Raw genomic sequence first — 115,343 nt, 5'->3', positions numbered from 1 at the left:
ACGCCGTCCAGGCGCGGGATGGTCAGCCCGGCCAGGGCGATAGCGACCTGATCGCCGGGGCGGATGTCCAGGCTGCGCCAACGCTTGAGCGAGCCAACGCCGACGCGCTGGATGGTCCTTCCATCCAGCTCCACAGGAACCAGATACAGCACGGGTGTCACCCGCCCGCTGCGGCCGACCCTGAATGCCACGCGACGAACTTCGGCCAGTGCCTGCTGATGCGGATACTTCCATGCCACCGCCCAGCCGGGCGCCTGTGCGCTCCAGGCCTTACCCGACGGCCGCCGGCCCTGGCGGATGACGATGCCATCGCTGGCGAAGGGCAGCGGCTGGCGATACCAGCGCTCGCGCCACGTTTCGATTTCGCTCAGGTCGGTCACTGCTTCGGTCAGCTCGGCGCTATCGTTGAAGCCCAGTTGCTTCAGGCGTTGCAGTCGTTCGGGCATTTCCAGTGGGCCATCCGGTAGTTCCCAGACGAACAACCCGATCTGCGCCCCTTCATCGCCGAGCTCGTTGCGCGCCATCAGCCCCGCGACCTTGCCGCGCGCGCCCAGTCCACCCTGTTGAGCCTGCACGTGCTCCGGCAGGCGCCAGTAGAGCTCGCCTTGCAGCACCAACCGCCCGGACGCGTCGGGTAGCGTTGGGGGAATGGCGGCAATCTTCCGGGCGTTGGCCGTCCAGTCCTGGCCTGCGGTGCCATCGCCGCGACTGATCGCCCGGATGAGCTGGCCATCCTGATAGACAAGGCTCACGGCCACGCCATCCACTTTCGGCTGCACCCACAGATCGCTGCGGTGGGCCAGCCATTCACCCACGGCCTGGGCATCGGGCAGCTTGTCGAGCCCGGTGTGGGCGACAGGGTGACGGACTTCCCCGGCGCTACTGGCCAGCGGTGACGCGGGGATGGTCAGCACTTGCGGGAAACAGGCTTGCCACAGTTGCAAGCGTTCGCGTGCCTGGTCGTAGAGTTCGTCGGCGACCGGGGATTTTCCTTCACGGTGGTAGGCGTCATCCCACTGCGCGAGTTGGGTCTGCAGGGTGTGCAGCTCGCTGGTGGCCCGTTCGGGCGTCCACGGCGGACACGCGAGCACGGCCAGCGGCAGGCAAAACAGTACGACGAGAATCAGGCGCGACATGGCGAAGGTCCGTGCTGCGGGGGTGCTCGTCAGCCTAGAGGGGCTTGCTGGTGAGGGATGCTGATCGACGTTGCGGATTGTTCGCTGTGATGGGTCGGACGGCGGCAGTCGAGAGGGGCAATGGATCGCAGTCTGGCGCCGTTTCGGGAGCATCGGCCTGTAGGAGCGAGCTTGCTCGCGAGCCTTTCAGCTCCGGTGCCGAATCTGTTCGCCAGCAAGCTCGCTCCTACAAAAGCCTCCGGAAATGAAAAAGCCCCGCCGAGGCGGGGCTTTTTCCTACTGCCGGTCTTACAGGCCGGCGGCGTCACGCAGGGCGGCGGCCTTGTCGGTGCGCTCCCAGGTGAAGGCGGTGAAGGTGTCACCGTCGTAGGTCATTTCGAACGGGTTGCGACCGAAGTGGCCGTAGGCCGCGGTCGGCTGGTACATCGGGTGCAGCAGGTCGAGCATCTTGGTGATCGCGTACGGACGCAGGTCGAAGTGCTCGCGGACCAGCTGGATGATCTTGTCATCGCTGATCTTGCCGGTGCCAAAGGTGTTGATCGAGATGGAGGTCGGCTGGGCCACGCCGATGGCGTAGGACACCTGGATCTCGCAACGCTCGGCCAGGCCGGCGGCAACGATGTTCTTGGCGACGTAGCGGCCGGCGTAGGCAGCGGAACGGTCGACCTTGGACGGGTCCTTGCCGGAGAACGCGCCGCCGCCGTGACGGGCCATGCCGCCGTAGGAGTCGACAATGATCTTGCGGCCGGTCAGGCCGCAGTCGCCCACCGGGCCACCGATGACGAAGTTGCCGGTCGGGTTGATGTGGAACTGGGTGTCCTTGTGCAGCAGTTCGGCCGGCAGCACCTGCTTGATGATCAGCTCCATCACGCCTTCGCGCAGGTCCTTGTAGCTGACTTCCGGGTTGTGCTGGGTGGACAGAACGATGGCGTCGATGCCGACGACCTTGCCGTTCTCGTAGCGGCAGGTAACCTGGGACTTGGCGTCCGGGCGCAGCCACGGCAGCAGGCCGGACTTGCGGGCCTCGGCCTGGCGCTCCACCAGACGGTGGGAGAAGCAGATCGGCGCGGGCATCAGCACGTCGGTTTCGTTGCTGGCGTAGCCGAACATCAGGCCCTGGTCGCCAGCGCCCTGGTCTTCCGGCTTGGCGCGGTCGACACCCTGGTTGATGTCCACCGACTGCTTGCCGATGATGTTCAGCACGCCGCATGTGGCGCCGTCGAAGCCGACGTCGGAGCTGTTATAGCCGATGTCGATGATGACCTTGCGCACCAGCTCTTCCAGGTCGACCCAGGCGGAGGTGGTGACTTCACCGGCGATGATTGCGACACCGGTCTTCACCAGGGTTTCGCAGGCCACGCGGGCGTATTTGTCCTTGGCGATGATGGCGTCGAGCACCGCATCGGAGATCTGGTCCGCGATCTTGTCGGGATGGCCTTCGGAGACGGACTCAGAGGTGAAAACAGAGTATTCGCTCATCTAACGGTTCCTATCATTTACCGGTGGGTGAGGACGCTTCGCGAATCCGGCTTGGCGAAGTGCCGCACCTGGATCTGAAAGCCATTACGTAAACCGATGTACACACTTTCGCCGGACGCGAGCCCGGCGGCGTCGGCCCAGCGGGCCAGGTCTTCCTGTTCGAAACCCAGCCACAGATCGCCGCAGGCCTCGCGGGCCCAGCTCTGGTCGTGGCTGCAGAGTTCGGTCACCAGCAGGCTGCCACCGGGTTTCACCAGGTGCGCCAGCTGCTTCACGGCCTCCGCTGGTGCGGCGAAGTGGTGCAGCACCATGTTCAATACCACGCAGTCCGCCGCGTCTCCGACATCCTGCAGGGCGTCGCCCAGCCGCAGCCGGACATTGTTCAAGCCTTCGCTGGCGCAACGTTGCCGCGCCATGTCGAGCATGGTCTCGCTGTTGTCCAGCGCCGTGACCTGATCGAAACGTCGGGCCAGCTCGGGGAGGAAACCACCGTCGCCGGGGCCGACTTCCAGCGCCGTGGCACCGGGGGCGAAGCTCAGTGCATCGAGCAGCGCCAGCACGCTTTCGCGGTATTGCGGCAGTCCTGCGATCAGGTCCTGGGTCGCCTGGAACTTCTCCGCACTGCGGGCGAAGTAGTCGCGGCTCACGGCGGCACGCTGGGCATGCACGCCATCGATGCGGGCGCTGACGTCATCGGCCAGCGCCAGCTCGTCGACCTCTTCGAGCAACGCCCCGTGCAGCGTGCCACCCAGGCTTTCGCTCTGGGGCAGGGCGCGGCGATAGAAGATCGCGTTGCCTTCGCGGCGCGTAGCGACCAGGCCGGCCTGGGCCAGCACCTTGAGGTGGTGACTCATGCCCGACTGGCGCACGCCGAAGATATGCGCCAACTCCAGCACGCCGAACGAATCGTTGGCCAGCACCCGCAGTACGTTCAGCCGCAGCGGATCGCCGCCGGCCTTGCACAGGGCAGCCAGCTGGTCGCAATCGTCGTGGCGGATTTCGGGCAGGCGCAGGCTCATAGGTCGGGCAGTCTAGTCGCGGCTTTCAGGGCGATCAATAGCTGTATCAAAAAGTTTTGATATTGGCTGATGAGCGGTTTTTGACCAGTTGCACCACCCAAGCGCGTGCCTTGCATCAGGCATCTGCCGATCTGTCATTGCCCCGCAGGGCCAGGCTGGGCGAAAATACCGGCCTTTTTTCATTCCCTTCGATCTTTCGAAGCAGCCCCCGCAGGAGATTCAGCGATGCCCAGCCGTCGTGAGCGAGCCAACGCCATCCGCGCACTGAGCATGGATGCCGTGCAGAAAGCCAACAGCGGCCATCCTGGCGCCCCCATGGGCATGGCGGATATCGCCGAAGTCCTCTGGCGCGACTACCTCAAGCACAACCCGAGCAACCCGCAGTGGGCCGACCGCGACCGCTTCGTGCTGTCCAACGGCCACGGCTCGATGCTGATCTACTCGCTGCTGCACCTCACCGGCTACGACGTCACCGTCGATGACCTGAAGAACTTCCGCCAGATGCACTCGCGCACCCCGGGCCACCCGGAGTACGGCTACACCGCCGGCGTCGAGACCACCACCGGCCCGCTGGGCCAGGGCATTGCCAACGCCGTGGGCATGGCGCTGGCCGAGAAGGTGCTGGCTGCGCAGTTCAACCGCGACGGCCACAGCATCGTCGACCACTACACCTACGCCTTCCTGGGCGACGGCTGCATGATGGAGGGCATCTCCCATGAAGTCGCCTCGCTGGCCGGCACCCTGCGCCTGAACAAGCTGATCGCCTTCTACGACGACAACGGCATCTCCATCGATGGCGAAGTCCACGGCTGGTTCACCGACGACACCCCGAAACGTTTCGAAGCGTACGGCTGGCAGGTGATCCGCAACGTCGACGGTCATGACGCCGACGAGATCAAGACCGCCATCGACACCGCCCGCAAGAGCGACGCGCCGACCCTGATCTGCTGCAAGACCATCATCGGCTTCGGCTCGCCCAACAAACAGGGCAAGGAAGAAAGCCACGGCGCCGCGCTGGGCGTCGACGAAGTGGCCGCCACCCGCGCCGCGCTGGGCTGGAACCACGCTCCGTTCGAAATCCCGGCGGACATCTACGCCGAGTGGAGCGCGAAGGACAACGGCGCCACCCGCGAAGCCGAGTGGAACAAGCGCTTCGCCGCCTACCAGGCCGCGCATCCGGAACTGGCCGCCGAGTTCGAGCGCCGTGTTGCCGGTGAACTGCCGGCCGACTTCGCCGAGAAGGCCGCTGCCTACGTCGCCGACGTCGCGCTGAAAGGCGAGACCATCGCCAGCCGCAAGGCCAGCCAGAATGCCCTGAATGCCTTCGGCCCGCTGCTGCCGGAATTGCTCGGCGGCTCCGCCGACCTCGCCGGTTCCAACCTGACCCTGTGGAAAGGCTGCAAGGGCGTGAGCGCCGATGACGCCAACGGCAACTACCTGTTCTACGGTGTGCGCGAGTTCGGCATGAGCGCCATCATGAACGGCGTGGCCCTGCACGGTGGCTTCATCCCCTACGGCGCGACCTTCCTGATCTTCATGGAATACGCCCGCAACGCGGTGCGCATGTCCGCCCTGATGAAGCAGCGCGTGCTGTACGTGTTCACCCACGACTCCATCGGTCTGGGCGAAGATGGCCCGACCCACCAGCCGATCGAACAACTGGCCAGCCTGCGCCTGACCCCGAACCTGGACACCTGGCGCCCGGCGGATGCCGTGGAATCCGCGGTGGCCTGGAAGTACGCCATCGAGCGCGCCGACGGCCCGTCGGCACTGATCTTCAGCCGCCAGAACCTGCCGCACCAGCCGCGCGACGCCGCCCAACTGGCCGACGTGGCCCGTGGCGCCTACGTGCTGAAGGACTGTGATGGCGAGCCGGAACTGATCCTGATCGCCACCGGCTCCGAAGTCGGTCTGGCCGTCCAGGCCTTCGACAAGCTCAGCGCCGAAGGTCGCAAGGTGCGCGTGGTCTCCATGCCGTCCACCAGCGTCTTCGACCAGCAGGATGCTGGCTACAAGCAGGCCGTGCTGCCGGTACAGGTTGGCGCGCGCATCGCCATCGAAGCCGCACACGCCGACTACTGGTACAAGTACGTGGGCCTGGAAGGCCGCGTGATCGGCATGACCACCTTCGGTGAATCGGCCCCGGCTCCGGCGCTGTTCGAGCACTTCGGCTTCACCGTCGAGAACGTGCTGGAAGTTGCCGCCGAGCTGCTCGAAGCCTGACGAGGCTTCATTGTAGGAGCGAGCTTGCTCGCGAACCGCTTCGCTCGACTCACGGGCAGGCCCGCTCCTATGAAGATCACCAAGGGATAACAATGTCCAAGCGCCCTTACCGAGTTGCCCTCAATGGCTACGGCCGGATCGGCCGCTGCGTATTCCGTGCCCTGCACGAACGCGGCGCCAAGGCTGATTTCTCCATCGTCGCGCTGAACGATCTGGCGGACCTGGCCAGCCTGGAATACCTGACCTGCTTCGACTCCACCCACGGCCGCTTCCCCGGCGAGGTGAGCGTCGCCGACGGCTGCCTGCATGTCGGTGGCGACTGCGTGAAGGTGTTCCGCGAAGCCGAACCCGAGGCCATCGACTGGCGCGCCCTGGACGTCGACCTGGTGCTGGAATGCTCCGGTGTCTACAACACTCGCGCCGACGGGGAGCGCTTCCTCGCGGCCGGCGCGCCGCGGGTGCTGTTCTCCCAGCCGATGGCCAGCGAGGCGGACATCGATGCCACCGTGGTCTTTGGCATCAACCAGCAGGGCCTTTCCGGCGCCGAGATGCTGGTTTCCAACGCCTCCTGCACCACCAATTGCAGTGTGCCGCTGCTCAAACTGCTGAACGAGGCGGTGGGCATCGAGTACGTCTCGATCACCACCATCCACTCGGCGATGAACGACCAGCCGGTGATCGACGCCTACCACCACGAAGACCTGCGCCGTACGCGCTCGGCCTTCCAGTCGGTGATCCCGGTGTCCACTGGTCTGGCGCGCGGCATCGAGCGCCTGCTGCCGGAACTCGCCGGGCGAATCCAGGCCAAAGCCATTCGGGTGCCGACGGTAAACGTCTCGGCCCTGGACATCACGCTGCAGGTCTCCCGCGATACGTCTGCCGAGGAGATCAACCGCGTGCTGCGCCAGGCCGCCACCGAAGGCCCGCTGAAAGGCCTGCTGGCGTACACCGAGCTGCCCCACGCCAGCTGCGATTTCAATCACGACCCGCACTCGGCCATCGTCGATGGCAGCCAGACCCGCGTTTCCGGCCCCCGCCTGGTGAACGTGCTGGCCTGGTTCGACAACGAGTGGGGTTTCGCCAACCGCATGCTCGACACCGCAGGACACTTCCTGCGTGTCGCCGCTACCGAACGTTAATCAAACAGCCCCAACAGGACTGACTGTCATGACCGTGTTGAAGATGACCGACCTCGACCTCCAAGGTAAGCGCGTGCTGATCCGCGAAGACCTCAACGTTCCGGTGAAGGACGGTGTGGTCAAGAGCGACGCGCGCATCCTGGCCTCGCTGCCGACCATCAAGCTGGCCCTGGAGAAGGGCGCGGCGGTGATGGTCTGCTCGCACCTGGGCCGCCCGACCGAAGGTGAGTTCTCCGAAGAGAACAGCCTGCAGCCGGTTGCCGACTACCTGTCCAAGGCCCTGGGGCGCGCCGTGCCGCTGGTCAAGGACTACCTGGGCGGCGTCGAAGTGAAGGCCGGTGAAGTCGTGCTGTTCGAGAACGTGCGCTTCAACAAGGGCGAGAAGAAGAACGCCGACGAACTGGCCCAGCAATACGCCGCCCTGTGCGACGTATTTGTCATGGATGCCTTCGGCACCGCCCACCGCGCTGAGGGTTCCACCCACGGCGTGGCCAAGTTCGCCAAGGTCGCCGCGGCCGGCCCGCTGCTGGCCGCCGAGCTGGACGCCCTGGGCAAGGCCCTGGGTAATCCGGCCCGCCCGATGGCTGCCATCGTCGCCGGCTCCAAGGTGTCCACCAAGCTCGACGTGCTGAACAGCCTGGCGCTGATCTGCGACCAACTGATCGTTGGCGGCGGCATCGCCAACACCTTCCTCGCCGCGGCGGGCCACAAGGTCGGCAAGTCGCTGTACGAGGCTGATCTGGTCGACACCGCCAAGGCTATCGCCGCCAAGGTCAGCGTACCGCTGCCGGTGGATGTCGTGGTTGCCAAGGAGTTCGCCGAGACCGCCGTCGCCACCGTCAAGGACATCGCTGACGTGGCTGACGACGACATGATCCTGGACATCGGCCCGAAGACCGCCGCCCAGTTCGCCGAGCTGCTGAAGACCTCCAAGACCATCCTGTGGAACGGTCCGGTCGGTGTGTTCGAGTTCGACCAGTTCGGTGAAGGCACCAAGACCCTGGCCAAGGCTATCGCCGAAGGCTCGGCCTTCAGCATCGCCGGCGGTGGTGACACCCTGGCCGCCATCGACAAGTACGGCATCGGCGAGCAGATTTCCTACATTTCCACCGGTGGTGGTGCCTTCCTCGAGTTCGTTGAGGGCAAGGTCCTGCCGGCCGTGGAAGTGCTGGAGCAGCGCGCCAAGGCCTGATCCTGGTGTCTGTCGGGCGACAGTAAAGCAAACCTCTGCGGCATCCCTGGGTCACAAGCCTTGTACGGATGCCAAGGAGAAAGGTCATGCGAGCTGTCACGCCCTTGTTGTCGTTTTGCCTGGTTCTGGGGGGATGCGCCGGTGGCGGTGGTTCCCCCAGTACCTGTGAAGTGATGAGCCCGCCCGCGGTCATGGTGCCTTCTGACCAGAACCGCGAGCGTGTGGAAAGCCAGAGCAGCGGCGATCCGACTCCTGACCAGAAGCCGGTGAATTGCCCCTGAGGCAGCGCCCCGGTGGTCGGGATCACGATCTGACAGTGTCGCCCGCGCCTGAGCGTAGGCGACACTGGCGTTCCTGCGGCGGGACGGGCAATCTGGCGCATTGGATATCCGGCGGTGCGTCCGTCCGAAGGAGAGTCGCCCAATGCTGCGTTATCTCGTCCCGGTCCTGGCGCTCTCGCTGGTGGCGGGCTGCTCCAGCCAGTCGACAGGCGGCCAGTCCGCTTCGGGGAGTGGCTGGAACCACTGGGTCTGCGACAGCAAGGCCGAGGTACAGTGGCGCTACGTTGATCCCAGCAAGTCGGTCGTCGACCTGAAGCTGGGTGAGGACGACGTGGTGCATCACCTGGAAGAGGAACCCGGCGGCTCCGGCGCTTTCTATAGCGACGGGCTGATCGGCTTGAGCATCAAAGGCGACCAGGGCCTGGTCTACTGGGTCGAGAGCAACGACCTGATCGGCCGCGGTTGCAAGGCGCGCTGAGCGCCGATTGTCCGGCCTGTGCTGGAAGACTTGAACACGGCCTGCCCCTGCGGCAGGCTTCCAAACATGTAGTTAAGGGGCTCGTGCAACCGAGCCTGACTTCTGGAGAAGCGAAAACCATGGCACTCATCAGCATGCGCCAAATGCTGGACCACGCCGCCGAGTTCGGCTACGGCGTTCCGGCCTTCAACGTCAACAACCTCGAGCAGATGCGCGCCATCATGGAAGCGGCCGACAAGACCGATTCCCCGGTGATCGTGCAGGCCTCCGCCGGTGCCCGCAAATACGCCGGCGCGCCGTTCCTGCGCCACCTGATCCTCGCGGCCATCGAAGAATTCCCGCACATCCCGGTGTGCATGCACCAGGACCACGGCACCAGCCCTGATGTCTGCCAGCGCTCCATCCAGCTGGGCTTCTCCTCCGTCATGATGGACGGCTCGCTGAAGGAAGACGGCAAGACCCCGGCCGACTACGAGTACAACGTCCGCGTCACCCAGCAGACCGTTGCCTTTGCCCACGCCTGCGGCGTGTCCGTGGAAGGTGAGCTGGGCTGCCTGGGCTCCCTGGAAACCGGCATGGCCGGCGAGGAAGACGGCGTCGGCGCCGAAGGCGTGCTGGACCACAGCCAACTGCTGACCGACCCTGAAGAAGCCGCTGACTTCGTGAAGAAGACCCAGGTCGACGCCCTGGCTATCGCCATCGGCACCAGCCACGGCGCCTACAAGTTCACCAAGCCGCCGACCGGCGACGTGCTTTCCATTGAGCGCATCAAGGAAATCCACAAGCGCATCCCCAACACCCACCTGGTGATGCACGGCTCCTCCTCGGTGCCGCAAGAGTGGCTGAAGGTGATCAACGAGTTCGGCGGTGACATCAAGGAAACCTACGGCGTGCCGGTCGAGGAAATCGTCGAAGGCATCAAGCACGGCGTGCGCAAGGTCAACATCGACACCGACCTGCGCCTGGCTTCCACCGGTGCCATTCGCCGCATGATGGCCGAGCAGCCGAGCGAGTTCGACCCGCGCAAGTTCTTCGCCAAGACCATCGTCGCCATGCGTGATATCTGCATCGCTCGCTACGAAGCCTTCGGCACCGCCGGTCATGCCTCGAAGATCAAGCCGATCTCCCTGGAAGGCATGTTCCAGCGTTACGCCAAGGGTGAGCTGGTGTCGAAGGTCAACTGATCCCGGCCTTGCACTAAAGCGTTGAAGAGCCCCGCCCTGCGGGGCTCTTTCGTATCCGCCACAAGGAGATCGAGGCATGTCGCTGTTGCGTGCCGTATTCCCCGCGCTAGTGCTGATGTTGCTGGCTGGCTGTGCCCTGCATCCGGCGGAGCCATCCCCGCCACCAGCGAAGCCGCCGGTCGAGTTGCCGGTGGATGCGCAGAATTGCCTGACTCACCAGGAGTGCACGCTGAAGACCTCGCGCACCCTCCTGTTCGTCTTCGATTACGCGGAGGCTGGCGCTGCCCTGGTGGAAAACGACAATCGTGTGCTCAGCACTCCGGCGAAAGCGCCGAAGCAAGGCTGGCCGGCGATCCGCATCGAGCTGGCCGATCCGGACGGGGGCCGCTTCGAATTCTCCAGCGAATGCCGACAGAAACGCTGCCGTATCAAGGAATCGCGCCTGCTCAGCTGCTACCGTAGCTATCTGGATGGCAAGAGCAATCACGACGGCAAGGCCTGCCGGTTCCGCTGAGCGCTGGTGCTCGGGCCGGATGGGCTCTGGAGGCACGATGACGGATGTACATGGCAGTGCGCGGGAAGGCTACGCCCGCGAGGCAAAGACATACGCCCACGGGCGTCCCGACTACCCGGACGAACTGCTGGGCTGGCTCGGTGAGGCGCTGGAGATCGGCGCCGGCAAGGAAGTTGTCGACCTTGGCGCGGGTACGGGAAAGTTCACTTCACTGCTGGCGCGCTCGGGAGCGCAGGTCACTGCTATCGAACCGGTGGCGGCGATGCGTGAGCAACTGGGCGAGAAGCTGCCGGGGGTCAAGGTGCTCAACGGTACCGCCCAGGCCATGCCGCTGGTGGCGCAGAGTGTCGATGCGCTGACCTGCGCCCAGGCTTTTCACTGGTTCGCCAACGAGCGTGCCCTGCATGAAATTCATCGCGTCCTTCGGCCGGGCGGCCATCTGGGTCTAGTCTGGAACGTGCGCGATGAGCGGGTGGATTGGGTTGCCGAGATGGCCCGTATCGTCGAGCGCTACGAAGGCAGCACGCCGCGCTTCCACACCGGGCTGTGGCGTCAGGCCTTTTCTGGCGCGCGCTTCGAGCCGCTGCGCCTGCGTGAGTTCAGCTACCAGCACGTGGGGCCGCCGGAGCAGGTGATTGTCGCGCGAATCCTCTCGGTGAGCTTCATTGCCATGCTGCCGCAGGAGCAGAAGCAGCGTGTCGCCGAGCAGCTACGCGAGTTGATCGCCAGTCATCCGGATCTCAAGGGGCGCGACGAAATCGCGGTGCCTTATCGAACCGAGGCCTACAGCACGCGCACGCTGGCGTGACTGGCGGATACGGTAGACTGGCGGCTGTTTCCTCCGCCAGTCGTTTCCCATGCAGCCGCTTCGCTATCTCCAAGCCTATCCGCCACAACTCCAGGACCAGGTGCGTCAGCTCATCGAGCAGGACCGCCTCGGCGAGTACCTGGAGCGCCGCTATCCTGGTCGTCACGGTGTGCAGAGCGACAAGGCACTGTACAGCTACGCCATGGACCTCAAGCAGCAGTTCATGCGCACCGCGCCGGCGGTGGACAAGGTGCTCTACGACAACAAGCTGGATGTGGTGCAACGTGCGCTGGGCCTGAACACGGCGATCTCGCGCGTACAGGGCGGCAAGCTCAAGGCGAAGAAGGAAATCCGCGTCGCCTCGTTGTTCAAGGATGCCGCCCCCGAATTCCTGCAGATGATCGTCGTTCACGAGCTGGCGCATCTGAAAGAACGCGACCACAGCAAGGCCTTCTACCAGCTCTGCGAGCATATGCTGCCCGGCTATCACCAGTTGGAATTCGACCTGCGCGTCTACCTGACCTGGCGCGACCTCCCTCAGTAGTAGAGGCGTCCGAGGTAGAACAGCCCCAGGCACCACGGCAGCAGCAAGGCGAGCCCCAGGTAGCGCAGTGCCTTGCGCGGACCTCGCTCGCCCTGGTTCAGCCAGTGGATACCCGCCAATATCAGCGCATAGACCGCCAGGCCCGCCAGCAGCCACTCGTATTGCTCCGTCGTGGGCGAAACCGGGCCGAGATGGGTGTGGGTCAGATGCCACGCGCAAAGGATGATGGCCGGCACGAGCAGTACCAGCGCCACCAGGACTCGCCCTGCGAGGCGCAGCAGGAAGGCGATGAACAACCCCGCCAGGCCCGCGCTGGCGATCAGCACGGTAAACACTTGGTCCAGGTAGACGATGTCTGGCGCCGGCTCGAGTGAGCGTGGCAGTGCAAGCAAGCGCAGCAAGGGCGCGCCGAGTAGAAGGGCGATCAGGCAGAACAGCCAGCCAAGCAGGGGGCGGGGCATCCGAAGCTCCTGATGAAGTTGCTGCGGGAAGCCCCTGACGCGCCGGATGGGGTCGGTCGCCTGGGGTTGTTCGCCGCCGCAAAGCCCAGATTAATCAATGATTTGGCTAAATGCCATGATTTTGTGGGAAGGATTCTCGCAAATGAGAAGGCCCCTCCGGGAGGGGCCTTTCATCAGAACAGATCGATCGGCGCTTCTTCGTCCGCCGGCATGCCGCTGCCGGGAGCGCTGCCGGGCGCCAGTTCGTTGATCGAGGGCGGTGTGTCCTCGTTCTTGAACAGCTCGAAATATGCACCCGGGGTGCCTGGAGGCGCCGCGCGGCCGGTGACCGGGTCGATGCGCAAGCTGACCAGGCCGGGCGGCTCGGGCAGCAAGTGCGACGGTTTGTCTTTCAGTGCTGCGCCCATGAAGCGCATCCAGATCGGCAGGGCGACGTTGCCGCCGTACTCGGCGCGGCCGAGGCTTTCCGGCTGGTCGAAGCCCACCCAGACGGTGGTCATGAAGTCGGCGTTGAAGCCGGAGAACCAGGCATCCTTCGATTCGTTGGTGGTACCGGTCTTGCCCGCCAGGTCGTCACGCTTGAGTGCCAGTGCGCGACGGCCAGTGCCGCGCTTGATCACGTCCTGCAGCATGCTGGTCATAATGTACGCGGTGCGCGCATCGATGACGCGCTCGGCGGCGGCCGGCTCGATGGTGGTCTTGGCCTGGCTCGGGTCCTCGTTGCCGAATGCGTCGGTGGCAGCCGGTTGCGGCTGCGCTGGCACCTGTTCTTCGTTTTGCGGAATGCTCGGCGGGTTGGCCTGGTACAGCACCTGGCCGTCTCGGCTTTCGATTCGCTGCACGATGTAGGGCGAGACTTTGAAGCCTCCGTTGGCGAAGACGGTCCAGGCGCTGGCGATCTCCATCGGGGTCAGGGTTGCGGTGCCCAGGGCCATGGACAGGTTCGGCGGCAGGTCGTCCTTGTTCAGGCCGAACTTGCTGATGCAGTTGCGTGCGCGGTCAACGCCCAACGCCTGCAGGATGCGGATCGACACCATGTTGCGCGACTTGTAGAGCGCCTCGCGCATGGGGATCGGGCCGAGGAAGGTATTGGTGTCATTCTTCGGGCGCCAGACCTTGTCCAGATACTCGTCGTAGAACACCACCGGGGCGTCGTTGATCAGCGAGGCGGCGGTGAAGCCATTGTCCAGTGCGCAGCTGTAGATGAACGGTTTGAAGCTGGAGCCGGGCTGGCGACGGGCCTGAGTGGCACGGTTGTAGTTGCTCTGCTCGAAGGAGAAGCCGCCCACCAGCGCCATGATCGCGCCGTCCTGCGGGTTCAGCGATACCAGGGCGCTTTGTGCGGCCGGCACCTGGGACAGGCGCAACGAACCGTCGTCCTTGCGCTGCACGCGAATCACGTCGCCGGCCTGCACCACGTCGCTGGGCTGGCTGGGCATGCGGCCCATGCTGTTGTTGCTGAGGTACGGGCGGGCCCATTTCATGCCGTCCCAGCTCAGGGCTTCTTCCTTGCCGTCGCGGGTCATGACCATGGCGCCGCTCTTCTCGACCTGGATGACAATGGCCGGTTCCAGCCCGCCCAGCGGGCGCTGCTGCGCGATGGCCTGGCGCCAGGCATCGCGGGTCTTGCCAGGAAGGCGGGTCTCGGGGCCGCGGTAGCCGTGGCGCTGGTCGTAATCCTGGAGGCCTTCGCGCAGAGCGGCATTGGCGTCTTCCTGCAGGTCGCTGCGCACGGTGGTGTAGACGCGATAGCCCTCGGTGTAGGCATCGCCACCGAAGCGGCCGACCAGTTCGGCGCGGGCCATCTCGGCGATGTACGGGGCTGCCAGTTCCGGAGTCTGGACGTGATAGGACGCACCAACCGGTTCCTGGATGGCGGCCTGATAGCGCGGCTGGTCGATGAAGCCGAGCTTGAGCATGCGCTCGAGAATCCAGTTGCGACGTTCCAGGCTGCGTGCGGCGTTGGCCAGCGGGTTGTAGCGCGACGGCGCCTTGGGCAGGCCGGCGATCATCGCCATCTGCGCCAGGCTCAGGTCCTTGATGGACTTGCCGTAATAAACCTGGGCGGCGGCTTCGACGCCGTAGGCGCGGTTGCCCAGGTAGATCTTGTTGACGTACAGCTCGAGAATCTCATCCTTGGTAAGCGAGCGCTCGATCTGCAGGGCGAGCAATATCTCGTTGATCTTGCGCGAGAAACTGCGCTCGTTAGTGAGGAAATAGTTCTTCGCCACCTGCATGGTGATGGTACTGCCGCCGGTCTGGATGTGTCCGGTCTTCAATAATTGCGCGGCAGCACGCATCAGGCTTTTGACGTCCACGCCATAATGGTTGGCGAAATTGTCATCTTCAGCCGATAACAGTGCGTGGGTGAAATCCGGGGGGATTTCAGCAAATCGAATCGGCGTTCGGCGCATCTCGCCAAACTCTGCTATCAATTTGTTATCAGCACTGTACACGCGCAGCGGCATCTGCAGCCGCACGTTGCGCAAGGCCTCCACGGAAGGGAGGTTCGGGCTGAGGTACAGATAGGCGCCGCTGAAACTGAGCAGCACTCCACAAATAATGGTGACGCAAGTCCACCACAGAAACTTCAGCAGGCGCATCGGAAGGTCTTGGATTTCCAGAGAAAAGAAAGAGTTAAGCGGATGGCGCGGTAAAAAGGGAAAAGCTGATCACATTATAAGCAGTTTTTTTGCTGGCGAGCCATTTGCGAAGCTGTCAAGTCTGGTATCTAATGTGGAAAAACATAAATCGTCCGTAAGTCTCGGATGCTGATAGGAAATCAGTCGTGCTAGGGCTCTTCAATAAGAAAGCGAACACGCTGCTGGGGATAGACATCAGTTCGACTTCGGTCAAACTTCTCGAATTGAGCCGCTCTGGAGGCCGCTACAAGGTAGAGGCCTATGCTGTCGAGCCGCTCCCGCCCAATGCAGTGGTAGAAAAGAACATCGCTGAGCTGGAGGGTGTCGGCCAGGCGTTGTCACGTGTGGTCGCCAAGGCGCGGACCGCAGTGAAGACGTCTGCGGTCGCGGTTGCCGGCTCGGCGGTCATCACTAAAACCATCGAGATGGACGGCGGACTCTCGGACGACGAACTGGAAAACCAGCTCAAGATCGAGGCCGACCAGTACATCCCCTATCCCCTCGAAGAGGTCGCGATCGACTTCGAGGTGCAGGGCACGTCCGCGCGCAACGCGGATCGCGTCGATGTTCTTCTCGCCGCTTGCCGGAAGGAGAACGTCGAGGTGCGCGAAGCTGCGCTGGCGCTCGCGGGCCTGACGGCCAAGGTCGTCGACGTTGAAGCCTACGCGCTGGAGCGAGCCTTCAGTCTGCTGGGAGACCAGTTGGGCGGCAATGCCGACGAGCTCACAGTTGCGGTGGTCGATATCGGCGCCACCATGACCACGCTGAGCGTCCTGCACCATGGCCGCACTATCTATACGCGCGAACAGCTCTTCGGCGGGCGTCAGCTGACCGAGGAAATCCAGCGTCGCTATGGCCTCTCGGTCGAGGAAGCCGGTCTTGCCAAGAAGCAGGGCGGTCTTCCGGATGACTACGACAGCGAAGTGCTGCAACCGTTCAAGGATGCCGTGGTTCAACAGGTTTCCCGTTCGCTGCAGTTCTTCTTCGCGGCCGGCCAGTTCAACGATGTGGACTACATCCTGCTGGCGGGCGGTACTGCGTCCATTCCCGACCTGGATCGCCTGATCCAGCAGAAGATCGGTACTCCGACCCTGGTGGCCAACCCGTTCGCCGACATGGTGCTCAGCGGCAAGGTCAACGCCGGTGCGCTGGCCAGTGATGCGCCCGCGCTGATGATTGCCTGCGGTCTGGCGATGAGGAGTTTCGACTGATGGCACGCATCAACCTATTGCCGTGGCGGGAACAGCTGCGCGAGGAACGCAAGCAGCGCTTTCTGGTGATTCTGGGCGCGGTCCTGCTGGCTTCCGGTGCCGTGATCTTCCTGGGCGACCAGTACTTCAATTCGGCCATCGAGAACCAGGGCGCGCGTAACGATTTCCTGCGCAAGGAAATCGCCGTACTCGACGCGCGCATCAAGGAGATCAGCGAGCTGAAGACTCGCCGCCAGCAACTGCTGGAGCGGATGAAGATCATTCAGGACCTGCAGGGCAACCGTCCGATCATCGGCCGGGTCTTTGACCAACTGGTTCGTACCTTGCCCGATGGCGTGTTCTTCACCGAGTTGAAAATGTCCGGGAAGTCCATCGCCATTGCGGGGGCGGCCGAGTCCAACAACCGTGTGTCGAACCTCATGCGGAACCTGGATGCGTCGGAGTGGCTGACTTCTCCGAACCTGACCGAAGTCAAGGCGGTCACCCAGGGTGCCCTGGATCAGGCGAATGTCTTCCAGTTGACGGTTCAGCAGACCCAGCCCGGCAGTGAAGATCAGGACAAGAAGAGCACCGCGCAAGGAGCCAAGAAATGAGTCTGGCCAGTTCTCTGGAGAGCTTGCGCAAGATCGACATCAACGATCTTGACCTGAACAACCTTGGTTCCTGGCCGGCGGCAGTCAAGGTCATCGCCTGCATTCTGCTGATGGCTGTGGTCCTGGCGCTTGGCTACAACTTCCACCTGAAGGACTTGCAGGACCAGCTCGACCGCAATCGCGAGGAAGAGCAGACCCTCAAGCAGCAGTTTTCCGCCAAGGCTTTCCAGGCGGCGAACCTGGAAGCCTACAAGGTGCAGATGAAGGAGATGGAAGAGTCCTTCGGCGCCCTGCTGCGTCAGCTGCCGAGCGATACCGAAGTGCCGGGTCTGCTCGAAGACATCACTCGCACCGGTCTGGGCAGTGGTCTGGAGTTCGAAGAGATCAAGCTGCTGCCGGAAGCGGCGCAGCAGTTCTACATCGAGCTGCCGATCCAGATCAGTGTCGTGGGTGGTTATCATGACCTAGCGACCTTCGTCAGTGGCGTGTCCAGCCTGCCGCGGATCGTGACGCTGCATGATTTCGACATCAAGCCGGCCAGCGCGGACAGCACGTCGAAGCTGCGCATGAGCATCCTGGCGAAGACCTACCGGTACAACGACAAGGGCGTGAAGGCTACTGGCCCGGCGGCTGCAGCGAAGACGGGAGCGAAGAAATGAGGGGGCGCCTGATCATTTGCAGTTTCCTGCTCCTGTCCTTGAACGGTTGTGGCTCGGGAGGCGATTTTGCCGACCTGCAGGCCTATATGGATGAGGTCCGCGCTCGCCCGAAAGGCACCATCGAGCCGCTGCCCAAGTTCCAGGCCTATGAGGCGTTCACTTACAGCGCTTCGTCCCTGCGTAGCCCGTTCCAGCCACCGGTGAAGATCGACCTGGCGGTGAAGCAGAAGGGCAACAAGGTCATCAAGCCCGACGAGACGCGGGTCAAGCAGTTCCTCGAAGGCTTCAACATCGAGACCTTCGAAATGGTCGGCACCCTGGCCAAGGACAGTCAGGTGTTCGCTCTCGTGAAAGGTGCAGGAGGGGTGCACCGGGTGCGAGTGGGTGACTACCTTGGGCGCAACGACGGCAAGATCGTTGCGATCAGCGAAGCCAAGATCGACGTGATTGAAATCGTTCCTGATGGTGAGGGTGGCTGGCTGGAGCGTCCGCGCAGCCTGACTCTCAAGGAACGCTCCTAAGGGCGGGGATGAACATGGATAATAAACAGCAGTCTGCACGACGGATTCAGACGATGAATAGAAAGCTTTCCCGCCTGGGCATTTCCGTGCTCGCGGCCGTATTTGCACCGACCCTGCTGGCTGCAAACCTGCAGAGTGTCGACGTGGCGGCCCTGCCGGGTGACCGCGTGGAGCTCAAGCTGGGCTTCGACGAGCCGGTGGCCGCGCCGCGTGGCTATACCATCGAGCAGCCTGCGCGCATCGCGCTGGACCTGCCGGGCGTGCAGAACAAGCTGGGCAGCAAGAACCGCGAGCTGGGTGTGGGCAATGCCCGCAGCCTGACCGTGGTCGAGGCGAAGGACCGTACTCGCCTCATCGTCAACTTGGGTACCCTGGTGCCTTACACCACCCGCGCGGAAGGTTCTAACCTCTACGTCGTGGTTGGTGGCGCCGGTGCGACCTCCAGCTCCTACGCTGCCGCTGCGCCGTCCTCGGCGCCGGTTGCCAAGCCCGCTCAGCCCAAGCCTTATGTGCCGGCTGGCAAGGCCATCCGCAATATCGACTTCCAGCGTGGCGAGCAGGGTGAGGGCAACGTCGTGATCGACCTGTCCGATCCGACCGTGAGTCCCGATATTCAGGAGCAGGGCGGCAAGATCCGCCTGGACTTCCCGCGTACCCAACTGCCGGACAACCTGCGTGTTCGCCTGGATGTGAAGGACTTCGCCACTCCGGTGCAGCTCGTCAACGCGTCCGCCGTCGGCGACAAGGCCAGCATCACCATCGAGCCAACCGGGCTGTACGACTACCTCGTCTATCAGACCGACAACCGCATGACTGTCAGCATCAAACCGCTGACCCAGGACGATGCCGAGAAGCGCAAGAAGGACAGCTTCACCTATACCGGTGAGAAGCTGTCGCTGAACTTCCAGGACATCGACGTGCGCTCGGTACTGCAACTGATCGCCGACTTCACCGACCTGAACCTGGTGGCTTCGGACACTGTTCAGGGCAACATCACCCTGCGTCTGCAGAACGTGCCGTGGGACCAGGCGCTGGACCTGGTGCTCAAGACCAAGGGCCTGGACAAGCGCAAGGTCGGTAACGTCCTGCTGGTCGCACCGGCCGACGAGATCGCGGCCCGCGAGCGTCAGGAGCTGGAAGCGCAGAAGCAGATTTCCGAACTGGCTCCCCTGCGTCGTGAGCTGATTCAGGTGAACTACGCCAAGGCGGCGGATATCGCCAAGCTGTTCAGTTCCGTCACTGGCGGCGCGGCGGCACCCGGCGTGGCTGCTGCTGCCCAGGGTGAGAACCGCGGTTCGATCACCGTGGACGATCGCACCAACAGCATCATCGCCTACCAGACCCAGGATCGCCTGGACGAACTGCGCCGCATCGTTGCGCAGCTGGACATCCCGGTTCGTCAGGTAATGATCGAGGCTCGCATCGTCGAAGCCAACGTCGATTACACCAAGGAGCTGGGTGTGAACTGGAGCGGTTCGCTGTCCGGCCACGGCAACTTCGATGTGTCCGGCGGCACCAACAGCACCGGCAATACCTTCGTTGACCTGGGCGCTTCGAATACCACTCCGACCTCGGGGATCAGCATCGGCTTCACCACCAGCAACACCATCCTGGATCTCCAGCTCAACGCCATGGAGAAAACCGGTAACGGTGAAGTGGTATCGCAGCCGAAGGTTGTCACCTCCGACAAGGAAACCGCGAAGATCCTCAAAGGTTCGGAGATTCCCTACCAGGAAGCCAGCTCCAGCGGCGCGACCTCGGTGTCCTTCAAGGAAGCGGCACTGTCCCTGGAAGTGACCCCGCAGATCACTCCGGACAACCGCATCATCATGGAAGTGAAGGTCAACAAGGATGAGCCGGACTACGCCAACGCCCTGAACGGCGTACCGCCGATCAAGAAGAACGAGGTGAACGCGAAAGTCCTGGTCAACGATGGCGAAACCATCGTGATCGGCGGTGTGTTCTCCAACACCCAGACCAAATCGACGGCTAAGGTGCCGTTCCTGGGCGACGTGCCGATGATCGGCCGCCTGTTCAAGAATGACTACGTGACCGACAGCAAGAACGAGCTGCTGGTTTTCCTTACCCCGCGGATCATGAATAATCAGGCCATTGCAGTCGGCCGTTGATCAATGTCGTGTCCAATTTGATTCTGGTAGGCCCGATGGGAGCTGGTAAAAGCACCATCGGGCGTCTTCTCGCCAAAGAGCTTCACCTCGTCTTCAAAGATTCGGATAAAGAGATCGAGCAGCGCTGCGGAGCCAACATCCCCTGGATATTCGATGTCGAGGGCGAGGCTGGCTTCCGTGAGCGTGAGCAAGCGATGCTCGCCGAGCTGTGCGATGAAGGGGGCATGGTCATCGCCACGGGCGGCGGCGCGGTCATGCGCGACGCCAATCGCCTCATCCTCAAGAATGGCGGCAAGGTGATCTACCTGCATGCCTCGGTCGAGCAGCAGATTTCCCGCACGGCGCGTGACAAGAATCGCCCGTTGCTGCAGAAGCCCAATCCGGACCAGATCCTTCGTGATCTCATGCAGATGCGCGATCCGCTTTATCGCGAAATTGCCGACGTGATCATCGAAACCGACGAGCGGCCTCCGCGTCTTGTCGTTCTGGAGATTCTGGAGCGCCTGCGTGAGCTGGAGCGCCATTAACGGTGCTGCAATCTGCGGTATCCTAGTCCCCTTTCTTGACCGGGGGTTTCATGCGCACACTCAACGTCGATCTGGCCGATCGCAGCTACCCGATCTATATCGGTGAAGGGCTGCTGGATGATCTGCGCTACTTCGAGCCGCACATTCGCGGTCGCCAGGTAGCCATCGTCACCAACGAAACCATCGCGCCGCTGTACCTGGATCGACTGCAGAAGACCCTGGCCGGCTACAAGGTCACCACGGTCGTGCTCCCCGACGGCGAGGCCTACAAGCAGTGGGAAACCCTGCAACTGATCTTCGATGGCCTGCTGACTGCGCGCCATGACCGCAAGACCACGCTGATCGCTCTCGGTGGCGGCGTCATCGGCGACATGACCGGCTTCGCCGCGGCGTGCTATCAGCGCGGCGTCGACTTCATTCAGGTGCCGACCACGCTGTTGTCCCAGGTGGATTCCTCGGTCGGCGGCAAGACCGGCATCAACCATCCGCTGGGCAAGAACATGGTCGGGGCCTTCTACCAGCCCCAGGCTGTGGTCATCGATACCGCCACCCTGAAAACCCTGCCGCCTCGCGAGCTGTCGGCGGGCCTGGCTGAAGTCATCAAGTACGGCTTCATTTGCGACGAGCCTTTCCTGACCTGGCTGGAAGCGCACATGGGTGACCTGCTCGCGCTGGAATCGACGGCACTGACCGAAGCCATCGAGCGCTCCTGCGCGGCCAAGGCCCGTGTGGTCGGCGCCGACGAGAAGGAAACCGGCGTGCGCGCCACGCTCAACCTGGGCCATACCTTCGGCCATGCCATCGAGACCCACATGGGTTATGGCGTCTGGCTGCACGGTGAGGCCGTGGGTGCGGGAACCGTGATGGCACTTGAGATGTCGCATCGGCTGGGATGGCTGACAAAGGCCGAACTCGATCGCGGCATCCGTCTGCTGGCCGCGGCGAAGCTGCCGGTGGTCCCGCCGCACGAAATGAACGCCGAGCATTTTCTCGAGCACATGGCTGTCGACAAGAAAGTGCTCGATGGCCGTTTGCGTCTGGTATTACTCCAAGGGCTGGGGGGCGCGGTTGTGACCGCCGAATTCCCCCGTGAGATTCTGGAAGAAACACTGCGCGCTGACTACCAGGCACTGGTCGGTCAGGCAGGAGAACACTGAGGTCCCATGTCCAGCTTGCATGCCGATGAGGCCTTCCTGGCCCACTACCAGTTCAGCCACGATCCGTTCGCACCGCGGGTTCCTGGCTTCAAGTTCTTCCCGGCGCAGCGCAAGCCCGTTCTGGGGCAGCTGCACCACCTGGCGCGCTACAGCCATCTGCTGCTGGCCGTAACCGGCCCGCTGGGCAGCGGCAAGACGTTGCTGCGCCAGGCCCTGGTGGCCAGCACCAACAAGGACGCCGTTTCCAGCGTGGTGATTTCCGGTCGCTCGGTGACCGACGAAGCCACTCTGCTGCGTCAGCTTGCGCAAGGCCTGGGCATTACCCAGACCAGCATCGAGGCGATCCTCGCCAAGGTCGCCCAGCTGGCGATCACCGGCCAGGACGTCTACCTGCTGGTGGATGACGCCGAGCAACTGCGCGACGACGCCCTCGAAGTCCTCCTGCTGCTGGCCGCCGGCAACTCAGAAGCGCGCCTGCACGTGTTCCTGTTCGGTGAGCCCGAGTTGCTGTCGCGCCTCGAAGTGCTGTCCGAGGGTGAGGAGCGCTTCCATGCCATCGAACTGCAGCCGTACAGCGAGGAAGAGACCCGCGAGTACCTGGCGCAGCGCCTCGAGGGCGCTGGGCAGGGCATCGAGCTGATCTCCGCCGACCTGCTGGCCGACATCCACGAACAATCCGGTGGCTGGCCCGGCACCATCAACCAGACAGCCCGCGATGCCATGATCGAGGCGATGCTGGCCGACCGCAGTGGCGAGCGAAAAACGGCCGGTGCTGGCTTCAAACTGCCGAAGAAGCACCTGGCGATCCTCGGCGTGGTTGCCATCGGCGTCATCGCTGCCTGGTTCATGCAGGGCAAGACCACCAAGCCGGATACCGCGAGCAACACTGCCGCGCAGACTTCCTCGCAACTGCCACTGGGCGGCGCTGCTCCGCAGCCGAACGCCCAGCCGCAGCCGGATGCGCAGGGTAATGGCCCGTCGGTGGAATTCGCGGGCTCCAACCAGCCACTGCCGCTGCCGCTGGTGGGCGAAAGCCAGCCGGTGATTCGCGAGCCGATGGCCCAGGCCGGCGGTCAGGAAGATAGCGATGAAGGCGGCATGCCGTCCGCGGCCATTCCGCCGACCGTGACGACCACTGCACCGCCGGTGACTCCGCTGGCCAACAACGGCCCGAAACCGCTGAACCCGGTGCCGGCGGCTCCCGTCCAGCAGCAGGCGGCCGTCCAGCCGGCTCCGGCCCCGGTACCCACTCCGCGTCCGGAGCCGGTCAAGCCCGCCGCCACGGCGCCGGCCAAGCCTGTTCAGGCTGCCAAACCGGCAGCGACCAAGCCTGCGACCACCGTTGCCAGCGCCAAGCCGGCCACTGCCGCGAGCAAGCCTGCGGCGTCGACCGGTAGCGCCGGTGGCAGCAGCTGGTACCAGTCCCAGGCCGGTTCGCGCTACTCCGTGCAGGTGCTGGGCACCGGCTCCGAAGCCAGTGCCAAGGCCTTCATCAGCCAGCAGGGCGGCGGCGACTACCGCTACTTCCGCAAGAACCTGCAGGGCAAGCCGTTCTACGTCGTGACCTACGGCAGCTTCGCCGACCGCGCTTCCGCGCAGGCGGCGATCAAGAAGCTGCCGGCGAAGATCCAGGCTTCCAAGCCCTGGGCTCGTCCGTTCTCCAGCATCCAGCAGGATATCGCCGGGGCGCGCTGAAAGGTCGCAATGTCGCAATACTGAAAAAGCCGAGCCCCATTTCCTGGGGCTCGGCTTTTTTATTGGGTTGTTTCTTTTGCTGCATTCTTATAAAAATGCGACATCGGGTGTCGGCAGTGCGTCAAAAAAATTCAGTGACGTCGCTTTCCCCGTGTGTACAATGACCTCCCTTTGCCTATCGGAAACTTGCCGCTTGAGCGAGTAGACAGGCGAAGTGCTTGAAGAGGGTCTGCTGACGTTTCGTCATGGCCAGGGCCGGAACCGCCGCTACGTTGGGTAAGACGTGGCACCTCGCGCGGAACGGTCATTCCAGGTGAACCAGGGGCTGCAACGGCGCTGCACGATAGATGCGGCCCGAGCCTTTAGGGTGCGCGGGAAACGAGCCTGCACGGCGAAACAGGGCGATGGCGAAACGTCAGCAGACCCTGGAATTTATAAAAGTTTTGCCGGTGAGAGTTCCCTATGAAAGCAGGTCTGTACCATCCTGAGACGTTCAAGGATAACTGCGGATTCGGTCTGATCGCCCATATGACGGGCGAGGCAAGCCACGAACTTCTGCAAACCGCCATCGAAGCACTGACCTGCATGACCCACCGAGGTGGGATCAACGCGGACGGGAAAACCGGGGACGGCTGTGGGTTGCTGATCCAGAAGCCCGACCAGTTCCTGCGCGCCGTGGCCAAGGAATCCTTCGCGACCGAACTGCCCGGCCAATATGCCGTGGGCATGGTCTTCTTCAACCAGGACCCGGTAAAAGCCGAAGCCGCCCGCGCGAACATGAATCGCGAGATCGAGCGCGCCGGCCTTTCGCTGGTCGGCTGGCGCAAGGTGCCGATCGACACCAGCGTCCTGGGTCGCCTGGCACTGGAGCGCCTGCCGCAGATCGAGCAGGTATTCATCGGTGGTGAGGGCCTGTCCGACCAGGAGTTCGCGGTCAAGCTGTTCAGCTCCCGTCGCCGCTCCTCCGTGGCCAACGCCGAGGACGCCGATCACTACATCTGCAGCTTCTCGCACAAGACCATCATCTATAAGGGCCTGATGATGCCGGCGGACCTCGCCGCCTTCTATCCGGACCTTTCCGACGAGCGCCTGAAGACCGCCATCTGCGTCTTCCACCAGCGCTTCTCGACCAACACCCTGCCGAAATGGCCGCTGGCCCAGCCGTTCCGCCTGCTGGCGCACAACGGCGAGATCAACACCATCACCGGCAACCGCAACTGGGCCCAGGCCCGTCGCGCCAAGTTTGCCAACGAATGGATGCCGGACCTCGACGAGCTTGGCCCGCTGGTCAACCGTGTGGGTTCGGACTCCTCCAGCATGGACAACATGCTCGAGCTGATGGTCACCGGCGGCATGGACATGTTCCGTGGCCTGCGCATGATCATCCCGCCGGCCTGGCAGAACGTCGAGACCATGGACGCCGACCTGCGCGCGTTCTATGAATTCAACTCGCTGCACATGGAGCCGTGGGACGGCCCCGCCGGCGTCGTGCTGACCGACGGCCGCTACGCCGTCTGCCTGCTCGACCGCAACGGCCTGCGCCCGTCGCGCTGGGTCACCACCAAGAACGGCTACATCACCCTCGCCTCGGAAATTGGCGTGTGGGACTACAAGCCCGAGGACGTCATCGCCAAGGGTCGTGTCGGCCCGGGCCAGATCCTTGCGGTGGACACCGAGACCGGCCAGCTGCTGCAGACCGAGGACATCGACAATCGCCTGAAGTCGCGCCACCCGTACAAGCAGTGGCTGCGCCAGAGCGCGCTGCGCATCCAGGCCACGCTGGATGATGATCAGGGCGTTGCCAGCTACGACGGCGATCAGCTCAAGCAATACATGAAGATGTTCCAGGTCACCTTCGAGGAGCGTGACCAGGTACTGCGTCCGCTCGCCGAGCAGGGCCAGGAAGCGGTCGGCTCGATGGGCGACGACACGCCGATGGCGGTGCTGTCCAAGCGCATCCGCTCGCCGTACGACTACTTCCGGCAGGTCTTCGCGCAGGTTACCAACCCGCCGATCGACCCGCTGCGCGAGGCGATCGTGATGTCCCTGGAGACTTGCCTGGGCATCGAGCAGAACATCTTCGAAGAGTCCCCGCACCACGCCAACCAGGCGATCCTGACCACCCCGGTGATCTCCCCGGCGAAGTGGCGGACCCTGATGAACCTGGAGCGTCCGGGCTTCGACCTGCACCACATCGACCTGAACTACGACGAGTCCGTCGGCCTCGAAGCGGCCGTGCGCAACATCGCCGACCAGGCCGAGGAAGCCGTGCGCGCCGGCAAGGTGCTGCTGGTGCTGTCCGACCGCCACATCGCCCCCGGCAAGCTGCCGGTGCACGCGGCCCTGGCCGTGGGCGCCGTGCACCATCGCCTGGTACAGACCGGCCTGCGTTGCGACTCCAACATCCTGGTGGAAACCGCCACCGCCCGTGACCCGCACCATTTCGCGGTGCTGGTGGGCTTCGGTGCGTCCGCGGTCTACCCGTTCCTCGCCTATGAGGTGCTGGCCGACCTGATCCGTACCGGCGAAGTGCTGGGTGACCTCTACGAGGTCTTCAAGTACTACCGCAAGGGCATCTCCAAGGGGATGCTGAAGATCCTCTCGAAGATGGGCATCTCCACCATCGCTTCCTACCGTGGCGCCCAGCTGTTCGAAGCCATCGGCCTGGCCGACGAAGTCACCGGCCTGTGCTTCCCGGGTACCCCGAGTCGCATCCAGGGCGCGCGCTTCCTCGACATCGAGAACGAGCAGAAGCTGCTGGCCAATGAAGCCTGGAACAACCGCAAGGCGATCCAGCAGGGCGGTCTGCTGAAGTTCGTCTACGGCGGCGAGTACCACGCCTATAACCCGGACGTGGTGAACACCCTGCAGGCCGCCGTGCAGCAGGGCGACTACGCCAAGTTCAAGGAATACACCGCGCTGGTGGATAGCCGCCCGGTGTCCATGCTGCGCGACCTGCTCAAGGTGAAGCCTGCCGAGCAGCCGCTGGGCCTGGACGAGATCGAGCCGCTGGAGTCCATCTTCAAGCGCTTCGACGCTGCCGGCATCTCGCTCGGCGCACTGTCGCCGGAGGCCCACGAGGCCCTGGCTGAAGCCATGAACCGCCTGGGTGGCCGCTCCAACTCCGGTGAGGGTGGCGAAGACCCGGCGCGCTACGGCACGCTGAAAAGCTCGAAGATCAAGCAGGTGGCCACCGGCCGCTTTGGCGTGACCCCGGAATACCTGGTTAACGCCGAAGTCCTGCAGATCAAGGTGGCCCAGGGCGCCAAGCCCGGCGAGGGCGGCCAGCTGCCCGGCGGCAAGGTCAACGGCCTGATCGCCCGCCTGCGCTATGCCGTGCCCGGCGTGACGCTGATTTCGCCGCCGCCGCACCACGACATCTACTCCATCGAAGACCTCGCCCAACTGATCTTCGACCTCAAGCAGGTCAACCCGCAGGCGCTGGTCTCGGTGAAGCTGGTTTCCGAACCGGGCGTCGGCACCATCGCCGCCGGCGTGGCCAAGGCCTATGCCGACCTGATCACCATCTCCGGCTATGACGGCGGTACCGGCGCATCGCCGATCACCTCCATCAAGTACGCGGGTTCGCCGTGGGAGCTGGGCCTCGCCGAGGCGCACCAGACCCTGCGCGGCAACGACCTGCGCGGCAAGGTCCGGGTGCAGACCGACGGTGGCCTGAAGACCGGCCTGGACGTCATCAAGGCGGCCATCCTCGGTGCCGAGAGCTTCGGCTTCGGCACCGCGCCGATGATCGCCCTGGGCTGCAAGTACCTGCGCATCTGCCACCTGAACAACTGCGCCACCGGCGTCGCCACCCAGAACGACAAGCTGCGCAAGGACCACTTCATCGGCACCGTGGACATGGTGGTGAACTTCTTCACCTTCATTGCCAGCGAAACCCGTGAGTGGCTGGCCAAGCTCGGCGTGCGCAGCCTGGAAGAACTGATCGGCCGCACCGACCTGCTGGAAATCCTGCCAGGCGAGACGCCCAAGCAGGGCAACCTCGACCTCACGCCGCTGCTGGGCAGCGACCTGATCCCGGCCGAGAAGCCGCAGTTCTGCGAAGTCGAGAAGAACCCGCCGTTCGACCAGGGCCTGCTGGCCGAGAAAATGGTCGAGCTGGCCCGTTCCGCCATCGAAGGCGCCAAGGGCGGCGAGTACGAGCTGGATATCTGCAACTGCGACCGTTCCATCGGCGCGCGGATTTCCGGCGAGATCGCCAAGGTCCACGGCAACCAGGGCATGGCCAAGTCGCCGATCACCTTCCGCTTCAAGGGCACTGCTGGCCAGAGCTTCGGCGTGTGGAACGCCGGCGGCCTGCACCTGTACCTGGAAGGCGACGCCAACGACTACGTCGGCAAGGGCATGACTGGCGGCAAGCTGGTCGTCACCCCGCCCAAGGGCAGCCCGTTCAAGTCGCAGGAGTCGGCCATCGTTGGCAACACCTGCCTGTACGGCGCGACTGGCGGCAAGCTGTTCGCTGCCGGCACCGCGGGCGAGCGCTTCGGTGTACGCAACTCCGGCGCCCACGCCGTGGTTGAGGGTACCGGTGACCACTGCTGCGAATACATGACCGGCGGCTTCATCTGCGTTCTGGGCAAGACCGGCTACAACTTCGGCTCCGGCATGACCGGTGGCTTCGCTTATGTCCTCGACATGGACAACACCTTCGTCGACCGCGTAAACCACGAGCTGGTGGAAATCCAGCGGATCAGCGGCGAAGCGATGGAAGCCCAGCGCAGCCACCTGCGCAAGGTGCTGGTCGAGTACGTGGCGGAAACCGCGAGCGAGTGGGGCGCAAACGTCCTGGAAAACCTGGACGACTACCTGCGTCGGTTCTGGCTGGTGAAACCCAAGGCGGCAAGCCTGGGCTCTCTCCTGACCAGCACCCGTGCCAACCCGCAATAAGCGCCTGAAGTTTGATGAGGTCTTGAAATGTCTGAACGTCTGAATAACGACTTCCAGTTCATCGAAGTCGGGCGCAAGGATCCGAAGAAGAAGCTCCTGCGCCAACGCAAGCGCGAGTTCGTGGAAATCTACGACCTGTTCAAGCCGCAGCAGGCGGCTGATCAGGCCCACCGTTGCCTGGGCTGCGGCAACCCTTACTGCGAGTGGAAGTGCCCGGTCCACAACTTCATCCCCAACTGGCTCAAGCTGGTCTCCGAAGGCAACATCCTCGCGGCTGCCGAGCTGTCCCACCAGACCAACACCCTGCCGGAAGTCTGCGGCCGCGTGTGCCCGCAGGATCGCCTGTGCGAAGGCGCCTGCACCCTGAACGACGGCTTCGGCGCGGTCACCATCGGTTCGGTGGAGAAGTACATCACCGACACCGCCTTTGCCATGGGCTGGCGCCCGGACATGTCCAAGGTCAAGCCCACCGGCAAGCGCGTCGCCGTGATCGGCGCGGGCCCGGCCGGCCTGGGCTGCGCCGACGTGCTGGTGCGTAACGGTGTCGCCCCGGTGGTCTTCGACAAGAACCCGGAAATCGGCGGCCTGCTGACCTTCGGTATCCCCGAGTTCAAGCTGGAGAAGCAGGTACTCTCGCGCCGTCGTGAAGTCTTCACTGGCATGGGCATCGAGTTCCGCCTGAACACCGAGATCGGCAAGGACGTGACCATGGAGCAGCTGCTCGATGAGTACGATGCCGTGTTCATGGGCATGGGCACCTACACCTACATGAAAGGCGGTTTCCCCGGCGAGGACCTGCCCGGCGTGCACGACGCGCTGGACTTCCTGATCGCCAACGTGAACCGCAACCTGGGCTTCGAGAAGTCGCCGGAAGACTTCGTCGACATGAAGGGCAAGCGCGTCGTGGTACTGGGCGGTGGCGACACTGCGATGGACTGCAACCGCACCTCGATCCGCCAGGGTGCGAAGGGCGTGACCTGCGCCTACCGCCGTGACGAAGAGAACATGCCCGGCTCGCGCAAAGAGGTGAAGAACGCCAAGGAAGAAGGCGTGAAATTCCTCTTCAACCGCCAGCCCATCGCCATCGTCGGCGAGGACAAGGTGGAAGGCGTGAAGGTGGTCGAGACCCGTCTCGGCGAGCCGGACGCCCGTGGCCGTCGCAGCCCCGAGCCAATTCCGGGCTCCGAGGAGATCATCCCGGCTGAAGCCGTGCTGATCGCCTTCGGCTTCCGCCCGAGCCCGGCGCCGTGGTTCGACCAGCACCAGGTGGAGATCGACAGCCAGGGTCGCGTCATCGCTCCGGCTGCTTCGCAGTTCAAGCACCAGACCAGCAACCCGAAGATCTTCGCCGGTGGCGACATGGTCCGCGGTTCTGACCTGGTGGTGACGGCGATCTTCGAAGGCCGCACGGCCGCCGAAGGCATTCTGGACTACCTCGGCGTCTGATCGGGACCTTGTAGGAGCGAGGGGGACGCCTAGTTCTTGCTCGCGAACAATCCCCGTTGCGGGGCCCGGGTTCGCGAGCAAGCTCGCTCCTACGAAGATCAAAAACCACTGCGGCAGAATGCCGCGATGGACAAAAGGCACGGCACCCGCCGTGCCTTTTCTATTGGGCTTTGCGAAAATACCCGCACTTTTTTGCCGGATGCCGTTATGACTGCCTTGAAGAACGATCGCTTCCTCCGCGCCCTGCTCAAGCAGCCCGTCGATGTCACCCCCGTCTGGATGATGCGCCAGGCCGGCCGCTACCTGCCGGAGTACCGCGCCACCCGCGCCAAGGCCGGTGACTTCATGAGCCTGTGCATGAATCCGCAGATGGCCTGCGAAGTGACCCTGCAGCCGCTGGACCGTTACCCGCAGCTGGACGCGGCGATCCTCTTCTCCGACATCCTCACCATCCCCGACGCCATGGGCCAGGGCCTGTACTTCGAAACCGGCGAAGGCCCGCGTTTCAAGAAGGTCGTGACCACCCGGGCTGACATCGACGCGCTGCCGATCCCCGATCCGGAGAAGGACCTGGGCTACGTGATGGACGCCGTGCGCACCATCCGCCGCGAGCTGAATGGCCGCGTCCCGCTGATCGGCTTCTCCGGCAGCCCCTGGACCCTGGCCACCTACATGGTCGAAGGCGGCTCCAGCCGTGACTTCCGCAAGACCAAGGCGATGCTCTACGACAACCCGCAGGCCCTGCACGCCCTGCTGGACAAGCTGGCGCAGTCGGTCACCAGCTACCTGAACGGCCAGATCCTCGCTGGCGCCCAGGCGGTGCAGATCTTCGATTCCTGGGGCGGCGCGCTGTCGGCGGCGGCTTACCAGGAGTTCTCCCTGGCCTACATGCAGAGGATCGTCGACGGCCTGATCCGCGAGCACGAAGGTCGCCGTGTACCAGTGATTCTCTTCACCAAGGGTGGCGGCCTGTGGCTGGAATCCATGGCCAACTCCGGCGCCGAAGCCCTGGGGCTGGACTGGACCTGCGATATCGGCAGCGCGCGCGCCCGCGTCGGCGACAAGGTAGCCCTGCAGGGCAACATGGACCCGGCGGTGCTCTACGCCAAGCCGGACGCCATTCGCGCCGAAGTCGCGCGCATCCTCGGCGCCTTCGGTAACGGCAATGGCCACGTGTTCAACCTCGGTCACGGCGTCACCCCGGAAGTCGACCCGGCACATGCCGGCGCCTTCTTCGAGGCGGTGCACGAGCTGTCGGCGCAGTATCACTGAGCCTGGCGCTGAACCGAAAAAGCCCCGCATCTGCGGGGCTTTTTCTTTTTCGGGTCTCGGTTTGCGTGAATCGCCGGTAGGTTCTGTGGTCAAGCGGGTTCGCGAGCAAGCTCGCTCCTACGCAGAGTGCGCCGTACTTACCGGCTACCTGTAGGAGCGAGCTTGCTCGCGATCGGCCTGACGGCAGGATATTTCACGACACAATGAAAAAGCCCCGCTCTGCAGCGGGGCTTTTCGTTCCCTCATGGAGCCTCAGGCCCCATCAGAGTGCCTCACGCGGCATCGCCCACCAGGCCGGCGGCGCGCTGGGCCTTGTTGCGGCGGTTCGACACCAGCAGGCCGGAGCAGACCACCACGACGGTCAGCAGGGTGGTAGCGACCACTTCCATGCGGTGATCCGGGCGGATCAGCATGATCACCAGGGCGCCGACGATGAAGAGGATCACCGCCCAGGTCAGCCAGGGGAACAGCCACATCTTCAGCTTCAGCTGGTGGCCCTGGGCGAGCAGCTTCTTGCGCATGCGCAGCTGCGACATGGCGATCACCAGGTACACCAGCAGGGCGATGGCGCCGGAACTGGCCAGCAGGAAGTTGAACACTTCGGCCGGGGCCAGGTAGTTGGCGAAGGTGCACAGGAAGGCCATGGCGGTGGACAGCAGCACGGCATAGACCGGGGTGCGGCTGGCGCTGGTCACCTGGGCGATCTTCGGTGCGTCACCGCGCTTGCTCAGCGAGTACATCATGCGCGAGGCGGTGTAGAGCGCCGAGTTCAGGCAGCTGGTCACCGAGACGAGGACGATGATGTCGACGATCAGCTTGGCGTACGGGATGTGCAGGTGTTCCAGCACGGTCTGGTAGGAGCCCATGCTCACCAGGCGCGGGTCGTTCCACGGCACCAGGCAGACCACGATCAGGATCGACAGCAGGTAGAACAGCGCGATACGCCAGATCACCGAATTGGTGGCGCGGGTGATCTGCTGCTCCGGGTCCTTGGACTCGGTGGCGGCGATGGTGACGATTTCCGAGCCCATGAAGGAGAACATGGTGGTCAGCAGCGCAGCGAGCACGGCGCCCCAGCCTTTGGGCAGGAAGCCTTCGCTGGTCAGGTGGCCGATGCCGGAGACTTCGCTGTTGGGCGAGAAACCGAAGATGGCCGCGCAGCCCAGCACCAGGAAGGCGATGATCGAGACGACCTTGATCAGCGCCAGCCAGAACTCGAACTCACCGTAGTTCTTCACGCTGAACAGGTTGGTCACGGTCAGCGCGGAGGTGATCACGAAGGCCAGCACCCAGATCGGCGCGCCGGGGAACCAGGCGTGGATGATGGCTGCGGCGGCGTTGGCTTCCAGCGGGATCACCAGGACCCAGAACCACCAGTACAGCCAGCCGATGGTGAAGCCGGCCCAGTGACCGATGGCGCGGTCGGCGTAGGTGGAGAAGGAGCCGCTGTCCGGCTGCGCGACGGCCATTTCGGCCAGCATGCGCATTACCAGGACCACCAGCAGGCCGGCGATCAGATAGGAAACCATGACGGCCGGACCGGCTTCGGCAATGGCATGGCCGGAGCCGACGAACAGGCCCGCACCAATGGCACCGGCGATCGAAAGCATCGTGACGTGACGATTTTGCAGGCCCTGGGAGAGCCCGGAAGATGGGGTACTGCTCATGCTTTACCTACAACTACGGAGGGAATTGCGTACTGCGGGAGTCGAGGTCCGTTTCAGGATTCCAACAAGTCGTTCGACATTATGAACGCAAGGATCGCGCCACATCTTGTTACGACTTAAGTCGTAGGTTGGGAATTTAACTCACAACGCCCGCCGAGCAGGCGTTGTCGGATCTGAGATTAATGTCTTTGCACGACCGTTCCATGTCGTTTTTAGGCATGCAAAGAGTTTTGTGTGTAGAAACTACCCAGCCTTGTTGAGCGCAGGTAGGTCGCGCGGTAACACCGGCAGGCGCGCGAGGTGCAGGGCCACCAGCAGACCGATGCCCAGTAGGCCGGCGATGAACAGGCCCACGCCGTTCCAGCCGTACTGGTGCCAGAACAAACCGCCAGCGGTACCGGCGACGCTGGAGCCGACGTAGTAGCTGAACAGGTACAGCGACGATGCCTGGCCCTTGGCTTTCAGGGCTCGACGGCCGATCCAGCTGCTGGCTACCGAGTGCGCGCCGAAGAAGCCGAAGGTGAACACCAGCAGGCCGATCAGCACGACCGGCAACGGTTCGAACAGGGTGATCAGTACGCCGCCGAGCATCATCGCGATCATTGCCCAGAGCACCTTGCGTCGGCCCAGCTTGTCGGCCAGCGAACCAACCCATGCTGAGCTGTAGATGCCCGACAGATAGACCAGCGAAAGCACGCCGACGATGGCCTGGCTCAGGTGATAGGGCTCTGCCAGCAGGCGGTAGCCGATGTAGTTGAACAGGGTGACGAAGGCACCCATCAGCAGGAATGCCTCGAGGAACAGCCAGGGCAGGCCGGCATCGCGGAAGTGCCCGGTGAAGCCCTCGATGAGCCTGCGCGGCTTGAGCGGCGCCGGGCGGAAGTTCTTCGATTCGGGAAGGATGCGCCAGAACAGCAGCGCCGCAGCCAGGGCCAGCACGCCCAGGGTGGCCAGCGCGACGTGCCAGTTCACGTAGTCCACCAGCACGCCGCTGATCAGCCGGCCACTCATGCCGCCGATGGCGTTGCCGCCGATGTACAGCCCCATGGACAGCCCGATGTGCTGTGGGTGGATTTCCTCGGAGAGGTAGGTCATGCCCACCGCCGCCAGGCCGCTGAGTGACAGGCCGAGCAGCGCGCGCATCGCCAGCACCCCATGCCAGGTCGGCATCAGCGAGCTGCCGATGGTGAACAGGGCGGCGAGGACCAGCGAGGCGACCATGATCGACTTGCGCCCGATGGCGTCGGAGATCGGCCCGGTGACCAGCAGGCCGAACGCCATGGTGATGGTGGAGATCGACAGCACCAGGCTGCTCTGCGCGGCGGTGAGGGTGAAGGCCTGGGACAGCACCGGCATCATCGGCTGTACGCAGTAGAGCAGCGCGAAAGTGGCGAAGCCGCCGGAGAACAGCGCAAGGGACGTGCGCATGAATTCCGGGGTGCCTTTCTCGATGTAGGTTTCGATTTCTTCGACGACGCGCATCACGTCGCCGTTGGCTTCGCGCGCGCTCTCGCGCAGATCAGGCAGCGCCTCCGCCGGATCATTGGCGGCGGACGGCTCGTTTACGACGGACGGCCCGGCCGCCATGGAATGTTCTTCCCGCAAAGCCCGCAGGGCAGGTTGACTCACGACACACCTCAGGTTGGTAAAAGCAGGAGGGCCTGGAATGGCGGCAAGGGCCCGCGCGGCCAGGCAGGGAGCAGGTTGGTAGTCGTTATTGGGCTTGTGTGGAAAGGATAAGGAGCGCGCTTTATTATTTCCAATATATTAATCGACCCGTTTGATTCGTTTTTGGAATCGATTGGCGGTGACGTCGGTTCTATGCCTGGTTCGCGAGCAAGCTCGCTCCTACAAGTGGGCCCTGAACGCTCGTCGTAGGAGCGAGCTTGCTCGCGAACCGCACGGCACGGGGCTCAGCCTATCGCGGACAAAGTCCGCTCCTACCCAACCCGGAACACCAGCGCTCCAGCAGGGGGAAACATGGAACTGCGACACCTGCGTTATTTCATCGCCGTGGCGGAAGAGCTGCATTTCGGCCGCGCTGCCGAACAGTTGGGTATTTCCCAGCCGCCGCTGAGCCAGCAGATCCAGGCGCTGGAGGAGGAGATCGGCGCGCGCCTGCTGGAGCGCACCAACCGTCGGGTAGCGCTGACCGAGGCCGGCAAGCTGTTCCTCGAGGAGGCGCGCCAGGTGCTGCAGCAGGTGGACCGCGCCGTGCTGCTGGCACGGCGCGCGCATCAGGGCGAGATCGGCGAGCTGAAGGTCGGCTTCACCGCCTCCGCGCCCTTCACCTCCAGCATCCCACGCGCCATTCTGGCCTTCCGCCAAGCCTACCCGGATGTGCACCTGGACCTGCAGGAGCTGAGCAGCGGGCAGGCGGTGCAGGCGCTGTTGGAAGAGCGCGTGCAGGTCGGCCTGATCCGGCCGATCCCGCTGCCGGAAACCCTGGAAGCCGTGGAGCTGTTCAGCGAGCCGCTGGTGGCCGTGCTGCGCGCCGATCATCCGCTGGCACAGGCCAGCCAGGAGGGCCTGGAGTTCGCCGCGCTGGCGGACGAGCCTTTCGTGTTCTTCCCGCGTAGTTACGGCACGGGCCTCTACAGCCAGTTGATGGCGCTGTCGCGGCAGGCTGGCTTCAGCCCGCGCATCGCCCAGGAGGCGGGCGAGGCAATGACCATTATCGGTCTGGTGGCGGCGGGGTTGGGGGTGTCGATGCTGCCGGCGTCGTTCCGCCGGACGCGGGTGGATGGCGTGGTCTATCGCACCCTGAGCGATCCGGGCGCGACCAGTTCGGTGTGGCTGGTTCGGCGGCGCAACGAGACGTCACGCCTGGCGCAGTCGTTCTTCGACCTGGTGACCCAAGAGGTGACGAACAACGGAGCGGACATCGTCCGCTCCAGGCGGGAAGGCTAGGGCCTTACTGGATTTCGGCCATCTTGCCGCGCAGGGCGACGCCGGCCATCAGCGAGCCGGTGTGGCATTCGTATTTGGTGTTGTCGCTGTAGATCTGGCGGTTGTAGAAGCTGACGATATCCACCACCGCGTTCGCGCCCTCGCGCTTGGCGGCGTTCTGCAGGGTCGCCAGGGCCGAAATCATCGCCCAGTCACAAGCCTCTTCATCGGTCTTGTTGGTCGAGTTGGTCTTCTTGCTGGTAGAGGTCTCGCTCATGGGGTTGACCAGGCCGGGCACGTGCTCGCCGGCCAGGAAGAAGCGCACGCTGCCGTCGAGATGGCCTGACCGGGTCGCGCGCTGGACGACGCGGTCAAACTCCAGATGCAGCGGCACCTCGTCGGTGGTCTGGGCGATCACCGGCAGGGAATCGACACGCTCGCCGATCGGGTCCAGGTGCAGCTCGCGCAGGATGTTGTCGTTGACCAGGCTGATCCAGCGGTTGTAGTTGCGGTGGATCTTGCCGTCCTTGTAGTCCAGGCCCCAGCTGTCGCGATAGCCGATGCGGTACTGGGTGGTGGAGTAGGGAATCGTCACTTCCGCGTGATGGCGGCCGCGCACGGTGATGGCGGCCTGGATTTCGCTGGGGGTGACTTTCTGCACTGTCCACTGGCGCTTCTGCAGACCGGTGATGATCGCGGTCTGCATCTGCACCGGAGTGATGTGCAGTTCACTGGGGAATTGCTCGGTAGGTGCGTAGACCGGCTTGGAGGTACAGGCGACGAGGGTAAAGAGAGCGGTGGATAGGGCAACGCTGCGAACGAACGAGAGCATCCTTTTTCTCCTGGTGCTTCGGTGTCGGCCCGGCGGCGCGTTCGACAAGGAATCGAGGTTGCCGCAGGCAAAGGGGTGTTTCAGTCGATACCGGCTCCAGTGAGCCGGCGGCGCCGCACGCTTCCCGCGTGCGGTGCAAAGTCTTCGGAGGTGGGTGCCTGGTTCAGCGTGTCGGCGTAATGCCCAGGTTCTGCTGGATCTTCTCGTTGAGGATGGTGACCCAGTTGTTGTAGTTGCGGTGGATCTGCCCGTTTTCCTCGTCCAGCCCGCTGCTGCTGCGCAGCTTGATGGAGTACTGCTGGCTGCTGTACGGAATGCTGATCTCGGCGTGATGACGTTCGCGCACGGTGATCTGGGCATAGATCACGCTGCCGTTGTCCTGTTGCAGCGTCCATTTCTGCTCCGCCAGCGCCTTGTGGATCGCCTCCTGCACCTGGGCCGTGGTGCGGCGACTGTCCGGCGGAAGGCTCTGATCGACGTTCAGAACGGCCCTGCCGGTGCAGCCGATGACAAGTACGGTGGCTACGCACAGGATGATGCTGCGGATCAGTCGGGACATGGGTTGCTCTCCTTGCAGTGTCGTTGGGCAGTATCGTTGCGCTTGGGTGGTGAAAATGACTCAGCGCCAGCGGCGGAAGATCAGCGACGTATTGATCCCGCCGAAGGCGAAGTTGTTGTTCATCACGTACTCGTGGCTCATCGCGCGTGGCTCGCCCCGCAGGTAATCGAGGTCGCCGCAGCGCGGGTCGATCTCGTCCAGGTTCAGGGTGTGCATGTAGCGGTCGTGGTTCATCATCTCGATGCTGAACCACGACTCCAGCGCGCCGCACGCTCCCAGAGTGTGGCCCAGGAAACTCTTCTGCGAGCTGATCGGCATGCGCTTTCCGAACAGTTCGCTGGTGGCCAGGGTCTCGGCGATGTCGCCCTGCTCGGTGGCGGTGCCGTGGCCATTCACATAGCCGATGGCATCGGCGTGCAGGCCGGCGTCTTCCAGCGCCAGTTCCATCGCGCGGCGCATGGTCGTCTGCTCCGGGCGGGTGGTGTGCTGGCCGTCGGCATTGCTGCCGAAGCCGACGATCTCGGCATGGATGCGCGCGCCGCGGGCCAGGGCGTGCTCCAGTTCCTCGAGTACCAGCATGCCGGCGCCCTCACCGATCACCAGGCCATCCCGGCCGCTGTCATAAGGACGCGGTGTGCTGTGCGGGGCGTCGTTCTTCAGGCTGGTGGCGTAGAGCGCATCGAACACCATGGCTTCGGTTGGGCAGAGCTCCTCGGCACCGCCGGCGAGCATCAGCGGCAGGCGGCCGAAGCGGATCGCCTCGTAGGCGTAGCCGATGCCCTGGCTGCCGCTGGTGCAGGCGCTGGACGTGGGGATCACCCGGCCCTTGAGGCCGAAGAAGATGCTGATATTCGCCGCCGTGGTGTGCGGCATCATGCGTACGTAGGAGTTGGCATTGAGGCCGTCGGCCACCGAGTTCAGCAGCATGTTGCCGAACGCCTTGATCTCGTCGGTGCTACCGGTGGATGAGCCGCAGGCCACGCCCATGCGACCGTCGCGGATGGATTCATCGTCGAGCAGGCCGGCGTCAGCCAGCGCGCGTTCGGCGGCGCCCACCGACAGACGCGAGACGCGCCCCATGCTGCGCAGCTGCTTGCGGGTCCAGTGCTTGGGCACGGTGAAATCCAGCACCGGGCCGGCCAGGCGGGTGTTCAGCTCGGTGAAGCGATCCCACTCGTCCATGCGGCGGATGCCGCTCCGGTTGGCGCTGAAGTTGGCCGCGATGCTCGCCCAGTCCGAACCCAGGGATGTGATGCCGGACATGCCGGTGATGACCACGCGCTTCATCAGCACAACCCTCCGTTGACCGCCAGCACCTGACGGGTGATGTAGCCGGCCTCGGCCGACATCAGGAAATTCACCGCGCCGGCGACTTCTTCCGGGGTGCCCATGCGCTGGGCGGGGATCATCTTGAGGATTTCCTCCACCGGCACCTGCTCATCCAGCATGGCGGTGTCGATCAATCCCGGCGCCACGCAGTTCACGGTGATCCTGCGTTTGCCCAGTTCGATCGCCAGCGCCTTGGCGGCGCCGATCACGCCGGCTTTCGAGGCGCTGTAGTTGACCTGGCCGCGGTTGCCGATCAGCCCGGAGACCGAGGTGATGCAGACGATGCGCCCCGGCTGGCGGCGGCGGATCATCGGCATGATCACCGGGTGCAGGACGTTGTAGAAACCGTCGAGGTTGGTGCGCAGCACCTGGTCCCAGTCCTCCTCGGTCAGCGCCGGGAAGGCGCCGTCGCGGGTCAGGCCGGCGTTGCACACCACGCCGTAATAGGCGCCGTGGGTTTCCACGTCGGCTTCGAGGAGGGTGCGCGCGGCTTCGCGGTCGGCCACGTCGAATTGCAGCACGCGAGCGCTGCGGCCCAGGGCCTGGATCTCGCTCTGTACGGCCTCGGCTTCGGCACGGCCGCTGCGGCAGTGCAGCACGATATCAAAGCCGGCCTGGGCCAGTCGCAGGGCGATGGCGCGGCCGATGCCGCGGCTGGAGCCGGTTACGAGGATGGAATCAGTCATGCGCTTGGCTCTTTCGGCTCCCGGCTCTCTGTTCTGGAGCCTCGGGAGCGGGTTCTTGTAGATAGCTTGCCACTTCCGGCGGACGGAACACGGTCAGGCGCGCGAGCGCCTGGATGCCCGGGCCTTCCAGATGGCATTCGAAGACGCCCATGCCATTGTCGTCCTGCAGGGTGCGGATGGCATGGATGGTGATGTCGGCCCCGGCGGGGAAGCTCGCTACGTTGCACTGGTACTGGCGGGTGCCGAGGAGGAAGCCCAGCTCCGCCGGCTCTGCGCGCGAGCGCGCCTGGCAGCCGGCATAGGCGGCGACGCTTTGCGCCATCAGCTCCACGCCGACCCAGGCCGGCAGGCTGCCGTCGGCCTCGTTGAACAGCCCGCCCGGGCGCACCGTCAGGCGCGTGCGGATGTCCTCGTCGCCGAAGTCGAGCACTTCGTCGATGAGGATCATGTCGCCCGCATGGGGCAGCAGGGAGGCGATCGGCCAGTCGATCATCGGGTCACTCCAGACTCATTGCTCATCTCGCCCAGGATCAGGCTGATGTTGTTGCCGCCGAAGGCGAACGAATTGCTCATCAGGTAGAGCGGGCCAGTGGACGGCAGTCGCGGCGCGTCTTCGCCTACCAGTTGCAGTGCCGGCAGCAGCGGGTCGGTCACGCCGTCCCAGCGCTGCGGCGGCAGGCGCTTGTCCGGGTTGTGCTCGCCCAGCAGCAGCCAGCAGAACGCCGCTTCCAGCGCGCCGGCGGCGCCGAGGGTATGCCCGGAGAGCGGTTTGGTCGAGGAGCACGGCACTCCGTGGGGAAATTCGGCGCTGACGGCGAGGCTTTCCATGGCGTCGTTGTGGGTGGTCGCGGTGCCGTGCAGGTTCAGGTAGGCGATCTGCGTGGCGTCGAGTTTCGCCTCGGCCAGTGCCTTGCGCATGGCCTCACGGGCGCCCCGGCCTTGCGGCTCAGGCGCGGAGATATGGTGGGCGTCGGAGCTGGCGCCGGCGCCCAGCAGCGCCATGGCGCCGGGCTCGCGGGTCATCAGGAACAGCGCGGCGCCTTCGCCGATATTGATGCCCTTGCGATTGGCCGAGAACGGGTTGCAGCGCTCGTCGCTGACCGCCTCCAGCGCGCCAAAGCCATTGAGCGTCAGCTCGCACAGACTGTCCACGCCGCCGCACAACACCGCGTCGCACAGCCCCAGGTTCAGCAGTCGACGCGCGCTCTGCAGGGCGCGGCCGCTGGAAGTGCAGGCGGTGGAGATCACGTAGCTCGGACCGGCCAGCGCATAGTGTTCGGCGAGGTAGACCGCCGGGTTCGACAACTCCTGGTGCGAGTAATGGAAGCCTTCGGGCAACTGACCGTGGAGGGTGTGATGACGGATGCCCTGGGTGGTTTCCTGGATTCCCGAGGTGCTGGTGCCCAGCACAACCGCCACGCGCGCGGCGCCATAGCGCTGGATGGCCGCGCGGATGGCCGGGTCGATCTGCGTCGCGGCGGCCAGCAGCAGGCGGTTGTTGCGGGTGTCGTGGCGCTGCTCGGCAATGGCCGCCAGGCGCGCCTTCACGCTGCCCACCGGCAGGCTCCTGCCCGGCACCCAGCCGGCCTGTACCTGCATGCCGGCAGACTCCCCGGCCAGCAGCGCGGCGGCTACTTCGCGGCGGTCGTTGCCAAGGGCGCAGATCAGGCCCAGCTCGTTCAGGTAGGTGGCGGTCATGGAGCGGCGCTCTCGGTGTTTAGGGGCGTCACCTGGTAACGGGTGTCGGCGGATTCCAGGGTGAAATCCTGCGCCGAACGGTAAGTGATCTTCCAGCGCTGTTGCAGATGGCGCGTGGCGCCGTCCGTCCGGTAGTCATTGGCCCGATAGCGCGCGGCAAGCTGATCCTCCGGCGTCAGCGCGAACAGCAGCACGGCGAACAGTTCGCGCGCTTCGGGGTTAGGCGGCAGCAGGCCGTCGTTGCTCCATTCTCCGTCACGCAGCAACTGGCGCGACAGCGGGATGCCGAGCGGGTCGATCAGCGACCAGCGCAGCGCCCCGCCTTCCTGCTGGATCACCAGCAGCCAGTCCTGTGAAGATCCCCCCTGTGCGCGCTGGATGTGCAGCTGCAACGGCGTCGCCAGCGGCGGCAACGCGGAGGGTAACGGCGCGTGCTGGGCGCAACCGGCCAGCAGCAGGACGAAGGCGAGACTCAGCCAGCGGGTCATGTTCAGCGGCTCTCCAGCGGCTTGCGCACCACGGCGTTGACCAGGGTTTCCTCGCGCTGGCCGAACGGCTTGGGCTTGCGCAGACCCCAGCGTTCCAGCAGGCCGAAGTCCTTGGCGCGGCTCCACCACAGGTAAGGGTAGGAGACGTTCTTCTCGCTGAATTCGAAGCCCTGCTCGCGGAGCATCTGCAGGTATTGCGCGGCGCTCTTCTGCACGTGCATCGGGTGGCGGAAGAACCAGCGGATCACCCAGGTATCGATGTACGCCTCGGTGGATTCGGCGAACAGCAGCAGGCCGCCCGGCTTGAGCACGCGCCAGAACTCTTCCAGGGCGCGCTCCTGCTCCACCAGGTGGTGGAAGGTCTGGTGGCAGAAGAGGATGTCGACGCTGGCCGAGGGCAGCATCAGGTCGGCGCAGTCGGCGCAGTTCAGCTCCACCTCGATGTTCTCCCGCGCGGCTTCCACCGCCGAGCAGTCGAGGCTGTGCGGATCGGCGTCGAGGCCGATCATGCGGCCCGGCCTGAAGGCATCGCGCAGCAGGCGGAACGAGCGGCCCTGGCCGCAGCCTGCGTCCAGCAGCACCGGGTTGGCCGGGATGTCCCAGCTGGCCAGGCGCTTGAGGTCGTTGATCGCCACGCGCAGCACATGGTGCTGCCAGGTATGGCTCTGCAGGAACCAGAAACCGAAACGGGTTTCTTCGACGTAGGTGGAGGCGGGGCGGGTCATGACAGTCCTTGTCCTTGGCTGGCGCAGATTTCGGAGAGCACTCGCAGGCGGCGCTGCGGTTCGGCGACGAAGGGATTGCGCGTGTCCCAGGCGTAGCCGGCGAGGATGGAACAGATCATCCGGCGGATTTCCGGATCGGCCTTCTCGTAGAAGATCACGTCCTGGAAGCTGCCGTCGTACCAGCCCTCGACGTAGGCGCGGAAGGTGTCCACGCCACGCTTGAGCGGCCGGGCGAAATCGCCTTCCCAGTCCACCGTCTCGCCCTTGAGCTGACGGTCGAGCAGGTTGGCCGCCATGCTGGAGGAGCGCATGGCGATGGTGACGCCGGAGGAGAACACCGGGTCGAGGAATTCCGCGGCGTTGCCCAGCAGGGCGAAGCCCGGCCCGGCCAAGCGCTTGACGTTCGCCGAGTAGCCGCCGAGGGTACGCGCCGGGGTGTCCCACACGGCGTTCTTCAGCAGCGGGCGCAGGTTCGGCGCGGCCTCGAAGAAGCCTTTCAGGCAGGCGTCCAGGTCATCCAGCTTGCCTTCGAAGTGGCGGTCCTCGGCGACTACACCGACGGAGGTGCGGCCATCGCTGAAGGGGATGGTCCAGTACCAGATGCCGCGTTCTTCGGGATGGATGCTGATGAGGATCTTCTCGCGGTCGAAGTGCGGCGCGTCGATGCGGTCTTCGATGTGCGTGAACACCGCGCGACGTACCGGGAAGCCTGACGGTGCCTCCAGGTCGAGCAGGCGCGGCAGGACTCGCCCATAGCCGCTGGCGTCGAGGACGAAGGCGCATTCCACTTCGTACTCGCTGCCGTCCAGGCGGCGTACGCGCAGGCGCGGGCAGGCGCCATCGAAGTCAGCGGCGACGATCTCTTCCTCGTAGCGGATTTCCACGCCCTGCAGTTCGGTCTGGTCGGCCAGCAGTTGGTCGAAGCGCGCACGCTGGACCTGGAAGGTGCTGCCCTTGCCCTCGGTGAATTTGTCGCGGAAGTCGAAGTCGGTGTAGCGCTCGCCCCAGCCGAACGCCGCGCCGTGCTTGGTCTGGAAACCAGCGGTCAGCACTGCGTCGAGCATCCCGGCTTCCTCGACGAAGTCCAGGCAGTGCGACAGCAGGCTCTCGCCGATGGAGAAGCGCGGGAAGCGCTGGCGCTCGAGCACTAGTACGTCGTGGCCCTTGCGCTTGAGCAGCGCGGCGGCGATGGCGCCGGAAGGGCCCGCGCCGATGACGACGACGGTGCGTTGTTGCAGTTCAGGGGCGGGCATCAGAAGGGCTCCTTGCCGGGGCGTGATCCTTGGAAACGGGAGTGGCATGCGGGCGGCGCACGCCGCAGAGAGCGGGCAGCAGGGTGGCGAACAGGCTCATCAGCAGCAGGCTGAAATACAGCAGCGAGTCGATGTGGCCCTGCTGGAACAGCAGGTTGAGAAAGACGATCTCGGTCAGCCCGCGAATGTTCAGCAGCAGGCTTTCCTTCCACAGCTCGGGGAGGCTTGCACCCGGCAGCGCCCAGCGCAGGCCGAGCCAGCTGCCGGCCAGCTTGCTGAGCACCGGCAACGCCAGCAGCGCGCCGAGGTACAGCCAGGAGTAACCGGAGAGCGCGTTGTGGAAATCGATCTGCAGGATGCCGAAGGCCAGCACCAGCGGCACCAGCAGGTAGTTCTGCAGCGCTAGCGCAACCTGCGGGGAAGTCGGCAGGCGGAATGGTTGGCGCACTGCTGCCTGGGCCATCAGCCAGGTGATGGCGAACACCAGGGTGTTCAGATGCCAGTGCTGGAAGGCGATCATCAGGCCGAAGAACGGCAGGCTGTAGGCCAGCGCGTGGCGCACTCGCAACAGGCGCAGCAGCAACGGCGCAACCCCCGCCAGCAGCGGCCAAACCAATTGGCTCGGATCGCTGCTGCCCTGCGCCAGCCCGAACAGGCTCCAGCACCACAAGTCCATCAGCACCGCCGCGTGCATCAGGCGGCGCGTGGCGTCCTCGGGATACTCGATATTGCGCAGGAACAGGTAGAGCACCGGGATCGCCGTGATCGAGAACAGCAGGCCGATGCCCAGTACGCTCATGCCTTCGCGCACGCCCAGCAGCCACCAGGCGGTGGCCATGCCGCAGGCCAGCGGTACGGCAAAGCTGGGCAGGGCGATCTTCAGGCTCTGGCGGCTGACGTCGAGGTCGATCACGTCGCTCAGGATGTGCCCCAGCAGCAGCGCAAAACCGATGTCATAGAGCGGCTTGAGCCAGGGCGCGGTGACCAGTGTGCGTACCTCGAAGCCATGGCCTTGCAGCACCACGAACAGCGCTGGCAACAGCAGGCCGGCCACCAGCAACTGGCTGACGATGGGCAGCAGGCGCAGGCGACGCCCGCCGATCACCGCGAGGGCGAACAGCGGCGGCATCGCCAGCCAGAACAGGACCGTCAGCACGCCGGGGCTCCTTCTCGGTGGCTTTCTTCCGCCCAGGGACAGAACAGGAAGCAGAACGCCAGGCCCAGGCCCACGGCCAGGCCGAAGTTGCTGATCACCGGTGTGCTGGACAGTGCCAGCAGGCCGAACGATAGCCAGGTGGTGATGGCCGCCAGCAGCACGCCGATCAGGCTAACCGCTGCACCGCCAACGCGCTCGCGCATGAGGATCGTGTAATCCACGCCAATGGCGGTCACCAGCAGCAGGCCGAACAGGCTGAACAGGGTCAGCGGCTGGCCCAGCCAGCCGAGGCTGGCGAGGCTGCACAGGGCCGCCAGCAGTGGTAGCAGGACGATGCGCAGGGCGCCGCGCGGGCCGAAGGGTTTGAGCAGGACGGCGAAAATCAGCACGCAGGAGAGCAGTTTGAGTTCGGTGGCGCTGACCTGGGTGGCGGCGAACAGGCGGTTCAGTTCGCCGAGTCGATCCACCAGCTGCACGCCGTCCAGTCCCGTCGCCTGCTCGGCCAGCACGCCGGCATCGGACAGCCCCTGCAGGCTCACCAGCCCGGCTACGCCGCCATCCGCCGTGCCCAGCCACAGCGGCCGCCAGGGTTCGCCCAGCGGGCCTTTCAGGGCCTGGTCGAGTGATTGCTCCGGGAGTTTTTCCAGCTGATCCAACTCGGCTTGCAGAGCGGCTTGCGGAATGCCCAGGTCGATCAGCGCCTGCCAGTGCTGCGGCAGCTGGCGCAGGGCTTCGCGAGCCTGCTGTTGCTGCTGTGCGGTGGCGAGCAGCTGGTTGAGCGCGAGATAGCCCGTGAGCTGGCCGGAGGCGACCAGCTTGTCCAGCCGCGCGGCCAGTTCGGCCTGACGCTGCAGCAACTGGGTTTCATCGGTGGCGCGCACCAGGAAGAACTGGCTGGTGGGCTGATACCCGGTGATGCGAGCGACGGCCTGGGCTTCGCTGAGCAATTGCGGCTGGCTGCCCAGCCATTGGCGCAGGTCGTTCTTGATCTGCAACTGCCACAGCCCGCCGGCGCAGAAGAGTGCGACCACGATGAGCAGCGACCAGCTGCTGGTGTGCTTGAGCAGCGACTGACGCGCCTTCATCAGCCGATCACCCAGCGACAGCAGCAGAGGTTGCGGGGCGATGGCGTTGCCGCTCAGCAGCAGCGGCAGCAGGCCGATCACGCAGAGGTAGGCGGCGAGCAGGCCGGCCACCGAGAAAGTCGCCACCTGGGTCAGCGCCGGGAAGGGTGTGCAGGCCAGGGCGAGATAGCCGATCAGGTTGGTCAGCAGGCTCAGCAGCAGCCCGCGATGACTCAGCCGCAGCGCCTGCCATGGCTGCCATGGATTCAGATTCCAGGCTTTGGAGAGGTAATGCAGTGGGTAGTCCGAAGCGACGCCGATCAGGCTCGCACCGAGCACCAGCGTGAGCAGGTTGACCTTGCCGAACAGCGCGATGCACGCGGTGGCGCCGGCCAGCACGCCGACCAGCACCGGGAGGAAGGCCAGCAGCGCGCGAACACGACGGAAGGCGAGCAGCAGCAGGAGCAACGTGCCCAGCGCCGCACCGCCGCCGACCCAGGTCATCTCGCGGCTGGCCTGGCGCTGGCCATCGGCGGCATACAGCAGACCGCTGGCGGCGACCATCTGCCCGCCCTCACCGGTCAACAGTTCGCGGGCCTCGGCGATCTGCGCTGCCACGGCGCGCGGCAGGTTCATGTCGAAGGCATCGGCACGGGTGCGGGCGCGCAGCAGCACCCAACTGCGGCCGTCGGCTTCAGCGATCAGCGCGCCGCTGCCGATATCCAGCTGCACCTTGGCTGTCAGCGGCTGGTGATGCTGGATGCGCAGGGCGAGACCGAACCAGTCCTGGTCATTGGGCACCAGGCCGAAACCGGAGAAGGGATCGAAGAGTTGCTCCACGCGCTGCTGGATGAACGCGGCGGGGGCGCTTGTGAGCTGCTGGCGATCATCGCTGTTGAGCAGGGCGAGGCGGCCATCGCGCAGCTGTTCGCGCAGCGCCGGCAGGTCCGCCTGCACGCCCCACTGCACTTTCTCGTAGAGGCCGCTGGCTTGCCAGTGCTCGGCCAGCTTGCGGGCGCGGGCGATGGCGGTGTCGCGCTCGGGGTAGCCGACCAGCACGATCAGCTCGCGGTTGAGCGGCTCCTGCATGCGCTGCTCGGCCTGCTTCTGCAAAGCGTCACGGCTGTTGCCGGGTACCAGCTCCAGCAGGTCGGTGCTCAGTGGTGGGCCTTGGCGCCATTGCCAGGCCGCGAGGGCGAGTAGCGCCAGCAGCCCGGCGATCACCAGGCGTGGCAGCCACTGCGGCCGCTCAGCGGGCAAAGTCTGCGCGCTCCGCTTCGGTCAGGCTGTCGCCGGGCTGGCTGCTGGTCATGCGCAGCACAGTGCGGTCGCCTTGGGCTTCGTGCAGTTCGATGCGCTGCACCAGTTCTCCGCCGGCGATCTCGATGCTGTCGAAGATCTGCTTGAGCAGCACGGCACGTGGCGTGAGGGTCAGTTTCCAGTCGTTCGACTCGCCGCTCAGGGCAAGGTCGAAGTCGCGTTGCAGGCCGCTGCTATCGCCTTCCAGCACGGCGAGGAACAGGCGGTTCTGCTGCGCGCTGGCGCTGCGTTGCGGCAGTTGCTGCCAGCCGCTGGCGTCGCGCCGGGCGATGCCCTTGTCGTCAATGCGGTAGTCCTGCTTCAACGGCGTCTGCAACAGCCAGAGCAAACCGTGCTGCTTGGCGAGGACGAAATGCCCCTTGCTCACCAGCGGTTGTGGCAGGGAGCGCAGGTGCTTCTCCTGGACGAACTCGCCACGCACCACGGCCGGCTTGCCCAACTGAGCGGCCAGTTGCGGCAGGTCGAAGGCGTGGGCCAGCGGAGCCAGCATCAGGCCGCAGACCAGCAGGGCGCGCTTCAACATGCTTCGGCCTCCAGCGCGCGCTGTACGGCGGCGATGAACACCGGCGGGGAGGCCATCTGCATCTCGCGGCTGGCGATTTCCACCGCCACCTGGCTGCTGCTGGCGCGGGTCAGGCGCTCGCCGGTTTCGGCATCGCTGATCAGGTAGTTGATCTTCAGGCGGTTCTCCCACTCCACCAGGTCGGCGCGCACGCTGATGCGCTGGCCGAAGCGCGCGCCGCGCACGTAGCGCAGCTGCAGGTCGATCACCGGCCAGGCATAGCCCGCCTCGCGCATCTGCGAGTAGTTGTGGTCGAGCTTGTCGAGCAGTGCGCAGCGCGCCACTTCCAGGTATTTGACGTAATGGCCGTGCCAGACCACTTCCATCATGTCCACGTCGAAGAACGGCACGAGGATTTCCACCTCGGCCTGCAGTACACCGGCCTTACGCATAGAGCCTCCAGTGGCGCGCGCGGATGCGCTCCAGGCACAGGCGCAGTTCGCCTTCGAGGGCGCGGTCCTCGATCAGCGGGGGGAAGTCCTTCGCCAATTGCTCATGCATGCCGCCCAGTGGTGCCGGCAGCGGGCGCGAGCCGGCTTCGTTGCAACGTAGCCAGACGCCCTGCTGCGCGGCCAGCAGCGTGGCGGCGGCGACCTGTTCGGTCAGCTCCAGGCTGCGCAGGGCATCGCGCGCGGCGATGGTGCCCATGCTCACCTTGTCCTGGTTGTGGCACTCGGTGGAGCGCGAGAACACGCTGGCCGGCAGGGTGTTCTTCAGCGCCTCGGCGGTCCAGGCGCTGGCGCCGATCTGCACGGCCTTGAAACCGTGGTTGATCATTGCGCGGTCGGCCGGCGCCCCCGAAAGGTTGCTCGGCAGGCCGTGGTTGTAGCGGGTGTCCACCAGCAGCGCGAGCTGCCGGTCGAGCAGGTCGGCGACGTTGCCGACGAGGTTCTTCAGGCTGTCCATGGCGAAGGCGATATGGCCGCCGTAGAAGTGCCCGCCGTGGAGCACGCGCTCGTCCTCGGCGTCGATGATCGGGTTGTCGTTGGCGCTGTTCAGTTCGATCTCGATGAACTGCCGCAGCAGGCCCAGGCTATCGGCCAGCACGCCCAGCACGTGGGGCGCGCAACGCAGCGAATAGCGATCCTGCAAGCGGTGCAGCGGCGGCGTTGGCGCATCGATGGCGAGGTCCTGGCGAATCCAGGCAGCGACCTGCATCTGCCCCGGATGCGGCTTGGCGGCGAACAGGCGCTCGTCGAAATGCTCCGGGTTGCCCTGCAGGGCGATCACGTTCAGCGCGGTGATGCGCGTGGCCAGCTTGAGCAGGTAGTCGGCGCGCACATAGGCGAGGCAGGCGAGGCCGGTCATCACCGCGGTGCCATTCATCAATGCCAGCGCTTCCTTGGGCCGCAGTACCTGCGGCTGCCAGCCCAGCTCGGCGTGCACGTCGGCGGCGCTGCGGCGCTCGCCGCGCCAGAGCACGTCGCGCTCGCCGGCGAGTGTGGCGGCGACGTAGGACAGCGGCGTGAGATCGCCGCTGGCGCCCACCGAGCCCTCTTCCGGGATCAGCGGCAGGATGTCGTGTTCAAGGAAGGCGTGCAGACGCTCCAGCAGCTCCAGGCGCACGCCGGAAACCCCGTGGCTCAACGAGCGCAGGCGCGCGGCCAGTACGGCGCGGGTAGCCTGTGGATCGAGCAGTTTGCCCAGGCCGCAGCCGTGGAAGGTGAACAGGTGCTGCGGCAGCGCCTCGACGTGCTCCAGCGGCACGGCTACCACGCAGGAATCACCGTAGCCGGTGGTCACGCCGTAGATCACGCCTTCCTTGTCCAGCAGGGTGTCGAGGAACTGCGCGCCACGGGCGATGCGCGCGCGGAACTCGTCGTCGTCGTCCAGGCGGCTGTCAACGCGGCGCTCGGCGAGGGCGACGATCTGCTCGATGCTCAGGTGGCCTTGGCCGAAAACCGGCGCTTCAGTGGCTGTCGTCATGGGCTTTCCAGAACGGATAGAAGTTGAACCACTGCTGCGGCGCGCGCAGGCAGTAGTGTTCCAGGCGTTGGGCATAGCGCTGGGTCCAGTCTTTCAGGACCGCGGCGCGGTCGCTGCGGCGCCACTGGATGCGCTCGGCAAAGGGTTCCAGGTGCACGCGGTAGCGGCCTTCTTCCTTGAGGCAGAACATCAGGTTGGCCGGGCATTGCAGGAGCCCTGCGAGCAGCCACGGGCCTTGCGGGAAGGCGGCCGGCGCACCGAGGAAATCCACCTCGACATTGCGCCCGCCATGCAGCGGAATGCGGTCGCCGGCGATCGCCAGCCATTCGCCAGCGTCCAGGCGCTGGGAGAGCTGCAGCATGATCGCCGGGTCCAGCTCGCTCACCTGGATCAGCCGCAGGTGGCTGGCGCCGGACTCGCCCAGTAGCTTGTTGAATTGCTCGGCGTGGCGGGTGTGCACCAGCACGTTCATGCGCACCTTCTCGCCCAGTTCGGCCAGCGCCCGACAGACTTCGAGGTTGCCCAGGTGCGCGCCCACCAGTAGCTGGCCACGGCCGCTGCGCAACTGCGCGCGCAGGTTGTGCGGGTCGTTCAGCTCGATGCTGGCGAGGTCCAGGCGGCCTGCCCAGACGTCCAGCTTGTCGAGGATTGCATCGGCGAAGGCCATGAACTGGCCGAATACGCGGCCGGTGGTCGGGCTCAGCGAAGCGTCACCGCTGTGCTGTGCCAGACGCTGTTGGTACTCGCGAATGGCGCTGCGTGCGCGGGCGCCGAAGAGGAAGAAATACAGCACGATCAGATGCAGCAGCGGCGACAGCAGGCGGCGGCCCAGCGTGCGCGCCGCCCAGGCGGTGAAGCGCATCAGCAGCAGGCTGCCGCGCTCGCGCTGCTGCGCCCAGTGCTGCGCGCTCACGCAGCACTCCGCAGGCGGCGCCAGAGGATGGCCGGCGAGCGCCAGAGCATGCCGAAGAACAGCCGGGCATGCATGGAGGAAATCAGCGCGTTGTCGTGGAACAGGCGGAAGTGCGAGAGGCCGTCCAGCGGGTAGTGCACCCTGGTGGGCAGCCATTGCATCGGCTGGTTGCGCCAGGCCAGGCGGACGAGGATTTCCGGGTCGAAGTCCATGCGCTTGCCCAGCGTGGTGCTGTCGATGAGCTTGAGCGTGGGCGTGAGCGGGTAGACGCGGAAGCCGCACATGCCGTCGCGGATCGACAGCGACAGGCTGTTGATCCACACCCACACGTGGGTCAGGTAGCGCGCGTAGAGACGGCCCTTGGGCACGCTCTCGTCGTACTGCGGATAGCCGCAGACCAGCGCCTCGGGGTGCTCGCGTGAAGTGCGGAGGAAGCGCTGCACGTCGCCCAGGTCATGCTGGCCGTCGGCATCCACCTGCAGCGCGTGGGTAAAGCCCAGTCGCGCGGCTTCGCGCAGACCGGCCATTACCGCGCCGCCCTTGCCCTGGTTCACCGGCAGGCGCACCAGGTACGTGTCGCGGACTTCGGCGAGCAGGTCCATCACCGTCGCGCACTCGCGGCTGGAGGCGTCGTCCACCAGCACGCAAGGCAGCCCGGCAGTGAGCAGTTCGGCGACCACTTGCGGCAGCGCGTGCTCGTGGTTGTACACCGGAATCACTGCGCAGGGGCGCGTGTTCATGCGTCCGCTCCCAGCAGGATGCGCCCGGAGGAGCAGGTCGCCTCGCCGCGGGTGAAGGCGAAGTACAGCTTGCCGCGCTCGGCATCCCAGCGCAGCGACAGCTGGCAGAGATCACCCGGCCGCAGCAGTTGCTGGAATTTCAGCACTTCCATGCCGCCGAAGCGTGGTGGCAGGTCGAACACCTGGCGACCCAGTTGCTGTGCCCACTGCACCTGCACCACGCCGGGCAGCACGGGCGCCTTGGGGAAGTGGCCGGGGAAGTAGGCGAGGTCCAGCGGGATTTCCAGCTCAAAGCGCTGTTCGCCGTCTGCCTCATGATGCGCGAGCACCTCGGGGTCGCGGCTGCGCGGGGCGTGCAGCAATTCGTCCACCAGGCTTTGCGGCAGCTTGCCCTGGGCGTTGCCCGGCAGGCGCCGCAGCAGGCGCCAGCGGCGCGGCAGGGCGAGGGCTTCGCAGTGGTCGGCGAGGTGTTCGCGCAGGCGTTGGGTCAGCGCGCGGCGACCGCCATTGCGCAGCTCATGCAGGCCAACGTCGCTCAGGGCGACCAGTGCGCCGAGGCTGGCGCGGTTCTCCTGCACCACGCCCAGGCGCGCCTCGCTGACGAAGGGATGTTTCGCCAGCGCCGCTTCCAGTTGCGGCAGGGAAATGCGTTTTTCTTCCAGTTTGACGATGCGGTCCAGCCGGCCCAGCAGCTCGAAGCGGCCGTCGGCGCCGAGGCGCGCAGCATCGGCCGTTTGCTCGGTTTCGCCGGGCGGCAGGTAGGTCGATTCGATGCGCAGTGCGCCGTTTTCGTCCTGGCTCAAGGTCACGCCATCGAACGGCTGCCATAGCTGGCCACCCTGGCGCCAGGCGATGCCACCGGTTTCGGAGCTGCCGTAGATTTCCGTCGGGGCCTGGCCGAGGCGCGCATGCAGCAGTTCGGCGGCTTCGGCCGGCAGCGGGCCGCCGGAGGAGAAAACCCGCACTACCGGGCGCAGCGCCGGCCAGTCGAGGTTGTCGCCCATGCGCTTGAGCAGCGCCGGGCTGCCAACCCAGGCGAAGCGCGGTTGCGCGAGGCTGTGACGTTGCAGGTCTTCGGGGAAGGCGATCTGCCGGCGCAGGAAGGCGCGGCCGGCGGACAGCGGCCAGAGCACGCGGAACAGCAGGCCGTAGATGTGCTGCGCGGCGACGCTGCCGAGGATGTGCGCATCGCCCAGCTCCGCGCCCCAGAGGTTGTCCAGCACCCGCACTTCGTTGCTCAGCTGGCGCAGGGACTTGCCGATCAGCTTGGGCTCGCCGGTGGAGCCGGAGGTGCTGAGAGCCAGCCGGCAACTGTCGAGGTCAAGCTCGGCGGGCGCAAGGGATGGCCCGTTCAGCTCGGCAAGATCGAGGTCGCCCGGCTGGTCGCCGATCCAGGCGTCGATCTGTGGGGCAAGGCGTTCGCGGCTGTGGGCGAGGTTGTCCGCCGGCAGCACCGCTTCGGCACCCGCCAGCCACGTCGCGTAGAGGGCAATTGCCAGTTCGGCGGCGTCTTCCAGGTGGATCGCCACGCATCGGGCATTGCGCTGGCGCAGGGCTCCGGCGACCGCGCAAACGCGCTGCAAGAAGTTGCCGGCGAGCAGCGCCGGTTCCAGCGCCAGCGTGCGCTCGGCGGGCAGTTCCAGCAGCAGCCGGGCGAGGGAAATCGGTTTCATCCTTGACCTCTGACCCGTTGCCGCACCAGCCACTCGACGGCGAACAGCACGCCCATCAGCAGGTAGGAAATCAGGCCGTTGTACAGCGTCCACCAGGCCAGTGGCGCCCACAGCGTGAGGGCCGCGGCGATCAGGCCGTTGCCCAGGAAAAACAGCACCCATACCTGCGTCACCTGGCGCGTGTAGCGCACCGCATGGGGCGGCAGTTCAGGCTCGCGCAGGCGCGCCAGGCGCTCCACCAGCGGCGGGCCGAACTTCAGGCTCAGGGCGAACAGGCACAGCAGGCCGGCGCTGATCAGCACCGGGTACCAGCGCAGCAGATGCGGCTCATTGACCAGCCACAGCGCGATGCAGAAGAGCACGGCGGCCAGGGACATCCAGCGTTGTCCCGGTCGCTGCCCGCTGCCCAGGCTGCGGGCGAACCACAAACCACCCAGCAGCAGGGCGAAGAACTTCGGCGACAGGTGATCGATGCCGAAGTAGATCGCAAACGGGTAGAGCAGCCCGGCCAGCAGCAGGCCGAGCCCGACCATGCGTGTCATGGGTTGGCCAGGCGATAGACTGCTTCGACTACATCGCCCACGGTGCGCACAGACTTGAACTCCTCGGCGGCGATCTTCTTGCCGGTGTGGCGTTTCAAGTGATCGATCAGGTCAACGGCGTCGATGCTGTCGATCTCCAGGTCCTCGTACAGGTTGGCGTCGAGGCTGATCTGCGCAGGCTCCAGTTCGAACAACTCGACCAGGGCGTCGCGCAGGGTGTTGAAAATGTCCTCACGGGTTTGCATGGTCGGCGATCTCAGGCGGCTTTCTGGGCGGTCACGAAGGCGGCCAGGCTTGCCACATTGGCGAAGTGCTGGCGGGTGTCCTTGGCATCGGCATCGATCTTGATGCCGTAGCGTTTCTGGATGGCCAGGCCCAGTTCCAGGGCGTCGACCGAGTCCAGGCCGAGGCCGTCGCCGAACAGCGCGTCGTCGGCGCCGATGTCATCAGGGCCGATATCTTCGAGGCCGAGGGCATCGATGATCAGCTGTTTAATCTCCAGTTGCAGATCGCTCATCTCTTGCGAGCTCCTTGGTGAAATACTGGTGCAGGAAGGCATTGAGCCGGCGTGAGGCAGCCGGGGCGGGGCCCTGGCTGGCAAAGACCTGTGGGTCCAGGTCGTCGCCGACGCGCAGCCGGAAGTGCACGCGCCGGGCAGGAATGCTGTACCAGGGCTCGGCCTTGGTCAGGGTGGTCGGGGTGACGGTGATGGTCACCGGGGTGATCGAGCTGGCGCCGCGCAGGGCGATGGACGCCGCGCCGCGGTGGAATTCGGGGGGCTTGCCTGGCGTGGTGCGGGTGCCTTCGGGGAAGACGATCAGGGTCTGCCCCTGCTGCAGGGCGCCCACGGCCTCATCGAACATGTCCATGCTGCCGTTGTTGCTGATGTACTGCGCCGCCGTCACCGGGCCGCGGGTGAAGGGGTTGGCGAGCAGGCTTTGCTTCACCACGCAGTTGGCGTCGCGGATCAAACCGATGAGGAACACTACGTCGATCAGTGAGGGGTGGTTGGCGATCACCATCTGCCCCGGCCGGCCCAGGCGCTCGATGCCTTCCACTTCATAGGTGAGCACGCCGCTGCGCTGCATGATCTGCACGAACAGCCAGAACAGCCGGCTTACCGTGTGGCGCGCGCGGGTGCGGCGGCGCAGGGCGTCGCCAGGCAGCAGCGCCAGCAGGGGGAATACCAGCACCCGCAGCAGCAGGCCGCCGACACCGAAAATGGCGAAGCACAGGCCGGTGGCGAACAGGCGCCACAGCCAAGCGTTGGCACGCTTGCTCAGTGGTTGCGTTGCCAGGTCCATAGACGCTTCTTCCAGGGGTGGTGGATCAGGCTGGTGTGCTCGATCAGCGCGCGCACCAGGTCCAGGGCATTGGGGTGGGACGGCGGAGCAAGGGCCGTGCCGTTTTCCGATAGCTCCAGCGACCAGTCGCTCCCCGGACGCAGGCGCAGGGCCACGGCGTAGGGGAAGGGCACGTCGTCGACCCAGGGCGAATACAGCTCCGGCAGCAGCTCCTCGGCCACCACCAGCAATACTTCCGGCGCGCCTTCGGCGAGCAGCGCGGCGGCTTCCAGGAGGCCGTGCTCGAAGCCGTCACGTTCGCCGGCGATCGCCGTCATTTCACTGCTGTCCTGCCGCAGGATCGACCATAGGCCTATCACCGCATTGTGTACGGAGAGACTGAACTGGGTCGGGGACAGCGGTTGTTCGACGGCCAGAGCACGCAGCAGTTCCAGGCTGCGGCCGGTTTCGCCGTGGCGGGAAACGAAGATCAGCGGCATCGGCGGCCGCCCGTCGGCCAGCGGCCAGGCGACACTGAACACCATGCGTGCCAGCGGGCTGAGGCGACGGCGCTGCATGGCGGGGAGAAAGGCGACATCCGGTTGGACGGCGGCGTCAGGAAGGCGCTCTTCCCGTACCCAGCTCTGCCAGTCGGAGATCGTGGACAGGCCCGGGGCCCAGGCGCTCCACTGGTCGATGTTGAATTGAGTCACGCGACGAGCTCTTGTTGGCCCTTGCGGGCGAATGGTCTTCCTTGATCCACCAAGAGCTGTGACGGCACGGGCTATGGCGTAGTGCCGGCATTATCCGGGTCAAGGTAGAGGCAGGCAAACCTTTGCTTACAAACATGTGAGTAAGACAGGACATTTTACCCTTCGCCTTCCCGGATTCCTCGCGATTCGTCGGAAGTCGTCTGACGGACAGGGTGCGGGGACTTTCCCGCTCGCCCTTGTCATGGGCTTTGCATAGAATCCCCCAGCACTCGAATGTTCCTGGAGGGATGGCTGATGCGACGCGTGGTGTTCAATCAGAAGGGCGGAGTAGGCAAGTCCAGCATCGCCTGCAACCTGGCGGCAGTGAGCGCAGCGGAGGGCTACCGCACTTTGCTGGTGGACCTGGATGCGCAGGCCAACTCCACGCACTACCTGACCGGACTGACCGGTGAGGACCTGCCGGTGGGCATCGCCGATTTCTTCAAGCAGACGCTGGCGTCCGGGCCTTTCAGTCGCAAGGGCAAGGTGGATATCTACGAGACGCCCTTCGACAACCTGCACATCGTCACCGCCAGCCCGGAGCTCGCGGATCTGCAGCCCAAGCTTGAGCAGAAGCACAAGATCAACAAGCTGCGCAAACTGCTGGACGAGCTGGCCGAAGATTACGACCGGATCTACCTGGATACGCCGCCAGCACTGAACTTCTATACCGTTTCTGCGTTGATCGCCGCCGATCGCTGCCTGATTCCCTTCGATTGCGATAGCTTCTCCCGCCAGGCGCTGTATGGCCTGCTGCAGGAGATCGAAGAGCTGAAGGAAGACCACAACGAGGACCTGGAAGTCGAAGGCATCGTGGTCAACCAGTTCCAGCCGCGTGCCACGCTGCCGCAGCAATTGCTCGATGAGTTGGTGGAAGAGGAGTTGCCGGTGCTGCCGGTGTACCTGATGAGCTCGGTGAAGATGCGTGAGTCGCACCAGGCGTGCACCCCGCTGATCTTCCTCGAGCCCCGCCACAAGCTGACCCAGCAGTTCGTCGAACTGCACAACCTGCTGGAAGCCTGAGCGATTACTGGCTGATCAGCACATCACAGGGCGGCCGCCGCAGGAAATAGCGCGTCGAGCTGCCCAGCACGGCCTGCTCGATGGCGCCGCGGCTGCGGCTGCCGAGTACCAGCAGGTCCGGTGTCCATTCCCGCAACGCCGTTTCCAGCGCCTGCTGGGCGGTGCCCTGTTGCACCGCGCAGAGCAGTTGCGGCCCATTGGGTGGTACGTGCGCGCGCTCGTCCTGCAGCGCCTGGCGCAGCAGTTCGCGCTGGGTGTCCAGATGGCTGCCGGCGCGATCGGCCTTCTTGCCCGGCTGGTAGGCGTTGAGCGCCAGCAGCTCGGCTGTCGGTGCCAGTAGGCGATAACCGGCGCGCCAGGCCTGGCAGGAGCAGTGCGACAGGTCCAGCCCGCAAAGAGCCTTCGCATACGGTCTGGCGGATTCGTCCACGGCCAGCAGGATCGGCGCGCGGCAATGGCGGGCGATGCGCTCCAGAGTGGTGCCATCGAAGCGCTCCAGCAACTGCTGGTGGTGCGCGCCGATCACCAGCAGGTCGGCGTTCAGCTCCTGTGCCGCCTCGGTGACGGTGTTCGCTGCACGGCCCTGGCGAATCATCAGCTGGTAGTCGGTGATGTCACTGGCGCGAGCCGCATCGCGCAGCGCCACTTCGGCGGCTTCGCGCACCGTGGCCATCATGCGGTCGGGGAAGAATTCCTCGATGACATGCAGCAGCGTGACGCTGGCGCCGTGCTGGCGGGCCAGTTGCGCGGCGCGGCGCACGGCAATGTCCGCCTCGACGCTGAGGTCATGGGCGACGAGCAGGTTCCTGTACATGGTGGGCTCCCTCTGTGGCGCTTCCACTGTCGCGCCACGTAGGAAATTTCACCTTGATGCAGGGCAATGGCCCGCTTTCACCGACTCCGCAGCTGATAGATGGCGTGGCTTTCGGCGACGACGTTGCCTTCTTCGTCCTTCAGCTGCAGATCGAGTGTGAACTCGGACTTGCCGTTGTGCGTGGCTTCCTCGCCGATGCGCTGGATTTCTTCCTCGCTGAGCCGCGCGTCGACCGTCACATCACTGGCGGCGGGGCGCAGGAAGCGCAGGCCGGCCTCCTTGACGATGGGGTAGAAACGCCGCGCGTCGAAGCTGGTCAGCATCAGCACACCACCGGGCAGTTCGGCCACGGTGAACAGCGCGCCGGCGTACATGTTCTGGATGTGGTTCTCGTTGCCCTTGAGCGGCATGCGCAGGCGCACGTGGCCGGGTTCCAGCACCTCGGCCTTGAGGCCGGTGCGCTTGACGAAGGCGATGTGTTCTTCGGTGAGCTGGCGGATGAACTCTTCGGGGTAGGAAGGCATGGGCGTACTCCGTTTTTCTGCCCAAGCCTAGCCTGCGTGTGCGGTCTGGCAATGACCGCACCGATTGACCGAAACGCTCGCGATCAGATGCCCTGGCGGGACAGCCAGTCGAGCAACTGCGGCAGCGGCATCGCCCCGCTCTGACGCGCCACTTCCTGACCATTGCGCAGCAGGATCAGGCTGGGAATCGAGCGAATCCCCAGGCGGGTGGAGAGGTTCGGGTTGGCGTCGCTGTCCAGCTTGGCCAGTCGCACCCTGCCTGACAGTCGCGCGGCGGCTTGTTCGAACACCGGCGCAAAGCCCTTGCACGGCCCGCACCAGTCGGCCCAGACGTCCACCAGCAGCGGCAGGTCGCCCTTGGCCTGGGCGGCGAAGCCAGCCTCGTCGAGGTCGAACGGCGTATCCAGCACGATCGGCGACTGGCAGCGCCCGCAGCTGGGCGAGTCAGCCAGGCGCGCGGCGGGCACGCGATTGAGGCCGTTGCAGTTCGGGCAGGGGATGATCAGGGAATCGGACATGGCGGGGCTCCAGAGGCTATGAAGCAAAGATGGAGCCTCGCAGGTCCGATCTCAACGGTACGTTGAATGCTTTTCCGAAGATGGGCCGACGTCGAGCGCCGGCCCATGCGCATTACACCCGGAAATGACTCACCAGCGTTTGCAACTGTCCACCCAGGCGGGCGAGTTCGACGCTGGAGGCGGCGACTTCTTCGTTGGCGGAGGCCGTCTGCTCGGAGACGTCGCGCACGTTCACCACGCTGCGGCTGATTTCCTCGGCGACGGCGCTCTGCTCTTCGGCGGCGGTGGCGATCTGCTGGTTCATCGCCTGGATGTTGGAGACGGTGCGGGTGATCTCGCCGAGGGAATCGCCGGCCTGGCGACTCAGGGCGACGCTGCTGGCGGTGAGCTCGCGGCTGCCGAGCATGACGCTGGAGACCTGGCGAGTGCCGCTCTGCAGGCCGGCGACCAGGGCTTCGATCTCTTCGGTGGATTGCTGGGTGCGCTGGGCCAGGCCGCGTACTTCGTCGGCGACCACGGCGAATCCGCGTCCGGCCTCGCCCGCGCGGGCAGCTTCGATGGCGGCGTTGAGGGCCAGCAGGTTGGTCTGCTCGGCGACCGACTTGATCACGTCCATGACCTTGCCGATCTTCTCGCTCTCCTGCTCCAGGCGCTGCATGGCTTCGGCGGAGCGTTCGACTTCCTCGGCCAGGCGCTCGATCTGCTCCACGGCCTTGTTCACCACGCGGTCACCGTCCTGGGCCTGATGGTCGGCGGCGGAGGCGGCCTGGGAGGCCTGCTCGGCGTTGCGCGCGACTTCCTGCACGGTGGCGGACATCTCGTGCATGGCGGTGGCGACCTGATCGGTCTCGACCTTCTGGGTATTGGCGCCGGCGCTGGTCTGCTCGGTGACGGCGGAGAGCTCCTCGGCGGCGCTGGCGATCTGGGTGACGCCATCGCGGATGCCGCCGATCAGCTCGCGCAGGCTCTGGCTCATGCGCTGCATGCTCTGTTGCAGGCGGCCGAGCTCGTCGCGGCGAGTGACCTGGATGGTCTGCGACAGGTCGCCAGCGGCGATGCGGTCGACCACCGCCATGGTGTCGTGCAGTGGGCGGGTGATCTGGCGGGTGATGATCAGTGCGGCGATGCTGCCCAGCACCAGTGCAAGCAGGGTGACCAGGGTCTGCAGGCTGCGGGCTTTGGCACTTTCGGCGTCGCGGCGATCAAGCTGCAGTTGGTAGAGATTTTCGCTGATCTTGACGATGTCCTGGCCCTGGGTCGTCATTTCCTTGCGCGCCTGGACGATCGCGGCCATGTTCTGGCGCAGGGTCTGCACGGCGTCGCGGTAGGTGCGCAGGGCGGTACCGAGCTGCTGAACGTATGGCGCTTCGGCGACACCGAGCACGCTTTCCAGGGCTGGCAAGCCGGCGATGCTTTCGTCCAGGCCGCGGGTTACGCCGTCGCCGTTGCTGGTGAGGGCGGTGGCGAGGTAGTCGCGCACGTCATAGCGCGCCTGCAGCAAGTCCTCGCGGGTGCCGGCGATGGCCTGGAAGCGGGTGGCGCGCTCTTCGTCGGCCGGCGCCTTGAGGATGTCCTGCTGGATCTGCGCGGTCAGCTCGTTGGCGCGGGCGGCGTTGTCCTGCAGGGTGCGGCGGGTGATGCCCGCGCTCTGGTAGCCGGCGCGCATGGCGGCCAGGGACTTTTCGTAGTCGGCGATGATCCCGCCGAGCTGGTCGAGCATGCGCACGTTCTCGGGACTGACGAAGGACGCGCGGAGTTTCTGCTGCTGGGCCTTGAAGTCGGCGAGGGTGCTCATGACGTTGGCGGCTTCCTGTTCGGCGCCGTCGGCGATCATGTACTGCAGGCGAGTGATGCGCAGCTTGGTGAGGCGCGAGTTCAGCTCAGTGATGTCGCTCATCCAGTTGCTGCGGTCGATCAGCGAGCCCAGGCCAACCCAGCTGACCATGGCGAGGATGGCGGTGAAGGCGAGGACCAGGCCGAAGCCCAGGGCCAACTTGAGGTTGACGCTCAAGTCGGAAATCCAGCGGTTCATTGACGATCTCCAGGAAAGGTTGTGTGAAGTCAGGCCGTTCGGAGATTGTTCTTGTTGGGGGCCAGGCGGGCGGACCGCGCCAAGACCCTATCGGCAGGTCTGGGCGGAACCGTATGGTCACGGGCGAAAAAAGTTGGCCACCGGCCGGCGCCTTAGGGCGGGTCGGAGGTCGGGGGGCGGGGAAGGCGGACGAATCCCTGTTCGCTGGCGTGTCGTTCGGTATGGTGGCGCGCTGGCTGTCGGCGCTGGGCGGGATTGTACGGAAAGGCCTGGTACGGCGTCTGCAAAATGATGGCAAAGAGATATTGCCGAGGTCCGCTGACGCGCGAATGAGGCGCCGGTCTGGCGCCTCATTCGGTTTTCACAGGATCAGGCCCTGGCGGAGTCCAGCGCCTGGGCGAGGTCGGCGAGGATGTCGTCGATATGCTCGATGCCGATGGACAGGCGCACCATGTCGCGCGGCACGCCGGCCTTCTCCAGTTCTTCGTCGTTGAGCTGGCGGTGGGTGGTGGAGGCCGGGTGGCAGGCCAGGGACTTGGCGTCGCCGATGTTCACCAGACGCACCACCAATTTGAGCGCGTCGATGAAGCGCGCGCCCGCTTCCTGCCCGCCCTTGATGCCGAACGAGAGGATCGACGCGGGCTTGCCGCCCATGTAGCGCAACGCCAGTTCCTGCTCGGGATGATCGGCGAGGCCGGCGTATTTCACCCAGCTGACTTGCGGATGGTACTGCAGGTACTGCGCGACCTTCACCGCGTTCTCGCAGTGGCGCTCCATGCGCAGGGCGAGGGTTTCCAGGCCCTGCAGGATGAGGAAGGCGTTGAACGGCGAGAGTGCGGCGCCGGTGTTGCGCAGCGGCACGACGCGGCAACGGCCGATGAAGGCGGCCGGACCGAAGGCTTCGGTGTAGGTCACGCCGTGGTAGGACGCGTCAGGCGTGTTGAGCAGCGGGAAACGCTCTTTGTTGTCGGCCCAGGGGAATTTGCCGGAGTCGACGACGATGCCGCCGATGCTGGTGCCGTGGCCGCCGATGTACTTGGTCAGTGAGTGCACGACGACGTCCGCGCCGTGTTCGAACGGACGGCAGAGGATCGGCGTGGCGACGGTGTTGTCGACGATCAGCGGCACCCCGTGGCGGTGCGCGGCATCGGCCAGGGCCTGGAGATCGACGATGTTGCCCGCCGGGTTGCCGATGGATTCGCAGAAGACGGCTTTGGTGCGCTCGTCGATCAGCGCTTCGAGGGCGGCGATGTCATCGTGCGGCGCGAAGCGGGTCTGGATGCCGAAGCGCGGCAGGGTGTGGGCGAACAGGTTGTAGGTGCCGCCGTAGAGCTTGGCCACCGAGACGATATTGTCGCCGGCCTCGGCGACGGTCTGGATGGCATAGGTGATGGCGGCCATGCCGGAAGCCACGGCCAGTGCTGCCACACCGCCTTCCAGCGCGGCCACGCGCTCCTCCAGCACCGCGTTGGTGGGGTTCATGATGCGCGTGTAGATGTTGCCGGCGACCTTCAGGTCGAACAGATCGGCACCGTGCTGGGTGTCGTCGAAGGCGTAGGAGCTGGTCTGGTAGATCGGCACGGCCACGGCCTTGGTGGTCGGGTCGGGGCTGTAGCCGGCGTGGATGGCCAGGGTTTCCGGTTTCATTGTTCGAGCGTCCTTGTGGCAGAAAGCCCCGAGGATGCGAGCGGCGCCCGGCCCTGGTCAATGACCGGGAGCAATGTGGCCGGGGCGCCGCTAGATCGCTTTTCGCTGAGCTTATAACCGGCTCAGGACGAGCAACTGATCTCCAGATGCTTGCCCCAGTCCGGCGGGCGGCGGGTGAAGACTTCGGCGTCGGGCTGCTCTTCGAAGGGCTTGCTGAGCACTTCGTGCAGACGACGCACCACGCTGAAGTCGCCCTGTTCAGCGGCTGTGATGGCTTGCTGGGCGAGGTAGTTGCGCAGTACGTAGAGCGGGTTGACCGCGTGCATGCGGGCGCGGCGTTGGTCCTGGCTGCCGCCTTCGCGTTCGGCACGGGCCTGGTAGTCGGCGGTCCAGGCGTCGAAACCGGCGAGGTCGACGAAGTCCTCGCGGACCACGGCCAGTGCTTGCTCGGGTGCCTGTTCGCCGAGGCGGCGGAAGAACAGCGAGTAGTCCACCGCGCCCTTCTGCATGGTCTGCAGCAGGCGCTGCACCAGTTCCAGATCACCCTCTTCGGCAGTGGTGAGGCCGAGGCGTTGGCGCATCAGGTGCAGGTAGTTCGCCTGGTAGAGCGGCAGGAACAGGTCCAGCGTGGCGCGCAGGTCGTCCACTTCGACGAAGGGCGTCAGCGCCTGGCCGAGCGCGGCGAGATTCCAGTGGGCGATGGGCACCTGGTTGCTGAAGGAATAGCGACCGGTGTCGTCGGAATGGTTGCAGATGTGGTTGGCGTCGAAGTCGTCGAGGAAGGCGTAGGGGCCGTAGTCGAAGGTGATGCCCAGGATCGACATGTTGTCGGTATTCATCACGCCGTGGCAGAAACCGTAGGCCTGCCAGAAGGCGATCATTTCGGCGTTGCGCTCGACCACTTCGCGGAAGAAAGCCAGGTACGGCTTATCGTCGTCCAGGCACTGCGGGTAGTACGACTTGAGGACGAACTCGCCGAGGCTGCGCAGGTGTTCTTCCTGCTTGGTGTAGTAGAAGTACTCGAAGTGGCCGAAGCGTACGTGGCTGGGGGCCATGCGCAGCAGCATCGCGCCGGTTTCCTTGGTCTCGCGCCATACCGTGGTGCTGGAGCCGGTCACGCACAGGGCGCGGCTGCTGGGGATCCCCAGGGCGGCGAGGTACTCGCTGGCGAGGAATTCGCGGATCGACGAGCGCAGCACGGCGCGGCCATCGCCCATGCGCGAGTAGGGCGTCTGTCCGGCGCCTTTCAGGTGAAGGTCCCAGTGCTCGCCGGCCTCGTTCACCACTTCACCCAACAACAGGCCGCGGCCATCGCCCAGGCGGGGGTTGTAGGAGCCGAACTGGTGCCCGGAATAGACCATGGCGCGCGGATCGGCTTCTTCCCAGAGCTTGTGGCCGGCGAAGATTTCAGCGAACAGCGGGTTGTCTGCCTCGCTCGGGTCGAGGTCGAGCAGGGCCATGGCGGCTGGGCTGGCGACCACCAGGCGCGGGTCGGCGATGGGGTCGGGCAGGACCTGGGTAGAGAACACGTCGCCCAGGCGGGCGAAGCGGTTATCGAAGGTCAGTTCGTCGAGCTTTTTCACGCGCATCTCCGGTACAAGTCCGAGCATTGTGCTCGGACTTCTCCGAAGGCGTCCACCCTCAGGCCTTGTCGCCGCTGGGCTTGTCCTGGGGAGCGGGCAGCTTCACCGGCGTGGCGGCGGGTTGCTGCTGGCCGACGATGACCTGGGCTTCCTGGCCCTGGAAGTTTTTCAGGAACACGTCGACCTGGTTGAAGGCCATATCGATGCCGGCTTCGCGGAAGGCCAGGGCGATGCGGGTGAGGGTCTCATCGACCGCCGGGTTGCGGTCGCCCAGCTCGCGCACGTGGAAGCGCAGTTCATAGTCGAAGGTGCTGGCGCTGATGGTGGTGAAGTACAGCACCGGCTCCGGGTCGCGGAGGATGCGCGGGTTGGCGTGGGCAGCCTCCAGCATGATCTTGCGCGCCAGTGGCAGGTCGCTCTCGTAAGCCAGGCCGATCTTGATGGTGACCCGCGTGACGGTATCGCTCAGCGACCAGTTCACCAGTTGCCCGGTGATGAAGGTCTGGTTGGGGACGATGATTTCCTTGCGGTCGAAGTCGGTGATGGTGGTGGCGCGGATGCGGATCCGGCTGACGGTGCCGGACAGTGTGCCGATGGTGACCACGTCGCCGATCCGCACCGGACGCTCGAAGAGGATGATCAGGCCGGAGACGAAGTTGGAGAAGATCGCCTGCAGGCCGAAACCGAGGCCGACCGACAGCGCGGCCACCAGCCATTGCAGCTTGTCCCAGCTGACCCCGAGGGTGGACAGCGCGCTGACGAAGCCGATGCCGCTGATGGTGTAGGACAACAGGGTAGTGATGGCGTAGGTACTGCCCTGGGCCAGGGTCAGGCGCTGCAGCACCAGTACTTCCAGCAGGCCGGGCAGGTTGCGCGCGAGGGCGACGGTCACGGCGGCGATCACCAGCGCCATGATGAAGTCGCTGAGGCTGATCGGCGTGGTGGACGCCGCGTCGCCGGTGCCGCTTGTGTACTGGTAGAGGGTCACGTTGTCGAGGTAGGAGACCACGCTGATCAGGTCGGCCCAGACCCAGTACAGGGTGACCACGAAGCCGATCAGCAGGCCCAGGCGGATCAGGCGCATGGACTGTTCGTTGATCTGCTCGATGCCCAGGGTCGGTTCCTCGACCACCTCCGTGCCTTCCATGCCTTCCTTGGGCGCGTTCTGCCGCTTCGACAGCGCGCGCTGGTAGGCCAGGCGGCGGGCGGCCACGCCCATGCCGCGGACGAAGGTGGCTTCCACCACCATCCAGAACATCAGCAGGAACAGGGTATCGATCAGCCGGTCGGTGAGCTTGAGCGCGGTGTAGTAGTAGCCGAAGCCCACGGCGAGGAACAGTGCCACCGGCAGGGCGGTGAAGCCCAGGCCGACGATCATCTTGATCATCGATGGGCGCTCGCTGGACGGGCTGTTGAACAGCAGTTGGGCGAGCAGCCAGGTCATGGCGCCATAGCCGAACAGCACCACGGCGATCCCGATCACGTCATCGGCCAGCGATGCCGGGGCATGTTCGGCGACGGTGACGACTGCGACCAGGGACATGACCACAAGACCCAGTCGGCGCATCAGCTTACCGAGGAACTGCACCTGTGGCTGGCTCCAGTGGAAGTGCCGCTCGGCGATGCCGCCGGGACGCAGGATGCGGTGTGCGGTGTAGAACACCAGCCAGACCTGCGCCATTTCCAGCAGTGCGCTACCCAGGGTGGCGTTCTGCCCGCGGGCGTCGAGCAGCAGGGCGAGGCCGGCAATGGCCAGGGCCAGGGTGCCGGGCAGTGCCAGCAGCACGGCGAGCAGCAGGGCCAGCGGCGTGTGGGCCTGGCTGTCGCGCTTGAAGTGGCCGATATCGTCGTTCAGCGATTCCAGCTTGTCGTAGAGGAACCGGCGCTTCCACAGCAGCGCAGCGACCAGCAGGAGCAGCGGCAGGAACAGGAAGGGGCGGTCGATCAGTCCCTCGCCCAGCTCCTTCACGCCCGAGCCCCAGGGTACTTCTGCGAGCTGGTGGTGCAGCAGCGTTGGAGTCATCTTGAACCAGGACAGGTCGAGCGGCCGGTTACTGGGAATCCAGAACATCTGCTCGTCGAGGGTGGCGCGCAGGCTGTCGCTGGTCTCCTTCAACTGCTTCTGGTTCAACTGCAGGGTAATGGCTTCGTTGAGCAGTGCGTTCAGCTCGTGGTTAAGGCGCTCCATCAGCTCCAGGCGGGTGTCCACCAGCTCGCCCAGGTCGTGGCGCAGCTGCGGGGTGATGCTTTCCTGCGGTTGCTGGGCCAGCAGGTTGTCGAGATAGACCTGGGTGTTGTTGATCTCGTCGCGCTTCTGGTTCAGCTCAAACTGGTACAGGCGCAGGTCGGCGATTTCGTCGGCGAGGTCCTGGTCGGTCCTGATGACCGGCAGTGACTGCTTCTGCTGATAGAGAATCTTGGCCAGCAGCAGGCTGCCGCGCAGCACGTTGATCTGCTCGTCCAGGGCCTGTTCGCCCTGGGTCAGGTTGTCCAGTTGCTGCTTGGCCTCCAGGTTGCGCCGGGTCAGCGTATTGAGGCGATCGGTGGTGCGCAGCAGGTAATCGGAGAGCTTGAGGTTGGCAGCGCTCTGCTGGCTCAGCAGGCTGTCGGTGCCGGCGGCCTGGCTATCCTTGGACAGCTCGGCGACGGTCTTCTCGGACTGTTCGCGGCGCTTGTCGCTGATCATCGCCTGCAGTTCGAGGGTCTCGCGTTCCTCGCGGCCGATGCGCTCGGCCAGCAGGTCGCGCTGGCTCGAGGCGAGGTCGAGCAGCAGGTTGTTGCCGGCCAGTTGCTGGCGCAGCAGGAGGTTCTGCGAAGTGAGCATGGCCTGTTCGGCCAGCAGTTCGTTGCGGCGCTCGTCGGCGATCGGCTTGGCGCCTTCCTTGCCGGCCTTGACCAGCCCGGCGATTTCCAGCAGGCGTGTCTGGTTCTTGCTCAGGTCGGCCTGGGCCCGCTCGGGGCGAGTCTGCGCGGTGAGAATCTCGCTCTTGGCGTCGACCATCTCCTTCTGCCAGGCGGCGAGCTGGGTGGATTGTTCGTTGAGTAGCATTTCCAGCTGGGTGGCGCTGGAGTCCTTGTAGCGCTGGCTGGCGGGCTTCTCGCTGCTGGCCTTGAGGCGGCTGAGCGCTTTCTGGTTCTCGTTGATCAGCTTGGGCGCATCGGCCAGCCGGCCCTTTAGCTCAGCCAGCTGTTTCTCGCTGTCTGCCTTGGCCGACAGCAGCTTCAGGGTGTTTTCCAGGCTCGCCTTGATTGGCTTGGCCTCGGCGTCGGCCAGCTTGCGGTCGGCAAGGCTGTCGAGGCTCTGTTGCACCTTTTCGGCGCTCGGTACAGAGGTATCGGCGGCCAGGGCGGGCAGGCCGATGAGAGAGCCGCCCAGAAGGACGGTGGTCAGAAGGGTACGCAGCAGGAATGACATGGTCGCGTTCAGCGGCTCGTGCGAAAAAAGTGGAGTGAGGGTAGTGCTGGCTGGCCGGCACCCGCAAGCGGGCACCGGTGGGCGGTCAGAGGAAGAGCCCCGGACCGGGACGACCTTCCGGGAATTTGACCCCGACCTTGCGGATCTTGTTCCCGTCCAGGGCGGCCACGGTCCAGGTCAGGCCGTTCCATTCCACCTGGTCGCCGATGATCGCCTGGCCGCCGATTTCGTGGGCGATGAAGCGGCCCAGGTTCTGCTCGCCGTCGACGCCTTCGAGCTTCAGGCCATAGAGCGAAGCCACGGCGGACAGCTGGGCGTCGCCTTCGAGAACGAAGTCGCCGAAGAAGCGCGCGCTCAGGCCGCGGTCCGGTGCCTGGCTGAACAGCTTGCCCAGCGCGGAGAGGTCATGCTCGTGGCCGATCACGCAGAGAATGTCGTCGGCTTCGAGGATGGTACTGCCGGACGGGTGCAGCAGTTGAGTGCCGCGGAACAGTGCGGCGATGCGGGTGCCTTCTGGCATCTTCAGCTCGCGCAGGGCGGCGCCGATGCACCACTTTTCCTTGCTGAGGTGGTAGACGAACAGCTCCCACTCGCTGGTCGGGTGGACTTCCAGGCCAGCACGGGAGATCGGCGCGGGGTCCGGCGGTACCACCACGCGCAGCAGCTTGGCGGCCCAGGGCAGGCTGGTGCCCTGCACCAGCAGCGAAACCAGCACGATGAAGAAGGCCACGTTGAAGAACAGCTGCGCATTGGGCAGGCCGGCCATCAGCGGGAACACGGCGAGGATGATCGGTACCGCGCCGCGCAGTCCGACCCAGGCAATGAAGGCTTTCTCGCGGCCGTGGAAGGCGCGGAACGGGAACAGCCCGACCAGCACCGACAGCGGGCGGGCGAAGAGGATCATCCATAGCGCCAGTCCCAGGGCGGGCAGGGCGATGGGCCAGAGGTCGTGGGGCGTGACCAGCAGGCCCAGCACCAGGAACATGCCGATCTGCGCCAGCCACGCCATGCCGTCGAGCATGTGCATGATGCCGTGGCGCGAGCGGATCGGTTGGTTGCCCAGCACCAGGCCGCACAGATAGATGGCAAGGATGCCGCTGCCGTGCACCGCGTTGGCCAGGGCGAAGATCAGCAGGCCACCGCTGATCGCCAGCAGCGGGTAGAGGCCGTTGGCCAGGTGGATGCGGTTGATTACCTGCAGCAGCAGCCAGCCGCCGGCCAGCCCCAGCACCGAGCCGATGCCGAACTCGCGCAGGAAGTGCCAGAGGAAGCTCCAGGACAGGCCACTCTCGCCATGGGCGAGCATGTCGATCAGGGTGACGGTGAGGAACACCGCCATGGGATCGTTGCTGCCGGATTCGATTTCCAGGGTCGCAGTGACCCGCTCGTTCAGGCCCTTGCCGCCCAGCAGCGAGAATACTGCCGCGGCGTCGGTGGAGCCGACGATGGCGCCAATCAGCAGGCCCTCCATCCAGCTCAGCTTGAACAGCCAGGCGGCGGCGATGCCAGTGAGCCCTGCGGTGATCAGCACGCCGGCGGTTGCCAGTGACAGCGCCGGCCAGAGGGCTACGCGGAAGCTCGATACCCGTGTGCGCAAACCGCCGTCCAGCAGAATCACCGCCAGCGCCAGGTTGCCCACCAGATAAGCCATGGGGTAGTTCGAGAAGCCAATGCCGCCGGGGCCGTCGGTGCCCGCGATCATGCCCACGGCGAGGAAAATGACCAGGATCGGGATGCCCAGGCGCGAGGACAGCGAGCTGACCAGGATGCTCATGCCGATCAGCACAGCAGCGATCAGGAAATAGCTGTTGATGGCCACGGCATCCAAGGTGTCGACCTCCTGGGGAATGGGGGAGTGGCGACGCTACGTGATTGAGGATGCAGGCCGCATGCCAATTGATTCTAACCTGCGGATTTACAAGGCTGTCAAAGGTTAGTTGCTGGCCAGCCCGCGGCGCTGTCGGACCAGCCGACGGTGTGCTCCCAGTCAGGCAACGGGCTGCTCTGGATCAGCGGCTCGGGCGTCCAGGTCAGCCCCTCTTCAGGGAGTGGGTGAGCGGCATCCAGGCAGTTGTCGCGGTCCCGCTGCAAGGTGGCCAGCGCCTTGCGGACTTCGCTGACGGTTTTGTTGTCGGCTGGGCTGTTTGCTGAACGAATCTGCGCATGCCATACGTTGCGGGCCGAACTGCCGGCGGCCCCGCAACTGCCCAATGGCTCGTAGTACGAGGAGCCGAACTGGGCGTAGCCGGCGTTCACCAGGGCGTTGAAGTAGCGGCTCTGTGCCTGGATCGATGTGCCATCAGCGCCGCGCAGCAGTTCCACGCCATTGCCGATTGCCTTGTCGATGGCGTCGAGAAAGTCCCTGGCGTGCTGGTGCGCCTCGGCGCCCGGCTCGCTATAGATCGGCGCGGTATCCAGTGCGTGGTCCATGCGTTGTGGCAAGGCGGCGGTGGTTGGCAGGTCGTCCATCGAGGTCGGCCGGAACAGAAAGACCACGCAACCGAGCGCGATGGAGGTGGCGAGCAGGGGCAAAAGGAATCGGGGGGCCAGGTATTGGCGAGTCGACAGAGGTGGCATGGCAAAGCTCGTTGAGGACGGACGCGGGCGCCATTCAACGGAATGCGGATGGATTTATCTGTCAGGCAAATCGGATGGTTAAAGCGGGCGCTTCCTCAATGAAGGGCGAAGTTGGCGCTGGATGCACTGCGACGGGCATAAAAAAGCCCCGGACGTGACCGGGGCATAAGGGACATACGAGACGCTTAGAACCAGGCGTCCTGCATGGTGGAACAGGTGTCGTCGCGGGCTTCGAGCAGCGCCAGGTCATGGTGGCAGGACGGCACTTCCCAGGTCAGGAAGTAGCGCGCGGCCTGCAGCTTGCCGCGGTAGAAGTCGGTGTCCGAAGCATCGCCTCGTGCAAGGCCCTCTTCGGCGCGGATGGCCTGCTCCAGCCAGCGCCAGCCGATCACGGCGTGGCCGAAGACCTTCAGGTACAGCGCGGAGTTGGCCAGGCCCTGGGCTACGCGGCCCTGCATCAGGTCGCCGAGCAGGCTCAGGGTGGTCGCGGACAGGCGCGCCATCAGTTGCTCCAGCGGCTCGCGCAGCTTGTCCAGCGAGGCGTGCGCCTGGGCGCGCTCGCAGGTCTGGTTGATCAGGCGGGTCAGCTGCTTGAGGCCGGCGCCGTTGTTCTGCGCGAGCTTGCGGCCCAGCAGGTCCAGCGACTGGATACCGTGGGTGCCTTCGTGGATCGGGTTCAGGCGGTTGTCGCGGTAGTACTGCTCCACCGGGTATTCGCGGGTGTAGCCGTGGCCGCCGAGGATCTGGATCGCCAGTTCGTTGGCCTTCAGGCAGAACTCCGAGGGCCAGGATTTGACGATCGGGGTCAGCAGGTCCAACAGTTCGTGGGCCTGTTTGCGTTCTTCCTCGGTCGCCAGCGTCTCGCAGTCGTCCACCAGTCGCGAGGCATACAGGCCGAGGTCGAAGGCGCCCTCGACATAGGCCTTCTGAGTCAGCAGCATGCGCTTGACGTCGGTGTGCTGGATGATCGAGACCGGCGCGGAGGTCGGGTCCTTGGCGTCCACCGGGCGGCCCTGTGGGCGCTCGCGGGCGTATTCCAGCGAGTACAGGTAGCCGGCGTAGCCGAGCATGATCGCGCCCATGCCGACACCGATGCGCGCCTCGTTCATCATCTGGAACATGTAGGCCAGGCCGTGGTGCGGCTTGCCCACCAGGTAACCGACGCACTCGCCCTTGTCGCCGAAGTTCAGCGCGGTGGAGGTGGTGCCGCGCCAACCCATCTTGTGGAACAGGCCGGCCAGGGTCACGTCGTTGCGCGCGCCGAGGGAGCCGTCGTCGTTGACCAGGAACTTGGGCACGATGAACAGGCTGATGCCTTTCACGCCGGGTGGGGCGTCCGGCAGCTTGGCCAGGACCATGTGCACGATGTTGTCCGACAGCGGATGGTCGCCGCCGGAGATGAAGATCTTGTTGCCCTTGATCCGGTAGCTGCCGTCGGCTGCCGGTTCTGCGCGGGTGCGGATGTCGGCCAGGGACGAGCCGGCGTGCGGCTCGGTGAGCGCCATGGTGCCGAAGAAGCGCGCCTCGATCATCGGTTGCAGGAACAGGCGTTTCTGCTCCTCGCTGCCGAAGGTCTCGATCAGGTGGCTGGCGCCCATGCTCAGCATCGGGTAGGACGAGGTGGCGATGTTGGCCGACTGGAAGTGCGCGAAGCAGGCGCGCGACAGCAGGTGCGGCAACTGCATGCCACCCTGTTCGAAGCTGCGCGAGGCATTCTGGAAACCGGCCTCGTTGAAGGCGTCCACCGCCGGCTTCACTTCCGGGATCAGCACCGCGCCGCCGTCGACGTACTGTGGTTCGTTCTCGTCGTTCTTGCGGTTGTGCGGAGCGAACAGCTCCTCGGCGATGCCGCGGGCGGTGCCCAGGGCGGCGTCGAAGGTCTCGCGGTTGTGGTCGGTGAAGCGTTCGCGCTGGGTCAGGGCCTCGGCGTCGAGCACTTCGTAGAGTTCGAAAGCGAGGTTGCGGGAGCTGAGCAGGGTCTCGGACATGGATCGACCTCCGTGGGAATCGCCGCAGTCTAGTCTGGTGAATGAAGCGCGCACAGAATCATCCACGAGCGTGATAAAGGGCTAAAACGCCCGGCTTCCCGGCGGGCCCCGGCGACGGCGGACTCGCACCACACCCGCCCCAGGACCTAAACTGCGCGCCTTGAGGAGCCTGCTATCCATGAACTACCGCCACGCCTACCACGCCGGCAACCACGCCGACGTGCTGAAACACATCGTTCTCGCCCGCATCTTCGCGCTGATGGCGCGCAAGGACACGCCCTTCGCCTACCTCGACAGCCATTCCGGCATCGGCCTCTACGACCTGCTGGGCGACGAAGCCAGCCGCACCGGAGAGTGGGAGTCGGGCATCGGCCGCCTGTACGAGCGCGATGACCTGCCGGAGCTGCTGCAGGACTACCTGGGCGTCGTCAGTGCGCTGAATCCCGATGGTGGCCTGGAGTTCTACCCAGGCTCCCCGGAGCTGGCGCGCCGCCTGACCCGTCCGCAGGATCGGGTGATGCTCAACGAGCTGCATCCTGAAGATGGTCGTATGCTCAAGGCCAACATGGCTGGTGAGCGCCGCATCTCGGTGCATCAGGGTGACGGTTGGTTGCTGCCCCGTGCCTTCCTGCCGGTCGCGGAAAAGCGCGGCGTTCTGCTGATCGACCCGCCCTTCGAGCAGCCGGATGACCTGGAGCGCTGCGTGAGCGCGCTCGACGAAGCGATCGGCCGCATGCGCCAGACCGTGGTCGCGATCTGGTACCCGATCAAGGACCGCCGCCAGCTCAAGCGTTTCTACCAGCGCCTGGAAAAGAGCTCGGCGCCGAAGATGCTGCGCGTGGAGCTGTGTGTGCATCCGGCCGACACGGCTGACCGTTTGAACGGCTCGGGGCTGGTGATCGCCAACCCGCCGTGGCCACTGGATGAAGAGCTGCGCGGCCTGTTGCCGTGGTTGGCGGATACCCTGGCGCAGAGTGACGGCAGCAGCCAGGTGGACTGGCTGATCGCCGAATGAAAAAAAGCCCCGGCAGTGTCGGGGCTTTTTCATGGTGATCCCGAGATATGGCGCGGGGCAGGGCGATCGCGGACGGAGTCCGCTCCTACATGGGATATCGTGCCGGCCCACCCTCTCCCTGAAGGGAGAGGGTGGAACCCAGGCGCGGATTCTCAGATGAAGACAGTTGCCCCTACGTTACCGTTGGGCACGCTGTTCCCTGTAGGAGCGAGCTTGCTCGCGAACCGGCCTCGCAGCGGCGCTATTCGCGAGCGAGCTCGCTCCTACCAAAGCAGGGTCACGCCGGCAGGCAGACGCCGGTGCCACCCAGGCCGCAATAGCCGTTGGGATTCTTCGCCAGGTACTGCTGGTGGTAGGCCTCGGCGTAGTAGAACGGCGGCACTTCGCGAATCTCCGTGGTGATCGCGCCGTAGCCCTTGGCGTCGAGCTCCTTCTGGAAGGCCGCGCGGCTAGCGTCGATGGCGGCTTTCTGCGCCTGGTCGAACCAGTAGATCACCGAGCGGTACTGGGTGCCGGTGTCGTTGCCCTGGCGCATGCCCTGGGTCGGGTCGTGGGATTCCCAGAACACCTTCAGCAGTGCCTCGATGCTGGTCTCACGCGGATCGTACGCCACCAATACCACTTCGCTGTGCCCGGTCAGGCCGGAGCAGACTTCGTCGTAGGTCGGGTTCGGTGTGAAGCCGCCGGCATAACCCACCGCGGTGACCCACACGCCGGGTTGCTGCCAGAAGCGCCGCTCGGCGCCCCAGAAGCACCCCAGGCCGACCACGATCTGTTGCACGCCGGCGGGGAAGGGCGCGGACAGCGGGTGGCCATTGACGTAATGCGCTTCGGGCACCGGCATCGGGCTTTCACGCCCCGGCAGGGCCTGGGCGGAGCTGGGCAGTTCCAGCTTGTGGGCAAGTATTTGCGAGCGCAGGGTCATGGCATTCGTCTCCTCTGAATAGGGGCGGCAATAGACTCGGGTACTCGTCGAAGATTACAGCGTTTTTTCCAGCAGCGGGGATGGCTGCGGGCACGCCGTGCCAGCGCGGCTCAATGCGGGCGGCAGGGGTAGCGCTGCAGGCTGGAGGACAGGTCGTGGCTGGGGATGGGCTTGTCGAACAGGTAGCCCTGGCCGATGTCGCAGCGGTTGCGCCGCAGGAAGGCCAGTTGGGCGGCGGTCTCGACGCCTTCGGCGACCACCTGCAGCTTGAGGTTGTGGGCCATGGCGATCACTGCCGAGGTGATTTCCATGTCGTCCTGGTTGTCCGGGATGTCCTTGATGAAGCTGCGATCGATCTTGATCACGTCGATGGGGAATTTCTTCAGGTAGCTCAGCGACGAGTAACCGGTGCCGAAGTCGTCCATCGCCAGGGTCAGGCCCAGGCTCTTCAGGCGTTCCAGCTGCTGGCGGGTGTCGTCGGTGGCGTCCAGCAGCAGGCTCTCAGTGAGTTCAAGCTCGAGCTGACAGGCCGGAATGCTTTCCTCGTGCAGGATCGCGGCGATGGAACCGACCAGGTCCGGGTCGCTGAACTGCTTGGGCGACAGGTTGATTGCCATGTGCAGCTCGCCCAGGCCCTTGGCGGCCAACTCGCGCACCTGGCGGCAGGCCTGGCGGATCACCCATTTGCCGATGGGGATGATCAGCCCGGTTTCCTCGGCGACGCTGATGAACTGGTCCGGGCGGATCATGCCCTTCTCCGGGTGCTGCCAGCGCAGCAGTGCCTCCAGGCCCAGCAGCGCGCCGCTGCGCAGGCACAGCTTGGGCTGGTAGTGCACCGCCAGTTCGTCCTGCACCAGCGCGCGGCGCAGGTTGCTTTCCACGAACAGCTTGTAGCTGGCCTCGGCGGTCATCGCCTCGGTGAAGGTCTGTACCTGGTGCTTGCCGTTGGCCTTGGCCTTGTGCAGCGCCAGACCCGCATGCTTCATCAGGGTCTGCGGGTCCTGCCCGTGCTGCGGCGCGTAGGCGATGCCCACGGAGCCGGTGATGCTGATCAACTGGTTGTCGACGAACAGCGGCTTGTCGAGCACGTCGAGGATCTGTGCGGCGACCTTCTCGCCACGACCGGCGACGGATTCCTCCAGCAGGACGGCGAACTCGTTGCTGGCGAAGCGTGCCAGGGTGGCGCTGTCGCTCAGGCTGCTGCGCAGGCGGCGGGCGAGGTTGGCCAGCAGCTTGTCGCCGGTCTGGTGGCCGAGGCTGTCGTTGATCCGCTTGAAGTTGTCGATGTCCACCAGCAGCAGGCTCAGCGAATGTTCGCTGCCCACCTGCAGGCGTTCTTCCAGGGCATTGATGAAGAAGTGCCGGTTGGCCAGGCCGGTGAGGTTGTCGCGGTAGGCGAGTTTCTCGATGTGCTGCTGGGCCAGCTTGCTCTGGGTGATGTCTTCGTAGATGCCGATGTAGTGGGTCAGCTCGCCCTTGTCGTCGTAGACCTTGGACAACGACAGCTGGCCCCAGTACGGCTCAAGATTCTTGCGCCGGCTGCGGAATTCGCCCTGCCAGCTGTTCTGCGTGACCAGGGTGGAGCGTGCGTCGAACAGCAGTTCGCTGAGATTCGCCAGCGCTGGCAGTTCGGGCAGGCGGCGGCCGCGCACTTCGTCGGCGCCGTATTGGGTAATCGCGGTAAAGCTCGGGTTGACGTACTCCACCAGGCCGTCGCGGTCGATCAGCAGGAAGGCGCTGGCGCTCTGCTCGACGGCGCGCTGGAACAGGTGCAGGGCGCTGGAGACGTTGCGCCGCTCGTGGTTCATCAACACCTGGGCGTACTGGTCGGCCAGCTCGCCAGCGAAGGCGATCTCGTCGCTCTGCCACATTCGCACTTCGCCGACATGCTCCAGGCAGAGCACGCCGACCACTTCGCCGCCGACGCGGATGGTGGCGTCGAGCATGGCGCTGATGCCCTGCGGGCGCAGGTAGCGTGCCGCCAGCTCCTGGGTGCGCGGGTCCTGCTGGGCGTTGTGGGCGTCGATGGCGCGGCCGCTGTGGACTGCGTCGAGGTAGTTGGGGAAGTTGCTGGCGTCGATGTCCTGCGGCTTTTCGTACTGGTCGGTGTCGCGGCGGTAGATGGTCACCGCTTCCAGGCGATGGTCCGGGTGCAGGCGCCAGATGCCGGCGCGAGCCACGTCGTAGGCCTCACAGGCGGCCTGGGCAATCAACTGGGCAGCTTCGAGCAACGGGTCGCTGGACAGGTAGCGGTGCCGCGCCAGGCGCACGATCAGGTTCTGCTGGGTGCGCGAGCGCACCAGGTGCTGCAGGTGCTCGTCCTGGGAGCGCTGGTACATCTCCAGGGACATCTTCAGGCGGATGTTCTGGGCTTCCAGGTCCAGCAGCCGCGGGTCCAGTTCGGTCTCGTGCTCGTCCGCCTCGGTCTGCAACAGATAGCCGTGCAGCAGTTGGCGGCCGTGCTGCTGGAAGGCTTCGCCGACCTCCAGCACGTTCAGCGTGCCGCGCGGCGAGTGGAGCAGGTAGCGCACCCGGTAGCGGCCGTCCTTGAGCAATTGCTGCTGTACCTGCTCATGCAGGCGATGGCGCGCTTCGGGCTCCATCAGGCTGGCGTAGGGGGCGTCGAGGATGCCGCAGAGGTCCTGGGCCGGCACGCCGATCTGGCGTTCGCAGCCGGGGTCGAGGAACAGCAGGGTCCAGCTGGGTTCGTTCAGGCGCTCGAAGCGCAGCATCCCGAGCCTCGAAGGGACGGGAAGCTGCGTGACAACCTCGGCCGCCTGACGGCTGGCGGCATCGGGATGGCTCTTCATGCGCGGGAGATTTCCAGGGTGCTGGATGGGGTACTTCGCCCCACCCGACTTCTATGGGCGTTGGCAAGATTTGCATGAGGCACGGGGCCATGACAAGCCAAGACTGTATCGGCCGTCACAGTGGGAAGTTGAGCCAGGGGCGGGGGCCGGGCGTGACCGCCGGTCCGGACAAAAAGAAGCCCCGCCATCCGGCAGGGCTGGAGAGTACGAGCGTGGCGTGCTCGTCGAGAGGAAAGGCCGGCGCAGGGCCGGCCTTCTACAACACTTACAGCAGCAGGGTGCGGATATCGCCCAGCAGGTCGGACAGGCGCTTGGTGTAGCGCGCGGCGGCTGCCCCGTTGATCACGCGGTGATCGTAGGACAGCGACAGCGGCAGCATCAGGCGCGGCTGGAAGGCCTTGCCGTCCCACACCGGCTGCATGGTTGCCTTGCTGACACCCAGGATCGCCACTTCCGGCGCGTTGACGATCGGCGTGAAGCCGGTGCCGCCAATGTGGCCGAGGCTGGAGATGGTGAAGCAGGCGCCCTGCATGGCGTCGGCGGAGAGCTTCTTGGTGCGCGCTTTCTCGGCCAGTTCGGCGGCTTCGGCGGCGAGTTGCAGGAGGCTCTTCTGGTCGACGTTCTTGATCACCGGGACCAGCAGACCGTCCGGGGTGTCCACGGCGAAGCCGATGTTCACGTACTTCTTGCGGATCAGCGCTTTACCGCTGGGCGCCAGCGAGCTGTTGAAGTCCGGCATTTCCTTGAGCAGGTGGGCACAGGCTTTCAGCAGGATCGGCAGTACGGTCAACTTGACGCCAGCCTTCTCCGCGACGGCTTTCTGGGCCACGCGGAAGGCTTCCATCTCGGTGATGTCGGCCGAATCGAACTGGGTCACGTGCGGCACGTTCAGCCAGCTGCGATGAAGGTTGGCAGCGCCGACCTGCATCAGGCGGGTCATCGGCACTTCTTCCACTTCGCCGAACTTGCTGAAGTCGACTTCCGGAATCGGCGGGATGCCCGCGCCACCGGTAGCGCCAGCCGGCGCGCCGGATTTGGCGCGCTGCAGTTGCTCTTTGACGAACAGCTGCACGTCTTCCTTGAGGATACGGCCTTTGGGGCCGGTGCCTTTCACTTCGGACAGTTCGACGCCGAACTCACGGGCGACCATGCGCACGGCGGGGCCGGCGTGAACCTTGGTGCCGTCACGGCTGGGCGCGCCGACCGGAGCGGCTTCGGGGGCAGCTCCAGAAACTTTGCCCGGAGCTGCGGCAGCCGGTGCGGGAGCTGCGGCAGGAGCAGCAGCAGCCGGAGCCGGAGCAGCAGCCGGAGCTTCAGCGGCGGCCGGGGCCGCTGCGCCCGCGACCTTGAGCTTGAGGATCAGGTCGCCGGTGCCGACTTCGTCACCGATCTTGATCGACACGCTTTCCACCACGCCGGAAGCCGGCGAGGGGATTTCCATGCTGGCCTTGTCCGACTCCAGGGTGATCAGCGACTGGTCAGCTTCGACCGTATCGCCGGCTTTCACCATGACTTCGATGACGTTGGCCTTGCCAGCCGAGCCGATGTCCGGGACGTGGATGTCCTGGACGCTGGCCGCGGCGGGCGCGGCAGCCGGCGCCGGAGCAGCGGCCGGAGCCTCTGCCTTCGGTGCTTCGGCGGCCGGTGCCGGAGCTTCGGCCTTGGGCGCTTCGGCGGCAGCCGAGCCACCCTCGACTTCCAGCTCGAGGATTTCGTCGCCTTCCTTCAGGGTGTCGCCCACCTTGACCTTCAGGCTCTTCACCACGCCGGCTTTCGGCGAGGGGATTTCCATGCTGGCCTTGTCGGATTCCAGGGTCAGCAGGCTCTGGTCGGCCTCGACGGTGTCGCCGACCTTGACCAGCAGTTCGATGACTTCACCCTGACCATTGCCGATGTCGGGTACACGAATCAGTTCGCTCATCGTGCCTCTCCTCAGCAGTCCAGCGGGTTGCGTTTTTCGGGGTTGATGCCGAACTTGGCGATGGCCTCGGCCACCACTTTGGGTTCGATATCACCGCGATCGGCCAGGGCTTCCAGCGCGGCCAGCACGACCCAGTGGCGGTCGACTTCGAAGAAGTCGCGCAGCTTGCGGCGGCTGTCGCTGCGGCCGAAGCCGTCGGTACCCAGGACCTTGAATTCCTTGCTCGGAACCCACTGGCGGATCTGCTCGGCGTAGAGCTTCATGTAGTCGGTGGAGGCAATGACCGGGCCCTTGCGGCCGGACAGGCACTCTTCGACGTAGCTCTGCTTGGGCTTCTGACCCGGGTGCAGGCGGTTCCAGCGCTCCACGGCCAGGCCGTCGCGGCGCAGTTCGTTGAAGCTCGGAACGGACCAGACGTCGGCACCGATGCCGAAGTCTTCGCGCAGAATTTTCGCGGCGGCTTCGACTTCGCGCAGGATGGTGCCCGAACCCAGCAGCTGCACGTGATGCGCGGCGTCCTTCTTGTCCTCATCGAGCAGGTACATGCCCTTGATGATGCCTTCCTCGGCGCCCTTGGGCATGGCCGGCTGGACGTAGTTCTCGTTCATCACGGTGATGTAATAGAAGATGTCCTGCTGCTCTTCGATCATCTGGCGCGAGCCTTCGCGGATGATTACCGCCAGCTCGTAGGCATAGGTCGGATCGTAGGTGCGGCAGTTCGGGATGGTCGCCGCCAGCAGGTGGCTGTGACCGTCTTCGTGCTGCAGGCCTTCACCGTTCAGGGTGGTACGGCCGGCGGTGCCGCCGATCAGGAAGCCGTGCGCGCGACTGTCGCCAGCGGCCCAGGCCAGGTCGCCGATACGCTGGAAGCCGAACATCGAATAGAAGATGTAGAACGGCAGCATCGGCTGGTTGTGCGTGGAGTACGAGGTACCCGCGGCGATCCAGCTGGACATGGCGCCGGCTTCGTTGATGCCTTCCTCGAGGATCTGACCTTTCTTGTCCTCGCGGTAGAACATCACCTGGTCCTTGTCCACCGGCTCGTACAGCTGGCCGACGGAGGAGTAGATACCCAGCTGACGGAACATGCCTTCCATACCGAAGGTACGGGCTTCGTCCGGCACGATCGGGACGATGCGCGGGCCGAGTTCCTTGTCCTTGACCAGCTGCGAGATGATCCGCACGAAGGCCATGGTGGTGGAGATTTCGCGGTCGCCCGAGCCGTCGAGCATGGCCTTGAGGGTTTCCAGCGGGGGAACCGGGACCTGGAAGCTCTTCTCGCGGCGAACCGGCATCACGCCGCCCAGCGCGGCACGGCGGGAAGCCAGGTACTTGGCTTCGGCGCTGCCTTCCTCGGGGCGGTAGAACGGCAGGTTTTCCAGGTCGGCATCCTTGATCGGGATGTCGAACTTGTCGCGGAACGACTTCAGGGACTCGACGTCGACCTTCTTGACGTTGTGCGCGATGTTCTTCGCTTCGCCCGAACCGGTACCGTAACCCTTGATGGTCTTGGCCAGGATGACGGTCGGCTGGCCCTTGTGGTTGACCGCCTGGTGGTAAGCCGCATAGACCTTGTAGGGGTCGTGGCCGCCACGGTTGAGTTTCCAGACCTCTTCGTCGGAGAGGTCCTTGACCATCTCCAGCAGTTCCGGACGCGCACCGAAGAAGTGCTCACGCACGTAGGCGCCGTCTTTGGCCTTGTAGTTCTGGTACTCGCCGTCGATGACCTCGTCCATGCGCTGCTGCAGCAGGCCGGCGGTGTCCTTGGCGAACAGCGGGTCCCAGAAGCGACCCCAGACCACCTTGTTGACGTTCCACTCGGCGCCACGGAATACGCCTTCGAGTTCCTGGATGATCTTGCCGTTGCCGCGAACCGGGCCGTCGAGGCGCTGCAGGTTGCAGTTGATGACAAAGATCAGGTTGTCCAGCTTCTCGCGGCCGGCCAGGGAGATCGCGCCCAGGGATTCGGGCTCGTCGCACTCGCCGTCGCCCATGAAGCACCAGACCTTCTGCTTGCCGGCAGGGATGAAGCCGCGGCTTTCCAGGTACTTCATGAAGCGCGCCTGGTAGATCGCCTGGATCGGGCCCAGACCCATGGAAACGGTCGGGAACTGCCAGAAGTCCGGCATCAGCCAGGGGTGCGGGTAGGAAGACAGGCCGTTGCCGTCCACTTCCTGGCGGAAGTTGTTCAACTGGTCTTCGCTGATGCGGCCTTCGAGGAAGGCGCGGGCGTAGACGCCGGGGGAGGCGTGGCCCTGGAAGAACACCAGGTCGCCGCCGTGTTCGTCGGTCGGGGCCTGGAAGAAATAGTTGAAGCCAACGTCATACAGGGTCGCCGAGGAGGCGAAGGAGGAGATGTGGCCACCCAGATCCGGGTCGTTCTTGTTGGCCTTCATCACCATCGCCAGGGCGTTCCAGCGCACCAGGGAGCGAATGCGGCGTTCCATGAACAGGTCGCCGGGCATACGGGCTTCGTGGGTGACCGGGATGCTGTTGCGATACGGCGTGGTGATCGCGTAGGGCAGTTGGGTGCCGGACCGGCTGGCCAGCTCGCCCATACGGGTCATCAGGTAATGGGCGCGGTCTTCACCTTCACGGTCCAGGACCGATTCCAGGGCGTCCAGCCATTCCTGGGTTTCGACGGGATCGAGGTCTTGCATGGCTTGCTCCAGGGCGGAAAGGCTTCCAGAATCGGAAGCCAGTAGATCGTTGCCGATAGCTGCGCCAACCTCGTGGGCGACGCGGCGAATTCTTGGAAGTGCTCCGGGGGTACGCCCGGCGGGTTGTAGTTTTACTACAAATCGCCAGCGGATACATCCCTCCACCAGAAAAAGTTAGTAGTAAAACTACAGGGGCGCGAAAAGACAGGAATGCCGGCGCCTCGCCGACCACTCAGGATAGACCATGAGCCTGCCGTCCCTGGCCGCTTTGCCGGCTACTCTCAAGCCCCTCGCCGAGCGGGCTGAGCAGAATTTCCGCACCGCCATCGCCGCGTTTTCTCCCGAGCAGATCGCCAGTTTCGAGAGCTGGTCCGACGAGCGGCATGCCGATTTCGCCCGCGTCACCGCTGGTAGCGATTTCGTCGCCGAGCAGGTCCAGCGTGATCCTGCCTTTCTATTGGAGCTCGCCGCGACCGGTGAGCTGGAGCGGGGAATGCAGCCCGGCGAGATGGGCGCGCAGCTGGAAGCGCTGCTGGCCGATTGCGCCGACGAGGATGAACTGGGCCGCCGCCTGCGCCGTTTCCGCCGACGCCAGCAGATGCGCATCATCTGGCGCGACCTGACCCGCCGCAGCGACCTGGCCGGCACCTGCTGCGACCTGTCGGACCTCGCCGATGCCTGCATCGACCAGTCCCTGGCCTGGCTATACCAGCGCCACTGCCAGCAGTTCGGCGTGCCCATCGGCAACCGATCGGGCCTGCCGCAGAAGATGATCGTGCTGGGCATGGGCAAGCTGGGCGCGGGCGAGCTGAACCTGTCTTCGGACATCGACCTGATCTTCGGCTACCCCGAAGGCGGCGAGACTCAGGGCGCCAAGCGCGCACTGGATAACCAGGAGTTCTTCACCCGCCTGGGGCAGAAGCTGATCAAGTCGCTGGACGCGATCACCGTCGAAGGCTTCGCCTTCCGCGTCGACATGCGCCTGCGCCCCTATGGCTCCAGCGGCCCGCTGGTGCACAGCTTCGCCGCGCTGGAACAGTACTACCAGGATCAGGGGCGCGACTGGGAACGCTACGCGATGATCAAGGCTCGCGTGGTTGGTGGTGACCAGGAAGCCGGCCAGCGGCTGCTGGAGCTGCTGCGTCCGTTCGTCTACCGCCGCTACCTGGACTTCTCCGCCATCGAGGCGCTGCGCACCATGAAGCAGCTGATCCAGCAGGAAGTCCGGCGCAAGGGCATGAGCGAGAACATCAAGCTGGGCGCCGGCGGCATCCGCGAGGTGGAGTTCATCGCCCAGGCCTTCCAGCTGATCCACGGCGGTCGCGACCTCAGCCTGCAGCAACGGCCATTGCTGCGCGTGCTGGCCATCCTCGAAGGGCAGGGCTACCTGCCGCCGCAGGTGGTCGCCGAGCTGCGCGAGGGCTACGAATTCCTGCGCTATGCCGAGCATGCGCTGCAAGCCATCGCCGACCGGCAGACGCAGATGCTCCCGGAGGACGAGTTCGAGCGTATCCGCGTGGCCTTCATCATGGGCTTCGCCAACTGGTCGGCCTTCCATCAGGCCACTAATCAATGGCGGGAACGCATCGACTGGCATTTTCGTCAGGTCATCGCCGATCCGGACGAGGACGAAGACGGCCAGGTCGACACCACCATCGGCGGCGAGTGGATTCCGCTGTGGGAAGAGGCGGTGGACGAGGAGTCCGCCTGCCGGCAGTTCGCCGATGCCGGGTTCGCCGAGCCTGCGCAGGCCTGGAAGCGCCTGACCGACCTGCGCCATGGTACGCAGGTGCGGGCCATGCAGCGCCTGGGGCGCGAGCGGCTGGATGCCTTCATGCCGCGGCTGCTGAACATGATTGCCGAGCGCGGCCCAGCGGACGTGCTGCTGGAGCGCACGCTGCCGCTGATCGAGGCAGTGGCGCGGCGCTCGGCCTATCTCGTGCTGCTCACCGAGAACCCCGGCGCGCTGGAACGCCTGCTGACACTCTGCGCGGCGAGCCCGATGGTGGCCGAGCAGATTGCCCGCTTCCCCATCCTGCTCGATGAACTGTTGAATGAAGGACGGCTGTTCCGTCCGCCGCAGGCTGCCGAGCTGGGCGCGGAGCTGCGCGAACGGCTGATGCGCATCCCCGAGGACGATCTCGAGCAGCAGATGGAAACCCTGCGCCACTTCAAACTGGCCCACGCCCTGCGCGTGGTCGCCTCGGAGATCGCCGGGACGCTGCCTTTAATGAAGGTCAGCGACTACCTGACCTGGCTGGCCGAGGCGATCCTCGAGCAGGTGCTGAGCCTGACCTGGGACCAACTGGTGCAGCGTCACGGGCGACCGACCCGCGTGGATGGCACGCCCTGCGATCCGGACTTCATCATCATCGGCTACGGCAAGTCCGGCGGCCTGGAACTGGGCCACGGCTCGGACCTGGACCTGGTGTTCATCCATGACGGCGACCCGCAGTGCGAGACCGACGGCGAGAAGTCCATCGATGGCGCGCAGTTCTACACGCGACTGGGGCAGAAGATCATCCACTTCCTCACCGCGCAGACGCCGTCCGGCATGCTCTACGAGGTGGACATGCGCCTGCGTCCGAGTGGCGCTTCCGGCCTGCTGGTCAGTTCGTTGCGCGCTTTCGAAGCCTATCAACTGGGCGAGGCCTGGACCTGGGAGCACCAGGCGCTGGTGCGCGCCCGCGTGCTTGCGGGCTGCCAGCGGGTGGCCAAGGCTTTCGAGGCGATCCGCGCGAAAGTCATCGGCCAGCAGCGTGACCTGGCCGAGCTGCGCAAGGAAGTCAGCGAGATGCGCGCGAAGATGCGCGACAACCTCGGCACCCCGAGCACAGCTGCCGGCACTGCGCCGAATGCCTTCGAGGCCGCGGCCCCGTTCGATCTCAAGCAGGATGCCGGTGGTATCGTCGATATCGAATTTATGGTGCAATACGCGGCCCTGGCCTGGTCGTGGCAGCATCCGGAGCTGGTGGAGTTCACCGACAACATCCGCATTCTGGAAGCGCTGGAGCGGGTCGGGTTGATGTCCGGCGAGGATGTCCTGAAGTTGCAGGACGCCTACAAGGCCTACCGGGCGGCGGCTCACCGATTGTCCCTGCAGAAGCAGCCGGGCGTGGTGGGCGGCGACCACTTCCATGCCGAGCGACGCATGGTGATGCAGATGTGGAAGGCCTTCGAGCTGACCTGATTCGCTGCGATTTCCCTTCCCTGGCCTTTTTGAACAGTGGAGCCAGCATCCGGCGGATGATGTTCGCCGGAGCGCCCCGCGCTGTCGGTTGAGTTGCGCGGGTCTATAGATGTCAGGAGCGAGGCGCATGATGCCATTGCGCCAGGTCACAGGGAGTGACGAAATCCGCCCGGCCGGCTGATCGGCTGGGCTAGACTGCCGGCATTCGATGCTCGGCACCCGATCGTGAGGGCACGCGCCACACGGTTGGATGAATGGAGTACGGGGAGGCGAGAGCCTCCCCGGTCGTTTCTGGAAAAGGCATGAGAATTCTGATCGTAGGCCCCTCCTGGGTGGGCGACATGGTGATGGCGCAGACACTCTTCCAGTGTCTGAAGCAGCAGCATCCGGACTGCGTGATCGACGTGCTGGCGCCCGACTGGAGCCGGCCGATCCTCGAGCGCATGCCCGAGGTGCGCCAGGCCCTGAGCTTCCCGCTCGGCCACGGCGTGCTGGACATCGCCTCGCGCCGCCGTATCGGCAAGACTCTCAAGGGCCAGTACGACCAGGCTATCCTTCTGCCCAACTCGCTGAAGTCGGCGCTGGTGCCGTACTTCGCCGGTATTCCCAAGCGCACCGGCTGGAAGGGCGAGATGCGCTACGGCCTGCTCAACGATATCCGCACGCTGGATAAAGAGCGTTACCCGCTGATGATCGAGCGCTTCATGGCGCTGGCATTCGAGCCGGGTGCCGAGCTGCCGCAGCCTTATCCACAGCCACGCCTGGCCATCGACCCGCAGAGCCGCGAGGCCGCGCTGGCCAAGTTCGGCCTGAGCCTGGACCGCCCCGTGCTCGCCCTGTGCCCCGGCGCCGAGTTCGGCGAGGCCAAGCGCTGGCCGGCCGAGCACTACGCCAAGGTTGCCGAGGTGAAAATTCGCGCCGGCTGGCAGGTGTGGATCTTCGGCTCGAAGAATGACCATCCCGGTGGCGAAGACATCCGCATGCGCCTGATTCCGGGCCTGCGCGAGGAGTCGGTGAACCTTGCCGGCGAGACCGCGCTGTCCGAGGCCATCGACCTGATGTCCTGCGCCGGCGCCGTGGTGACCAACGATTCCGGCCTGATGCATGTGGCCGCCGCGCTGAACCGCCCGTTGGTGGCCGTCTACGGTTCTACCTCGCCGCAGTTCACTCCTCCTTTGGCCGATCAGGTGGAGATCGTCCGCCTCGGCCTGGAATGCAGCCCCTGCTTCGATCGTGTGTGCCGTTTCGGCCACTACAACTGCCTGCGCGAGCTGAAGCCGCGCCCGGTGATCGAAGCGCTGGACCGACTGGTCGCTGACCCGGTGGACGTGGAAGGGTAGGGGCGATGGCATTTCGTTGTGGCCGCGACGTCGGCCAGTTTGGCGCAGCACAAGGCGCGAGGAGAGAGGTTTGGTAGTTCCAAATAAACGACGAGTAACGCAGGGCTGCGCCAAACTGGCCACGTCCCTTCGGGTTGCGTGCCAGATTGCGCCAGGCAGCGTTGCGGAATTTGACAAGGGGAGCGCCCTTGCCTGCATTCCGCGCCTTGCCTGGCGCAATCTGGCCCAGCAACGCGGCTCGCAACGAAATGCCATCCGCCCCTAGTATGAGGGTCCTGCTGATCAAGACTTCGTCCCTGGGCGATGTCATCCATACCCTGCCGGCGTTGACCGACGCTGCCCGTGCTATTCCCGGCATCCAGTTCGACTGGGTGGTGGAGGAGGGCTTCGCCGAGATTCCCGCCTGGCATCCAGCGGTGGCCCAGGTGATCCCGGTGGCGATCCGCCGCTGGCGCAAGAATCTCTGGCAGACGATCAAGAGCGGCGAGTGGAGTCGCTTCAAGCGCCGCCTGAAGGAAGTCGACTACGACCTGGTGATCGACGCCCAGGGCCTGCTCAAGAGCGCCTGGCTGACCCGTTACGTACGCCGCCGCACGCCAGTCGCCGGGCTGGACAAGGAGTCGGCGCGCGAGCCGGCCGCCAGCCGCTTCTATAACCGTACCTACCCGGTTGCCTGGGGGCAGCACGCCGTCGAGCGCGTGCGCCAGCTGTTCGCCCAGGCGCTGGACTATCCGCTGCCCGCCGGCACCGGCGACTACGGCCTTGACCGCAATCGCCTGCTGGACTCGGTGGAGAGCGAGCCCTACCTGGTGTTCCTCCACGGCACCACCTGGGTGACCAAGCACTGGCCCGAGGTCTACTGGCGCGAGCTGGCCCAGCGCATGGGCGAGCGCGGCTGGCAGGTTCGCCTGCCGTGGGGCAACGACGCCGAGCGGCAACGCGCCGAACGGCTCGCCGAAGGCTTGGAAAACGCCTCGGTGCTCCCCAAATTAAGCCTCGCAGGCATGGCCAAGGTACTGGCCGGCGCTTCCGCCTGCGTGGCGGTCGACACCGGGCTCGGACACCTGGCCGCCGCCCTGGACGTGCCGACGCTATCGCTGTTCGGCCCGACCAACCCCGGTCTGACCGGCGCCTACGGGCGCTCGCAGGTGCACCTGGCCAGTGATTGGCCCTCGTGCGCGCCCTGCCTGCAGAAGACCTGCACCTACCAGCCGACGGCCGAAGACAAGCGCCAGTTCGACCTGCGGCATGAACAGCCTCTGTGCTTCACGCGCCTGAATCCCCAGCGTGTGGCAACTCAGCTGGAGGCACTGCTGCTGGCCCCGGAGACGCTTCGATGACCCTGGCTTTCGTCCTCTACAAGTACTTCCCGTTCGGCGGGTTGCAGCGCGACTTCATGCGCATTGCCCTGGAATGCCAGCAGCGCGGCCACGCCATCCGCGTCTACACGCCCATCTGGGAGGGCGAGGTGCCGCCTGGTTTCGACGTGCGCGTGGCGCCGGTGAAGTCGCTGTTCAACCACCGCCGCAACGAGAAATTCAGCGCCTGGCTGGCGGCGGACCTCGCGCGTTCGCCGGTGGACCGGGTGATCGGTTTCAACAAGATGCCCGGCCTGGACGTCTATTACGCCGCCGACGGTTGCTTCGAGGACAAGGCGCAGACCCTGCGCAATTCCTTCTACCGTCGCTGGGGCCGCTACAAGCACTTCGCCGATTACGAGCGGGCGGTGTTCGCGCCGGAGTCCAAGACCGAGATCCTGATGATCTCCGAAGTCCAGCAGCCGCTGTTCATCAAGCATTACCGCACCCCCGAGGCACGCTTCCACCTGCTGCCGCCGGGCATCGCCCAGGACCGCCGCGCGCCGGCCAACGCCGCCGAGATCCGCGCCGAATTCCGCCGCGAGTTCAAGCTGGCCGACGATGACCTGCTGCTGGTGCAGATCGGCTCCGGCTTCAAGACCAAGGGCCTGGACCGCAGCCTCAAGGCGCTGGCCGCGCTGCCGCGCTCGCTGCGCAAGCGCACCCGGCTGATCGCCATTGGCCAGGACGATCCCAAGCCGTTCCTGCTGCAGGTGAAGGCGCTGGGGCTGTCGGACAACGTGCAGATCCTCAAGGGGCGCAGCGATATTCCGCGTTTCCTGTTGGGTGCCGACCTGCTGATTCATCCGGCCTACAACGAAAACACCGGCACCGTGCTGCTGGAAGCGCTGGTCGCGGGCCTGCCGGTGCTGGTCACCGACGTCTGCGGCTACGCCCACTACATCGACGAGGCAAACGCCGGGCGCGTGGTGCCGTCGCCCTTCGAGCAGGAGCGCCTGAACGCCATGCTCAAGGACATGCTGGAAGACGACGTGGCGCGTGCCGACTGGTCGCGCAATGGCCTGGCCTTCGCCGACAGCGCCGATCTCTACAGCATGCCGCAACACGCCGCCGACCTGATCCTGCGGGAGCGCGCATGAACGCTTTTGCTCTCGTAGGAGCGAGCTTGCTCGCGAAGAATTTTTCGGCATGCCGCAGCGTCACGCGGGTTCGCGAGCAAGCTCGCTCCTACAAAGGCGCTGACCATGAAGCTTGAGCTGCACGAACCGTTCAAGCGCCTGTGGGCCGGCAAGGACCCGTTCGCCGAAGTCGAACGCCTGCAAGGCAAGGTCTACCGCGAGCTGGAAGGCCGCCGCACGCTGCGTACCGAAGTCGAGGGGCGCGGTTATTTCGTGAAGATCCACCGCGGCATCGGCTGGGGCGAGATCGTCAAGAACCTGTTCAGTGCCAAGCTTCCGGTGCTGGGTGCGGGCCAGGAACAGCGCGCCATCGAGCGCCTGCACCAGGCCGGCGTGGCGACCATGACCGCGGTGGCCTATGGCGAGCGTGGCGGCAATCCGGCTGCGCAGCACTCCTTCATCATCACCGAAGAGCTGGCGCCGACCACCGACCTGGAAGTCCTTTCGCTGGACTGGCTGCAGACGCCGCCCGAGCCGCGCCTGAAGCGCGCGTTGATCGCCGAAGTGGCGAAGATGGTCGGCACCATGCACCGCGCCGGGGTCAATCACCGCGACTGCTACATCTGCCACTTCCTGCTGCACACCGACCGCCCGATCAGCGCTGATGACCTGCGCCTGTCGGTGATCGACCTGCACCGCGCCCAGACCCGCGCGGCTACCCCGCGCCGCTGGCGCGACAAGGACCTGGCGGCGCTGTATTTCTCCGCGCTGGACATCGGCCTTACGCGCCGTGACAAATTGCGCTTCCTGCGCGGTTACTTCCTGCGCCCGCTGCGTGACATTCTCCGGGAGGAGGCCGCGCTGCTGGCCTGGATGGAGCGCAAGGCAGCCAAGCTCTACGACCGCAAACAACGATACGGAGACCTGCTCTGATGGCCGGCTGGGTACTCGAAGCCGACTACCAGCATCTCGCCGCCGAATTCGGCAGCCTCGATGCCGTGTTTGCCCTCGAAGGCGAACGCATCACCAAAGACGCCATGTCCGACGTCGTGCGCATCGAGCGCGATGGCGCGCGTTATTACGTCAAGCGCTACCGCAAACCGGGCAAGGGTTTCCGCCGCTATCTGCCGCGCCCGCGGGTGAAGGCCGAGTGGCAGAACCTCAAGCAGTTCGCCAAGTGGGGCATTCCCACGGCGCAGGTGGTGGCTTACGGCCTGGAACGCGTCAACGGCGGCTTCTCCCGCGGTGCGATCATCACCCGCGAGCTGGTCGGCACCGAGGACCTGCATGCCCTGGCCAAGCAGGACGATCCGCGCCTGAAGGATCGTGCCTGGGTCGAGCACGTCATGCGCCAGTTGGCCGGCTACACCCGGACCATGCATGACCACCACTTCACCCACAACGACCTGAAGTGGCGCAACATACTGGTGGACGGCGAGGGCACGGTGTACTTCATCGACTGCCCGATCGGTGATTTCTGGGTCAGCTTCATGCTGCGCTACCGCATCACCAAGGATCTGGCCACCCTCGACAAGGTCGCCAAGTACCACCTCTCCTACACGCAGCGTCTGCAGTTCTACCTGATGTATCGGCGCCGCGAGCGATTGAACGCGTCGGACAAGAAACGTCTCCGACAGATCGTCCATTTCTTTGAGGGACGCGAGTGAAGGATTTCATTGCCGAGGGCGACCAGGCCCTGCTGGAAAACAATGCCCTGGCCGATTTCGACGCCCTCTGGGCACTGCAGCTGGAAGCCGTGGACGAGCCCAATACCGAGCGCGGCGGCTGGAGCAGCGTGTACCGCCTGGAGCTGGACGGCACCGCCTACTACCTCAAGCGCCAGAGCAACCACCTGACCCGCAGCCTGAAACGCCCGCTCGGCGAGCCGACCTTCAGCCGCGAGTTCCGCAATATCCAGCGCTACCACCAGCTCGGCATTCCGTCGATGCAGGCAGCGTTCTTCGGTGCGCGGCAGGTCGGCGGCGAGCGCCGGGCGATCCTGATGACCCGCGCCCTGGACGGCTGGCGCGACCTCGACAGCCTGCTGCAGGGCTGGTCGAGCCTGCCTGCCGAGCGTCGCCAGGCCATCCTGCGCGCCTGCGGCATGCTCGCCCGTCGTCTGCACGAGGCTGGGCAGATGCATGGCTGCTTCTACCCCAAGCACATCTTTCTGCGCGAAACCGACGACGCCTTCGAGGCAACCCTGATCGACCTGGAGAAGACCCGCCCGCTGTGGTTTGGCCAGCGCGACCGCGTGCGCGACCTCGAGCCGCTGCTGCGCCGCGCGCCGGACTGGAACGAGACCGACGTGCGCAACCTGCTGGCGGCCTACCTGGGCACCTCATCCACCGGTCCCGAGGTAGACGACTGGTATCGCCGCCTCGGCGCACGCCGCAAGAAGAAGGAAAACCGCGCATGAGGCTGTCGGCCCTGCGCGATGCCGGTCGCGCTCCCGCGCTGCCCCTGCGCATCGAGCTGGAAGACGGCGCCGGCCCGGCCGAGCTGCGCCTCGACCGACTGCTGCGCGTACTGCCCGGCCAGCGCTACGTCGGTGCGGCCAATTGGCGCGGCCGATCGGTGCTGGCCAAGCTGCTGGTCGGCGGCAAGGCTGCGCGGCACTTCCAGCGTGAGCGCGAAGGCGTGCGCCTGCTCGCCGAGCAGGGCCTGACCACGCCGCAACTGCTGGCCGATGGGCTGAAGGACGGCGAGGGCGGCTGGCTGCTCTTCGAGTTCCTCGATAACGCCGAAAGCCTCTGGGACGCCTGGCGCGCCGTGGAAGGCGAACCGTTGTTGTCCGATGGGCAGACCACGGTCATCGCCGAAGCGCTGACCGCCATTGCCCAGTTGCACCTCAAGGGCCTGTGGCAGGAAGACCTGCACCTGGACAACCTGCTGCGCCACGCCGACCAGCTTTACCTGATCGACGGTGCCGGCATCCGTGCGGAAACCCCCGGGCAGCCGCTGTCGCGCAAGCACGTGCTGGAAAACCTCGGCGTGTTCTTCGCCCAACTACCGGCCAGCCTCGATCCTTATCTCGAGGAATTGCTGATCCATTACCTGCTGGCCAATGGCGAGCATGCGCTGCCGCTGGAGGCCCTGCAGAAGGAAATCGCCAAGGTTCGACGCTGGCGCGTCGGCGATCTGATGAAGAAAATCGCCCGTGACTGCAGCCTGTTCAGCGTGTTCAAGGGGCCGTTCGGCCTGCGCGCGGTGCGCCGCGAGGAAGAAGAGGGCCTGCAACCGCTGCTGGACGATCCGGATTCCTACATAGATCGCGGACACCTCTACAAGACCGGCGGCGCCGCGACTGTCGCCCGCGTGGAGCTGAATGGCCGGCCGCTGGTGGTCAAGCGCTACAACATCAAGAACCTGCTGCACTGGTTCAAGCGCTTCTGGCGCCCCAGCCGCGCCTGGGCTTCCTGGCGTGAGGGCAATCGCCTGGACTTCCTCGGCATCGCCACACCCAAGCCGCTGGCGGTGATCGAGCGGCGCTGGCTGTGGCTGCGCGGCCCGGCCTTCCTGATTACCGATTACCTGGCCGGTCAGGATATAATCGCCCGTTTCAAACCCTACCTGGACCAACCGGAGGGGGGCGGCCTGCCGCCGGAATCGGATCTTGTGGCCCTGGACAGACTGTTCGCGGCGTTGGTGCGCGAGCGCATCAGCCACGGCGACCTGAAGGGGCACAACCTGTTCTGGCAGGAGCAGGGCGAAGGCGGGCAATGGTCGCTGATCGACCTCGATGCCATGCAGCGCCACTCGCGAGAAGCGAGCTTCGCCCGCGCCTATGCCCGCGACCGTGCGCGCTTCCTGCGCAACTGGCCAGAGGGCAGCGCACTGCACAAGCTGCTCGACGAACGTTTACCGCGGGTGCCTGGCACCCGCCCAGATGAAAGAGGCTAGACCCTGTGGCATTGACCATCCTCGGCCTGTCCGGCGCCGTAAGCCATGACCCTTCCGCCGCCCTGTACATCGACGGCAAGCTGGTCGCGGCCGTCGAAGAAGAGCGCTTCGTCCGCGACAAGCACGCGAAGAACCGCATGCCCTACGAGTCGGCCAAGTTCTGCCTGGAGCAGGCCGGGATCAAGCCGTCGGACGTTGACGTGGTGGCTATTCCCTTCGCCCCCATCAGCATCTTCGACAAGGCCCGCTGGCACTATGCCAAGCGTTACGCCTACGCGCCGGACCGCGCGCTGGACGCCATCCTGCTCGGCAACCGCCGCTACCACCGCTACTACAAGCGTATCCAGTGGTGCCTGCAGCAGCTGGGCTTCGACCTGAAGAAGGTCAAGATCCAGCCGGTCGAGCATCACCTGGCCCACGCCTCCAGCGCCTATCACTGCTCGGGCTTCAAGGAGAAGACCGCGATCCTCGGGATCGACGGCAAGGGCGAGTACGCCACCACCTTCTTCGGCTACGGCGAGAACGGCAAGATCCACAAGATCAAGGAGTTCTACGACCCGGACTCCCTGGGCGGCCTGTACGGCGCACTGACCGAATACCTCGGCTTCGACATGCTCGACGGCGAGTTCAAGGTCATGGGCATGGCGCCCTACGGTGATGCCAGCAAGTACGATTTCTCCCGTCTCGCCAAGTTCGAGAACGGCGAGCTGGTCATCAACACCGACTACGCCAACGTCATCGGCTTCCGTCGCTACAAGGAAAAGGGCAAGGGCTACTACTTCTCGCCCAAGCTGATCGAGTGGCTCGGCCCGAAACGTGAAGGCGATATCGCCGACGATCCTTACATCCACTATGCCGCCAGCATCCAGGCACTGTTCGAGAAGCTGGCGCTGGAGATGATGGATTACTACCTGGGCGACATCATCCGCGAGACCGGCAAGATCGCCTTCGCCGGCGGCTGCGCGCTGAACGTCAAGCTCAACCAGAAGATCATCGCCCGCCCCGAGGTCAAGGAGCTGTACGTACAGCCCGCGGCCAGCGACGCCGGCACCGCCGTTGGCGCCGCCGCGTACGTGTCCTGGGAGCGCGGTGTGCCGGTCGAGAAGATGGAGCACGTCTACCTCGGCCCGGAATACAGCAACGAAGACGTCATCGCCGCCTGCGCCCGCCACGAGGCCAAGCCGCAATGGCGCAAGATCGACAACGTGCCCGAGCACATCGCCAAGGTGCTGGTCGAAGGCAACCCGGTGGCCTGGTTCCAGGGCCGCCTGGAGTTCGGCCCGCGTGCCCTCGGTGGCCGTTCGATCATCGGCTGCCCGAGCATTGCCGGCGTGGCTGATCGCATCAACGCGCAGATCAAGTTCCGCGAGCGCTGGAGGCCCTTCTGCCCGTCGATGCTCGATACCGTCGGCCCGCAGATGTTCAAGATCGACCACCCGGCGCCATTCATGACCTTCACCTTCGAAGTCAACGAAGAGTGGAAGACCCGCGTGCCGGAAGTCGTCCATGAAGACGGCACTTCCCGCGCCCAGGTCTTGAAGCGCGAGTTCAACCCGCGCTACTACGACATGATGAAGGAACTGGAGAAGCTCACCGGCAACGGCGTGGCGCTCAATACCTCGCTGAACCGCCGTGGTGAGCCGATGGTCTGCTCGCCCACCGACGCGCTGAACATGTTCTACGGCTCGGACCTGCAATACCTGATCATGCAGGACATCCTGGTGGTCAAGGACGGCGTGGAGTCCCATGACTCGGTCGGCTGAACCGCGCGTTCTGCAGTTCTGCCATGGCTATGACGGGCCGTTCCTCGACTGCGCCCGTCAGTACGCCAGCCTGTTTGCCGGCACCGGTTACCGGGTTACGACGGTGTTCCTCACCGGCGCGCCCGATCCGGAAGTCGTGGTCGGTTGCGCCAGCGACGAGGTGCTCTTCCTCGACTACAGCTCGCGGGACATCCGCGGGCTTAAGCTCAAGGCGATCCGCGACCTGCGCGAGATCGCCCGTTCCCGCGACTTCCGCTTCTGCATCGCGCACCGCTTCAAGCCGACCTGGATCGCCATGCTCGGCACCAAGCTGCCGATCATCGGCGTGCACCACGGTTTCGGTGATTTCCAGCGCCTGGGACGCAAGCTGTTCGCGCGCTTCTTCGCCGAGCGCTTGAGTCTGCTGGGTGTATCCAATGCGGTGCGTGACGAAATACGCGCCTGCCTGCCGGCCTGGCCGCACGAACGCATCGAGACCCTGTACAACCGGGTCGACGTCGAGGCGCTGCAGGCTCAACAGGTCGAACGCTATCCCGCTCGCCAGCACCTGGGACTGGCAGACAATGCCTGGGTGGTCGGCAACGTCGGCCGCCTGCATCCGGACAAGGACCAGGCCACCCTGCTGCGTGGCTTCGCCCGCGCACTGCCGCGCCTGCCGCACAACAGCCTGCTGGCAATCCTGGGCAAGGGCCGTCTGGAAGAAGACCTCAAGGACCTCGCGCGGGAGCTGGGCATCGCCGATCGCGTGCTGTTCCTCGGCCAGGTCCCGGACGCCAAACGCTACTTCAAGGCCTTCGACGTGTTCGCCCTGACCTCCGACCACGAGCCGTTCGGCATGGTCCTGCTGGAGGCCATGGTCGCCGGTGTGCCGCTGATCTCTACCGCTGGCGGCGGTGCCGGAGAAATCGTCGAAGGGCTGGGGATTCTCTTCCCGCTTGGCGACGATGCGGCGCTGGCCGAAGGCCTGCGGCACCTGTCGGTGCTGGACCGTGAGCAGCGGGTGATGTGCGTGGAGCAGATGGAGCAGCGCCTGCAGACGTGCTTCTCCGATGGCGCGGTGCGCCGGGAATTCTGGAGTCTGCCGCTGGTGAAGGCGCTGCTCGCCTCTTCCCGCTGACGGGCCTGCAGATATCCTTTTCTCTCTACCAGCCCGGACGCTGGTTTTGCCCTTTTGGCGATTCATTGACGAGCGCGCGATTGCAAATGTTGGAACTCAAGCTGGAAGAAGGCCGGCGCTGGCTGAGCGATGGAAATGTACAGGTTCCCATCGTCCCCTTCGGAGAGTGCCGCGGGCGTTATCAGGGCAGCGTCTTTGTGCTGGCCTCCGGTCCCTCTGCGGGAGAGTTTCCGCTGGCCCGTTATGCGGATTGGCCGATCATCGCGATGAATGGCTCCATCGTTCGCTGTGTCGACGAGCAGATCACGCCCTTCTTCTATATCTGCGATGATCCCGGCTTCGTGCGTGATAGGCCCGATCTCGCCCGCTTGGGCGCCCGCAGCGCCACGCACCTGGCGATGAGCCTGAACTGCTTCCAGGAACTGCATCGCCATGATCCGACCGTGTTGGCGCAGCGAGCGAACGTCCTGCTGCTGGAGCGGGTCAATCGTCGCCATGGCATGGCCGTGCTCTCGGACCGTTCCTATGCCTGGTCGATCCGCAAGGACCCGGACCTGATCTGCGGTTTTTCCTTATTGCGCAAGAAGACCAATCGCATCGGTTTCAGCTGCGACATGAGCAAGGGCTACTTCGGCGCGCGCACCATCCCCTTTGCTGCGACGCAACTGGCCTGTCACCTTGGGTTCAGCCAGGTATTCATCATCGGCATGGACCTGAACAAGAGTATCGGGCGTTTCTACGAAACCGGGGCAGCGGCGCTGCCCAGCAGCCTCGATGAAGATTTCGAGGACTACATCCTGCCCAGCTTCCGGATCGTTGCCGAGCAGGTGTCGTCCCGCTACCCGTTGCGGCTGTTCAATCTGTCGCCGGACAGCCGGTTACCGGCCAGTGTTGTGCCGAAAGTCCAACCCACCCAGCTGGATGCATTACTCGAGGCAGAAATGACTGTGACGGGTGGCAAATGCCTGCGAGGGAGGTCGTGATGGATCTGCAGCAACTGATTGAATGCTGGAAGTGCGAAGTTTCGAACAAGAAGAAGCCCGGTAGTCGTATTGGCCTGTTCAGCAACATCGTGAAACGCGCCTACAAGAGCAACGTGCTGCGCTACCTGCTGCAGTTTCGTCTGGCCCAGTTCCTTTACGCCAAAGGCGGAATGCGCCGACGTTACGCGCTGCGCCTGCAGCGCAAGTTGAACCGGCGCTATGCGGTGGACATCAGCGTTGCCGCGCAGATCGGCCCCGGTTTCCGGATCGCTCACCTGCCGGGAGTGGTCATCACCGGCTACGCGCAGATCGGCAGGAATTTCTTCATTCGGCAGAACTCCACGGTGGGCATCAAGACGTTGGGGCTATCGCGTTACTCGCTGGTGATCGGTGACGATGTGAGCCTCGGTGCGCACAGTTGCATCATCGCCGATGAACTCGAGATTGGCAGTGGTGTCACCATTGGGGCGATGTCCTTCGTCAACAAGGACCTCCCGGCGGGTTGCACCTATTACAACGTTCGTCAGAGCCAGATTCTCCACGCCCCATCCTGAGACGCCATCGCCTTGACCGGGCTGTTCAGCGTCCCCTAATCTTCGCGGCGCATTGTCTTTCGCCGGCCCGCTTGTGGGTGGTGAGGGGGCCGGGTGCAGGGATGCCGCGCGATAGCCGAGTCCGGGCCGGGATGCACGCTAAATTCGAATGCCGCCCTCTGGGATGTAAAGGTGAGTCTTGAGAGTTCTGTTCCTGGTTCAGAAAGAGCAACGTGCCATTCTCGATCGCCTGTATGACGGTGTCGCGGAGCATTGCGGCTGCGATCTGCGCTGGCTGAGCAGCGATGAGCAGGCCAATCTGCGCCGTTACTTCCGCGAGCACGTGGATGTCTCGAAGTACGACCGCATCCTGTTCTTCCTGCGCTTCAAGAAGGAAATACGCCAGGCGTCGTTCATTCGCAGCGTGCCGAACCTGGTCATTCTCGAACACGATGCCTACCAGAACTACATTCCCTGCAAGTACACCGGGAAGTTCAGCGCGCACTATCGCCGCCTGCCCTGGGTCAGGGTGATCAGCTCTGGCTTCATGGTCAGCGAGCGTCTGCGCCAGGAAGGCTTCGATGCGGTCTTCGTGCCCAAGGGCTATGACCAGAATCTGCTGCATGATCTGGGGCGGGAGCGGGATATCGAGCTCGCCTTCGTCGGCAGCACCGGCAGCGTTGCCTACAGCGGCCGCAAGGCGTTGCTGGACGAACTGGGGCAGGTGGAGAATCTGCTGGTGACCAAGACCAATTCGGGTGAGGACTACCTGAACACGCTCAATCGCATCCGCTTTTTCGTCAGCGCAGATGTCGGCATGGGCGAGTACATGATCAAGAATTTCGAGGCCATGGCCTGTGGCTGCGTACTGCTGGCGTATGACCAGGGTGAAGCGGAGAACCGCGCGCTGGGGCTGCAGGATATGCACAACGTGGTGCTCTACCGTGATGTGGCGCAGCTGCGCAGCAAGCTGCAGCTGCTCAGGGAAGACCCGCAACGTGCCGCGCGTATCGCCGAGGCCGGGCGCGCACTGGCTGTGGCAGGCTTCGGGTTCAGCCAGATCGGTGCGCGGATCGTTGCGGCGATGGCTGCCCCGCTGCGCGAACGGCCCCGGCCCGGTATGCTGGAGCGCTTGCGCCTGGCCCTGGGAATCTGACCCGTGGCCATTTCCTGTCGGTTATTGAGGTGTCTGTGGAATACCCGCTGATTTCCGTGCTGGTGCCTTGCTATAACCGCGAACGCTATATCGAAGAGACGCTGCTGAGCATTCTTCGGCAGGACTACCCGAACTTCGAGCTGATCGTGGTGGATGACGGGTCCCGGGACAACAGTGTCGAGAAGGTCGAGGCACTGCAGCAACAATATGGCTTCCAGTTCTACCGTCAGGCCAACCAGGGCGTCAGTGCTGCGCTCAACACGGCCCTGAGCCACGCCCGGGGCGAGCTGGTGGCGACGCCGGACTCCGACGACATCATGATGCCGGGGCGACTGAGTCTGCAGGCGAGCTACCTGTGCGAGCACCCCGAGGTCGGTTGCCTGGGCGGGCGCGCGGTGTATATCGACGCCAATGGCCAGCACCTGAAGGGGGGGCCGGGGAACGGCGTGCGCCATTACAGTTTCGACGAGTTGCTGGGGCAGGCCATCGCCATTGGTGCGACCGTGGCCATGTACCGGCGCGAGGCCATGGACCGGGTTGGCGGATATGATCCGCAGATCCGCATCCAGGACTTCCAGATGACCCTGAAGATCGCCCACCTGGGCTACCGGGTAGAAGTGCTCCCGGAGGTGGTCAGCGGTTACCGTCGTCATGAGGGCAACCTGTCGAGGACGGCGTACAAGAGGCAGCTCGATTACGACTGCATGGCGGTCGCGTCTTATCGTGATCACCCAGCCTACGCCGCCGGCCTGACCTGTATTTTCAACAAGGCGCTCAAGCAGTCGGTTGTCTGTGACAAGCGCTACGCCTGGTCTCTGCTGTTGCAACTGCCGCCGTGGCGCTGGAATCGCGTTACCCTGCGGCGGATTCGCCATTTGCTGTTCAAATTCGGGCGGGAATAAGAAGTTTGTCGATGAAGGATGTGATTGCCCAGGCCTGGAATGCCTGGTGCCCACGCTTGACTCCCATGGGCGCCAGCCAGCGCAGGGGCAGCCGGATAGCCGAGGCCATGCTGGGCGTCGGCGTGCTGTGGAGCATCGCTGGCGTGATGCTGACGCCAAGCATGAAGTTCTACTTCCAGATGGTCGCGCTGTTCGTCTATTTGCCGTCGCTGTGGTTGTGCATCTCCCGCCGGCAGGAGCTTGGACACCTGCTGCGGGCCCATCGGGAAATGTGGATTCTCCTGGCGCTGTTCGGCTGGGCGGTGCTGTCGCTGCTTTGGTCGACCTCTGGAAAGCCGCTGGGCCAGTTCAAGACGACCTCGCTGTTCATGCTGTTCACCTTCGGCTGGGTGCTTTGGGCTCGCGCAGACGAGCGCCGGTTGCGCTTGACCATGCTTTCCATGGGGCTGGTGGTCGGGCTCTATAGCCTGGCGGCCCTGTCGTTCGCACCGCAATACGGTGGAGGGCGTCTCAACGGGTTTGGCGGCTTCCTCGACAATCCCAATGCAGCGGCCTACTCGATCGCTTTTGTCACGGTGATGTGCGTGCCGTTATTGCCTCGGCGCGGCTGGCGACAACTGCCCTGGGTGGTCCTGCTCGCGCTCTCGCTGGTCTACGTTGCACTGTGCGGCAGTCGTGGAGCCCTGCTGGCGCTGATGGTCACGGCGATTTTCAGTCTCGGGCTGGTGCCCGGCCGGATTGCCAAGCTCCTGCCCCTGCTTCTGCTGGTGGGTGGAGTGACGTTGGTTATCGTTGAGCCGGGGCTGATGGAGCGTGGCGATGCCGAGCGCTTCGAGCTGCTGCGCCATGCCTGGCCACAGATTCGCGAACATTTCTGGATCGGTGTTGGCCTGGGGGCTGACTATACGGTGAGCAGTGGGAATGCCGTTTACGAAAACGGCGCCCACAACTTCCCGGTGCACACTGCCATCCAGTACGGCGTGCCGGCGCTGGCGGCTTTCCTGTTGCTGTGGGGCATGATCGGCTACCAGGCCTGGCGTTGCCGCTCGCGGGCGCTGGGGCTGTCGGTGATGCTGCTGTGGGTGTTCTCCAGCGTCGCCATGCAGTTCGACGTGTTCAGCCTGTGGGAGCGCACGCGCGCCATGTGGCTGATGCCCTGGGTCGTGATCCTGCTGGGGCTGAGTCTGGAACGCTGGCCGCAGGTGCGGCCGGCGGTCATGGAGTCGAGCTGAGGAACTGCTTGAGCTCGGGCAGCGGCCAACGCACCTGGCTGCGCGCGAGATAGGCCTGCGACAGGCTGTCGAGGTTGCCGGCCAGTAGCCACTGGCGATCGCCGGTGTAGCGCAGCATGTGGGCGAAGTTGCGCTTGCGCTGCTGGCGCGAGAGCGCCCGGCGCTGCTTCTTCATGTCGGCGAGGTCGATCAGGCCCAGCGTGCCTTCCGGGGTCTTCACCACGTTGCCCAAGTGCAGCGAGCGGAAGTACACGCCCTGATCGTGCAGGTCCGCGATCAGCGTGCCCAACTGCGCAGCGAGCTGCTGGTCGGCCTCGCCAGCGGCGATCACCTGGCGCAACGTGTCCCCCGGCAGCGGCTGGTAGTGCACCGCGTCACGGGCGATTTCCGCGATGCGATAGACCTCGATGATCAGCGGGCAGGGCACCGCCAGGCGCTGCAGCGTTGCGGTGTTGTCGGCGAAGCGCTGCGCATAGGGATAGAGCGCCGCCGAGGAGATCAGCCGTTTGCGCCGGAACAGTTTCAGGAAGTTGCCGTCCGCCAGACGCAGGACCTTGTCGCCATGCTTGTCGGCTTCCAGCACCTGGGCGCCGGCGCGCAGCGCTTCGTAGGCGGAGAGAGCGAGGTCTTGCATAGCGGGTCCCTGAATCGATAGCCGGCTATAGTAGCCCAGCCGCCGGGCAAACGAGAGCGCTGTGTTATAATCGCCGACCTTTTAAGCGTGCGATTCCTACATGTCCGGTAAAGAACCCCAGGCAACTTCCAGCCTGAAGATCTACTTCCGACTGCTGTCCTATGTGCGCCCGTACATCGGGATGTTTCTGCTCAGCATCGTCGGCTTTCTGATCTTCGCCGCGACCCAGCCGATGCTGGCGGGCATCCTCAAGTATTTCGTCGACGGCCTGGCCCATCCGGATGCCAAGCTGTTCCCCAATTCCTCCGTGGACTGGCTCCGCGACCTGTCGCTGCTCTACGCCGTGCCGTTGCTGGTAGTGCTGATCGCCGTCTGGCAAGGCGTCGGCTCCTTCCTCGGCAACTACTTCATCGCCAAGGTTTCCCTGGGGCTGGTGCAGGACCTGCGCATCGCGCTGTTCAACAATCTGCTGACCCTGCCCAACCGCTATTTCGACAGCAACAACTCCGGCCACCTGATCTCGCGGATTACCTTCAACGTGACCATGGTCACCGGCGCGGCCACCGACGCCATCAAGGTGGTGATCCGCGAAGGCATGACCGTGGTCTTCCTGTTCCTCTCGCTGCTGTGGATGAACTGGAAGCTGACCCTGGTGATGCTGGCGATCCTGCCGATCATCGCGGTGATGGTGACGACCGCCAGCCGCAAGTTCCGCAAGCAGAGCAAGAAGATCCAGGTGGCCATGGGCGACGTGACCCATGTGTCCTCCGAGACCATCCAGGGCTACCGCGTGGTTCGCAGCTTCGGCGGCGAGCCCTACGAGCGTGAACGCTTCCGCCATGTGACCAGCGAGAACACCAGCAAGAACCTGCGCATGAACAAGACCTCGGCGATCTACACGCCGATGCTGCAGCTGGTGATCTACAGCGCCATGGCCGTGCTGCTGTACCTCGTACTGCTGCTGCGTGGCGATGCCACCGTCGGCGACCTGGTGGCCTATATCTCCATGGCCGGCCTGCTGCCCAAGCCGATCCGCCAGCTGTCCGAAGTCAGCTCGACCATCCAGAAGGGCGTGGCCGGCGCGGAGAGCATCTTCGAGCAGCTCGACGAGCAGCCCGAGGTGGACAACGGCACCATCGAGCGTGACCGTGTGCAGGGCCGCCTCGAAGTGAAGAACCTCAGCTTCACCTACCCGGGCACCGAGAAGAAGGTCCTCAACGACCTGAACTTCAGCGTCGAGCCCGGCCAGATGGTGGCGCTGGTCGGCCGCTCCGGCAGCGGCAAGTCGACCCTGGCCAACCTGATCCCGCGCTTCTACGACCACAGCGATGGGCAGATCCTGCTCGATGGCACGGACGTCGAAGACTACACGCTGAGCAACCTGCGCCGGCACATCGCGCTGGTGACCCAGCAGGTCAACCTGTTCAACGACAGCGTGCTCAACAACATCGCCTATGGTGACCTTGCCAGCCGGCCGCGCGAAGCGGTGGAAAAGGCTGCCGATGACGCCTTCGCCCGCGAGTTCATCGACCGCCTGCCCGAAGGTTTCGAGACCGAGGTCGGCGAGAACGGCGTGATGCTTTCCGGCGGCCAGCGCCAGCGCCTGGCGATTGCCCGCGCGCTGCTCAAGGACGCCCCGGTGCTGATCCTCGACGAGGCCACCTCGGCGCTGGACACCGAGTCCGAGCGGCACATCCAGGCCGCCCTGGAAAAGGTCATGGAAGGTCGCACCACCCTGGTCATCGCCCACCGCCTGAGCACCATCGAAGCGGCGGACCTGATCCTGGTGATGGACCAGGGCCATATCGTCGAGCGCGGTACCCACGACCAACTGATCGCCCAGAACGGTTACTACGCCCGCCTGCATGCCCGCCAGTTCGCCGACGATCCCGTCGACGGGACTGAAGAAGCACCGGTCGGGCAGCCGGTATGACGCAGACTCCGACATGCTGAACCGTCTGCGAGTCTTCCGCGAACGTGGCTGGACGCCCATCGCGGCGGCCGACTATGCCGCCGCCTGGCAGCGCTTCGGCGGTAGCGTCGCCACCCACCCGGAGGTGGTCGAGCGTCTCGCCGCCCTGGCTGGAATCCCGGTGCGCTACCTGGGCTGGTTCGAAGGCGATGAACTGCGCGCCGCCGTGCCGACCTGGGGGCGCAACCTCGCGCTGTCCAAGGATGTGCTCAAGCGCGAAGGCAAGAAGGCGCTGTTCGACCTGGGCAACGCCGAGATCATCCTGCCGATCGCCGAAGGTGCTCGTATCGAGTTGCGCCATCAGGTGCGCTACCTCTCCGAGCTCAACCGCGAGCAGGTCAGCGACGCCCGCGAACAGCCTGAGCAACTGGCGATGAACCGCGCCCCGGCCGACTTCTCGAAGAAATTCCGCTACAACCAGCGCCGCGAACAGCGACTGCTGGAAGAGGCGGGCGGCGTGTTGCAGCCCATGAGCGAGCTGAGCGCAGAGGAACAGGCAAGTATCTATGCCGACCTGTTCCAGCGCCGCTGGGAGTTCGAAGTGCCGGGCAAGGCGCGGCTGGCCGAAGTGTTCGGCCTGATGCGCGAATTCATGCGGGGTTCGCTGGTGCGCCTGGACGGCGAGCCGGTGGCGATCCAGATTCTCTATCGGGTCGAAGCGCCGAAGTGGGTCAGCGTCGAGTACATCAACGGCGGCGTGGCTCCGGAAAATCGCGAGTTCAGCCCCGGCAGCGTGCTCAGTTTCGTCAATACCCAGGAAGCCTGGGCTGACGCCGAGGCGCTGGGCAAGCCGCTACGCTACTCCTTCGGCCGTGCCGATCGCGAGTACAAGGACCGCTGGTGTCACCGCGTGCCGGTGTTCCAGGTCTGACCGCGCTTTTCGTAGGAGCGAGCTTGCTTGCGAACAGCCCTACCGCGAGGATGGGTTCGCGAGCAGGCTCGCTCCTACCGTTCGTGCACGGCCCATGAGCCTGTGCGTAGGAGCGGACTCCGTCCGCGATCGGTGTCCACGGAGAACCATATGACCGCCCGCAAACAGCACCTGCTCAAACAGCACCGTCGCAAGAAGCGCGTGGTCCTGCTCGTCGCCCTGCTGGTGCTGATCCTGCTGGGTATCTTCGCCCCCTGGTGGAGCGTGCCGCTGGCACTGCTGCTGGGCTGGGTCGCCCACGAAGCCTGGTTCGCCGACCACCTGTTCTATTCCCCGCGTGACGACTACCGCTACGACTTCCCGCCGGGCTCCATTGCCTTGCCGGTCTCCCTCGGCCGGCACGGCCTGCACGTCGCCAACGGCGCGCTGCCAGAGCAGGAAGAGACCCTGGTACTGGAAATCGAGGTAAAAGCCTCCTTGCTCGGTCGCTGGCTTGATCCGCAGGTGCTGATCGAGGGCGTCGAGCCTGACCGCCAGGACTTCGAGCGTGGCGTCAGCGGCAAGCGCTATATCAACCTGTCCGGCCAGGGCGAGGCGCTACGCTCCGGGCATCTGCGCATCCGCAGCCGCCATTGCCGGCTGGCACAGCAGGGCGTGCTGCACGCCTTCGACAACCCCGATTACGCCCAGCAACGCCTGCTGATCATTGCGCCTCACTCCGACGATGCCGAACTGGCTGCCTTCGGCCAGTACAGCCGCTGCCCGGAAGCCTGGATCGTCACCCTCACCCAGGGCGAGATCGAAGCCGAGCACTACGAACGCCTCGGGCTGGGCAAGGCCGAGGCGGCCAGGCTCAAGGGTCGCCTGCGCACCTGGGACAGCATTGCCGCGCCGCTCTGGGGTGGCGTGCCGGCCGAGCGCTGCGTGCAACTGGGCTACTACTGCCTGCAACTGCCGGCCATGGCTGCCGAGCCGAGCCAGGCATTCGGCTCGAGGGAGTCCGGCGAGGTCGACATCCGCAGCGTGCGTGGCCTGAATCCTTTCGCGCTGCCGGCGGACGGCGACGGCGCGCCGACCTGGCTCAATCTGGTGGCCGATCTCACGGCGCTGATCGAGCGCATCCGCCCCGAGGTGATCCTCACCGCCCATCCGGAACTGGACCCCCACGCCGACCATGTGCACGCCACCCGTGCGACGCTGGAGGCGATCGAGCGCAGCAGCTGGAAGCCGCAGACGCTGCTGCTCTACGCCAACCACCTGCACGATAATGATCGCTGGCCGATGGGGCCGGCCGACGGCGGCATTGCCCTGCCACCTTGTATCGAGGCATTGCCGGCCGACCCACTGTGGAGCCCCGTGCTCAATGCCGCGACGCGCATCGACAAGGCCCAGGCGCTGGCCCTGCAGCACGACCTGCAGACTCCCCTCACCGGCAAGAAGCGCCTGCGTCGGCTGATCCAGCGCGTGCTCGCCGGGCGTCAGTGGCCAGCTACCGGTGACGACGAGTTCTTCCGCAAGGCGGTACGCCGCCATGAGCTGTTCTGGGTCCGCAAAGTCCCGTAGAGATTGCCGTGACCGCCCGGTGCCCGGCGCAAGTCGCAGCGGGCGGCTATGGTATTATCCGCGGCGATTTCGACCTGCGGAGTTCCCATGAAATTGACCATGCCCCGATTCGATCAGGCCCCCGTTCTAGTAGTCGGCGACGTAATGCTCGACCGCTACTGGCACGGCGCGACCTCGCGCATCTCGCCCGAGGCGCCGGTGCCCGTGGTGCGGGTCGAGCAGCATGAGGACCGCCCCGGTGGCGCCGCCAACGTCGCGCTTAACCTGGCCGCCCTCGGGGCTCCGGCCTTCCTGGTCGGCGTTACCGGCGTCGATGAAGCGGCCGACAGCCTGAGCGACAGCCTGCAGGCGGTAGGCGTGACCACCCGCTTCCAGCGCATCGCCGGCCAGCCGACCATCGTCAAGCTGCGGGTCATGAGCCGCCACCAGCAGTTGCTGCGCGTGGACTTCGAGGAAGCCTTCCGCACTGACGCCGTGGCTTTGTCCTCCGACGTCGAGGCGCTGCTGGACCAGGTTCGCGTACTGGTGCTCTCCGACTACGGCAAGGGTGCGCTGAAGAACCACCAGCAACTGATCCAGGCCGCCCGCAAGCGCGGCATCCCGGTGCTGGCCGACCCCAAGGGCAAGGACTTCGCCATCTACCGTGGTGCCAGTCTGATCACCCCGAACCTTTCCGAATTCGAGGCTATCGTCGGTCGCTGCACCGACGAGGCCGACCTGGTCGCCAAGGGGCAGCAACTGATGACCGAGCTGGAGCTCGGCGCGTTGCTGGTCACCCGTGGCGAGCACGGCATGACCTTGCTGCGCCCCGGCCATAGCGCCCTGCACCTGCCGGCCCGCGCCCGCGAAGTGTTTGATGTCACCGGTGCCGGCGACACCGTGATTTCCACCCTGGCCGGCGCCATCGCCGCCGGTGAGGACCTGCCACAGGCCGTGGCCCTGGCCAACCTCGCTGCCGGCATCGTCGTCGGCAAGCTCGGTACCGCCGCCATCAGCGCCCCGGAACTGCGCCGCGCCGTGCAGCGCGAGCAGGGCTCCGAGCGTGGCGTGCTGAGCCTCGACCAACTGCTGCTGGCCATCGAAGACGCCCGCGCCCACGGCGAGAAGATCGTCTTCACCAATGGCTGCTTCGACATCCTCCACGCTGGCCACGTGACCTACCTGGAACAGGCGCGCGCCCAGGGTGACCGCCTGATCGTCGGGGTCAACGATGACGGCTCGGTGACCCGCCTGAAAGGCCCGGGACGTCCGATCAACAGCGTTGACCGCCGCATGGCCGTGCTCGCTGGCCTTGGCGCGGTGGACTGGGTCGTCAGCTTCGCCGAAGACACCCCTGAGCGCCTGCTCACCGAAGTCCGCCCGGACGTGCTGGTGAAGGGCGGCGACTACGGTGTCGAGCAGGTGGTCGGCGCCGACATCGTCAAGGCCTACGGCGGCGAAGTCCGCGTGCTGGGTCTGGTGGAAAACAGCTCCACCACCGCCATCGTCGAGAAGATCCGCCACCAGGGCTGATCTGCCTTCTCTTGCCTGGATGCCGAGGGTCTGGGCCTCTCCGGCAGGGAACGCCTTTTGTAGGAGCGAGCTTGCTCGCGAACAAACCCCGCTGCGGATTCGTTCGCGAGCAAGCTCGCTCCTACAGATTCCCCCATCCGCCCCGGGCCCACTGACCGCTCTGCCAGTGACCGGCGGCAAAGCGGTCATGGTCCCTGCGGCATTTTGCAGCGCATGATCGGGGCATCCACCCTCCGCGGAGCGAGATGCCATGACCACCGACGTGCAGGGCCGCGCCCTGGCCGTGCTCAACCGTGTCGCCCAGGCCGACTGGCCGGATCGACTCAAGCTGCGCAAGCCCTTCGAAAGACTGCTCTACAGCGGCAGCCGCACCGGCTTCCGGCTGGCCAGCGAGCGTGCCGCCAAGCAACCCAAGACGCCACGCAAGGCCGACCCTGACGGGCTGTTCGACCTGTCCCTGTCCGACGAGCAGCAGATGCTCGTGGAGATGCTCGAAGGTTTCGCCGCCGAAGTACTGCGCCCGGCTGCTCATGAGGCTGACGCCAAGGCCGGCCTGAGTCTTGAGCTGCTGGCCCAGGCGCAGGAACTGGGCCTGACCCACTATGGCGTCAGCGAAGTGCACGGCGGCATGGCCGGCGAACGCACTGTAGTGACCAACGCGCTGATCGCCGAATCCCTTGCCCGTGGCGACCTGAGCCTTGCCGCCGCGCTGCTGGTTCCGCTGTCGGCGGCCAACTGCATTCGTCGCTGGGGCTCGCCGGAACAACAGGCGCGCTGGTTGCCGGAGTTCGTCGCCGAAGAGACCCCGCCGCTGATCGCCATTGCGGTCAACGAACCGCAACTGTTGGCCGATCCGCTGCGGCAATCCACCAAGGCGCGCAAGCGCGGTTCGAGCTACACGCTGTCCGGCGAGAAATGCCTGGTGGTGCGGGGTGTCGATGCGCAGAAGCTGATCGTTGCGGCGGATGCTGGCGACGGTCCGGCGCTGTTCCTCGTCGATACCCGTGCCAAGGGTGTTGAAGTGCGCGCCGAACCGGCCATGGGCCTGAGGGCCACCGGCACTGCGCGGGTTCGCTTCAAGGGGGTGAAGGTTCCGGCCGAGCAGCGGCTGGCGGCGGAGCGCTTTGACTTCCAGGCCTTCCTCGATCACACCGCGCTGGCCTGGTGTGCGCTGGCCGTGGGTACGGGGCAGGCAGCCCTCGATTACGTGATCACCTACTGCAACGAGCGCGAGGCTTTCGGTGAGCCGATCAGCCATCGCCAGGGCGTGGCCTTCATGGTCGCGGACATCGCCGTCGAGCTGGACGCCATGCGCCTGATGGTCTGGCGCGCCTGCGCGCTGGCTGAGCGCGGCCAGGTGTTCCACCGCGAGGCCTACCTGGCGAAGCTGCTCTGCGCCGAAAAGGCGATGAAGATCGGCACCGACGCGGTGCAACTGCTCGGCGGCCACGGTTTCACCCAGGAACACCCGGCCGAGCGCTGGTACCGCGACCTGCGCGCCGTCAGTTTGATGGCCGGCGGTCTACACCTGTAACGCGGGCTCATCGCTGCTGCGCTCGCCCAGCCGGCGTTGGAAACGAACTCGGAATGCTCATTTACAACTGTAAACTCCGCTTCCTCGTCCGTTTCCGCCTTGGCTGCGCTTCGCTCGCGACGCGATGAGCTCCGCTTAGGAGCCTTCCATGTACCTCGAGACACCGAAGAAATTCCGCACCCTGCAGAACCAGGCTCGTCAGGTCGCCGAGAACTACCTGCGGCCGATTTCGCGCAAGTACGACAAGGCCGAGCACGCCTATCCCAAGGAGCTGGACCTGCTGGCAGCGTTGCTGGACGGCATGAACGCCGGCTCGCCGGACGCCGTCGGCGCCACCTCGGCGAGCAAGCGCAAGGCCGGCGCGGAGGAGGGTGTGAAGAACGGTGGCAACCTCTCTGCCTGCCTGGGCGTGATGGAAATGTGCTGGGGCGACACCGGCCTGCTGCTGGCCATGCCGCGCCAGGGGCTGGGCAACGCCGCCATCGCCGCGGTGGCCAATGAGGAGCAACTCAAACGCTTCTCCGGCACCTGGGCGGCCATGGCCATTACCGAACCAGGCTGTGGCTCGGACTCGGCAGCGATCCGCACCACTGCTACCCGCGATGGCGATCACTATCTGCTCAACGGCGAGAAGATCTTCGTCACCTCCGGCGCCCGCGCCGACGCGGTGGTGGTCTGGGCGACCCTGGACAAGAACCTGGGGCGCGCGGCGATCAAGTCCTTCGTGGTGGAGAAAGGCACCCCGGGCATGACCGTTACCCGCCTGGAGAAGAAGCTCGGCATCAAGGCCTCGGACACGGCCTCCATCAGCTTCAGCGACTGCCGCGTGCCGGCTGCCAACCTGCTGGGCAATGCCGAGATCGATGTGCAGAAGGGCTTTGCCGGGGTGATGGAGACCTTCGACAACACCCGCCCGCTGGTGGCCGCCATGGCCATCGGTGTGGCCAAGGCTTCGCTGGATCGCACCCGCGAGCTACTGAAGAAGGCCGGTTGCCGCTTCGACTATCGCCAGCCGCTGCTCACTGCCAGCAACGCCGAGGCCACGCTGTACCGCTTGGAAGCCGAGTGGGAAGCGGCGCGGCTGCTGACCCTGAAGGCCGCCTGGATGGCCGACAACCGCCTGCCCAACTCGAAGGAAGCTTCCATTGCCAAGGCCAAGGCTGGTCGAGTAGCCAACGAGGTGACGCTCAAGTGCGTCGAGCTGGCGGGGGCGCTGGGTTATGGAGAAGAAGAGTTGCTGGAGAAGTGGGCGCGGGATTCGAAGATCCTCGACATCTTCGAGGGTACCCAGCAGATCCAGCTACTGATCGTGGCGCGGCGGCTGTTGGGCAAGAGCTCCAGCCAACTGAAGTAACCGCGGGTTCTTGTAGGAGCGAGCTTGCTCGCGAATCGCCCAATGACTGCTTGGCCGGTGTGCACCGTTCGCGAGCAAGCTTGCTCCTACAGTGAGTCAGGTTCTGATCCGGCCGTCAGGATGGCCGGATCAGGTTACGGCCTCAGGCCGTGCGCCGCCCGCTACCGGCATTGCCGGCGGCGGGCGGCCACTGCTCCATCCATTCGCGGAAGCGGATGCGTTCCTCGCGTACGAGCCAGCCATCCTGCTCGGCGAAACTCTCGGACAGCCACAGGCCACGGGTGCTGGCTTTGCACAGCTCGCCCTTGCTCAGGGTGAACAGTTCGCCAGTCGGCTGGCCATGGTCCAGCGGCAGAAGGTAGATGTCCGGGCGACGGCGATCGAGGCGCGCCACCAGCGGGCCGCTTTCGAGCTTCTCGTCGACATGGAACAGGCTGACCTCGCGGGCATCCTTGGGCAGCTCCATGCGCAGGTCGTAGACCAGCTGCAACGAAGCCGTCGGCAGGTGCACATAGGCCTGCGGGCGCTCCAGCAGACGCAGTGCGCCGGCCTGCACCGGGCGTGAGGCGCCTGACAGCGGGGTCAGGGAGAAGTGGCTGCTCTCGCGGTAGCGCAGGATGCCCTCGTAGGGCGTCGGCAGCCAGGTGTCGCCGAAGCGCCCGCCGAGCCAGCCGTCGGCGGTTTCCACCAGGCATTCCTCGGCCACTTCCTGGATCGCGGTGAGCAGCGGCAGATTCAGTTCGTGGGCCGGCACGTAGCCGGAAATCAGCTTGAGCACCGTGTCGCCACGGTCCAGGCGGCGCTGGCGCACCAGGATCCAGTGGTCGCGCCCCTGGTAGTTCAGGGTCAGGCGCACCGAGACGCCGAGGTTGGCCAGTTCGGTGGTGAAACTTTCGGTTTCGGCGATCTCGATGGGGCGGCGCTTTTCCAGGACCTGGGCGAAGTTCAGGGGCTTGCCGAGGGTCTGGTAGATAAGACTTTCCGCACTGGCTTCCACCAGCAGCGGTAGGGTCTTGAAGGCGGTCGGGTCCTTGCGGGCGAGCGTACGGGGCATAGAGGGGCTTCCTTCTCGTACAGGGCGCCGGGTTGCGTTGGCGCGTCCTTCTTCAGTGCATGCTCTTGGTGCATGGCTAGCGGACGACGCCGACGCGAACGCTGACCGTCTGGTAAGGGGCGGTCCGGCCGATCGGTCTTTACGGGGTCGCTACAACCTAGACAGCCTGACACCGATCCTGGTGTCATCGAAAATCAAAAGGATTTCCGGATTTTTCCCTGAAAGGCTTGGCGATTCCGAGATTTTTGCAGGGGAATCGCCGGCTGGCGACAGTTTCTGTGCCCGCGGTTTTCGCCGGGGGAGTTGGAGCATGGCACAGGAATACGCAATCCACATGACCGTACGGCGTCTGCCGATCAGCGGTCGAGAACCTCAGCGGCGATGTTCACGTTGTGGCTCAGGTGCAGCGGATTGATGGTGCCGACGATGGCGCTGGCGACGCCGGGATGCCCCAGCACCAGCTCGAAGCTGGCGCGTACCGGGTCGACGCCGGGGGCGAGGGTGGCGTGGCCGCTGGCCAGGGCTTTCTTGATCAGGATGCCGCGGCCATGGGCTTGAGCGTGGTCGATCACCGGCTTTTCCGCCTGCTCGTTGAGGTTGTAGGTGACCATCGCGCAGTCGCCGCGCTCCAGGGCCAGCAGGCCGCCGTCGGCGGTCTTGCCGGAGAAGCCGAAGCCGCGGATCAGCCCTTCGTCCTTCAGGCGCTCGAGGGTCGCGTAGACCTCGGTGCCGCGCAGGATGTCGAGGTCGTTGCCGTCCGAATGCACCAGCACCAGGTCGATGTAGTCGGTCTCCAGGCGCTGCAGGCTGCGCTCGACCGAACGGCGCGTGTGGGCGGCGCTGAAGTCGAACTGCGACTGGCCGCCGACGAATTCTTCGCCGGTCTTGCTGACGATTACCCACTGATCGCGCTGGCCGCGCAACAGCGGGCCGAGGCGTTCCTCGCTGCGGCCGTAGGCCGGCGCGGTATCGATCAGGTTGATACCCAGGTCGCGGGCCAGCGCGATCAGGTCGGCGGCCTCGCGGTCATCGGGAATGCGGAAACCGGCGGGGTACTTCACGCCCTGGTCGCGGCCGAGCTTCACGGTGCCCAGGCCCAGCGGCGAGACGTTCAGGCCGGTGCTGCCCAGCGGGCGGTGCAGGTGATGCAGGGTTTTCATCCGAGCAGTTCCTCCCACACCGGGCGTGCCATGGAGGGACGCGGCAGAGCGGGAAGGGCGGCTGTTGCCTGTGGGCTAACGCCGGCTTTTGCCAGGGACTCCAGCACGCGATCGGCGAAGTTCGGCGCCAAGGCCAGCTTGGTCGGCCAGCCGACCAGCAGGGCACCGTCCTCGGCGAGGAAGGCGCTGTCCGGGCGCAGCAGGTTGTTCTGCGAGGGCTCCGCGCGGTCCACGCGCAGGGTGGCCCAGCGGGCGGCGGAGAGATCGATCCACGGTACCAGCTTGTGCAGTTCGCGCTGCGCCTCGGCGATCTGCTCGGCTTCGTTGCGCGCTACGCCGCTGGCTTCGGCGATGTCACCGCCCAGGTACCACACCCAGTCGCCGTTGCTCAGCTGGTGAGTGGTGACGGTGACGCGCGGCTTCGGCCCGCCGCCGAGGCAGTGAGCGTACAGCGGTTTCAGGGTCGGCGCGGTGACCAGCACCATGTGCAGCGGGCGGCGCTGCATCTCCGGGCGCTCCAGGCCCAGTTCGCGCAGCAGTGCCTCGTTGCCCGCGCCAGCGCTGAGCACCACGCGCTGGGCGCGGATGTCGCGGCCGTCCACGCGCAGGCCGACCAGTTTGTCGCCTTCGCGCAGTGCTTCGATGCGTTCGCCCGCCAGCAGGCTGTCACCGGCCAGTTCGGCCAGGCGGGCGATCAGGCTGGGCACGTCCAGCACCAGCTCGGTGAGGCGGTAGGCCTTGCCCTTGAAGGCTTTGTCCTGCAGCGCCGGCGGCAGGTCGCTGCCCTTTACCTGGGCGACGCGGCTGCGCACTGCCTTGCTGGCGAAGAAGCTGGTGAGGTTGCCGGCCAGGCCGCCGGGCGACCACAGGTAATGAGCATCGGACAGTACGCGCACGCCGCGCAGGTCCACTTCGCCGGTGCCGGCCAGGCAGTCGCGCCACAGGGCGGGCATATCGGCGATAGCTTCCGAGGCGCCGGTCAGCGCGCCGTGCAGGGCGTATTTGGTGCCGCCATGGATGATCCCCTGCGAGCGCATGCTCTGCACGCCGCCCAGCGCGGTGTTCTCCACCAGTACGGTGGAAAAGCCGGCGCGCCGCAGGCGGGCATTGAGCCAGAGACCGGCGATACCGCCGCCGACGATGAGGATGTCGGTGCTCAGGGATTCGGACATGAAAGCGCCTCGAAGGGAAAAACGAAGCGCGCAGTATAACGCTTGAGGGCAGCGGTAAACGTCCGTCGCCTCAGGCTGACTTGTAGGAGCGAGCTTGCTCGCGAACCAGCTTGAGGAAGGCTTTCGCGAGTAAGCTCGCTCCTACAAAGTGCCGAGGGCGCCGCATCAGTGGCCCGCGTTGCCGGAGAACAGCTGGATCACAACGACCCCGCTGACGATCAGGCCCATGCCCAGCAGCGCGGCGGTATCGAGTTTCTGCTGGTAGAGCACCAGGGCTGCAATGCTGACCAGCACGATGCCCAGGCCCGCCCAGATGGCGTAGGCGATGCCCACCGGGATGCTGCGCACCACCAGGGTGAGCATCCAGAAGGAAATGGCGTAGCCGACGATCACCAATACCAGTGGCAAAGGCGTAGACAGGCCCTTCACCGACTTGAGCGAGGCGGTAGCGATGACTTCGGCGACGATGGCAATGGCGAGGTAGAGATAGCCGGGCATGGTGGGTGCTCCCCGGAACGACACGCCGCTCGTTGTGAGCGACACGCAGCTGACGTTCGATTCTGGCGGCCATTCTAGTCCCGTGGTTGATGGGATAAAGTCATTACCTATCTGATTTAGAGATGGGTGGTGGGGATAGACCATGCAATGGAACCTGGACCAGTTGCGCCTGTTCGTCAGCGTGGCCGATCAGTCGTCATTTTCCGCTGCCGCGCGGCAGCTGAAGCGGGTGCAGTCTGCCGTGAGTTCCTCCATCGCGCTGCTGGAGAGCGACCTGGGCGTGACCCTGTTCGAGCGCAGTAGCGGCCGGCAGCCGGTGCTGACCGTCGAGGGGCGTGCTCTGCTGGACGAGGCGCGCGAGGTGCTGCGCCAGTGTGAGCGGCTGGAGAGCCGCGCTCTGTCGCTGGTGCGTGGCACCGAGCCTTTGTTGCGGCTGGCACAGGATGAGGCGATGCCCTACCAGCCGGTACTTTCCGGCTTGCAGGCGCTGGCGCAGGAGTTCCCTACGGTGGAGGTGCAGCTGTCCAGCAGTGCCCAGGGCGATGTGGCGCGCAAGCTGTTGGAGCGGCGCGCCGACCTCGGCCTGCTGTTCCATCATGAGGGCATGCCCGAGCAACTGGAGCGGCAGCGCCTGGGCACCATCGAGATGGTCACCGTATGCGGCGCCGGGCATGAACTGGCCAAGCTGGACTACGCCGACCGGCGCGAGCTGGCGCGGCATCGCCAACTGCTGATGGCCCCGCAGGACAGCCACTATCCCGGCGGCGAGCAGATCAGCCCGCTGGTGTGGCGCGCCGACAGCTTCTACGCCATGGCAGAGCTGCTGATGCGCGACCTCGGTTGGGCCTGGTTGCCGACTCACGTGGCGCAATACCCGGCTTACCAGCCGTTGCTGGTCGAACTGGCCAGCGACTGGACGCCGCCGCCGCTGGTGGTGGAACTGGTCTGGCGCCGCGACGAGCCACTGGGGCCAGCGGCGAACTGGTTGGGCGAGTGCTTCGCCGAGCACCTGGCCGCGCCGGTCTGACGCGCTTTTCGTAGGAGCGCGCTTGCTCGCGAACTGCCTGACAGCAGAGCGGCCGGCAAGCGCTGTTCGCGAGCAAGCTCGCTCCTACAAGGTCAAAAGCTTCGGGGAGCGAGGATCGCCACCCATGCGTGGCGGATAGCGCTGGCGCGGTATGCGCCTTACGAAAGCGACCCGGTAGCGGATTCTGCGGCGGGGCGCCGGGGGAATTTGCTACTCTCCGCCGCCATGAACCGGACCCTCTATACCCTGCTGTTCCACCTGGGCCTGCCGCTGGTCGCGCTGCGCCTGTTCCTGCGCTCGCGCAAGGCGCCGGCCTATGCCCAGCGCGTCGGCGAGCGCTTCGCCCTTGGCCTGCCGGCGCTCAAGCCCGGCGGCATCTGGGTGCACGCGGTCTCAGTGGGCGAGAGCATCGCCGCCGCGCCGATGATCCGCGCGCTGATGCAGCGTCACCCCGGCCTGCCGATCACCGTCACCTGCATGACACCCACCGGCTCCGAGCGCATCCGCGCACTGTTCGGCGACCAGGTGCAGCACTGCTACCTGCCGTACGACCTGCCCTGGGCCGCGGCGCGTTTCCTCGACCGTGCACGGCCGGTGCTGGGCGTGATCATGGAAACGGAGCTGTGGCCCAACCATATCCACCAGTGCGCCAAGCGCGGCATTCCGGTGGCGCTGGCCAATGCGCGGCTGTCCGAGCGCTCGGCGCGCGGTTATGCGCGCTTCGCCGGGCTGACCCGGCCGATGCTGGAAGAGATGAGCTGGATCGCCGTGCAGACCGAGGCCGAGGCCGAGCGCTTCCGGCGGCTTGGCGCCCGCCCGAACTGCGTGAGCGTGACGGGCTCGATCAAGTTCGACCTGACTATCGACCCCGAATTGCGGGTGCGCGCCAGTGACCTGCGCGGCCAGTGGCAGGCGCAACAGCGGCCGGTCTGGATTGCCGCGAGCACCCATGCCGGGGAAGACGAAATCATTCTGGCGTCCCATCGCCAACTGCTGGAAAAGCATCCGGACTCATTGCTGATCCTGGTGCCGCGCCACCCGGAGCGCTTCGGCCCGATGTTCGAGCTGTGCCAGCGCGAAGGCTTCCGTACCCAGCGTCGCTCCACCGGCGAGCCGGTCACGGCGGACACCCAGGTCCTGCTCGGCGACACCATGGGCGAACTGCTGTTCCTCTATGCCTTGGCCGACGTCGCTTTCGTCGGTGGCAGCCTGGTGCCCAACGGCGGGCACAACCTGCTGGAGCCGGCGGCGCTGGGCAAGCCCGTATTGTCCGGCCCGCACCTGTTCAACTTCCTGGAAATCGCCGCGCAATTGCGAGAGGTCGGTGCGCTGCGCGAAGTAGCCGATGCGCCTTCGCTGGCGGTGGCCGTGGCGGCGTTGTGGGACGAGCCTGCTTCGGCGGAGCGCATGGCTGAGGCTGGGTTGGGGGTGATGAAGGCCAACCAGGGCGCTTTGGAGCGGTTGCTGGATGGGTTGGGGCGCTTGGTCAGGGGCTGATGCGGACTGCGGTGCAGAGACGTTCCCTCACCCTGACCCTCTCCCGGTGGGAGAGGGGACCGATCGGTGTCGGCTGACACACTGAGCCCGCCGGACAAAGCAGCTTTCAAAAGCTCGCCGACAGGGTGCCTGCCTGTTTGCCAGCGCCGATCTGCCCTCTGTCCCTCAGGGAGATGGCTGGGCTCCAGAGCTTCCCGGGACCTCGACTGTAG

General features: G+C 65.3%; 93 protein-coding genes (1 of these 93 only partly in view). 45 read left to right on the top strand and 48 right to left on the bottom strand.

The window, feature by feature from the left end; genetic code table 11:
- The 3 genes from ligB to ACNFH5_RS25820 form a co-directional block, all read right to left on the bottom strand.
- On the bottom strand, positions 1-1,136 hold the 5' portion of the coding sequence (ligB, locus tag ACNFH5_RS25830; protein ID WP_416750988.1) for an NAD-dependent DNA ligase LigB. It extends 532 nt beyond the left edge of the window; 1,136 of the gene's 1,668 nt are visible here — the first part of the coding sequence; it begins with the start codon at positions 1,134-1,136; the stop codon falls past the left edge of the window.
- Between the two features lie 288 nt (positions 1,137-1,424).
- Positions 1,425-2,615 (bottom strand): methionine adenosyltransferase, encoded by a 1,191-nt coding sequence (gene metK / locus ACNFH5_RS25825; RefSeq protein WP_416750986.1) that lies wholly within the window; start codon positions 2,613-2,615, stop codon positions 1,425-1,427.
- Positions 2,616-2,632: 17 nt separating this feature from the next.
- Positions 2,633-3,634 carry an ArsR/SmtB family transcription factor gene (locus ACNFH5_RS25820; protein WP_416750984.1) on the bottom strand — a complete coding sequence of 334 codons (1,002 nt, stop codon included), beginning with the start codon at positions 3,632-3,634 and terminating at the stop codon, positions 2,633-2,635.
- A gap of 225 nt (positions 3,635-3,859) precedes the next feature.
- Between ACNFH5_RS25820 and tkt the strand changes: the two genes are divergently transcribed.
- From tkt to ACNFH5_RS25780, 8 genes are all read left to right on the top strand, one after another.
- Entirely contained in the window at positions 3,860-5,857 is a 1,998-nt protein-coding gene (tkt, locus tag ACNFH5_RS25815; RefSeq protein ID WP_416750982.1) for a transketolase, read from the top strand.
- 92 nt (positions 5,858-5,949) lie between these two features.
- Positions 5,950-6,996, top strand: a complete 1,047-nt coding sequence (gene epd / locus ACNFH5_RS25810) for an erythrose-4-phosphate dehydrogenase (protein WP_416750980.1) — start codon at positions 5,950-5,952, stop codon at positions 6,994-6,996.
- A gap of 28 nt (positions 6,997-7,024) precedes the next feature.
- Positions 7,025-8,188, top strand: a complete 1,164-nt coding sequence (locus ACNFH5_RS25805) for a phosphoglycerate kinase (protein WP_416750978.1) — start codon at positions 7,025-7,027, stop codon at positions 8,186-8,188.
- Between the two features lie 423 nt (positions 8,189-8,611).
- A complete protein-coding gene (locus ACNFH5_RS25800; RefSeq protein WP_416750976.1) occupies positions 8,612-8,947 on the top strand; it encodes an MliC family protein in 336 nt (111 codons plus the stop codon).
- A 119-nt stretch (positions 8,948-9,066) separates the two neighbouring features.
- The gene (fba, locus tag ACNFH5_RS25795) at positions 9,067-10,131 is read left to right on the top strand and encodes a class II fructose-bisphosphate aldolase (protein WP_024764154.1); all 1,065 of its coding nucleotides are present in this window, start codon (positions 9,067-9,069) and stop codon (positions 10,129-10,131) included.
- Between the two features lie 76 nt (positions 10,132-10,207).
- Positions 10,208-10,645 carry a hypothetical protein gene (locus tag ACNFH5_RS25790; protein ID WP_416750974.1) on the top strand — a complete coding sequence of 146 codons (438 nt, stop codon included), beginning with the start codon at positions 10,208-10,210 and terminating at the stop codon, positions 10,643-10,645.
- A 37-nt stretch (positions 10,646-10,682) separates the two neighbouring features.
- Entirely contained in the window at positions 10,683-11,453 is a 771-nt protein-coding gene (locus ACNFH5_RS25785; RefSeq protein WP_169935933.1) for a class I SAM-dependent methyltransferase, read from the top strand.
- Positions 11,454-11,502: 49 nt separating this feature from the next.
- On the top strand, positions 11,503-11,997 hold the full coding sequence (locus ACNFH5_RS25780) for a YgjP-like metallopeptidase domain-containing protein (protein ID WP_416750971.1): 495 nt from the start codon (positions 11,503-11,505) through the stop codon (positions 11,995-11,997).
- On the opposite strand, the gene ACNFH5_RS25775 is transcribed toward ACNFH5_RS25780, so the two are convergent.
- Both ACNFH5_RS25775 and ACNFH5_RS25770 read right to left on the bottom strand, forming a co-directional pair.
- Positions 11,991-12,458, bottom strand: coding sequence for a hypothetical protein (locus tag ACNFH5_RS25775; RefSeq protein ID WP_416750969.1), 468 nt, complete (start codon positions 12,456-12,458; stop codon positions 11,991-11,993). The genes ACNFH5_RS25780 and ACNFH5_RS25775 overlap by 7 nt on opposite strands.
- Positions 12,459-12,631: 173 nt before the next feature.
- On the bottom strand, positions 12,632-15,061 hold the full coding sequence (locus tag ACNFH5_RS25770) for a penicillin-binding protein 1A (RefSeq protein WP_416750966.1): 2,430 nt from the start codon (positions 15,059-15,061) through the stop codon (positions 12,632-12,634).
- 185 nt (positions 15,062-15,246) lie between these two features.
- Between ACNFH5_RS25770 and ACNFH5_RS25765 the strand changes: the two genes are divergently transcribed.
- From ACNFH5_RS25765 to hemE, 11 genes are all read left to right on the top strand, one after another.
- On the top strand, positions 15,247-16,311 hold the full coding sequence (locus ACNFH5_RS25765; protein ID WP_017520515.1) for a pilus assembly protein PilM: 1,065 nt from the start codon (positions 15,247-15,249) through the stop codon (positions 16,309-16,311).
- Positions 16,311-16,904, top strand: a complete 594-nt coding sequence (gene pilN / locus ACNFH5_RS25760) for a type 4a pilus biogenesis protein PilN (protein WP_416750964.1) — start codon at positions 16,311-16,313, stop codon at positions 16,902-16,904. The genes ACNFH5_RS25765 and pilN overlap by 1 nt, the downstream gene beginning before the upstream one ends.
- Positions 16,901-17,563 (top strand): type 4a pilus biogenesis protein PilO, encoded by a 663-nt coding sequence (gene pilO, locus ACNFH5_RS25755; protein WP_416750962.1) that lies wholly within the window; start codon positions 16,901-16,903, stop codon positions 17,561-17,563. Before pilN ends, pilO begins: the two co-directional genes overlap by 4 nt.
- Positions 17,560-18,084 (top strand): type 4a pilus biogenesis lipoprotein PilP, encoded by a 525-nt coding sequence (pilP, locus tag ACNFH5_RS25750; RefSeq protein WP_416750960.1) that lies wholly within the window; start codon positions 17,560-17,562, stop codon positions 18,082-18,084. Before pilO ends, pilP begins: the two co-directional genes overlap by 4 nt.
- Before the next feature lie 53 nt (positions 18,085-18,137).
- The gene (gene pilQ / locus ACNFH5_RS25745; RefSeq protein ID WP_416750958.1) at positions 18,138-20,213 is read left to right on the top strand and encodes a type IV pilus secretin PilQ; all 2,076 of its coding nucleotides are present in this window, start codon (positions 18,138-18,140) and stop codon (positions 20,211-20,213) included.
- Positions 20,214-20,221: 8 nt separating this feature from the next.
- The gene (aroK, locus tag ACNFH5_RS25740; RefSeq protein WP_416750956.1) at positions 20,222-20,740 is read left to right on the top strand and encodes a shikimate kinase AroK; all 519 of its coding nucleotides are present in this window, start codon (positions 20,222-20,224) and stop codon (positions 20,738-20,740) included.
- A gap of 50 nt (positions 20,741-20,790) precedes the next feature.
- Positions 20,791-21,897 (top strand): 3-dehydroquinate synthase, encoded by a 1,107-nt coding sequence (gene aroB / locus ACNFH5_RS25735; protein WP_416750954.1) that lies wholly within the window; start codon positions 20,791-20,793, stop codon positions 21,895-21,897.
- A 6-nt stretch (positions 21,898-21,903) separates the two neighbouring features.
- Positions 21,904-23,592 carry an AAA family ATPase gene (locus tag ACNFH5_RS25730; protein ID WP_416750952.1) on the top strand — a complete coding sequence of 563 codons (1,689 nt, stop codon included), beginning with the start codon at positions 21,904-21,906 and terminating at the stop codon, positions 23,590-23,592.
- A 462-nt stretch (positions 23,593-24,054) separates the two neighbouring features.
- A complete protein-coding gene (gltB, locus tag ACNFH5_RS25725; RefSeq protein WP_416750950.1) occupies positions 24,055-28,500 on the top strand; it encodes a glutamate synthase large subunit in 4,446 nt (1,481 codons plus the stop codon).
- Positions 28,501-28,527: 27 nt separating this feature from the next.
- On the top strand, positions 28,528-29,946 hold the full coding sequence (locus ACNFH5_RS25720) for an FAD-dependent oxidoreductase (RefSeq protein ID WP_045215981.1): 1,419 nt from the start codon (positions 28,528-28,530) through the stop codon (positions 29,944-29,946).
- A gap of 207 nt (positions 29,947-30,153) precedes the next feature.
- Positions 30,154-31,218 carry a uroporphyrinogen decarboxylase gene (hemE, locus tag ACNFH5_RS25715; protein ID WP_416750947.1) on the top strand — a complete coding sequence of 355 codons (1,065 nt, stop codon included), beginning with the start codon at positions 30,154-30,156 and terminating at the stop codon, positions 31,216-31,218.
- Between the two features lie 272 nt (positions 31,219-31,490).
- On the opposite strand, the gene gabP is transcribed toward hemE, so the two are convergent.
- Both gabP and ACNFH5_RS25705 read right to left on the bottom strand, forming a co-directional pair.
- Positions 31,491-32,885 (bottom strand): GABA permease, encoded by a 1,395-nt coding sequence (gabP, locus tag ACNFH5_RS25710; RefSeq protein ID WP_416750945.1) that lies wholly within the window; start codon positions 32,883-32,885, stop codon positions 31,491-31,493.
- A 243-nt stretch (positions 32,886-33,128) separates the two neighbouring features.
- Positions 33,129-34,472, bottom strand: a complete 1,344-nt coding sequence (locus ACNFH5_RS25705; RefSeq protein ID WP_416751070.1) for an MFS transporter — start codon at positions 34,470-34,472, stop codon at positions 33,129-33,131.
- Between the two features lie 393 nt (positions 34,473-34,865).
- On the opposite strand from ACNFH5_RS25705, the gene ACNFH5_RS25700 reads away from it, so the two are divergent.
- Entirely contained in the window at positions 34,866-35,795 is a 930-nt protein-coding gene (locus ACNFH5_RS25700; RefSeq protein ID WP_416750943.1) for a LysR substrate-binding domain-containing protein, read from the top strand.
- Between the two features lie 4 nt (positions 35,796-35,799).
- On the opposite strand, the gene ACNFH5_RS25695 is transcribed toward ACNFH5_RS25700, so the two are convergent.
- The 22 genes from ACNFH5_RS25695 to ACNFH5_RS25590 form a co-directional block, all read right to left on the bottom strand.
- Positions 35,800-36,606: a hypothetical protein gene (locus tag ACNFH5_RS25695; protein WP_416750941.1), complete on the bottom strand. Its 807-nt coding sequence runs from the start codon at positions 36,604-36,606 to the stop codon at positions 35,800-35,802.
- A 163-nt stretch (positions 36,607-36,769) separates the two neighbouring features.
- Positions 36,770-37,165, bottom strand: coding sequence for a hypothetical protein (locus ACNFH5_RS25690; RefSeq protein ID WP_416750939.1), 396 nt, complete (start codon positions 37,163-37,165; stop codon positions 36,770-36,772).
- Positions 37,166-37,225: 60 nt separating this feature from the next.
- A complete protein-coding gene (locus ACNFH5_RS25685; protein ID WP_416750937.1) occupies positions 37,226-38,452 on the bottom strand; it encodes a beta-ketoacyl-ACP synthase in 1,227 nt (408 codons plus the stop codon).
- Positions 38,452-39,180 (bottom strand): 3-oxoacyl-ACP reductase FabG, encoded by a 729-nt coding sequence (fabG, locus tag ACNFH5_RS25680; RefSeq protein ID WP_416750936.1) that lies wholly within the window; start codon positions 39,178-39,180, stop codon positions 38,452-38,454. Before fabG ends, ACNFH5_RS25685 begins: the two co-directional genes overlap by 1 nt.
- Positions 39,173-39,673: a hotdog family protein gene (locus tag ACNFH5_RS25675; RefSeq protein ID WP_416750934.1), complete on the bottom strand. Its 501-nt coding sequence runs from the start codon at positions 39,671-39,673 to the stop codon at positions 39,173-39,175. The genes fabG and ACNFH5_RS25675 overlap by 8 nt, the downstream gene beginning before the upstream one ends.
- On the bottom strand, positions 39,670-40,878 hold the full coding sequence (locus tag ACNFH5_RS25670; protein WP_416750932.1) for a beta-ketoacyl-[acyl-carrier-protein] synthase family protein: 1,209 nt from the start codon (positions 40,876-40,878) through the stop codon (positions 39,670-39,672). The genes ACNFH5_RS25675 and ACNFH5_RS25670 overlap by 4 nt, the downstream gene beginning before the upstream one ends.
- Entirely contained in the window at positions 40,875-41,366 is a 492-nt protein-coding gene (locus ACNFH5_RS25665; RefSeq protein WP_416750930.1) for a hypothetical protein, read from the bottom strand. The genes ACNFH5_RS25670 and ACNFH5_RS25665 overlap by 4 nt, the downstream gene beginning before the upstream one ends.
- Before the next feature lie 2 nt (positions 41,367-41,368).
- Positions 41,369-42,091: a class I SAM-dependent methyltransferase gene (locus ACNFH5_RS25660; protein ID WP_416750928.1), complete on the bottom strand. Its 723-nt coding sequence runs from the start codon at positions 42,089-42,091 to the stop codon at positions 41,369-41,371.
- Positions 42,088-43,344 carry an NAD(P)/FAD-dependent oxidoreductase gene (locus tag ACNFH5_RS25655; protein WP_416750926.1) on the bottom strand — a complete coding sequence of 419 codons (1,257 nt, stop codon included), beginning with the start codon at positions 43,342-43,344 and terminating at the stop codon, positions 42,088-42,090. Before ACNFH5_RS25655 ends, ACNFH5_RS25660 begins: the two co-directional genes overlap by 4 nt.
- A complete protein-coding gene (locus ACNFH5_RS25650) occupies positions 43,331-44,500 on the bottom strand; it encodes a sodium:proton antiporter (protein ID WP_416750924.1) in 1,170 nt (389 codons plus the stop codon). Before ACNFH5_RS25650 ends, ACNFH5_RS25655 begins: the two co-directional genes overlap by 14 nt.
- Positions 44,494-46,824: an MMPL family transporter gene (locus tag ACNFH5_RS25645; protein WP_416750922.1), complete on the bottom strand. Its 2,331-nt coding sequence runs from the start codon at positions 46,822-46,824 to the stop codon at positions 44,494-44,496. Before ACNFH5_RS25645 ends, ACNFH5_RS25650 begins: the two co-directional genes overlap by 7 nt.
- Entirely contained in the window at positions 46,814-47,407 is a 594-nt protein-coding gene (locus tag ACNFH5_RS25640) for an outer membrane lipoprotein carrier protein LolA (RefSeq protein WP_416750920.1), read from the bottom strand. Before ACNFH5_RS25640 ends, ACNFH5_RS25645 begins: the two co-directional genes overlap by 11 nt.
- Positions 47,401-47,838 carry an acyl-CoA thioesterase gene (locus ACNFH5_RS25635; protein ID WP_416750918.1) on the bottom strand — a complete coding sequence of 146 codons (438 nt, stop codon included), beginning with the start codon at positions 47,836-47,838 and terminating at the stop codon, positions 47,401-47,403. Before ACNFH5_RS25635 ends, ACNFH5_RS25640 begins: the two co-directional genes overlap by 7 nt.
- On the bottom strand, positions 47,831-49,372 hold the full coding sequence (locus ACNFH5_RS25630; protein WP_416750916.1) for an HAL/PAL/TAL family ammonia-lyase: 1,542 nt from the start codon (positions 49,370-49,372) through the stop codon (positions 47,831-47,833). Before ACNFH5_RS25630 ends, ACNFH5_RS25635 begins: the two co-directional genes overlap by 8 nt.
- Positions 49,356-50,234 carry a glycosyl transferase gene (locus ACNFH5_RS25625; RefSeq protein WP_416751068.1) on the bottom strand — a complete coding sequence of 293 codons (879 nt, stop codon included), beginning with the start codon at positions 50,232-50,234 and terminating at the stop codon, positions 49,356-49,358. Before ACNFH5_RS25625 ends, ACNFH5_RS25630 begins: the two co-directional genes overlap by 17 nt.
- Before the next feature lie 47 nt (positions 50,235-50,281).
- Positions 50,282-51,025 carry a glycosyltransferase family 2 protein gene (locus tag ACNFH5_RS25620; protein WP_416750914.1) on the bottom strand — a complete coding sequence of 248 codons (744 nt, stop codon included), beginning with the start codon at positions 51,023-51,025 and terminating at the stop codon, positions 50,282-50,284.
- Positions 51,022-52,698: an AMP-binding protein gene (locus ACNFH5_RS25615; protein ID WP_416750912.1), complete on the bottom strand. Its 1,677-nt coding sequence runs from the start codon at positions 52,696-52,698 to the stop codon at positions 51,022-51,024. The genes ACNFH5_RS25620 and ACNFH5_RS25615 overlap by 4 nt, the downstream gene beginning before the upstream one ends.
- Positions 52,695-53,240 carry a hypothetical protein gene (locus ACNFH5_RS25610; protein ID WP_416750910.1) on the bottom strand — a complete coding sequence of 182 codons (546 nt, stop codon included), beginning with the start codon at positions 53,238-53,240 and terminating at the stop codon, positions 52,695-52,697. The genes ACNFH5_RS25615 and ACNFH5_RS25610 overlap by 4 nt, the downstream gene beginning before the upstream one ends.
- Positions 53,237-53,485, bottom strand: coding sequence for an acyl carrier protein (locus tag ACNFH5_RS25605; RefSeq protein ID WP_416750908.1), 249 nt, complete (start codon positions 53,483-53,485; stop codon positions 53,237-53,239). Before ACNFH5_RS25605 ends, ACNFH5_RS25610 begins: the two co-directional genes overlap by 4 nt.
- An 11-nt stretch (positions 53,486-53,496) precedes the next feature.
- Entirely contained in the window at positions 53,497-53,757 is a 261-nt protein-coding gene (locus ACNFH5_RS25600) for a phosphopantetheine-binding protein (protein ID WP_205337846.1), read from the bottom strand.
- A complete protein-coding gene (locus ACNFH5_RS25595; RefSeq protein WP_416750905.1) occupies positions 53,732-54,544 on the bottom strand; it encodes a lysophospholipid acyltransferase family protein in 813 nt (270 codons plus the stop codon). Before ACNFH5_RS25595 ends, ACNFH5_RS25600 begins: the two co-directional genes overlap by 26 nt.
- Entirely contained in the window at positions 54,520-55,236 is a 717-nt protein-coding gene (locus tag ACNFH5_RS25590; RefSeq protein ID WP_416750903.1) for a beta-ketoacyl synthase chain length factor, read from the bottom strand. The genes ACNFH5_RS25595 and ACNFH5_RS25590 overlap by 25 nt, the downstream gene beginning before the upstream one ends.
- 294 nt (positions 55,237-55,530) lie before the next feature.
- Here ACNFH5_RS25590 and ACNFH5_RS25585 point away from each other — a divergent pair, with 294 nt between their 5' ends.
- Positions 55,531-56,298: a ParA family protein gene (locus ACNFH5_RS25585; RefSeq protein WP_416750901.1), complete on the top strand. Its 768-nt coding sequence runs from the start codon at positions 55,531-55,533 to the stop codon at positions 56,296-56,298.
- Between the two features lie 4 nt (positions 56,299-56,302).
- Here the strand turns inward: ACNFH5_RS25585 and ACNFH5_RS25580 are convergent, their stop codons facing one another.
- From ACNFH5_RS25580 to ACNFH5_RS25535, 10 genes are all read right to left on the bottom strand, one after another.
- The gene (locus ACNFH5_RS25580; RefSeq protein WP_416750899.1) at positions 56,303-57,112 is read right to left on the bottom strand and encodes a universal stress protein; all 810 of its coding nucleotides are present in this window, start codon (positions 57,110-57,112) and stop codon (positions 56,303-56,305) included.
- A 77-nt stretch (positions 57,113-57,189) separates the two neighbouring features.
- Positions 57,190-57,636 carry a YiiD C-terminal domain-containing protein gene (locus ACNFH5_RS25575; protein ID WP_416750896.1) on the bottom strand — a complete coding sequence of 149 codons (447 nt, stop codon included), beginning with the start codon at positions 57,634-57,636 and terminating at the stop codon, positions 57,190-57,192.
- A gap of 83 nt (positions 57,637-57,719) precedes the next feature.
- Complete coding sequence (gene trxC / locus ACNFH5_RS25570) at positions 57,720-58,154, bottom strand: thioredoxin TrxC (RefSeq protein ID WP_416750894.1); 435 nt, start codon at positions 58,152-58,154, stop codon at positions 57,720-57,722.
- A gap of 112 nt (positions 58,155-58,266) precedes the next feature.
- Positions 58,267-60,051, bottom strand: coding sequence for a methyl-accepting chemotaxis protein (locus ACNFH5_RS25565; RefSeq protein ID WP_416751066.1), 1,785 nt, complete (start codon positions 60,049-60,051; stop codon positions 58,267-58,269).
- Positions 60,052-60,555: 504 nt separating this feature from the next.
- Positions 60,556-61,833: a bifunctional O-acetylhomoserine aminocarboxypropyltransferase/cysteine synthase gene (locus tag ACNFH5_RS25560; protein WP_416750892.1), complete on the bottom strand. Its 1,278-nt coding sequence runs from the start codon at positions 61,831-61,833 to the stop codon at positions 60,556-60,558.
- A gap of 122 nt (positions 61,834-61,955) precedes the next feature.
- Positions 61,956-63,416 carry a protein adenylyltransferase SelO gene (gene selO / locus ACNFH5_RS25555; protein ID WP_416750890.1) on the bottom strand — a complete coding sequence of 487 codons (1,461 nt, stop codon included), beginning with the start codon at positions 63,414-63,416 and terminating at the stop codon, positions 61,956-61,958.
- Between the two features lie 58 nt (positions 63,417-63,474).
- Positions 63,475-66,831: a mechanosensitive channel MscK gene (gene mscK, locus ACNFH5_RS25550; protein ID WP_416750887.1), complete on the bottom strand. Its 3,357-nt coding sequence runs from the start codon at positions 66,829-66,831 to the stop codon at positions 63,475-63,477.
- Positions 66,832-66,916: 85 nt separating this feature from the next.
- A complete protein-coding gene (locus ACNFH5_RS25545) occupies positions 66,917-68,659 on the bottom strand; it encodes a potassium/proton antiporter (RefSeq protein ID WP_138524004.1) in 1,743 nt (580 codons plus the stop codon).
- Between the two features lie 98 nt (positions 68,660-68,757).
- Positions 68,758-69,408 carry a hypothetical protein gene (locus ACNFH5_RS25540; protein ID WP_416750885.1) on the bottom strand — a complete coding sequence of 217 codons (651 nt, stop codon included), beginning with the start codon at positions 69,406-69,408 and terminating at the stop codon, positions 68,758-68,760.
- 185 nt (positions 69,409-69,593) lie between these two features.
- On the bottom strand, positions 69,594-71,396 hold the full coding sequence (locus ACNFH5_RS25535) for an acyl-CoA dehydrogenase (protein WP_416750883.1): 1,803 nt from the start codon (positions 71,394-71,396) through the stop codon (positions 69,594-69,596).
- 178 nt (positions 71,397-71,574) lie between these two features.
- Here ACNFH5_RS25535 and ACNFH5_RS25530 point away from each other — a divergent pair, with 178 nt between their 5' ends.
- Positions 71,575-72,411, top strand: coding sequence for a 23S rRNA (adenine(2030)-N(6))-methyltransferase RlmJ (locus tag ACNFH5_RS25530; protein ID WP_416750881.1), 837 nt, complete (start codon positions 71,575-71,577; stop codon positions 72,409-72,411).
- 277 nt (positions 72,412-72,688) lie between these two features.
- Here ACNFH5_RS25530 and msrA read toward each other — a convergent pair whose 3' ends face one another.
- The 4 genes from msrA to aceE all read right to left on the bottom strand — a co-directional run bounded on the left by msrA (position 72,689) and on the right by aceE (position 80,727).
- Positions 72,689-73,336, bottom strand: a complete 648-nt coding sequence (gene msrA / locus ACNFH5_RS25525; RefSeq protein WP_416750879.1) for a peptide-methionine (S)-S-oxide reductase MsrA — start codon at positions 73,334-73,336, stop codon at positions 72,689-72,691.
- 110 nt (positions 73,337-73,446) lie between these two features.
- Positions 73,447-76,146, bottom strand: coding sequence for a putative bifunctional diguanylate cyclase/phosphodiesterase (locus ACNFH5_RS25520; RefSeq protein WP_416750877.1), 2,700 nt, complete (start codon positions 76,144-76,146; stop codon positions 73,447-73,449).
- Between the two features lie 265 nt (positions 76,147-76,411).
- Positions 76,412-78,067 carry a dihydrolipoyllysine-residue acetyltransferase gene (gene aceF / locus ACNFH5_RS25515; RefSeq protein WP_416750875.1) on the bottom strand — a complete coding sequence of 552 codons (1,656 nt, stop codon included), beginning with the start codon at positions 78,065-78,067 and terminating at the stop codon, positions 76,412-76,414.
- An 11-nt stretch (positions 78,068-78,078) separates the two neighbouring features.
- Positions 78,079-80,727 carry a pyruvate dehydrogenase (acetyl-transferring), homodimeric type gene (gene aceE, locus ACNFH5_RS25510; protein WP_045216080.1) on the bottom strand — a complete coding sequence of 883 codons (2,649 nt, stop codon included), beginning with the start codon at positions 80,725-80,727 and terminating at the stop codon, positions 78,079-78,081.
- A gap of 244 nt (positions 80,728-80,971) precedes the next feature.
- On the opposite strand from aceE, the gene glnE reads away from it, so the two are divergent.
- The 15 genes from glnE (at position 80,972) to ACNFH5_RS25435 (ending at position 99,283) form a co-directional block, all read left to right on the top strand.
- A complete protein-coding gene (gene glnE, locus ACNFH5_RS25505) occupies positions 80,972-83,917 on the top strand; it encodes a bifunctional [glutamate--ammonia ligase]-adenylyl-L-tyrosine phosphorylase/[glutamate--ammonia-ligase] adenylyltransferase (protein ID WP_416750872.1) in 2,946 nt (981 codons plus the stop codon).
- 302 nt (positions 83,918-84,219) lie between these two features.
- Positions 84,220-85,257, top strand: coding sequence for a lipopolysaccharide heptosyltransferase II (gene waaF, locus ACNFH5_RS25500; protein ID WP_416750870.1), 1,038 nt, complete (start codon positions 84,220-84,222; stop codon positions 85,255-85,257).
- A gap of 266 nt (positions 85,258-85,523) precedes the next feature.
- On the top strand, positions 85,524-86,597 hold the full coding sequence (gene waaC / locus ACNFH5_RS25495; RefSeq protein ID WP_416750868.1) for a lipopolysaccharide heptosyltransferase I: 1,074 nt from the start codon (positions 85,524-85,526) through the stop codon (positions 86,595-86,597).
- Positions 86,594-87,715: a glycosyltransferase family 4 protein gene (locus tag ACNFH5_RS25490; RefSeq protein ID WP_416750865.1), complete on the top strand. Its 1,122-nt coding sequence runs from the start codon at positions 86,594-86,596 to the stop codon at positions 87,713-87,715. The genes waaC and ACNFH5_RS25490 overlap by 4 nt, the downstream gene beginning before the upstream one ends.
- 105 nt (positions 87,716-87,820) lie before the next feature.
- Complete coding sequence (rfaP, locus tag ACNFH5_RS25485) at positions 87,821-88,627, top strand: lipopolysaccharide core heptose(I) kinase RfaP (RefSeq protein WP_416750863.1); 807 nt, start codon at positions 87,821-87,823, stop codon at positions 88,625-88,627.
- On the top strand, positions 88,627-89,361 hold the full coding sequence (locus ACNFH5_RS25480; RefSeq protein ID WP_416750861.1) for a lipopolysaccharide kinase InaA family protein: 735 nt from the start codon (positions 88,627-88,629) through the stop codon (positions 89,359-89,361). The genes rfaP and ACNFH5_RS25480 overlap by 1 nt, the downstream gene beginning before the upstream one ends.
- Positions 89,358-90,113: a lipopolysaccharide kinase InaA family protein gene (locus ACNFH5_RS25475; RefSeq protein WP_416750859.1), complete on the top strand. Its 756-nt coding sequence runs from the start codon at positions 89,358-89,360 to the stop codon at positions 90,111-90,113. Before ACNFH5_RS25480 ends, ACNFH5_RS25475 begins: the two co-directional genes overlap by 4 nt.
- Complete coding sequence (locus ACNFH5_RS25470; RefSeq protein WP_416750857.1) at positions 90,110-91,597, top strand: lipopolysaccharide kinase InaA family protein; 1,488 nt, start codon at positions 90,110-90,112, stop codon at positions 91,595-91,597. The genes ACNFH5_RS25475 and ACNFH5_RS25470 overlap by 4 nt, the downstream gene beginning before the upstream one ends.
- A gap of 5 nt (positions 91,598-91,602) precedes the next feature.
- On the top strand, positions 91,603-93,360 hold the full coding sequence (locus ACNFH5_RS25465; RefSeq protein ID WP_416750855.1) for a carbamoyltransferase: 1,758 nt from the start codon (positions 91,603-91,605) through the stop codon (positions 93,358-93,360).
- Positions 93,344-94,477 carry a glycosyltransferase gene (locus ACNFH5_RS25460; protein ID WP_416750853.1) on the top strand — a complete coding sequence of 378 codons (1,134 nt, stop codon included), beginning with the start codon at positions 93,344-93,346 and terminating at the stop codon, positions 94,475-94,477. The genes ACNFH5_RS25465 and ACNFH5_RS25460 overlap by 17 nt, the downstream gene beginning before the upstream one ends.
- An 86-nt stretch (positions 94,478-94,563) precedes the next feature.
- A complete protein-coding gene (locus ACNFH5_RS25455; RefSeq protein ID WP_416750851.1) occupies positions 94,564-95,460 on the top strand; it encodes a lipopolysaccharide core biosynthesis protein in 897 nt (298 codons plus the stop codon).
- Positions 95,460-96,014: a serine acetyltransferase gene (locus tag ACNFH5_RS25450; protein WP_416750849.1), complete on the top strand. Its 555-nt coding sequence runs from the start codon at positions 95,460-95,462 to the stop codon at positions 96,012-96,014. The genes ACNFH5_RS25455 and ACNFH5_RS25450 overlap by 1 nt, the downstream gene beginning before the upstream one ends.
- A gap of 178 nt (positions 96,015-96,192) precedes the next feature.
- Positions 96,193-97,149 (top strand): glycosyltransferase family protein, encoded by a 957-nt coding sequence (locus ACNFH5_RS25445; RefSeq protein ID WP_416750847.1) that lies wholly within the window; start codon positions 96,193-96,195, stop codon positions 97,147-97,149.
- A 35-nt stretch (positions 97,150-97,184) separates the two neighbouring features.
- Entirely contained in the window at positions 97,185-98,051 is an 867-nt protein-coding gene (locus tag ACNFH5_RS25440; RefSeq protein ID WP_416750844.1) for a glycosyltransferase family 2 protein, read from the top strand.
- Between the two features lie 11 nt (positions 98,052-98,062).
- On the top strand, positions 98,063-99,283 hold the full coding sequence (locus ACNFH5_RS25435) for an O-antigen ligase family protein (protein WP_416750842.1): 1,221 nt from the start codon (positions 98,063-98,065) through the stop codon (positions 99,281-99,283).
- Here the strand turns inward: ACNFH5_RS25435 and ACNFH5_RS25430 are convergent.
- Complete coding sequence (locus ACNFH5_RS25430) at positions 99,267-99,917, bottom strand: lipopolysaccharide kinase InaA family protein (RefSeq protein ID WP_416750841.1); 651 nt, start codon at positions 99,915-99,917, stop codon at positions 99,267-99,269. The genes ACNFH5_RS25435 and ACNFH5_RS25430 overlap by 17 nt on opposite strands.
- A 100-nt stretch (positions 99,918-100,017) precedes the next feature.
- Here ACNFH5_RS25430 and msbA point away from each other — a divergent pair, with 100 nt between their 5' ends.
- The 6 genes from msbA (at position 100,018) to ACNFH5_RS25400 (ending at position 108,723) form a co-directional block, all read left to right on the top strand.
- The gene (gene msbA, locus ACNFH5_RS25425; protein ID WP_416750839.1) at positions 100,018-101,850 is read left to right on the top strand and encodes a lipid A export permease/ATP-binding protein MsbA; all 1,833 of its coding nucleotides are present in this window, start codon (positions 100,018-100,020) and stop codon (positions 101,848-101,850) included.
- A gap of 13 nt (positions 101,851-101,863) precedes the next feature.
- Positions 101,864-102,760, top strand: coding sequence for a GNAT family N-acetyltransferase (locus ACNFH5_RS25420; protein ID WP_416750837.1), 897 nt, complete (start codon positions 101,864-101,866; stop codon positions 102,758-102,760).
- A 150-nt stretch (positions 102,761-102,910) separates the two neighbouring features.
- A complete protein-coding gene (locus ACNFH5_RS25415; RefSeq protein WP_416750836.1) occupies positions 102,911-104,323 on the top strand; it encodes a PIG-L deacetylase family protein in 1,413 nt (470 codons plus the stop codon).
- Between the two features lie 87 nt (positions 104,324-104,410).
- A complete protein-coding gene (gene hldE / locus ACNFH5_RS25410; RefSeq protein ID WP_416750834.1) occupies positions 104,411-105,835 on the top strand; it encodes a bifunctional D-glycero-beta-D-manno-heptose-7-phosphate kinase/D-glycero-beta-D-manno-heptose 1-phosphate adenylyltransferase HldE in 1,425 nt (474 codons plus the stop codon).
- A gap of 250 nt (positions 105,836-106,085) precedes the next feature.
- Positions 106,086-107,369: an acyl-CoA dehydrogenase family protein gene (locus ACNFH5_RS25405; protein WP_416750832.1), complete on the top strand. Its 1,284-nt coding sequence runs from the start codon at positions 106,086-106,088 to the stop codon at positions 107,367-107,369.
- 148 nt (positions 107,370-107,517) lie between these two features.
- Positions 107,518-108,723 carry an acyl-CoA dehydrogenase family protein gene (locus tag ACNFH5_RS25400; protein ID WP_416750830.1) on the top strand — a complete coding sequence of 402 codons (1,206 nt, stop codon included), beginning with the start codon at positions 107,518-107,520 and terminating at the stop codon, positions 108,721-108,723.
- 142 nt (positions 108,724-108,865) lie between these two features.
- On the opposite strand, the gene ACNFH5_RS25395 is transcribed toward ACNFH5_RS25400, so the two are convergent.
- The 4 genes from ACNFH5_RS25395 to ACNFH5_RS25380 form a co-directional block, all read right to left on the bottom strand.
- The gene (locus ACNFH5_RS25395; protein WP_416750828.1) at positions 108,866-109,777 is read right to left on the bottom strand and encodes a metal ABC transporter ATPase; all 912 of its coding nucleotides are present in this window, start codon (positions 109,775-109,777) and stop codon (positions 108,866-108,868) included.
- Between the two features lie 356 nt (positions 109,778-110,133).
- Positions 110,134-110,937, bottom strand: a complete 804-nt coding sequence (locus ACNFH5_RS25390; protein WP_416750826.1) for an aldo/keto reductase — start codon at positions 110,935-110,937, stop codon at positions 110,134-110,136.
- Positions 110,934-112,109, bottom strand: a complete 1,176-nt coding sequence (locus tag ACNFH5_RS25385) for an NAD(P)/FAD-dependent oxidoreductase (protein WP_416750824.1) — start codon at positions 112,107-112,109, stop codon at positions 110,934-110,936. The genes ACNFH5_RS25390 and ACNFH5_RS25385 overlap by 4 nt, the downstream gene beginning before the upstream one ends.
- A gap of 165 nt (positions 112,110-112,274) precedes the next feature.
- A complete protein-coding gene (locus ACNFH5_RS25380; protein WP_024764290.1) occupies positions 112,275-112,607 on the bottom strand; it encodes a DMT family transporter in 333 nt (110 codons plus the stop codon).
- A gap of 142 nt (positions 112,608-112,749) precedes the next feature.
- Here ACNFH5_RS25380 and ACNFH5_RS25375 point away from each other — a divergent pair, with 142 nt between their 5' ends.
- Complete coding sequence (locus ACNFH5_RS25375) at positions 112,750-113,634, top strand: LysR family transcriptional regulator (protein ID WP_416750822.1); 885 nt, start codon at positions 112,750-112,752, stop codon at positions 113,632-113,634.
- A 225-nt stretch (positions 113,635-113,859) separates the two neighbouring features.
- Positions 113,860-115,131, top strand: coding sequence for a lipid IV(A) 3-deoxy-D-manno-octulosonic acid transferase (gene waaA, locus ACNFH5_RS25370; protein ID WP_416750820.1), 1,272 nt, complete (start codon positions 113,860-113,862; stop codon positions 115,129-115,131).
- The last annotated feature ends 212 nt before the right edge of the window (positions 115,132-115,343 follow it).

The organism is Pseudomonas sp. NY15435, from assembly GCF_048068295.1.
GTDB lineage: Bacteria > Pseudomonadota > Gammaproteobacteria > Pseudomonadales > Pseudomonadaceae > Pseudomonas.
This window is presented reverse-complemented; position numbering and strand designations above follow the sequence as displayed.

Coding starts and splice junctions, on each gene's coding strand:
- gltB (WP_416750950.1), top strand. CDS start 24,055: ATGAAAGCAGGTCTGTACCATCCTGAGACGTTCAAGGATAACTGCGGA.
- ACNFH5_RS25585 (WP_416750901.1), top strand. CDS start 55,531: ATGCGACGCGTGGTGTTCAATCAGAAGGGCGGAGTAGGCAAGTCCAGC.
- hemE (WP_416750947.1), top strand. CDS start 30,154: ATGACTGCCTTGAAGAACGATCGCTTCCTCCGCGCCCTGCTCAAGCAG.
- ACNFH5_RS25665 (WP_416750930.1), bottom strand. CDS start 41,366: ATGACCCGCTGGCTGAGTCTCGCCTTCGTCCTGCTGCTGGCCGGTTGC.
- ACNFH5_RS25395 (WP_416750828.1), bottom strand. CDS start 109,777: ATGCCCCGTACGCTCGCCCGCAAGGACCCGACCGCCTTCAAGACCCTA.
- ACNFH5_RS25770 (WP_416750966.1), bottom strand. CDS start 15,061: ATGCGCCTGCTGAAGTTTCTGTGGTGGACTTGCGTCACCATTATTTGT.
- ACNFH5_RS25530 (WP_416750881.1), top strand. CDS start 71,575: ATGAACTACCGCCACGCCTACCACGCCGGCAACCACGCCGACGTGCTG.
- pilP (WP_416750960.1), top strand. CDS start 17,560: ATGAGGGGGCGCCTGATCATTTGCAGTTTCCTGCTCCTGTCCTTGAAC.
- ACNFH5_RS25460 (WP_416750853.1), top strand. CDS start 93,344: ATGACTCGGTCGGCTGAACCGCGCGTTCTGCAGTTCTGCCATGGCTAT.
- hldE (WP_416750834.1), top strand. CDS start 104,411: ATGAAATTGACCATGCCCCGATTCGATCAGGCCCCCGTTCTAGTAGTC.
- ACNFH5_RS25640 (WP_416750920.1), bottom strand. CDS start 47,407: ATGTTGAAGCGCGCCCTGCTGGTCTGCGGCCTGATGCTGGCTCCGCTG.
- trxC (WP_416750894.1), bottom strand. CDS start 58,154: ATGTCCGATTCCCTGATCATCCCCTGCCCGAACTGCAACGGCCTCAAT.
- fabG (WP_416750936.1), bottom strand. CDS start 39,180: ATGACTGATTCCATCCTCGTAACCGGCTCCAGCCGCGGCATCGGCCGC.
- ACNFH5_RS25520 (WP_416750877.1), bottom strand. CDS start 76,146: ATGAAGAGCCATCCCGATGCCGCCAGCCGTCAGGCGGCCGAGGTTGTC.
- ACNFH5_RS25385 (WP_416750824.1), bottom strand. CDS start 112,109: ATGTCCGAATCCCTGAGCACCGACATCCTCATCGTCGGCGGCGGTATC.
- ACNFH5_RS25380 (WP_024764290.1), bottom strand. CDS start 112,607: ATGCCCGGCTATCTCTACCTCGCCATTGCCATCGTCGCCGAAGTCATC.
- ACNFH5_RS25620 (WP_416750914.1), bottom strand. CDS start 51,025: ATGAACACGCGCCCCTGCGCAGTGATTCCGGTGTACAACCACGAGCAC.
- ACNFH5_RS25670 (WP_416750932.1), bottom strand. CDS start 40,878: ATGACCGCCACCTACCTGAACGAGCTGGGCCTGATCTGCGCCCTTGGC.
- metK (WP_416750986.1), bottom strand. CDS start 2,615: ATGAGCGAATACTCTGTTTTCACCTCTGAGTCCGTCTCCGAAGGCCAT.
- ACNFH5_RS25805 (WP_416750978.1), top strand. CDS start 7,025: ATGACCGTGTTGAAGATGACCGACCTCGACCTCCAAGGTAAGCGCGTG.
- ACNFH5_RS25415 (WP_416750836.1), top strand. CDS start 102,911: ATGACCGCCCGCAAACAGCACCTGCTCAAACAGCACCGTCGCAAGAAG.
- ACNFH5_RS25535 (WP_416750883.1), bottom strand. CDS start 71,396: ATGTCCGAGACCCTGCTCAGCTCCCGCAACCTCGCTTTCGAACTCTAC.
- ACNFH5_RS25480 (WP_416750861.1), top strand. CDS start 88,627: ATGGCCGGCTGGGTACTCGAAGCCGACTACCAGCATCTCGCCGCCGAA.
- aroB (WP_416750954.1), top strand. CDS start 20,791: ATGCGCACACTCAACGTCGATCTGGCCGATCGCAGCTACCCGATCTAT.
- ACNFH5_RS25675 (WP_416750934.1), bottom strand. CDS start 39,673: ATGATCGACTGGCCGATCGCCTCCCTGCTGCCCCATGCGGGCGACATG.
- ACNFH5_RS25375 (WP_416750822.1), top strand. CDS start 112,750: ATGCAATGGAACCTGGACCAGTTGCGCCTGTTCGTCAGCGTGGCCGAT.
- pilO (WP_416750962.1), top strand. CDS start 16,901: ATGAGTCTGGCCAGTTCTCTGGAGAGCTTGCGCAAGATCGACATCAAC.
- gabP (WP_416750945.1), bottom strand. CDS start 32,885: ATGAGCAGTACCCCATCTTCCGGGCTCTCCCAGGGCCTGCAAAATCGT.
- ACNFH5_RS25685 (WP_416750937.1), bottom strand. CDS start 38,452: ATGAAGCGCGTGGTCATCACCGGCATGTCCGGCATCACATCCCTGGGT.
- ACNFH5_RS25780 (WP_416750971.1), top strand. CDS start 11,503: ATGCAGCCGCTTCGCTATCTCCAAGCCTATCCGCCACAACTCCAGGAC.
- pilN (WP_416750964.1), top strand. CDS start 16,311: ATGGCACGCATCAACCTATTGCCGTGGCGGGAACAGCTGCGCGAGGAA.
- aceF (WP_416750875.1), bottom strand. CDS start 78,067: ATGAGCGAACTGATTCGTGTACCCGACATCGGCAATGGTCAGGGTGAA.
- tkt (WP_416750982.1), top strand. CDS start 3,860: ATGCCCAGCCGTCGTGAGCGAGCCAACGCCATCCGCGCACTGAGCATG.
- ACNFH5_RS25700 (WP_416750943.1), top strand. CDS start 34,866: ATGGAACTGCGACACCTGCGTTATTTCATCGCCGTGGCGGAAGAGCTG.
- ACNFH5_RS25625 (WP_416751068.1), bottom strand. CDS start 50,234: ATGCGCTTCACCGCCTGGGCGGCGCGCACGCTGGGCCGCCGCCTGCTG.
- ACNFH5_RS25390 (WP_416750826.1), bottom strand. CDS start 110,937: ATGAAAACCCTGCATCACCTGCACCGCCCGCTGGGCAGCACCGGCCTG.
- waaC (WP_416750868.1), top strand. CDS start 85,524: ATGAGGGTCCTGCTGATCAAGACTTCGTCCCTGGGCGATGTCATCCAT.
- ACNFH5_RS25635 (WP_416750918.1), bottom strand. CDS start 47,838: ATGCGTAAGGCCGGTGTACTGCAGGCCGAGGTGGAAATCCTCGTGCCG.
- ACNFH5_RS25660 (WP_416750928.1), bottom strand. CDS start 42,091: ATGACCCGCCCCGCCTCCACCTACGTCGAAGAAACCCGTTTCGGTTTC.
- ACNFH5_RS25695 (WP_416750941.1), bottom strand. CDS start 36,606: ATGCTCTCGTTCGTTCGCAGCGTTGCCCTATCCACCGCTCTCTTTACC.
- fba (WP_024764154.1), top strand. CDS start 9,067: ATGGCACTCATCAGCATGCGCCAAATGCTGGACCACGCCGCCGAGTTC.
- ACNFH5_RS25565 (WP_416751066.1), bottom strand. CDS start 60,051: ATGAGCGACATCACTGAGCTGAACTCGCGCCTCACCAAGCTGCGCATC.
- ACNFH5_RS25420 (WP_416750837.1), top strand. CDS start 101,864: ATGCTGAACCGTCTGCGAGTCTTCCGCGAACGTGGCTGGACGCCCATC.
- ACNFH5_RS25400 (WP_416750830.1), top strand. CDS start 107,518: ATGTACCTCGAGACACCGAAGAAATTCCGCACCCTGCAGAACCAGGCT.
- waaF (WP_416750870.1), top strand. CDS start 84,220: ATGAGAATTCTGATCGTAGGCCCCTCCTGGGTGGGCGACATGGTGATG.
- ACNFH5_RS25820 (WP_416750984.1), bottom strand. CDS start 3,634: ATGAGCCTGCGCCTGCCCGAAATCCGCCACGACGATTGCGACCAGCTG.
- ACNFH5_RS25405 (WP_416750832.1), top strand. CDS start 106,086: ATGACCACCGACGTGCAGGGCCGCGCCCTGGCCGTGCTCAACCGTGTC.
- mscK (WP_416750887.1), bottom strand. CDS start 66,831: ATGTCATTCCTGCTGCGTACCCTTCTGACCACCGTCCTTCTGGGCGGC.
- msrA (WP_416750879.1), bottom strand. CDS start 73,336: ATGACCCTGCGCTCGCAAATACTTGCCCACAAGCTGGAACTGCCCAGC.
- pilQ (WP_416750958.1), top strand. CDS start 18,138: ATGAATAGAAAGCTTTCCCGCCTGGGCATTTCCGTGCTCGCGGCCGTA.
- ACNFH5_RS25540 (WP_416750885.1), bottom strand. CDS start 69,408: ATGCCACCTCTGTCGACTCGCCAATACCTGGCCCCCCGATTCCTTTTG.
- ACNFH5_RS25730 (WP_416750952.1), top strand. CDS start 21,904: ATGTCCAGCTTGCATGCCGATGAGGCCTTCCTGGCCCACTACCAGTTC.
- ACNFH5_RS25615 (WP_416750912.1), bottom strand. CDS start 52,698: ATGAAACCGATTTCCCTCGCCCGGCTGCTGCTGGAACTGCCCGCCGAG.
- ACNFH5_RS25600 (WP_205337846.1), bottom strand. CDS start 53,757: ATGAGCGATCTGCAACTGGAGATTAAACAGCTGATCATCGATGCCCTC.
- ACNFH5_RS25705 (WP_416751070.1), bottom strand. CDS start 34,472: ATGGCGGCCGGGCCGTCCGTCGTAAACGAGCCGTCCGCCGCCAATGAT.
- ACNFH5_RS25490 (WP_416750865.1), top strand. CDS start 86,594: ATGACCCTGGCTTTCGTCCTCTACAAGTACTTCCCGTTCGGCGGGTTG.
- ACNFH5_RS25655 (WP_416750926.1), bottom strand. CDS start 43,344: ATGCCCGCCCCTGAACTGCAACAACGCACCGTCGTCGTCATCGGCGCG.
- ACNFH5_RS25790 (WP_416750974.1), top strand. CDS start 10,208: ATGTCGCTGTTGCGTGCCGTATTCCCCGCGCTAGTGCTGATGTTGCTG.
- ACNFH5_RS25580 (WP_416750899.1), bottom strand. CDS start 57,112: ATGTACAGGAACCTGCTCGTCGCCCATGACCTCAGCGTCGAGGCGGAC.
- msbA (WP_416750839.1), top strand. CDS start 100,018: ATGTCCGGTAAAGAACCCCAGGCAACTTCCAGCCTGAAGATCTACTTC.
- ACNFH5_RS25455 (WP_416750851.1), top strand. CDS start 94,564: ATGTTGGAACTCAAGCTGGAAGAAGGCCGGCGCTGGCTGAGCGATGGA.
- ACNFH5_RS25435 (WP_416750842.1), top strand. CDS start 98,063: ATGAAGGATGTGATTGCCCAGGCCTGGAATGCCTGGTGCCCACGCTTG.
- ACNFH5_RS25560 (WP_416750892.1), bottom strand. CDS start 61,833: ATGAAACCGGAAACCCTGGCCATCCACGCCGGCTACAGCCCCGACCCG.
- ACNFH5_RS25720 (WP_045215981.1), top strand. CDS start 28,528: ATGTCTGAACGTCTGAATAACGACTTCCAGTTCATCGAAGTCGGGCGC.
- ACNFH5_RS25610 (WP_416750910.1), bottom strand. CDS start 53,240: ATGACACGCATGGTCGGGCTCGGCCTGCTGCTGGCCGGGCTGCTCTAC.
- epd (WP_416750980.1), top strand. CDS start 5,950: ATGTCCAAGCGCCCTTACCGAGTTGCCCTCAATGGCTACGGCCGGATC.
- ACNFH5_RS25450 (WP_416750849.1), top strand. CDS start 95,460: ATGGATCTGCAGCAACTGATTGAATGCTGGAAGTGCGAAGTTTCGAAC.
- ACNFH5_RS25605 (WP_416750908.1), bottom strand. CDS start 53,485: ATGCAAACCCGTGAGGACATTTTCAACACCCTGCGCGACGCCCTGGTC.
- ACNFH5_RS25470 (WP_416750857.1), top strand. CDS start 90,110: ATGAGGCTGTCGGCCCTGCGCGATGCCGGTCGCGCTCCCGCGCTGCCC.
- waaA (WP_416750820.1), top strand. CDS start 113,860: ATGAACCGGACCCTCTATACCCTGCTGTTCCACCTGGGCCTGCCGCTG.
- aceE (WP_045216080.1), bottom strand. CDS start 80,727: ATGCAAGACCTCGATCCCGTCGAAACCCAGGAATGGCTGGACGCCCTG.
- glnE (WP_416750872.1), top strand. CDS start 80,972: ATGAGCCTGCCGTCCCTGGCCGCTTTGCCGGCTACTCTCAAGCCCCTC.
- ACNFH5_RS25595 (WP_416750905.1), bottom strand. CDS start 54,544: ATGGACCTGGCAACGCAACCACTGAGCAAGCGTGCCAACGCTTGGCTG.
- ACNFH5_RS25430 (WP_416750841.1), bottom strand. CDS start 99,917: ATGCAAGACCTCGCTCTCTCCGCCTACGAAGCGCTGCGCGCCGGCGCC.
- ACNFH5_RS25775 (WP_416750969.1), bottom strand. CDS start 12,458: ATGCCCCGCCCCCTGCTTGGCTGGCTGTTCTGCCTGATCGCCCTTCTA.
- ACNFH5_RS25800 (WP_416750976.1), top strand. CDS start 8,612: ATGCTGCGTTATCTCGTCCCGGTCCTGGCGCTCTCGCTGGTGGCGGGC.
- ACNFH5_RS25575 (WP_416750896.1), bottom strand. CDS start 57,636: ATGCCTTCCTACCCCGAAGAGTTCATCCGCCAGCTCACCGAAGAACAC.
- ACNFH5_RS25630 (WP_416750916.1), bottom strand. CDS start 49,372: ATGACGACAGCCACTGAAGCGCCGGTTTTCGGCCAAGGCCACCTGAGC.
- rfaP (WP_416750863.1), top strand. CDS start 87,821: ATGAAGCTTGAGCTGCACGAACCGTTCAAGCGCCTGTGGGCCGGCAAG.
- ACNFH5_RS25690 (WP_416750939.1), bottom strand. CDS start 37,165: ATGTCCCGACTGATCCGCAGCATCATCCTGTGCGTAGCCACCGTACTT.
- ACNFH5_RS25785 (WP_169935933.1), top strand. CDS start 10,683: ATGACGGATGTACATGGCAGTGCGCGGGAAGGCTACGCCCGCGAGGCA.